Raw genomic sequence first — 86,113 nt, 5'->3', positions numbered from 1 at the left:
CCACAAAAGTAGTAGCCTCGATCCGAAAATCGAGACTACGCAAGATAGTTCAGTGGCTGAACTTCTTTAGAATACAAAAATACTTTTTTGTCTAAATATTTGGAATTTATAACAGTACCTTTTTTTTATCAGAATTTTCCTGTAATTGAATATTTTTTCTCATTGAGCAATCTAATTTTTTGCTCTTTTTTTATATCATATAAACTGTCGGGATAGTAATTCAAAGTATCATTTGATTGAAAAAGAATGTTTTTATTGGCGATAATAATTTCTATTCTTTTTGCTTTTTCACCATTCCAAGTGATAGAAACTTTCTTTACAGGTATTTTCTTGTTATCAGAAGTATAAATATCTACACCATTTTTTTCTTTAAAAGCAAAACTACCTCTCCACGATTTCCTGTTGATATCGGCATTTGAGAAAATAGCAAGTTCCTTTTTCCAATCATTTATTTTTATCTCTTTTTTTTCAAGCTCGCCATTAACTGTTACCGTTTTATTTATTATTGGGTTTAGTTTTTGCAACCGCACAATTTCCTTGTCGAAATACCCTTTTAGATCAAAATATAGTAAATCAGTGCTTGCTGCCGATTTTTTTTCTTCATTACATGCGATAAAGAAAATGGCTAGAAATAAAATGTAAATTTTTTTAGTCATTATACTAAAACATTTCCTGTCATTTCTGCTGGAATTGGGACACCAAGAATTCTCAATACAGTAGGGGCAATGTCGCCAAGTTTACCATCAGCAATTGTTTTATAATCTCTATCGATTAAAATACATGGAACCAAATTAGTGGTGTGTGCGGTATTAACCGAACCATCTCCATTAACCATATATTCCGAATTGCCATGATCTGCTAAAAGGATGAAAGAATACCCGTTTTCCAATCCTTTATTCACCACTATTTCAGCACATTTATCGGCAGTTTCCACTGCTTTTACTACGGCATCAAAAACACCTGTGTGGCCAACCATATCTGGATTAGCAAAGTTTAAACAAATAAAATCAGGCCAACCTAATTCCATTTCTGCAGTAATGGCTTCAGTAATTCCTGCTGCACTCATTTCTGGTTGCAAATCGTAAGTAGCTACTTTTGGCGAAGGGATTAAAATGCGTTTCTCATTCGGAAACTCTGTTTCTCTTCCTCCAGAGAAAAAGAAAGTTACATGAGGATATTTCTCTGTTTCTGCAATTCGAATTTGATTTTTATTATTTTCTGATAAAACTTCTCCAATGGTTTTAGTCAAATCGTCTTTAGTGAAAATTACATTTACTTTCTCAAAGCTTTCATCGTAAGTAGTCATGGTAACATAATACAGAGGTAATTTATGCATTTGCTGCTCGGGAAAATCTTTTTGCGTTAATGCGGTAGTAATTTCTCTTCCTCTATCGGTACGGAAATTAAAACAAATAACAACATCATCATTTTGAATGCTTGCAATTGGTGTTCCGTCAGCTTGAGTAAGTACAACGGGGTTTAAAAATTCATCGGTTATACCATCTTGATAAGATTTTCTAATCGCTGCCAATGCATCATCAGTTCTTTCGCCAATTCCATTAACCATAACATCATAAGCTTGTTTTACACGCTCCCAACGGTTATCGCGGTCCATTGCATAATAGCGCCCAACCATTGTAGCTAATTTTGCAGTTGTATTTTCGATATGATTTTGAAGATCGGTTATAAAACCTAATCCCGAATTTGGGTCTGTATCACGACCATCCAAAAATGCATGAACAAAAGTTTTTTGAACCTGTGCTTCACTGGCAGCATCACATAAGGCCTTTAAATGTTCAATATGCGCATGTACGCCACCATTTGAAACTAAACCAATGAAATGAACTGCTTTATTATTCTGTTTGGCATAATCAAAAGCACGTAGTAAGATCGGATTTACATGCAATTCATGATCTGTAATAGATTTATTAATCCTGCCAAGTTCTTGATAAACTACTCTACCTGCACCTAAATTCATGTGTCCAACTTCTGAGTTTCCCATTTGTCCGGCAGGCAAACCCACTGCTTCACCAGATGCTTCGAGTTTTGAATTAGGATAATTTCTAAGCAATGAATCGAAAAATGGTGTATTGGCAGCAAAAGCAGCGTCAGAGTTGTCTTGTCTTCCGTAACCCCAACCATCTAAAATTATAAGAGCGAGTTTTTTATTATTTATCATCTTAATTTGAAAATTTAATTGATCACTGGTAAAACATTTTCGTGTAGAACATGTTTTGTTGTTTTGATATAGGGCAAATATAACTTTATTGATGCTTATACAAATGATGAAATCCTTTTTTTGATAAGCTAATGGCATAATTTTAGCTATACCGAGATTATAAAATACAGAAATGATCCGGAGCTTGTTTTTACTAATTATTAGTTTATCATCATTAAATAGTCCCAAAGCCCTTCAGGCCGATATTATTGATGATTTATCAACGTATTTTAAAGGCAGTAACGCCAAGGAAATAGCTAAGAATTTTGCTTCTACAATTGAACTTATTATTATTGATGAGGAAGATGTATACTCAAAAGCACAGGGTGAACAGATTTTACGAGATTTTTTCATCAAGCACCCACCTGTAAAAACAAGTATTTTTCATAAAATAAATACCAATCCCAACTATCGTTTTGGCGTGATCATTCTGAGTACGCCAAAAGAAACTTTCAGGGTTTCTGTCACGATGAAAAAGTTTAACAATAACTTTTTAATTACTGAATTAAGAATTGAACCAGCCAAGGATTAAATTAAGAGTTAGCCAGCTAAGATTAAATACATTACTGAAAGGTTAAAGCTCAATTGAAACTTATATTTTCTTTTGCTTTGGGTTTAATTTTAAAAACACCAATTATTTCTTTGGACTTATAAAGAACATTTACAGTCGTCATTAAATTGTCTGCTAATAAATATTTCTTATTTTTGCGCCATAAAATCTACATTTTGGATATTCAACTGATACATCAATTCATAAAAAATGCACTTGCCGAAGATGTTGGCGATGGCGATCATACTTCATTATCTACTATTCCCGAAGGAACATTAGGAAAGGCAAAATTGATCATCAAAGAAGATGGCATTTTAGCTGGAATGGAGTTGGCCATAGAAATTTTTAAAGAAGTAGATGCCGATTTAAAAGTTGATGTATTGATTCATGATGGCGCCAGCGTTAAAGTAGGTGATGTGGGTTTAACCGTATCAGGAAGTACACATTCTATTTTAGTAGCAGAACGTTTAGTGTTAAACTGCATGCAGCGGATGAGTGGAATAGCTACCAAAACCAATCGCATTGTTTCGCTACTAAAGGATACCAAAACCAAAATCTTAGATACCCGTAAAACAACGCCAGGATTACGTTATTTAGAAAAATGGGCAGTTAGAATTGGTGGAGGTGTAAATCATCGTATTGGTTTGTATGATATGATCTTGATTAAAGACAATCATGTGGATTATGCTGGTGGGATTTCGAATGCCATTAAGGCTGCTCAGAAATATCTTGCAGATAATAAAAAATCGCTGCAAATTGAAATTGAAGTGAGGAATATTGAGGAATTATCGCAAGTGTTAGCAATAGGTGGTGTTGATCGGATTATGTTGGATAATTTTACCTTTGATAATTTAAGAGCCGCTGTAAAAATGATTGACGGTAAATTCGTCACAGAAGCTTCTGGAGGAATTACGGAGGAAAATGTTGCCGAATATGCAGCCTGCGGTGTAGATTTTATATCAATGGGTGCTCTAACACATTCAGTAAAAAGCTTAGACATTAGTTTAAAAGCTTACTAGATGATTTGCTATAAAATAGAAAGCTTATTTTTTGTATCATTGTAGGCTATGGTTACGGTTTATTCTCTCAGCGCATTATTAATTGCCTATCTTTTTGGATCTATACCTACTGCTGTATGGCTTGGTCAGGCCTTTTATGGCGTTGATGTAAGAGAATATGGAAGTGGAAATGCTGGCGCTACCAATACTTTTAGGGTATTGGGTAAGAAAGCCGGTATAGCTGTAATGATTATAGATATTGCTAAAGGTTATACAGCAACCAATCTGGCTTATCTAATTGGAATGTCTGTTACCGGACCACAAAATTCAGTTGTTTTTGTTAATTATCAATTGGCACTCGGTGTAACCGCAGTAATGGGGCACTTGTTTCCTGTATTTGCAGGCTTTAGAGGAGGTAAGGGAGTTGCCACTCTTTTTGGAATGATTTTAGCAGTTAACTTCGAAGCATCTATGCTTTGTGTTCTGGTTTTCGTGGTTGTTCTATTATTAACCAAATATGTATCATTGAGTTCAATTTGTGCAGGCTTTACATTTCCGTTAAGTGTTGTCTTTTTGTTTCAAGTTTCCATAAAATCTGAAGTGCTCTATGGCATGGTGGTTTGCATTTTAATTCTAGTTACACACCAAAAAAACCTGGAAAGATTGCTGAAAGGCAAAGAATCCAAAGTGTATTTGTTTAAGAAGAAAACTAATTAATTAACAAAACACATTCATTCTAAAACATATTTGTTGACTTGCTGTTTAATATTTCGGCTTGCAAAAACAAGTATTACTGATCATTTAAAATCGCGTTATGAAAAAATTATTTTTAACAGCAAGTGTTGCTGGGGTTTTATTATTTAACTCATGTTCTACTGTTCCACTAACCGGGCGTAGTCGATTTGATTTAGTAAGTAATGAACAGGTTCTGCCGATGGCATTTCAAGCCTATAGTACTTTTTTAACGGAAAATAAATCGACTGTTTTACCTGCATCAAATGCACAGGCATTGAAAGTTAAAACCATTGGAAGTAGATTAATTACCGCGGTAAAATCATATATGAACAGTAATAACTATGGTAATTTAATTGCTGATTATCAATGGGAAGTTAACGTGGTTCAAAATAATGAAAAAAATGCCTGGTGTATGCCGGGTGGAAAAATTGTAGTTTATACAGGTATTCTGCCTGTTACCCAAGATGATGCTGGTTTAGCTACAGTGATGGGACATGAGATAGCGCATGCTATTGCTGGTCACTCTGCAGAGCGTATGTCTAACGAAATGGTTGCCCAAGGTTTAGGTGCAGCGGCAGGTGTAGCCTTATCGAAAAATCCAAAAACACAAGGTATTTTTAATACCCTTTATGGTGTTGGAACACCAGTTGCAATGTTAAAATTTAGTCGCAACCAGGAACTAGAGGCCGATAGGTTAGGGTTGATTTTTATGGCAATGGCTGGTTATAATCCTCAAAATGCTACTGCCTTTTGGAATAGAATGTCTTCAGCTTCGGCAGGTGCACAAAAACCAGCAGAGTTTTTAAGTACACACCCTAGCGACGCGACTCGTATTGCTCAAATCCAAAAATATTTACCTGAAGCACAACAGTATTATAAAAAGTAGTTTTAGGTTAAAAGTTAAAAGTTAAAAGTTAAAAGTGGGAGGTTGCATAAACTTTCCACTTTTTTTATAATGAAACCATCCATTTTTATGGCTGTTTTGACTAATGACTAATGACTAATGACTAATGACTAATGAACTCCTAAAACTTTCAAAATCGCACTTGCTTTGAGCAAGCACTCCTCATATTCTTTTTCCGCATCACTTTGATAAGTTATAGCTCCACCAACCTGGAACGATAAATATTGATTTGCAGAATTATAGAGAATACTTCTAATCACTACATTGAAATCAAAATCTCCGTTGGGATTTATGCAGCCAAACGAACCTGAATAGACACCTCTTTTAGTTTCTTCGTATTGTTCGATCAACTCCATTGCCTTTATTTTAGGCGCTCCAGTCATGGATCCCATTGGAAATGCATTTTTAATGGCATCAATAAAATGAATGGCAGGATTAAGTTCACAACTGATCGTCGAAATCATTTGATGCACTTGAGGGAAACTGTAAATGCCAAACAACTCATCAACTTTAACTGAACCTTTTACAGCTGATTTTGTCAAATCATGACGAACTAAATCAACTATCATTACATTTTCTGATTGTTCTTTGAGATCGTTTTTTAACTGAATCTTAATTTCTTCATCCTCTGCCGAATTACTACTTCTTTTTGCTGTGCCTTTTATGGGCTGCGAGATCAATTTTGAATTACGTTTTGCTAAAAAACGCTCAGGCGTAGCCGATAAAATATAATGATTGTAAACTTTGAAGTAACCTGCAAATGGAGTTGGGGAAAGCTGATTTAACAATTCGAATGTTTGAACAGGATTAATCAATGCATTTTTAGCAAAAAACTCGTGGCAGAAATTAACTTCATAAATATCTCCACGAATGATGTGGTTTTTTAAAGTTTCAACTGTTTCTATATACTGATTTTTGTTAATTTTTGATTCAATTTCTAATGGAATTGAGTTGGATATTTCTTCAATGCAATAATTATCTATCTCACTTAAAATAGAATCTGTACCTATTAAAACTTCCGGTCTGCCATTTTTGCAAGCGATTAAATATTTAGGAACAAAAAAATATAACTCAGGGAAATTTAAATTATCAGTATTGTTTGATTGAAGATTTTCAATTTCATTCTTTATGTCATAACTGAAAAAACCAAACAACCATTGATGATGCTTTTCGTAAAATGCTTTAAGTTTTTCAAAGGCATTACCGCTATTGCATTTCAGTTCTTCTTTTACATCAGCAGCGATAACAAAATCGTAAGCTGAATAATGATCTTTATATTGATTGGAATCCAGAAAGCAACAAACATCAAACTGATTTGCCCAGTGTAATGCCTTTTGTTTAAATTCTGTTGTGTTTTGCGTGGTTTTCAAGCTGCGGCAAAGGTAGCTAAACCCGACATAAGTGGAAAGCTTACGGGTGCAGAAAATTAATTTTCGTATGAAACGTAAACTGGAACTTGAAACATTGGCGGGAGTAACGTTAATAGTATTACAGACTATGCTTTCCAAATAAAAAAAGCAACCCAAATTGGATTGCTTTAATATTTTAAAGTCTCAGTAATTAAGATGCTGAAATGAATTCAACATTACGTTTTTTAGCGTAACTCTAAAGTTTGCGCTCTATCCGGGCCAACAGATAAAAATTTTATTGGCACTTCTAATTCTTTTTCCAAAAAGGCGATGTAATCGTTTAATTTAGCTGGAATTTCATCTACTGAAGTAATTTTAGTTACATCGGTAGCCCATCCGTCAATAGCTTTTAATACCGGTTTTGGTTCGATAGAAATAATGTCGTAAGGCATGTAATCGATCGTTTCGCCATTGTATTCATAGTGTGTACAAGCATAAATGGTTTCGAAAGTATCCAAAACATCAGCTTTCATCATAATCAATTCGGTAACACCGTTCAACATGATGGCATATTTTAATGCAGGCAAATCAATCCATCCGCAACGACGGGCACGACCAGTAGTAGCACCAAATTCGTGCCCTAAAGCACGAAGATTTTCACCAACTTCATTATCTAATTCTGTTGGAAATGGGCCACCACCAACACGAGTGCAATACGCTTTGAAAATACCATAAACCGCACCAACTTTATTTGGTGCAATACCTAAACCTGTACAAGCACCAGCAGTTGTGGTGTTACTAGAAGTTACGAAAGGGTATGAACCGAAGTCAACATCCAATAAAGTTCCTTGCGCACCTTCGGCTAAAACTGCTTTGCCTTCTTTTAAATAGCCATTAACAAAATGCTCGCTATCTACATGAGGAATGCTCTTTAAGAATTCAATTGCTTCGAAGAAAGATGCTTCCTTCTCAGCCAATTCATATTCAAAACCTTCGTAATGAGAAAGGATTTCCGTATGTTTTTCTACTAGTTTGGCGTAACGCTCTTTAAAATCTGGTAAAGTGGTATCGCCAACGCGTAAACCGTTACGACCAGTTTTGTCCATATAAGTTGGGCCTATTCCTTTTAAAGTAGAACCAATTTTATTTTTACCCATGCGAGCTTCGTTAGCCGCGTCCAATAATTGGTGGGTTGGTAAAATTAAGTGCGCTTTACGGGCAATTACCAATTTGCCTTCTGCTACAGGATCATGACCAGCTTTTTTTAAATTATCAAGCTCTCTTTTTAAAATGATTGGATCGATCACTACTCCATTACCAATAAGGTTCATGGTTTTTTCGTTAAAAATTCCTGATGGGATTGTATTTAAAACGAATTTTTTGCCATCGAACTCTAAAGTATGTCCGGCGTTTGGGCCACCCTGAAAACGGGCAATAAGATCATATTTTGGACTTAGAACATCAACGATTTTTCCCTTTCCTTCATCGCCCCATTGTAGGCCGAGAAGTACATCTACTTGCGTCATTATTAAAAATTTAAGCTGGTTTTATTTTGTGGATTGATTTAATTTGCTTCAAGTTTTGCCGCTCCGGCTGTTTCATTTACTTTTCTGGCCATACTGCAATCTGAACAGAATCCATAAAGGTTTAATGAATGGTGTTTTACATCGAATTTTAAAAGGTCGCCCACCATTGTTTGGATTTGGTGAATACGAGGATCGCAAAATTCTACTACCTTACCACACTCAATACAGATCACGTGATCGTGTTGGCGGTAACCATAAGATTTTTCGAATTGTGCCATGTTTTTACCAAACTGGTGCTTGGTAACCAAATCACAAGAAACCAATAATTCTAAAGTATTGTAAACCGTTGCACGACTTACGCGATACTTTTGGTTTTTCATGTGGATATAAAGGGTTTCAACATCAAAGTGATCGTTTCGAGAATATATTTCTTCCAAGATGGCGAAACGCTCTGGTGTTTTGCGTAGATTTTTGTTCTCTAAATAAGCCTCAAAAATCTTGCGAACGAGCTCATTTGTATTTTGTTCTGACATAGTTTTTAAACTCCGTTCAAAGGTATGTAAATTGTTTGACTGTTTAATTGTTAGATTGTTGAAATGTTGTAATAACTCGGTTGCAGGTTAAGGGTTACAAGTTGCGGGTTAAGAGTTGCAGATGATGAGTTACAAGTTGCTGGTCGTGTGATACTGATCAGATCTAAAAAAAATAAATTAGTTTTAAACCTTTACTCAAACGACTTCCAAACCTATAACCTATAACCTATAACCTATAACCTATAACCCATTTAAGCATCAAATCTGGTTACCCCAGTAACACCTCTAACTTTTAATAAATTTCTAATTAAGTTTTCGAGATGTTCGGTATCATTAACAAAAATCATAATCGAACCATCAAAAATTCCTTCATTGGTATCAACTGTAATCGAACGCATATTAACTTTAAAATCGGTAGAAATTACCCTTGTGATATTATTAATCAATCCTACATCATCAATTCCAACAATACGAAGCCCGGTTAAGAAAGTTAATTCCTGTTGTTTATTCCACTTCGCTTTCACCACGCGATAACCATAATTGGCCATCAACTGTGCCGCATTTGGGCAGTTCGTTCTATGGATTTTTATACCTTCGCTTACGGTAACAAAACCAAAAACATCATCACCAGGAATTGGGTTACAGCATGCAGCAAGAGTATAATCTATTCGCTGCATATCTTCTCCAATCAGCAAAATGTCGCCATCAGCATTTTTCATTTTACTTTTAACCATATCAACCGTTAGGTTTTCTGGTCGTTCTGGTCCGCGGGTTTCAACATCTTTTTCAGTATTTAAATATTCCTTAATGTCTTTAAGTTCAATTTTTCCCAATGCCACATTTACAAATAGCTCTTGTGTAGATTGAAGTTTGAAAAAGTAACTTAACTTTTGAATGTTATCGGTGTTGTAGGTAATTTTTAACGATTTCATTTTTCGCTCTAGAATTTCCTTACCGTTATCAGCTATTTTGCGTTTTTCTTCTTTTAATGATGATTTTATTTTTGATTTAGCTTTTGCCGTAACCACAACATTTAACCAATCTTCTTTTGGTGTCTGTTTGCTTGAGGTGATAATCTCAACCTGATCTCCATTTTGAAGTTTGTAAGAAATAGGTACCAATTTATGGTTAACCTTTGCGCCAATACAAGTTGCACCAACTCCGGTATGAATTTCAAAGGCAAAATCTAAAGCTGTTGCACCTAAAGGCAATTGAATTAATGCTCCTTTTGGCGTGAAAATGAAAATCTCATCAGAAAAGAGATTCATTTTAAAATCATCCAAGAAATCCAAAGCATTTGCCTCTGGATTATTGAGCATTTCTCTCACTTTTTGTATCCATTGATCTAAGCCATTATCATTGCTCGATTCCTTATATTTCCAATGTGCAGCAAAACCTTTTTCGGCAATTTCGTTCATGCGTTGTGTACGGATTTGTACTTCAACCCACTGCCCGCGTGGCCCCATTACGGTTGTATGTAAACTTTCATAACCATTTCCTTTTGGTGAAGAAACCCAGTCACGCAAACGATCAGGATTTGGACGGTATAAATCGGTAACAATAGAATATGCTTTCCAGCAATCGGCTTTTTCGTTTTCGTAAGCGCTATCCAAAATTATACGAATCGCAAAAAGATCATAAACCTCTTCAAAAGGAATATTCTTTTTTTTCATTTTATTCCAAATGGAATGAATCGATTTTGGTCGGCCATAAACATCGGCAACTAAGCCTTGCTCATGAACAATTTCATCAATAGGCTCCACGAATTTTTTGATGAACATGGCTCTCTCAGCCTTTTTCTCATTTAGTTTTTTAGCAATAAATTTATAAGTATCAGGATCAAGATATTTCATTGAAAGATCTTCCAATTCTGATTTTATAGCATATAAACCTAATCGGTGGGCTAGGGGTGCATATAGATAAATCGTTTCTGATGCGATTTTAAGCTGCTTATGGCGAGGCATGAAATCCATCGTACGCATATTGTGCAAGCGGTCGGCAAGTTTGATTAAAATTACCCGAACATCATCGGCCAAAGTAAGTAGCATTTTACGGAAATTCTCCGCTTGCAAAGAACTGTTCGTATCGAAAACACCAGATATTTTGGTTAATCCATCGATGATTTTCGCTGTTTTCTTTCCAAATTCACGCTCAATATCTTCAAGTGTAATGTCGGTATCCTCAACTACATCATGCAGCAAAGCGCAAACAATAGAAGTTGTTCCTAAACCAATTTCCTCTGCTGCAATTTGGGCAACCGCAATTGGATGATAAATGTAAGGTTCGCCAGATTTACGGCGCATATCTTTATGGCTTTCCAAGGCCATATCGAATGCTTTTCTGATTTCTTTTTTATCGCCTTTTTGTAAAGTTGATTTGCTTGCTCTTAATAATGCTCTATATCTTTTTAGAATTTCTTGCTTTTCCGCCTCTAAATCAATCACTAACTCTGTTTTCATTTGTTTTTTTTGCGTAAAAATTTTCGTCTTATATATGAATAAAACTTATATTAGTTCTGTTGAACAACTAATATATGAAATAACACCTAACTTTGTGAAAGTATAAATTTATGAAATTTAAAGGGCTAATCATTCTATTTATTGTCATGATTTTTAGTGTTAAGCTAAAAGCGCAAGACCCATCCCAACCAGTTTTTCCGAAATTGGGTAAGCAGGATACTATTCGCGTAGCCTCTACAAATGATAATGGTGTGATGATACCTTGGATGCAGCTGATGGATGTGAGCATTTTTGCAAACAGAATTTGGAAATCTCCAGCTGAGCAAGCTGCTTATAACCGCTTGCGGTATAACGTGTTAAAGGTAATGCCTTATGCAAAGTTTGCCAAAAGGCGGTACGAACAGCTTGAGGAAGAGATTGCCAGAACACCAGAGAAAAAAGAACAGAAAAAACTGGTTAAACAATGTGATAAAGAAATTAAAGACATGTTTAATCGCGAAATTAAAGAATTGACTATTACCCAAGGACAAATTTTGACTAAGCTTATTGATAGGGAAGTTGGAAGAACAACTTACGATATCGTGAAGCAAACCAAAGGTGGTTTTGCTGCTTTTTCTTATCAAATTGTTGCTCGTGTTGTTGGTCATAATTTAAAAAGTACGTACAATCCTAATGAGGATAGAGATATTGAATCTATTATTCGTACTTCTGGATTTTATCAATAAGAATAATGCAGAAAAGCATTCCGAATATTTATTCTTTCAAAGTAAAAAAGATAAATGGAGAAGATCAACCATTATCAGCTTATCGAAATAAAGTAGTTTTAGTTGTCAATACAGCATCCGAATGTGGCTTCACGCCTCAACTTAAAGAACTACAGCAGTTAAAAGATGAAATCAACCATCCTGATTTTGAAATTTTAGGTTTTCCAACCAATGATTTTGGAAAGCAGGAACCTTTAACTGGATCTGATATTTCATCATTTTGCGAGATAAATCATGGTGTAAAATTTCCGGTTTTTGATAAGATAATGGTTCGCGGTAACCATGCCCATCCATTATATCAGTTCTTAAGTGATAAGAAACAAAACTCAAAGCTTAGTTCAAAACCACGATGGAATTTTCATAAATATCTCATCAATAAAAAAGGAGAATTAGTTGATTTCTATTTTCCGTTTACTAAACCTTTAAGCTCGAAAATTAGAAAGAAAATTCAGCAATTGCTGAATGAAAATTCCAATAATAAATAATGAAATTAGATATTTTAGTTATAGCCGTTCACCCGGATGATGCAGAACTTTGCTGCTCTGGAACTATTTTAAAGCATATTGCTTTAGGGAAAAAAGTTGGCATTGTAGAATTAACACGTGGCGAATTGGGAACTCGTGGCACAGCAGAAACTCGTGATGAAGAGGCAGCAGACTCTGCAAGAATATTAGGCTTGCATGCCCGTGAAAACTTACGCATGCGTGATGGGTTTTTTCAGAATGATGAAGCTCATCGTATTGAAGTAATTAAAGCAATAAGAAAATATCAACCTGAAATAATTTTAAGTAATGCTTTAGAAGATCGTCATCCAGATCATGGAAGAGCTGGAGATTTGGTTTATGATTCGGTATTTTTATCTGGGTTACCCAAAATCGAAACTGAATTAGATGGAGAAAAACAAATAGCCCACCGACCAAGATTGTTGTTGCAATATATTCAGGATCGATATATGAAGCCTGATATCATCGTCGATATTTCTGATCACATGGATAAAAAAATTGAATCGATCAAAGCATTCAGAACGCAATTTTATAATCCCGAAGTTGATGGTTTGCAAACTTATATTTCCTCACCCGAATTTTTTGAAACAATCACTGGCCGTTCTAGAGAGTTTGGCAAAAGTATTGGTGCTACATTTGGCGAAGGTTTTACATCTAGGAAATTATTAGGTGTAGATAATTTGTTCGATTTGAAGTAATTTCAATTTATTTAACCGCAAAGAAAAAGAAGTATTTGCAAAGGGCTCCAAGCTAAATGATTAACAAAGCTAATTCTTGTTTTTCTTTGCGTAAAAATTTTGCATACTTAGCGGTTGAAATCACCGCATCCAACAAAACCGCAGCTCATTTGTTATTCTGAAAACGAATAATTATGGCGAATATATTCTCATCAATTAAAAACGCATATAACCTTTTTAAGCACGTAGATTTTGCTAAGCTAGATGCTTTGTCGAAAAAAGTTGATTTACCAAAAATGGTTGAAACCATCTCAAGTTTAGATGATAAACAAATATCAGGCATGATGAAGATGATGGGTGGATCTGGTAAAAAGAAAGAACTTCCTCCAATTGAGGGCGATTTTTATCGTTTGGGTGATGAAGCACTTAATGATGAAGATCGAGAATTGCAATTAAAAGTAAGAGCGTTTTTGGAAAAGGAAGTTAAACCAATCGTTAATCATTATTGGAACAGGGCCGAATTTCCATTCGAAATAATTCCAAAATTGGCAGAGCTTAACATTTGTGGGTTAACCTACAAAGGATATGGATGTCCAGGCAAATCAAATTTGATGGAAGGCATTTTGGCAATGGAAATGGCCCGAATTGATACTTCTATATCTACGTTTTTTGGTGTTCAAAGTGGTTTGGCAATGGGTTCTATTTATTTATGCGGATCAGAAGAGCAAAAACTGCAGTGGCTACCACTGATGCAACAATTTAAAATTATTGGTGCTTTTGGTTTAACAGAACCCGAAGTAGGTTCTGCTGCAGCCGGTGGTTTAACTACTACATGCAAAAATGTAAACGGAAAATGGATTTTAAATGGCCAAAAGAAATGGATTGGCAATGCAACTTTTGCCGATATATTGATTATTTGGGCAAGAGATGAAGCAGATAATGAAGTAAAAGGTTTCATTGTAAAAAAAGATAATCCAGGTTTTACAGTGGAGAAAATGCAAGATAAAATGGCATTGCGTATTGTTCAGAACGGAATTATCACTTTAACGAATTGTGAGGTTGAGGAAGTAGATCGTTTACAAAACGCAAATTCTTTTAAAGATACTGCAAAGGTTTTACAGATGACAAGGGCAGGAGTAGCTTGGCAGGCCGTAGGTTGCGCCCGAGGAGCCTATGAAAATGCTTTGGATTATACCAGAACACGTAAACAGTTTGGAAAACCAATTGCCTCGTTTCAGTTGATTCAAAATCATTTGGTAGAAATGCTCTCAAATTTAACGGCTATGCAAACACTTTGTTTTCGATTGTCGCAATTACAGGACCAAGGATTATTGAAAGACGAACATGCTTCTTTAGCGAAGGTTTTTTGCTCCTTACGCACCCGAGATGTGGTAAGCAAAGCTCGTGAAGTAATGGGAGGAAATGGAATCTTATTAGAATATAATGTTGCCCGTTTTGTTGCGGATGCAGAAGCCATTTACTCTTACGAAGGCACTAAAGAAATCAATACTTTAATTGTTGGAAGAGCAATTACAGGATTTTCTGCATTTGTATAATGGTGATTTTTTGGTCTATTTATAATAGCCAACCTCAAAAAGTTACTAACTCCATCGGCAAATCGCACATTAGAGTTAGTAGCTTTGTAATTCTTTAAGCAGTGTAGCCAACTTCAAAAGTTACTAACTCTATCTGCAAATCGCACATTAGAGTTAGTAACTTGTACTTATTTAGGTGGTGTATTTATTGCTCTGATATGCCACATCTATCTGCTTATGATTTTATGATGAAACAAGAAAGCTAAAACGGATACTTATTAAACGCTACCTGACTCATCGCACTTTTTTCATACAGAGCAATGCATGATTTATTGTATCGAGAATCAAAATTTACATCTCCCGGCAGCAGTGTTTGTGGTACATCTGCATTTTGATGGAAAAAGTAAACTTTGGTATTTCCGTATTTGGTATGTGGCATTAAATTTCCATAATCTTCCATTTCTTTCCAGATGGAATCATTCACTGTAACGATATAAATTCTTTGAACCGGGCCGGTATTGTTTGCGTTTCTATATTTAACAACTTCTTTAAAACCCGCCTTCATGTCTTGTATTCCGGGTTGGTTAAAAATGTCTTTAACCATAAAAAACACAAAAATTATTACAACAACTGATATGGATATGATTAAGGATTTTCTGCTCATGCTTACAATAAAGGCAATATTTTTTCCATAACGGTCAAGCCTTCGTCAATATGCTTTTGTTCAATGCAAAGCGCTGGTCGAAAGCGAATTGTTTTTTCGCCACAACCTAAAAACATTACATTATGTTCTAGCCCTTTACTGATAAAATCATTTCTCATTTCTTTATTTGGGAAATCGAAAGAACAAAGCAAGCCACGCCCCCGCACATTGCTCATTTTATCAAATCGTTGCGAAAAAGAGTCGAGATTAGTTTTTAAATAGTTGCCAATGGTTTCTGCGTTCTTGCATAAATTATCTTCTTCAACAATTTGTAGTATTTGAGTAGATCGGACCATGTCAACCAGATTTCCGCCCCATGTTGAGTTGATGCGGCTCGGTACCTTAAAAACGTTTTTCTCTATCTCATCTACCTTATTGCCTACCAAAATACCACATACCTGCATTTTCTTACCAAACGCCACAATATCTGGTCTGGCTTTTTCGCTAAAATGCTGATGACACCAGAATTTACCTGTTAAACCCACCCCAGTCTGTACTTCATCATAAATTAAGAAAGCGTCATTTTCATCAGCTATAGATTTCAATTGAATCAAAAATTCTTCTCTTAAATGATTGTCGCCACCTTCTGATTGAATGGGCTCTACAATAATGGCGCAAATCTCATCCTTATTCCCGGCAAATGCTTTTTTAATTTGAGCTAGTGAATCCTCTTCAGTTTGGATGGCAAGATCTAAATGATCTCCAGTAAGTGGAAACTTTACTTCAGGAACGGATACCCTTGGCCAATCGAACTTGGCAAACCATTTGGTTTTATCAGGTAATGTATTGGTTAAGCTTAAAGTATAGCCAGATCTTCCGTGAAAGGCTCTTTCAAAATGCAATACTTTAAATCCTTTTTCTTCAGCATATCCCTTTGCAAAGTTTTTTTGCACTTTCCAATCCATCGCAACTTTGATGGCATTTTCTACGGCTAATGAACCTCCTGCAATAAAAAAGGCATGGGGCAAATAATCGGGAATACCTACTTTAGAAAACGTTTCTATAAATTGTGCATACTGTTGAGTGTAAACATCAGAATTTGATGGGTTTGCCATTGCCGCTAACAATAGGTTCTTTTTAAATCCTTCGTCGTTAACCATTTTAGGGTGGTTGTATCCTAAAGGAACTGACGCAAAACAGGTAAAAAAATCAAGTAGCGTTCTATTGTATTTCGAATCGTAAATATAAGCCCCATGACTTTTTTCCATGTCATAGGTTAGGTCGAATCCATCGGCTAAAATGTGCTTGCTAAGAGATTCATTAACTCGATCGGCAGGTACTGTTAATTGGTACATAAACTTGGATTTGGTATAATTCAAATTTAGTTAAATGTGCCAAATATCAAAATTTAAGCACTTTTTGTACTCTTTATGCAAAAAATAGGTTTAAACAGTTTAAAGTATGATTATAGACAAAAACTGATTTTGGACTATCAAAATGTGGAAAACTTTTTTGCTTGATTCGGCTTAAAAACTAATGGAAATATTAAATCATTGAGTGAATTGAAGTTAAAATTTATCTCTCATTCCCAAAATCCCTAATAATCCACCAGTGTGAATAGCCAAGATTTTATCTGTTGAATTGATGCTCTTTTTCTGTTGTAGATCATTAATCGCATAAAACATTTTTGCGGTATAAACGGGATCTGTTAACAAACCTGTTTTCGCTGTAAATGACTTTATAAAGTGGATCAGTTCAGAATTTGTTTTGGCATAACCACCGAAGTGATAATCGGTATGTAATATTAGATGATCAGAGAGCTTCACATATTTAGCCATTTCATCTTTAATAAAATCACCACCTTTTAAAACAGGAATTACATGGAGTTTGCTAGGCAGATTTCTAGTTTGTATTGCTGATAACAACCCTGCTGCAGTGGTTCCTGTACCCGCGGCTACAAAAATGTGATCGTATGTTTCGTTCAATTCGCTAATAATTTCGGCGCAACCTGTCACCGCTTCTTTGGAAGCCCCACCTTCATCAATAAAGTAGGTATTTGTGTCATCGCCAAAATGTTCTTTAAATAATAGCGGCTTATTCTTGTAGCTTTCGCGATCGACAAAGATAAGCTTCATTCCAAAGAGAGAACAGAGCAAAAGCATTTCATTTCTAACTTCCTCTCCGCGAACAAAAGCTGTTGAATTTAATCCAAATCTTGCAGATGCCGCAGCAGTTGCCACAAGATGATTCGAATATGCACCGCCAAAGGTGACAAGATGATTTTTATTCTCTAAGGATGCTTTTTTTAAAATGTATTTTAACTTTCGCCACTTATTTCCTGAAACATAAGGATCAATCAAATCATCACGCTTAACAAAAAGATTGTTAAAAGGATCAATTTCTAATTTTTGAACAGGACTGTATATTTCTTGAAACACGTGTAAAAATAAAAAACACCTGCAAATTGCAGGTGTTTTTTAACCTTTTATTTAGAATGCACTACTTAAAATAAATCTTTCTCATTAAATAAGGAAAGAAATTAAGCACAATCTTAACGTTTTGAGTAAAGTTTTTCATGTTGGTAAACGATTAGAACAATATAACAACAAAAAACAAGCCAATATTATTTTAACACTTTTTTATAATAATTAAGTAACAATAATTTAATATGTAATAAGCGGTACTAAGCTATGATATTGGTGTTAAATGGATTAAATAATCTAAAAACAGTGGGTAATATTTTCGTTAGACGGATATGAAGATTTGAAGAGGAGTACATTTTTATAAAACTTAGATCATTCAAAAAATCCTAAGGTTAAAAGTTTATTTTTGCACTATGGAAAATGTGGTTGAGTTACAAGAATCGGAAGAGCAAGAGTTATATGAACATTTAAAAATTTTGGTAGATAAGGGACAATCCTTATTACGCATTGATAAGTTTTTAATGGTTCGTGTAGAGAATGCTTCTCGTAACCGTATCCAAAATGCTATTGATGCTGGGAATGTTTTGGTGAATCAAAAGCAGATAAAAGCCAGTTATAAGGTTAAGCCTTTTGATGAAATTTCCATTGTTTTACCTCATCCGCCACGCGATACAGAAGTTTATCCGGAAGATATTCCATTGGATATTATTTACGAGGATAGCGATTTGTTGGTTGTTAACAAAGTAGCGGGTATGGTGGTACATCCCGGTTTTAACAATTACACAGGCACATTAGTTAATGCTTTGGCTTTTCACTTTGAACAACTGCCCCAATTACCGGGAAATGATGGTAGACCAGGTTTAGTTCATCGTATTGATAAAGATACTTCGGGTCTTTTATTAATTAGCAAAAATGAAAAATCAATTACCCACTTAGCCCGTCAGTTTTTTGATCATAGCATTACCAGAAAATATATTGCTTTGGTTTGGGGTGATATTGAGAATGATGGTACCGTTACAGGTTACATCGGACGAAGTGTTAAAGACCGCCGAGTGATGGATATTTATGATGATGAGGAGAAAGGAAAATGGTCGGTTACACATTACAAAGTTTTAAAACGTTTAGGTTACGTTACTTTAATTAGCTGTGAATTAGAAACTGGTCGCACCCACCAAATCCGGGCACATATGCAACATATCGGTCATCCACTCTTTAGTGATGCCATGTATGGCGGCGATAAGATTTTGAAAGGAACTACGTTTAATAAGTACAAGCAGTTTGTAGAAAATTGCTTTGAATTGTTGCCTAGGCAAGCATTACATGCACAAAGCTTAGGTTTTATTCATCCAACAACGAAAGAATATATGCATTTTGAGGCGCCACTTCCGGCTGATTTTAAAGCTGCATTGAACAAGTGGGAAAATTATATTGCTGTATCTTAAAATATGCCTCAACAATACCTTTTATTTAATGATGAATTTCACACAGTTGATGCACCGATATTAACCGCTTCGAACAGAAGTTTTAAGTTTGGCGATGGCTTGTTTGAGAGCATGCGAATGATTGAAAACAAATTGCAGTTTGCCGATTTTCATGCTGACCGATTGGTGGGGGGAATGAAAGCGCTGAAAATGGATGGTCATGCTTTAATGGATGATTATTTTCTTCGCCAAAAAACTGCTGATCTTGTAAAAAAGAACAGATGGACTGGAAATGTTCGTTTCCGATTATCTGTTTATCGAGAGGGATCAGGAGTTTATACACCAGAAATTAACAAAGCTGGTTATGTTTTAGAGGGGATTCCGCTCATAAGTAATCAATACGAACTGAATAGTAAAGGTTTAATTATTGATGTATATGATGAAATTACAAAGCCGATAAATAAGTTATCCAATTATAAAACTTCAAATGCTTTGCCTTACGTAATGGCTGGTATTTTTAAAAGTCAAAACCGTTTGGATGAAGCAATGATCTTGAATCAGAATGGCTTTTTGTGTGAAAGCATCAGTGCCAACGTTTTTGTGGTTTATAATAATCAAATCTACACGCCAGCTTTAACTGAAGGTTGTATAGGTGGTGTTATGCGCAGTGCCATCATGCAGCTTTGCAAAATGAATGACCTTACTTTGATTGAAGCTCAAATCAATCCTGAAATTTTAAAAGAAGCTGAAGAAGTTTTCATTACCAATGCCACGCAAGGTATTCAATGGGTAATGGGTTACGGCAGGAAACGGTATTTTAATGAGGTTTCGAAGTTCTTGATTGATAAACTGAATGCTTTATAAAAATTCAAACATTGCAGGTTAAGTTTTATAAAACCAAAAATGAATTGCTTAAACCTTTTTTAGAAGGTTATTACTTCCTGGCAAAAAATAGATGTGAAAATATCGAATATTTAACATTTCCGAATAATTTTATCAACGTATCAGCCTACAAAAATATAAAGGTTACCCTTAATAATGGTTGTGCAGAAATATCAGAAGATGACTCTATTCACTTCAATTCGATATTAATCACCAATTACAAAATGCCAATCCGGGTTAATTACTATGGTAAAGTAGATGAAATAAGTTTTTGCTTTAATCCTATTGGGATAAACTCTTTCATCAATAACTTTTCATCGTATTCTAAAAATCAACTTAATGCATTTGCTCCATTTGATGATTTTCAGAATGAAATGATAATAATTTTGGATGAAATCGATGCGGACAAAAGGATTATTGCAATTGAAAATTACTGGCTTTCTAAGTTAAATAATTTCAATAATCCGTTACTCGCTAATTTAATTAATGATGTCTCGATAATTGAAAATGAAATTTCAATTGGTGATTTGGCTTTGAAATATCATACCAGCCGACAAAATATTAATAAGCTTTTTAATCGATATTTGGGTAAAAGTCCAAATGATTTTAGAAAGATTCACCGGTTTAGATTGGCATTACGTAAGAGAATTACGTTATTAAAAAAGAATGAAAACTTAACGTCATTAAGTTATGAATCACTTTTTTATGATCAATCGCACATGATTAAAGATTTTAAAACTTTAACAGGCTTAACACCAAAACAGTTTTTTAATCAGATTGAATTAAAAGCAGGTGCTGGTAACTGGCTTTTCATCACATAGGTTACATTTTTACAATTTTTCATTCATTGCTAGTAATATTTTTGCCCAATTAAAGATCGGATTTTCTCGGTCTGGCAAAGCTATTATTATGAAAAGTATATTATCCATTTTACTTATTGTCATTTGCACTTATTCAAAAGCACAGCTAAAAAATAGTACCAATGATATTGCTTTGGTAAAAGAAATAGATTTAAAAAAATACAGAGGCCAAGCATTTAAACTAAGTGCGGATGTGCAAACCAAAGCTATTGATGGTTTAGGGCTTGCTGCTTTCATGGTACTTCAAGTAGGGGATGGAATGAGTTTTTTAGAACAAAGCCGAAAAAAATCTGATCAGATAGCAAATAACCAGAGTTGGAAAACATGCACATTCGAAGGAATAATAGAGGATGGTGCTATTAAACTGTGGCTCTATTTTCTTACTTATGGCAATGGAGATTTTTACCTTGATAATATTCGTTTTCAAATAAAAACTGCTGATGGCACATGGAGTGCGTTACCATTATTTAACGGAAATTTCGAAAATTCTACGATAAAATCGCCATTGAAAGGATTAGCAAATACAAAATCTTTGTTGAAAAAGGAAAATGTTGTGGCTACGATTATTCAAGAGCCAAACCCTGATCGTAGTCGTGTATTAAAAATACAATCGATTAATGCCCTGCCAGATAACCGAATTGTTTACGGCTTGAATAGAAAGGCTGGAAATTATATTCGTGTTAATGGTATTAAGATGTATTATGAGATTTATGGAGATGGAGAACCACTTGTGCTTTTACATGGTAATGGAGGATCGATTAATAGTTTTTCTGCGCAAATACCAGCATTTTCAAAACATTATAAAGTTATTGCTATCGATACTCGTGGACAGGGCAAGAGCAAGGACGTAAATAGTACAAGCTTTTCATATAACCAATTTGCAGATGATTTGAAAGTATTGCTGGATAGTTTAAATCTTAAAAATGTGAATCTGTTAGGCTGGAGTGATGGTGGAAATACGGGATTGATTCTGGCTAGCCAGTATCCTTCTTATATTAAAAAACTGATAACGATGGGCGCAAATCTTAATCCATCAGAAGATGCATTAAGTAAAAAAATATTGACAATAACAAAGAGGGATCTCAATAAGATTAAGCTTGAAAACAAAAAAGAAGATTTAGTTACTATTCGTTTAATGGAAATGCTCCTAAAGGAGCCAAATATCAATCCTGAAAGTTTAAAAAGCATTACAGCCAAAACAATGATTATAGCTGGAGAAAAAGATGTAATTTTAGAAAAGCATACACGCCTTATTGCTGAAAGTATACCTCATGCAAAACTGAATATTCTTAAAGCTCAAACACACTTTGTAGTTGAGGAAAATCCTGAACTTTTTAATCAGGCCGTGCTAGAATTTCTACTGAATTCCAATTAATCTGTTAGCGCAATTATTCAATAAAATTGCATTACAACCTCGTTCCACGAAGAAAGTCTTCAATAAGCATACGTTTTTTCCCTTCATACTGAATATCTAACAATTTGATAAAACCATCTTTGGTAGCAAATTTTAAATAGGTTTTGCCGTCGGTAAGGAAACCACCAGCAACTATTCCTGGTTCTTTGTCTTCTAATTCAGCTTTAAAAATTTTAAGGGTTTTATCATTCAAAAATGTAAATGCTGTTGGGTACGGACTCAATCCACGGATCAAATTATATACCTGAAGTGATGAGTTGTTCCAATTGATTTTGCAATCGTCTTTAAAAATTTTAGGTGCATGTTTTAAAACATCACTTTGTGGTTGTGGCTGCTCTGTGTAATCTCCCTTTTCGATTGCAGCGACAGTTTTTACTAATAAATTCGCTCCGATATGCATCAGTTTATCATGTAGTTCTCCTGCGGTTTCATGGTCTGAAATAGCGGTAGAGGCACTTTGAATAATATCGCCAGTATCAATTTCATGAGTGAGAAAAAATGTAGTTACGCCACTTTCTTTTTCACCATTGATAATGGCATGATTAATTGGAGCTGCTCCACGATATTGTGGCAATAAAGACCCATGAAGATTAATCGTGCCCTTTGCTGGCATATTCCAAACCACTTCTGGCAACATTCTAAAAGCTACAACAACTTGTAAATCGGCTTGGTAAGATTTAAGCACTTCCAAAAATTCTGGATTTTTTAATCTTTCAGGCTGTAAAACAGGAATTCCTTTCTCTACTGCATACTTTTTAACTGCGCTTTCGTTAATTTTTTGTCCGCGACCAGCAGGTTTATCCGGAGCAGTAACTACAGCTACAATATCGAAATTGGCTTGCACCAAAGCGTCTAAAGAAGCAACTGCAAAATCGGGCGTGCCCATAAAAACTATTTTCATAAGAAAGTGTTGTGTTTCTATCTTAACGTGAATGTGCACATTAAGTTTTTGCAAAATAACTAAAAATAAATCATCCTTATAGGTTAAAATGGTACAAGGCGAAGATGTAGTTAAAGCAAGCGGGTTGGTTTATGTAACCGATTCCATGTCTGGAATTTACAGAAAGGGTAAACCTGGTAAATTTTATTACGAAGATAAAAAAGGTCTAAAAATTACTGAAGAAAAGCATCTCGATCGAATAAAAGCATTGGTGATTCCGCCTGCCTGGCAGAATGTGTGGATAGCAAATAAACCAAATGCTTATTTGCAGGTAACTGGTACCGATGCCGCAGGTAGAAAACAATATAGGTATCACGCTAAATGGACAAGTCGCCGATCAGACGATAAGTATTACCGTTTATTTGAATTTGGCAAAGCACTGCCCGATGCCAGAAAAAAACTATCAAAAGATTTAAAAAGGAAAGAATTTGATGAGCGCAAAGTGCTAGCAATTTCTGTAGATGTGCTTCAGAAAACTTTAATCCGTGTGGGTAATGAAAGTTACGCACAGCTTTATGGATCATTTGGATTAACAACCTTGAAAGATAAACATGTTAAAATCAACGGAAGTAAAATTAGCATGAAATTTATTGGCAAAAAGGGAGTAAAACAAAATGTTGAACTCAATGATCGATCGCTTGCCAAGCTCGTTAAAAAGTGTCGTGATATTCCTGGGCAGGATTTATTTCAATATTATACCAACGGCAAGGAGCACAAAGGCATCGATTCTGGAAAAATCAATAACTACATTAAAGAAATTACAGGGAATGATTTTACCGCTAAAGATTTTAGAACCTGGGGTGGAACTTTAGAAGCTTTACGTCAGTTTTCGAAATGTGCAGCTGATAAAAATTGGGAGTTGAATACAAAGAAAACGGTTGTAAGTGTTTTGGATTGTGTAGCAACCAAATTAGGAAATACACGTGCTGTTTGCAAGAGTTCTTATGTTTATCCAATTTTGATAACAGCTTACGAAAATAATGAGCTGGAAAAATATTTAAAGAAAATGAATAACCATAAAGCCATTGGAAAAACTGGCTTGGAACATGATGAGAAAGTATTATTATCGTTTTTAAAAGCAACTGGAAGTAAATAAATTAGTTTCATCACACTGTTTAAATTGTGATGAAACTTAATAATTTTTATTCTTTAGGCGCTTTTTTTATAGAATGAACGGGCTGTTCTTCATTCTCGCGTTGTTTAGCAGGATTCTCCGTTTTAGATGGTTTATTTGGTAAGCTGTCGTTTGGCTTTCTAACCGTTTTATGATCTTTTGGTTCTCTTCCTTTAGGTACTTCTTCCTGATAATTACTTCCAGGATTATCGTTTTTTTCTTTAGGTCCGCTCATAATAATGATTATTGAATTTTGAATGAGTGAATGATTAAATGCCATTCTGCATTGAAAACAAAGTTTAAAGATCAATTGTTTGCATTGCCATACAATAATTCAATCATTCATTCTCTCATTCTCTCATTCACTAATTCTCTCATTCCCTCCCTCAATCAATCATTATTTATACAGCAAATACTTCAAACGCATTTTTTTGTAATTACTCAATCCGGGTTCCCAACTTGCTCTAATTTCTTTTTCACTTTTTCCATCGATAATTTGCTGTCTAAAATCACCAACGCCGATTAACCTTTCGATGGGCATAGTTTGGTTACTTAGGCTCGAATTGAAGAAATCCTCTTTTTTTGGTGATGCTTTGTACAAATCAATTACCCAGCTTAAGTTGATCTTTTTTTCTTTTCTTAAAATATTAGTATCATAATTTCTTAAATCAATACCATAACAAACCTGATCCTTAAAAATTGGCGTTTCTGCCATTCCTTTAATCCCGGTAGGTGTATAAGAAAATTTGTAAATTCCTTTTAAATACGGTGCGCCAATGATAGTGAACGGAAATTGAGTACCGCGACCGTGATTTAGATAAATACCTTCGAACAGGCAAGTACTTGGATATAATAAAATTGATTGCGCTGTATTTAAATTCGGTGATGGTTTAACCGGCAAAACATACTCCATATCATGGCTGTAGTTTGCGTTTTTTATCACTGTGATCTTACATTTAACTTTATCTTTTAACCAGCCTTCGCCATTAAGCATCTGTGCATATTCGCCTAAGGTTAAGCCATGTACAATAGGGATGGGCTGTATACCAATACCAGATTTGTATTTAGGATCGAGAATCGGACCATCGATAAAATAACCATTTGGGTTTGGGCGATCCAAAATCATGACTTCCTTATCATAAACAGCACAAGCCTCCATTACCCGCTGCAGGGTATTCATATAGGTATAAAATCGAACACCCACATCCTGGATATCGAAAATCACAATATCAATATCCGATAGATCATCTTTAGTGGGCGTACTATGTTTACCATATAGAGAAATCGCCTTTATGCCAGTTTTGGTATCAACTGCGTCATCAACATGAATTCCTGCACTGGCATCGCCTCTAAAACCATGTTCAGGCCCAAATATTTTCTGAATTTTAACACCTAATTTTAACAAACTATCTACAACAGTTTCTTTACCGATGATTGATGTTGGATTGACCACCATACCTACACGTTTCCCTTTTAAAAGCGGTAAATACTTTTCAGTTTGTTCGGCGCCAGTTTTAATGCTGGTTTGAATATTTACACTTTCCTTTCGTATTGATTTTTTAGAATTTGGAACGCCTTTTCCAACCTCTTGCTCTAAAGTTTTCGGTCCTTGCCCACATGCTGAAAATGCAATTAAAGAAGTAAGTGCGAAGCTGATGTATTTTTTCATTTTGGGATAAATTTTAATATTTGGTTCTATAAATGAGTCGATAAAACAATTTAGCATTTTATTTGATTATTGTAATTTGGATATTATTCTGTTAAGCCGACCATTATATTCCAAATATATACCATTTTTAAAAAGGATTTAAGCATTTTTGCTGTTACAAATTAATCAAGTTGAATTTCTCCTATTTCATAGCTGGGCGTATCGCCATTAAATCTGATCGACCTTTTTCAAAGCTCATCGTTCGTATTGCCATAGCAGGCGTAATGCTAAGTTTAGCGGTGATGATCCTTTCCATTGCTATTATCAAAGGCTTTAAAACCGAAATTCAGGATAAAGTACGAGGCTATTTAGGCGATGTACAAATTACCCGGTATGATTTAAATAATTCTTTCGAACACTCGCCTTTTATATTGGATAGTGAAACCCAAAAAAAGCTGAAGGAAAATCCAGATATAGAATATTTTTATCCATTTGCTACCAAACCAGCAATTTTATCAGCTAATGATGAAATTGAAGGAATAAATTTCAAGGGGGTTGATAAAAATTATAATTGGGATTATATCAAGCAGCACATTATTAGTGGAACCATTATCGATTTTGCCGACAGCACAGCAGCAATGCAAGAACTATTGATTTCAAATTATACCGCCAATAGATTAAAACTCAAAACTGGTGATGATTTTATCATGTACTTTGTTCAAAACCAATTGCGGCCCAGGAAATTTAAAATTGTTGGGATTTATGATATTGGGGTAGAGGATATTGACAAGAGTTTCGTGCTTGGAAATTTGAACATTATCAAACGTTTAAATAACTGGAAACCCAATCAAATTGGCGGAGTTGAAATCCGAATAAAAAACTTCAAAAATATTGGCAAAGTTTCGGCAAATATTTTCGAAAGCCTACCTCAAAATCTACGCTCATTCTCCATCATCGAAAACTTTCCAAATATATTTACCTGGTTAGGATTACTTGATGTAAATACTCGGGTTTTGCTAATTTTAATGCTTATTGTAGGTGTAATTAATATGGTTACAGCATTATTAATAATGATTTTGGAGCGTACCAATATGATTGGAATGCTCAAATCATTCGGGGCAAGTAATTGGAGTATTATGAAAATATTCCTTTATAATGCAGCTTATCTTATCGGCATTGGGTTGCTCCTTGGAAATATCCTGGGCTTAGGATTGGGTTTCTTCCAGCAAGCAACACATATTTTCAAGCTAAATCAATCTTCTTATTTCCTGGCTTATGCACCAATCGAATTTCACTTTCTCGATGTATTGGGTTTGAATGTGCTTACTGTAGTTGTTTGCTTAATTGTGCTCATTATTCCATCTTTATTAATCAGCAAAGTATCGCCTTTAAAAGCCATTAGGTTTAAATAGATTTAGCACTACAGATCGTAAAGAAATTTTTGGGTATAAATCTTAATGGATTGGCTTTAAAATAAATAAGCTTCTCCCCATCCAGGGAGAAGACCTATCGTTTTTAACTAACCCATTCCGAACTTGGAACAGAACTAAGAATTAAGATTTTTATAAGATGTAGTATGAACCTACTTGGGCCAATTCTGTTTGTGGCTTATCTTCTAGTATTTTATTGTCATCAATCATTTGGTACAGATCACGCTCAATTGTTCTGCAAATGGTAGTTGTCGGCGTATCGGTTGGTTTATTCTCAAATGGATCTTGAAGATGAACAGCCATTTTCTCTACCAAAAGAAGGAAAGCCGCAATTGCAACAACCAATGGAACCTCCATATAACCGAAGTATTCGATTAATCCAAAAGGTAACAATACGATAAATAAGTGTATCGACATGTTGATGTATTTGCTGTAAGTTACCGGAAAAACCGTGTTTTTAATACGTTCACAGCCACCCATGTGGTTACACAATGCAGTTAGTGTCTTGTCTATTTCAATTTGCTGATACTTATTTATCCAACCTTCATTTAAAGCTTTCTTTAAATCCATAGCATGTAATTCCAATATTGTGGTGGTTACATTTTTACGTTTTTTAATAAAAGCCATTTCATCGGCAGATAAATATTGTTCCAATCCTTTTCGTGGATTAAATCCGCGTAACGCCTGACTTAAAGCATAAGCCCAGGCAATTTGTCTTTTAATGAATTTTTCTTTAAAGGCTTCAATTTCATCAGAACCGTAAGGATTATCTACAAAAGATAGTATTTGGCGAGAGATTGATCTGGAATCGTTAACGATTGCTCCCCACAAAATTCTGGCTTCCCACCATCTATCGTATGCCTGATTTGATCGGAAGGCCAACAATAAAGAAATAATTGTACCTAAAAGAGCCGGCACAGTAATCGGAATTGAAATTCGGGTAACGTGAAAGTTTTGGTAAAGAATTACAATTCCGATGGAATATGCAATTACAAAAAGTACTTCTTTTTTTATCTTCCCGAATATATAGGTGAGCGGAATATTATTTCGTAACAGCATGATATTAAATTTATTTCGTTAGTTATTAAGCGTTTGCCGCTTTTAATTCGTTCTCTTGCATTTTAGTTTCAATCAAGTTTTCTTGGTTGTGAAGTGTCATGATGTTTAGTTCCAAAACTTCGCAACCGCAGCGAGCTGTTAAAATCTTCGGATCGATACTGAATTTATTGATTTGCTTAAAGCTATAATCTTTCGGGTAAGCAATAAAATCTACATCGAAAGCTTCTATAAAATTTTTAAATGCGGCTACAGTGCTGCCGTAAAAATATTCTATACCGATGGTGCTTACTTGCTTCGCGTACTTTGCTTTGTAATTATTCAATGTTTCATAAAACTCATCGCTTATATTTTCATAATCTTTACTTCTGCGACTTAGCATTAACATATCAGTGATAGAATCTGATAACTTGAATGCGTGTACAAAAATGATATTAAAAGTTTCGTTAGGTTGAGTCTGCGTTAAACCATCAATGATTTTTGTACTTTCTATATTGAAATCTGTAGGTACTAATACTGTTTTCATGGCTTTTTCTTGTTAAATGAATAAATATTTATACAAGTTTAGCCCGAAAAGATTACAGCGACATAAGAATGAGATTAGAACGGGATTAGAATTTCAGAAACTTAGAGATTGACGTTGTAGAATGGGAGAATTTAGACTTTAGATTGCCAAAATTAATAATATTTAATAGAATCAGAAGAAAATCAGATTCATATATTAGTAAATACTTGTTAATGGCAACAGAACTTTTATCTCAGTTCCTTTTCCTTCCTGCGATTTGATGGCAATGCTTCCCCGGTGTAATCTGATGATGTTAAGCGATAAGGGTAAACCAATGCCATAACCTTTAAAAGCATTTGTGTTTGAAGCTCTGTAAAACGGTTCAAAAATATGTTGAATGTCCGTTTGTGGAATTCCAATGCCTTGATCTGTTACTGCAATTGATAAAGAATTTGCACTTGTTTCTATTGCGATATTAACCAGCTTATCATTCGAATATTTGCATGCGTTGCTTACAATATTCGTAAGAGCAAGTTTAATTAGGTTTTTATTTATTTTTAAATTCAATAATTCATCATCATCAGGAAGTTTGGAAAAATCTATCTCTATTTTGCTTTCCGGATGAACCTGATGTACCGAAGCTTTAATTTCCCAAAGCAGTTCATCCATTCTTACAAGTTCCCACGGTTGATTTTTTCCATTGAAACCGGATTGTGCCAAGCCCAGCAAACTGGTGATAATATTTTCCAATCTTTCCGCCTCATCTTTAATTTTTCCAAGGGCAAAATGTTGTTTTTGCGGATCGGTATTCGCCCGCATGGCCAATTCTACTTCTCCGCTAATTACTGTAAGTGGGGTTCTGAGCTCGTGAGATGCATTGCTAATGAAATTATTCTGTGTCTCAAAAGCAGTTTCCAGCCGATTGAGCATGTTATTAAAGGTTTGTGCCAATTGCGCTATTTCATCAGTGCCTTTTTTAACTTCCAAACGCATGTGTAAGTTTTCGGCTTTTATCCTTTTTACGCTAGAGATAATGTTTCGCAAGGGCATCAGCATATAATTGGAGAATTTCCAGCCTACAATAAATGATAATATGATAGACAGAAAAAATCCAATAATCAGCGTTCGCTGAAGATCTTTTAATTCTCTAAAGCCAAAAGGATCATTGGCAGAGATAATAACGATATACTTTTTATTGCCACTCTTAAATAACTTACCGGCGTAAAAATGATTTTCGACACGGTATCTTGCCATGAAACCAGAATTTATCCTGTTGTAAAAGCTTGAGGGCAATTCTCGGTCTAATTTATTTTCTGTTTTGCCAGCTTCGATAATAAATTCTCGTTCTGATGCTAAACGCTCTAAATATTGGTTTCGCATTTTTGCATAAACCTTATTGTTATCATCTTCATACAATTTTATTTGAGCAGCTATGTTAACCCGAGCTTCCAATCGTTTATAAAAATCTTCGAATGCAAATTCGTTTGAAAAATACCACACAAAACCGCTTAATAATAGGATGATCACTGCCGAAAGTATGGCAAATAATAAAGTGATTTTTTTGGCGATATTCATTGTTTAGCCTTTTAAAACATAGCCCAAACCTACGGCAGTATGAATGAGTTTTTGATCGGCATTTTTATCTATTTTTTTGCGAAGGTAGTTTACATATACATCTACCACATTAGTGCCTAAATTAAAATCGATATCCCATACACTTTCTAATATATCAATACGAGATAGAATTTTTGATTTGTTTTTTGCCATAAACTCCAGCAAGCGGTACTCTGTGGCTGTTAATATAATTTCCTTATTGTTTCGCTTTACTGTTTTGGCACTTAGGTTTATCTGTAAATCAGCAATGTTAATTACCTGGTCTAAATTGGCAGCGCCATTATACCTGCGAAGTAACATTCTAATTCTGGCGAAAAGTTCGGCAAATTTGAAGGGTTTAATCAGGTAATCATCAGCACCATTATCCAATCCATTAACCACATTTTCGGTAGTGCCCAAAGCAGTAAGCATAATGATGGGCACATTTGGCGTTTCAGCCTTTATGATTTTGCAAAGCTCCAATCCATTTATACCGGGAAGCATAATATCGAGAATTATTAAGTCGAACTGATTTTCTGCTGCCAATTGCTTGCCGATTAAACCATCGGGTGCAACACTTACTGTAAAACCTTCATCACTTAAACCTCTTGAAATTACTGAAACCACATTTGGCTCATCTTCTACTAACAATATATTCATGCTTGGCAAATAGTCTAATAAATAGGAAACTCCAAAATTTACTGGATGTAAATTTTATGGATTATTGATTTTTAACGCAATAACGGTATAAATGTTTGTTTGTCAAAAATTAACCAAAAAACAAAGCCTCTTAAAATGTAACAATTAAGAGGCTTTGAGGAGAAAAAACAACATTAATTTTCCTTCTCCTTTAGGCTAGCTAATCCGCTTTCAAAATCTTTACCAATCATCTTATCCATTCCATCCAATACCAAACACATCCACTTGCTAATGATATTCTTTTCTCGGCTATAGTACATGTTGCTTTGTATGCTGTTCAATCAGGAGCGATATCCATCTATAATTTTTTGGTTACCTAAATTTCATAAGACACCATTAAAAGAAAAAAATGTTAAACGATATTGATTTTTGAGTTATGCGTATTTATTTTGAAGTGCATTAAATCGGCTATAGATTGTGCTTTCTGCTTGATTATTTCTGCGTTTTCTCCTGCAAATAATTCATCAACGGTATCAAAAAATAATCTTTTCCAGGCATCAAATTCTTCAGTTTTTAAAGCAGCTTTTTTATTGATATCGAAATGAGTAAGCATTGGATTTCCTTTATAGGTGGCTTTGCCAAATAAAATGCTTTCCCAAAAATCGTACATTTTTGGAAGATGATGTAGCCAGTCTACTTGGACAACTTGATTAAATATATGGCCAATGATATTATTTTGCTGAACTTTTTGGTAAAATGAGTCTACCAATAATATAATATCGTTCCGATCAATAATATCTTTTTTTGCCATAATTATTTGTAAAGCCTTAACGCAGATTTCTCATAATTAATAACGGCTTTATACTGCATTAAAATATCGCCACCAATAATACCAATAATTGGTGGATGGCCGAATTGCTGATAAGTGTCAGTAACTGATTGTAAATCAAAGGCAACCGTTTCGTAGTTTTTAATTTTCAGCGATCCAATTTTAACTTCAGGAATGGTAGCTTGAATAGTTGTAGTAGTGGTAAATAGGGTAGCAGCGTTAATATCTTCTGATACTTGGAGTGTTTCAGCAAGATGTAGTTCAATTAACGATTTATCGAATACACTTCGCGAAGCACCAGTATCTAATACGGCAAAATGTTTTTCCTTAAAAACAACAACTTCCACCAATAGGTGGAAGCCGTCATCTTGTAAGTTTATCAGTTTTAATGGGATAGTAATGGATTTCATTTAATATTTTTTACTATCTATTTGATCATGTTAGAAGTATTACATGACCTAAGTTTTAGTAGTAGTTGTTTGTATTACACCAATTTCATTTCTGCTAAAACACTGTTCATGCTTCTTACTGCATCAGCACTTTTATTAAAAGCAGCCTGCTCTTCTTCGGTTAATTTAAAATCGATAATTTTTTCCCAACCATTGCGGCCAATAATTACCGGAACGCCTAAGCAAATATCATCCTGACCATATTCACCCTCTAAAGATACACAGCAAGTAAACAGTTTTTTCTCATCACGAAGAATTGCTTCAACCAAAGCAGCACCGGCAGCTCCTGGTGCGTACCAGGCAGAAGTTCCAATTAAACCTGTTAGTGTTGCTCCACCAACCATGGTATCTGCGGCAACTTTATCAAGCGTAGCTTTATCTAATAAATTGCTTACTGGTAAACTTTGGTAGGTTGCTAAACGCGTCAACGGAATCATGGTTGTATCGCCATGGCCGCCAATTACAAAACCCTGCAAATCGCTTGGGTTGCAATCTAAAGCTTGCGATAAGTAGAATTTAAAACGGCTACTATCCAATGTTCCACCCATACCAATAATGCGGTTTTTAGGTAAACCTAATGATTTTAAAGCCAAATAAGTCATGGTATCCATTGGGTTACTGATCACGATAATGATTGCCTCTGGAGAGAATTTTAGAATATTTTCGGCAACACCTTTTACAATGCCAGCGTTAATGCCAATTAATTCCTCGCGGGTCATTCCTGGTTTACGCGGTAAACCCGAAGTAATTACAACTACATCCGATCCAGCCGTTTTGCTGTAATCGTTGGTTACACCAGTAATTTTTGTATCGAATCCTAAAAGTGTAGCCGTTTGCATCATATCAATGGCTTTACCTTCGGCAAAACCTTCTTTAATATCCAGCAAAATAAGTTCGTTCGCTAATTCTTTTCTGGCGATATTATCTGCACAGGTTGCGCCTACTGCGCCTGCACCTACAACCGTTACTTTCATATATTTAATTTTAAAGGTTTGCTGTTAATTATCTATCGAAGATAAAAACAAATACGAGCTTATGAAACGCTTTTATGAACTTTATGTTTGACGCGATGAATCTATCTGCATATCAAAAAACTAATTATTTAAAACAATATTTCTTTCTATAGCGTTAAATTATAAATACTCATCATGGAAAACAGACCAATTGAAAACATCGATTATAAAGCATTTGAAGGTAAATGGTATTCCTTATATTCTATTCCAACATTGATGGATAAAAATTGGAAACAAACCACCGAAACCTACACACTTAAAGATGATGACCATTTTGATGTATTGACAACTTACCATAAGGATGGGAAACCTGAAGAAAAGACTATCACTTCAAAATTATTTTTTGATGAAGAAAAGCCTGATGGAGATATGAAAGCCCAGTTTCTGTGGCCATTTAAAGTTGGTTACTGGATTATCGAGATCGATGCTGATTATAGTTATGTTGTAGTTGGGCATCCAGATGAGAAATACTTATTTATCATGGCTAGAGAACCAAAAATGGAAGCCGATTTATTGGTGGATATTATTGAAAGATGTAGAGAAAAAGGATATGATGTGAGTGAGTTGGTGAGCCAGGAGCATTTTTAAGGAGTTTTTTCTATCATTCTAAAGTTTAATTTATTGGGCGATCGTCATTGCGAGTTCCGGTTTTTCATCGCAAGAAGCAATGAAGAAAAAGAAGCAACGAATAATCCTTAACCGATTTACACCAGTTTCCATTATTTTTGTATTCTATCGCTTATAGATTCTTTACTGTGTTCAGAATGACAAAAAGATGGTTTTTATCGCAACTCCTTAATTCAAAATTTATTCATTCAATCCTTATCTTTTGTTGATAAAATCCTGACAACATCAACATCCAAATTCCTTATTTTTGAAGAACCGTTATTCTTCTGCAACGGCTAATTCTTTAAAATACAATATGTACTTAATTTTTGATACTGAAACCACGGGTTTGCCTCGTAATTATAATGCTCCAATTACCGATACGGATAACTGGCCGCGTTGTATTCAAATTGCATGGCAATTGCATGATGAGATGGGGAGGATGGTTGAACATCAGGATTATTTAGTTAAACCAGAGGGATTCAACATTCCTTATGATGCAGAAAGAATCCATGGAATCTCTACAGAATTGGCTACTGAACAAGGTATCTCATTTGATGAAATGCTGGCTAAATTCAATGAGGTTTTAAATAAAGCAAAGTTTATTGTGGGTCAGAATGTTGGCTTTGATGTAAACATTATGGGTTGTGAGTTTCACCGGTTTGGTGTATCCAATCGCATGGCCGAAATGCCAGTGCTTGATACCTGTACTGAAATTACAGCTCAACTTTTGCAACTGCCAGGAGGTAGGGGTGGGAAGTTTAAACTCCCAACTTTAACCGAATTGCACTCTTATTTATTTGGCGTTCCTTTTAACGAAGCACACAATGCTACCGCCGATGTGGAAGCCACAACCCGATGCTTCTTAGAACTGGTTAAACGCGAAGTATTTAAAAAAGAAGAACTGCTTGTTGATGCGGAATATTTTCCTCGTTTTAGGGAAATTAACCCGGCATTGATTGATGGTGTAGGTTTAAAACACATCAATTTAAAGGCAGCTTCCGATGAAATTCGCAAACGCCTGCAGAAAGCAGAAAGTGGCGGCGTTTCCAAACAAGAACTCGCTGAAAATAAACAAGAACTTGCTGCGGCAACGTTTGTGCATTTACATAATCACACTCAATTTTCAGTCTTACAAAGTACAATCAGCATTCCTGCTTTGATAAAAGCAGCAGCAGCACAAAAAATGCCAGCCGTTGCTATGACCGATCATGCCAATATGATGGGCGCTTTCCACTTTGTAAATGCAGTTTTAAATCATAACAAAGCAGCCGAAGTAAAAAATGCAGAAGCCATTGAAGCTGGGCAAAGGCCAACCGAAGTGGTAATGACACCAATTATTGGAGTAGAGTTTTTTGTTTGTGATGACCATTTGAACAGAACCGTAAAAGATAATGGTTACCAAATGGTGCTTTTGGCGAAGAATAAAAACGGCTACCATAATTTGGCTAAAATGTCGTCTATCGCTTATACAAAAGGTTTCTATTATGTTCCTCGTATAGATCGAAATGTAATTGAGCAGTACAAAGATGATATTATTGTATTATCTGGAAACCTTTCAGGAGAAATCTCAAATAAACTCCTCAACATGGGCGAAAACCAGGCTGAAGAAGCTTTGGTTTGGTGGAAAGAAAAGTTCGGATCAGATTTTTATGTAGAAGTGATGCGTCATAGTCAAGAAGATGAAGATCGTGTAAATACTTCTTTAATTTCTCTTGCAAAAAAACATGATGTAAAACTGGTTGCGACAAACAATACTTACTACATCAATAAAAAAGATGCAAATGCGCATGATATTTTACTGTGTGTAAAAGACGGTGAGAAACAGGCTACGCCAATTGGCCGTGGAAGAGGTTATCGCTATGGCTTGCCTAATCAAGAGTATTACTTCAAATCGGGTGACGAAATGAAAGCACTTTTTGCTGATTTGCCCGATGCGATTTTAAACATACAAGAGATTGTAGATAAAATTGAAACCTACAAACTTGCCCGCGAAGTACTTTTACCAAAGTTCGATATTCCAGAACAATTTCTGGTTGATGAAGATGAAACAGACGGCGGAAAACGTGGTGAAAATAAATTTTTAAGGCATTTAACTTACGAAGGTGCAAAAAAACGTTACGGGGAATTAACACCACCTGTAATCGAACGTTTGGATTTTGAGTTAGCAACGATTGAGAAAACCGGATACCCGGGTTACTTTTTGATTGTGCAGGATTTTATAGCAGAGGCTCGTCGAAGGGATGTTTCCGTTGGTCCTGGTCGTGGTTCGGCGGCGGGTTCGGTGGTGGCCTACTGTTTGTGGATTACCAACATCGATCCTATTAAGTACGATCTCCTTTTTGAGCGTTTCTTAAATCCCGATCGTGTTTCCATGCCCGATATTGATATCGATTTTGATGATGAGGGCCGTGGTCGCGTAATGGAATACGTAATTAATAAATATGGTTCCAGTCAGGTGGCTCAAATTATCACATACGGAACCATGGCGGCGAAATCTTCCATCCGTGATACGGCGAGGGTTTTAGATTTACCATTGTTCGAGGCTGATAAAATTGCAAAGCTGATTCCAAACATGAAGCTGGCCAAAATATTCAATTTGGATGAAAAAGCATTGAAAGATGCTTTACGTCCGGATGAATATGAGCGTGTGCAAGAGCTGAAAGCAATGGGGCTTTTGAAAGATCTAAGTGCCGAAACCATTCAACAGGCTCAGGTTTTAGAGGGCTCGTTAAGAAATACAGGTATTCACGCCTGTGGTGTAATTATCACGCCAAGTGATATTACGAATTTCGTTCCGGTTGCTACAGCCAAAGATTCTGACTTATATGTAACCCAATTTGATAACTCGGTTGTAGAAAGCGCCGGTTTATTAAAAATGGACTTTTTGGGTTTGAAAACCCTTACTCTGATTAAAGATACCGTTAAATTGGTGAAGAAAAGGCATGGCATTAATCTTGATCCGGATACTTTTCCAATTGATGATGTGATGACGTATGAACTCTTCCAGCGTGGCGAAACCATCGGTATTTTTCAATATGAAAGTCCGGGTATGCAGAAATACATGAAAGAGTTGAAACCAACAGTTTTCGACGATTTAATTGCCATGAATGCCTTATACCGCCCAGGACCAATGGAATATATTCCAAGTTTTGTTAAGCGTAAAAATGGCGAGGAAGATATTAAATATGATTTAGATGCCTGCGAGGAATATTTAAAAGAAACTTACGGAATTACCGTCTACCAGGAGCAGGTAATGCTTTTATCGCAAAAATTGGCTGGTTTTACCAAAGGTGAGGCCGACGTTTTGCGTAAGGCAATGGGTAAAAAGCAGAAAGACGTTCTGGATAAAATGAAACCTAAATTTGTAAAGCAAGCAGCTGAAAAAGGTCATGATGCTGCAACTTTAGAAAAAATCTGGAAAGATTGGGAAGCATTTGCATCTTACGCTTTTAACAAATCACACTCCACCTGTTACGCCTGGATCGCCTATCAAACTGCTTATTTAAAGGCACATTATCCTGCTGAATATATGGCTGCGGTACTTTCCAACAACATGAGCGATATCAAACAAGTGGCTTTCTTTATGGAAGAATGTCGCCAAATGGGTGTTACCGTTTTGGGTCCGGATGTAAATGAATCTGATTTGAAATTCTCGGTTAATGTTCGTGGTGAAGTTCGTTTTGGTATGTCGGCAGTTAAAGGGGTAGGTGAAAAAGCGGTAGAAAGTATTATCGAGGAACGACTTGGAAATGGACCTTATGCTTCTGTTTATGATTTTGCCAAGCGATCAAACACCCGAATTGTAAATAAAAAAGCTTACGAAAGTTTTGTTTACAGCGGCGCATTTGATGCCTTTGGTGGTCACCGGGCGCAATTTTTCTACATTGGTCCAAATGATAAAATGAATGGTATCGAGAAAATTATCAAATTTGCTAACGACTTTCAGAATAATGAAAGCACCTCACAGGCTTCATTATTTGGAGGTTCAAAAGCTGATTTAATTCTTGAGCCTACTTTGCCAGTTTCTCCAGAATGGGCTTTGATGGATCGATTAAAATATGAAAAAGACGCCATTGGAATTTTCCTTTCCGGCCACCCGTTGGATAACTATAAATTAGAGCTTGATAAGTTTTGTACGCATGGCGTAAGGCAGTTAAGCATCATCAATAAAGTGAGGATGGGTGATACGAATGAAGAAGTTCTGGCTGAATTTGCCAAGCTTCAGAACCGTGAATTATGCGTGGGCGGTTTAGTGGTTGCAGCGTCGCAAAGAATCACCAAAACCGGTAAACCTTTCGGCACATTTGTTTTCGAAGATTATGATGATGCCTGCGAAATGGCATTATTTGGAGAAGATTTTTTAAAGTTCAAATCCTTTTTAACGGAAGGTTATTTCTTGCAAATTAGGGGTAGGGTTGGAGAACGTTTTGGTAAAGCCGGCGATTGGGAATTTAAAATCACGGCAATCAACTTAATGTCTGAATTGAGAGATAAACTGGCGAAAAGTTTAACCATCCAAGTTCCAATTGAGAGAGTGAACGAAGAGTTAATGCGGGAAATTGAATTGATATTAGCAGACAATAAGGCAAACTCAGAGCAGCAAAACTGCCAACTTAACTTCGCTGTTTTTGATAGCGAGAAGCAGATTATGTTGGATTTGCCGTCGAAGAATTTGAAAATTAATCCCAATAACAAGTTCTTAGAACAATTGGTTGGGTTGAATGTTGTAAACTACAAATTAAATTAACATTATCGTCATTGCGAGGTACGAAGCAATCTCTCATAATGGATTGCTTCGTACCTCGCAATGACGACAGAATAAAACAAACCACAATAGTGTCAAATTGACATTACACTGTAGTTGGCATTACAATTGAATACATATATTTGAACATAAAAAAAATAATTATGGCATTAGAAATCACAGATGCAAACTTTGAGGAGCTTGTATTAAAATCAGATAAACCCGTATTAGTAGATTTTTGGGCAGAATGGTGTGGCCCTTGTCGCATGGTTGGTCCTGTAGTAGAAGAAATCGCTAAAGAATATGATGGTAAAGCAGTAGTAGGAAAAGTTAATGTTGATAACAACCCTCAAATTTCTATGCAGTTTGGTATCCGTAACATTCCAGCTTTATTGTATTTTAAAGATGGACAAGTTGTTGATAAACAAGTTGGTGCAGTACCTAAATCAGTATTAGCAGATAAGTTAAATAAGCAATTGGCTTAAGTATAGGTTGATGGTTAAAGGCAAAGGGTTTATGTTATATCTGATGCTCAAACCTCAATAATAATATTACAAAAACCCGGATCTATTTATTGGATTCGGGTTTTTTTATGAGAAAATATTTTTGTTCCTTTATTAGAAAAATCTCACTATTCCTATGAAACTCATCACAAATAAAACATTGGGTATATTAATTGCTGGATTTACGCTTAACTGTGCTAATGTAGCTTGTGTATCCGGACAAAATCCTGTTGAAACAGAAAAGCCTACCGCCGATTACAAGCCTGCTTTTGCAGGGCAAACGCGTATTGCAGGGGTTAAAACTTCTACTCCTCTAGATATTTCAATCATCAATGGAAAATTGGAAAACCCTTGGGCAATATCCGTTCTTCCAAATGGAGGTTTTTTAATTACCCAAAAGCAAGGCACCATGGTTATATTGGATGCAAGTGGAAAACTTACCAAAAAAATTGAGGGTTTGCCAAAAGTTGATGCATCTGGCCAGGGTGGATTGCTGGATGTTACCTTAGATCCTGACTTTGCAAAAAACAGAATGGTTTATTGGGCATATTCAGAACCACAAGCCAAAGGGGTGCTTTTAGCAATTGCCAAGGGAAAATTATCAGCCAGTGAAACCAAAATCGAAAACCAGACCATTATTTATCGTGCCACCCCGGCGCATACAGGTAAGTTGCAATATGGTTCACGTATTGTTTTTGATAAAAATGGAAACCTTTTTGTGAGTACTGGCGAACGTTCTGATCGTGAAATCAGAATTCAGGCTCAACAATTAAATTCTTCTTTAGGAAAAATTCTTCACTTGACTAAAGATGGAAAAGCAGTGTCAAATGGGCGTTTTGCTGGCAAAGCAGATGCTAAACCAGAAATTTATGCCTACGGACTACGTAATCCTGATGGTTTGGCCATTAACCCACAAACCGGCGACCTATGGGAAGCTGAATTTGGACCGAGAGGTGGCGATGAAGTTAACTTAATTAAACCTGGCAAAAATTATGGCTGGCCAGTAATTACTTATGGTATTGAATACAGTGGTAAAGCAGTAGGCGATGGCATTCAGCAAAAAGAAGGTATGGAACAACCAGTTTATTATTGGAATCCTGTAATTTCACCAGGTTCGATAGCTTTTTATAATAGCAACGTAATTCCTGAATGGAAAGGTAATTTATTTGTTGGCGGATTAAGTGGTTCGCATATCATTCGTTTGGTTATTAAAGATAATAAGGTTGTTGGTGAAGAAAGATTACTTACCGGAAAGGGAGAACGTTTCCGTGATTTAGTAGAAAAAGATGGTGCCTTTTATGCCGTTACCGATAATGGAAATTTATATAAGATAGCTAAGAAATAAAGCTGAACATAGTATATTAAATCCCAAATTCATTTGTTGAATTTGGGATTTTTTTTTGGTTTTGGGTATTAGTGTCCCCACAAAACTGTGTCTGGTGTTTACAATTAATTTTGGCAGGTGGCAACACCAGCCATTAGAACACTTTTGTATCTAAAATATGCTCCTGGCGTTTTTCATTTCAATCGGGTTTTAAACCAAAAATAGATGCACTGTAGCTGCCACCTAAACCCGACCGTAGCGAGATGCCGCTTTTCGTCGGCAGAAGCGGGGGCGGGACTGCTTTTACTTTAAGGTCACTGTCTGTGCTTTCCAAATCATCAATTGGTTTAGTTTAAGAGAATGTACTAACCAGCTTTTATTTCATTAATCTTTTATTAGCTTTACGTTATGCAGACTGTGAATTACGAAAATGAAACCAGCTTCGGCAATCTCGAATTGTTGGCACAACAGGTGGTTGAAGGTTTTATTACAGGTTTACATAAAAGTCCATTCCATGGTTTTTCGGTAGAGTTTGCCGAACACAGGCAGTACAATAGTGGCGATAATGTTAAAAATATCGATTGGAAACTTTACGCCAAAACAGATAAACTTTATAGCAAACGTTTTGAGGAAGAAACTAATTTGCGTTGCCAGTTTGTAATCGATGTTTCTTCGTCTATGTACTTTCCCGAGCCAAAAAACAACAAACTTACTTTTGCCATTCAGGCAACTGCATCGCTTATGTATTTGCTCAAAAAACAACGGGATGCATTTGGATTAAGTTTATTTACCGATGAAATTTTGCTCAACTCGCCTGCCAAATCAACCAATGTACATCAAAAGTATTTGTTTACGCAGCTTGAAGCGCTTTTACAGAATCCAAAAGTCAATGCGCAAACCAATATTAGTGAAGCGCTGCATCAGGTTGCAGAATTGATTCATAAACGCTCACTGGTGATTATTTTTAGCGATTTGTTTAACACGCAAACCAGTGATGAAAAAACAGATCAGTTTTTCGATGCACTTCAACACTTAAAATTTAATAAACATGAGGTGGTTGTTTTCAATGTGGTTGATCAATCGAAAGAAGTAAATTTTGAATTTGAAAATCGTCCGTACCAGTTTATTGATATGGAAACTGGCGATACCATTAAGGTTCATACCAACCAGGTTAGAGAAAATTATATCAATGCAGTTTCCGAATATCGCCAACAGATTGCTTTAAAATGTGCGCAATATAAAATCGATTTGATCGATGCTGATATCAATCAAGGCTTTTATCCCATTCTTCAATCTTACCTGATAAAAAGGCAAAAATTAGGATAGGCGATAAATTTGTGCATCAAACAACTGGCATCTCAAGCTGTTACACTAGAAAATATTAATATTTAAACTTCATAAATATGTTAGAAAAAGGTACGAAAGCACCAGATTTTGAACTGAATGCTACTCCCGATCAAAAGATTAAACTCAAAGATTTTCTCGGTAAAAATGTAATCCTGGCATTTTATCCGGCAGATTGGAGTCCAGTTTGCAGTGATCAAATGGCGCTTTATAACGAAATGCTTAAATATTTTGGCAAACATGATGCGCAGATTTTTGGTATTTCGGTTGATAGTGTTTGGTGTCATTTGGCTTTTGAAAAGGATAGGAAATTACATTTTCCATTGCTGGCAGATTTTGAACCTAAAGGAGCCGTATCAAAAGCTTACGGTGTTTATGATGATGAAGTAGGAGAAAGTAAACGAGCACTTTTTGTAATTGATAAAGAAGGGAACATTGCCTGGAGTTATTTATCGCCAACTGCGGTTAATCCAGGCGCCGATGGAATTTTGGATGCATTAGAAGAACTGGATAAAAAATAATATGAGCAACTTAAAACCCGATGTAAACAGCAAAGATCATTCGCAAGGCGCTGATAATGCTGCAATCACTATCGTAGAATTTGGCGATTACCAATGCCCGTATTGTGGCGACGCCTATCCTATTGTTAAAGAAATTGAAGATACTTTTGGAGATCAGATTAAATTTATTTTTCGGAATTTTCCATTACAAGAAGCTCATCAATTTGCTTTTTCTGCTGCCGCCGCTGCAGAAGCAGCAGCATTACAAAATAAATTTTGGGAAATGCATGATGCATTATATGAAAATCAATACCGTTTAGATGAAAGCTTATTTGCAGAGCTGGCAGAAACTATTGGTTTGGATATTGAAAAATTTCAGCAAGATTTTACTTCCAGTGAAGTAAAAGAAAAAGTTGATAATGATTTTGAAAGTGGCGTAAGAAGCGGTGTAAATGGTACGCCATCATTTTATGTTAACGGAACAAAGTTCGATGGTGGCGCAACAGACCTTTATCAAATGCTTAAAGAAAGTGCTGAATAAATAAAAAAACCTCATGTATTTTGCAATACATGAGGTATCAGATAAGGGTAACCGGAAAACTAAAAAACTAATTATGAGTTTTTAGAATTTAACAAAAAAGAAATCGCTTCGTATTTTGTTATATCAAAGGTGCATTTCATTTATGAAGTTTTAGTGAAGAAAACCTGTAAGACGATAAATGTTTTAGCTAGCGTCTTAGCTAAGTCAGAATCTGTACTTTCCTCAATAGTTTAAAACAAAATTTCTGCTTCAAGTATTTATATGATATCAATATCATCGTGGTGTTGACTAATCAAAAATACTTTCATGGCAAAAAATGTGGCAGAACAATTGGTAGAAATGCTGGTTGAAGTTGGTGTTAAAAGAGTTTATGCAGTTACCGGCGATAGTTTGAATTATTTCAATGATGCGGTTCGCAGAAATGGCAAAATAAAATGGATACATGTTCGGAATGAGGAAGTTGGCGCATTTGCTGCTGCTGCTGAGGCCGAATTGGATGGTATTGCTTGTTGTGCAGGTAGTTGTGGGCCGGGACATGTTCATTTAATAAATGGCCTTTATGATGCTCATCGCTCTCATGTTCCGGTAATAGCCATTGCTTCTACCATTCCAACAGGAGAATTTGGAACTGAGTTCTTTCAGGAAACCAATACCATCAAACTCTTCGACGATTGTAGTTATTACAATCAGGTTGCTACCACAGCAGAACAGGCGCCAAGAATGTTTCAAACGGCTATTCAGCATGCTATACATAAAAAAGGTGTTTCGGTGTTTGGTTTGCCTGGTGATGTAGCTGAGATGGATGCTATAGAAAGCGTTACTGCTATGCAATTATTCAGAAATAAACCAGTTATCCGCCCTGCGGATGAAGAACTTCAAGCTTTAGCCGATTTGCTGAATGAAGAGAAAAAAGTGATGATTTACTGCGGAATTGGTGCTGCAGATGCACATGATGAAGTAGTAGAGCTGGCTTCAAGATTGAAAGCACCTGTCGGGTTCTCTTTCCGTGGGAAAATGGGTATTCAGCACAATAATCCATTTGTTGTAGGTATGACTGGACTATTAGGACAGCCTTCCGGATACCATGCGATGCATGAAGCCGATGTTGTGCTGCTTTTGGGAACGGATTTTCCTTATGTGAACTTTATGCCCGTAAAAAATAAAATTATTCAGATCGATGAAAGTCCGGAGCGTTTGGGCAGAAGGGCGAAATTAACAATGGGCTTATGTGGTGATGTTGCAGATTCTATTCGTGCATTATTGCCTTTATTGGAAGAGAAAAAAGACGATAAATTTTTAAAATCGCAACTTGAATTTTATGAAAAGGTAAAGGAAAATCAACAGGTTTATGTTAAAGATCAAGGTGAGGAAAATAAAATTCAGCCCGAATTTGTTGCCGAAACGATCAATCGTTTAGCTGCTCATGATGCGATTTTTACTGTAGATACAGGAATGTGCTGTGTTTGGGGTGCTCGTTTTATTGATGGAACTGGAGAAAGAAAAATGCTGGGCTCTTTTAATCACGGTTCAATGGCAAATGCAATGCCAATGGCAATTGGTGCAGCATTAGCACATCCTGATAAACAAGTGATTGCGCTTTGCGGTGATGGTGGTTTATCTATGCTTCTTGGCGATTTAGCAACTATTAAACAGTATCATTTACCCATTAAACTCATTGTTTTTAATAATAGAGCATTGGGAATGGTTAAATTAGAAATGGAAGTTGATGGTTTACCGGATAATGAAACAGATATGGTAAATCCAGATTTTGCCTTAGTTGCACAGGCAATGGGTTTTAAGGGTATAACCGTTTCTAAACCTGAAGAAGTAGAAACTGCAATTAGTAACGCATTAAGTGAAAGCGGTCCTGTATTGCTGAATATTATGACCAACCCCAATGCTTTGGCTATGCCTCCGAAAATTGAATGGGCACAAATAAAAGGGATGACCGAATCGATGACGAAGTTAATGCTTGGTGGAAAAATGACTGAGGTTTTTGATACGATAAAATCAAATTATAAGCATTTGGGCGAGGTGCTTTAGCAAATTAAGAAATCGTTTTTGCGAGGCAAAAAGCAATCTCACGCTAATGTATATTGCTTCGTGTCTCGCAAAAACGATATTATTGTAGTTATTTACAAATTTCCCCTCAATTCCTGCTCACGTTCCAATGATTCGAACAAAGCTTTAAAATTTCCTGCACCAAAACTTTGTGCGCCTTTACGCTGAATAATTTCAAAGAAAAGTGTCGGGCGATCTTCTACAGGTTTAGTAAATATTTGCAATAAATATCCTTCTTCATCACAATCTACCAAAATACCCAAGCTTTCCAACAAAGAGATTTCCTCATCAATTTTACCCACCCGTTGAGGCATCATATCGTAATACGCTTCTGGCGGAGCACTTAAAAACTCCACACCACGAGACTTTAATTCTTTAACCGTTGCAACAATATCTTTAGTAGCTACAGCAATATGCTGAACACCTTCGCCTTCATAATATTCTAAATACTCTTCAATTTGCGATTTCTTTTTGCCTTCTGCGGGTTCGTTAATTGGGAATTTCGAAAAACCATTTCCATTGCTCATCACTTTACTCATCAAAGCAGAATATTCTGTATTGATTTGCTTATCATCAAAAGAAAGAATATTTACAAAACCCATTACGTCTTCGTACCACTGCACTGCCTCATTCATACGGTTCCAACCTACATTACCTACACAGTGATCGATGTACAATAGGCCGGCATCTGCAGGTTGATAATCGCTTTCCCAAACACGATAACCAGGCATAAAAGTACCATTGTAATTTTTCCGTTCGATGAACATGTGTACCGTTTCGCCATAAGTGTATATTCCACTCATTCTCACTTCGCCGTTTTCATCGGTTAAGGTTTTCGGTTCCATATATACTTTTGCACCTCGTTTTGTTGTTTCTTCAAAGGCACTGTAAGCATCATCAACCCAAAGCGCCAAAACTTTAACGCCATCGCCATGTTTTTTTACGTGCTCCGAAATCGGATGATCGGATTTCAAGGCAGTGGTTAAAATCAACCTGATTTTTCCTTGTTGCAAAACATACGAGGCCCGATCACGAACACCTGTTTCTGGACCTGCATAAGCTAAGCTTTGAAAGCCAAATGCAGTTTTGTAATAATGAGCGGCTTGTTTAGCATTGCCCACATAAAATTCTATATAATCTGTTCCATTAATTGGCAGAAAATCCTGTGCTTTAGATATTTTTTCTGCGAATGTTAGTGTTTCCATATTTTTAGTATCAAGTATTTAGTATCAAGATGTTTAAGATTGTCGTATTTTGATTTGATCTCCTCCGACAAATTTATTCCACATTTATCTGCCAGCTTTTGTGATAATTCTCATCCTCAATGTCTAAAGCATCTTGTGTAAGCATTAGTGGTTTAAAAGGGTCGATCATTACAGCAAGTTCATCTGTTTTTTCTTTTCCTATTGATTTTTCAACCGTTCCGGGATGTGGACCATGAGGAATTCCCCCTGGATGCAAAGTAATCTGTCCTTTTACCACACTTTTTCTACTCATAAAATCGCCATCAACGTAGTATAAAACTTCGTCGCTATCTACGTTGCTGTGGTTATAAGGCGCTGGAATCGAATCTGGATGGTAATCATATTTGCGTGGAACAAATGAACAAACCACAAAATTATGTCCCTCGAAAGTTTGATGAACCGGAGGAGGTTGGTGTAAGCGGCCAGTTATAGGTTCAAAATCATGAATAGAGAAAGCGTATGGGTAATGATATCCATCCCACCCAACATAATCAAAAGGATGTGTACCGTAAGTGTAAGGATAAATTAATCCTTGTTTTTTAATCAATACTTTAAAATTTCCGTATTCATCATGCGTTTGCAAATTTTCGGGCAATCTTAAATCGCGTTCGCAATACGGCGAATGTTCCATTAATTGGCCATATTGATTCAGGTATCTTTTTGGCGGCCTCAGCGGACTAAAGCTTTCAACGATAAACAATCTGTTTTGCTCAGTGTCAAATTCCATTTGGTAAATTGTTCCTCTTGGAATAATAAGGTAATCGCCATAACCAAATTTAATTTCTCCAAAACCAGTTTTCAGTTTACCCGATCCTTCGTGTACAAAAATCATCTCATCAGCCTGACTATTTTTATAAAAATAATCTGTCATTGATTTACGGGGAGCAGCCAATACAATGTGTAAGTCGCTATTTACTAAAACAGCTTTCCTACTTTTCAAAAAGTCATCCTCTGGCTTAATATTGAAACCGATTAAACTGGTATGTTTTAAATGTTTTTCTCTTGCAATTATAGGCTCTACGCTATAAGGATCGCCTAGATGCTTAACAATGGTAGGTGGGTGGCAATGATAAACAAGCGAGTACAAACTCGAAAAACCTTCGGTTGAAACCAATTCTTCCGCATAAAGGTTTCCGTCAGGTTTACGAAAAACCGTGTGGCGCTTTGCAGGTATTTGCCCCAATTTATGATAAACAGGCATAATGTATATTTTAGGTTAGAAATAAAATCTAAAAGAATAAACAATCAAAACGCGAAGGCGTTTCAATTAATAGAATAATGCTCAGAATTATAGAGAATATTGAGCCATGATTAATTTAGATAGCATTTTATAGCGACGTGCAGCAATGGCGTCGTTCACTAAATTGATATGTAATGCTTTTAAAATCATGGTTTTGATGGTGCTAAAGTAATGATTTTATTTTTAAGATTAAATTTCTTTATATTTAATTCTAACCAATATTGAAATGAAATTTCTCCTAACACTCTCACTTTGCCTTATCATTTGTTTTACTGTTTCAGCACAGAAAAAATGGAAGTATAAGATTAAAATTTTTGAGCATAGCGGTAAAAGGCATCGCGGTTTTTTTTATGCAGCAGAAGATACCCAACTTATTTTGGTGAAAAGTAATGGCGATACCAGCAAGTTAAGCGCCGAAAAAATTAGCAGGCTGTATATTCACAGAAGGGGAATTGTGGCGCCAATTGCGATAGCAAGTGCACTGGTTCTTTTTGCTTTTGCGATAGAAAGTCCTGATACTTTAGAGTCATTCGTGTTAATTTTTGTTGGTATTCCAATCGGTGTTTCGTTGGGTTTGTTAACTGGTGAATTGTTTGCCAATAAAAGATTTTACAAAAAGCTTGAAGCAAAGGATTTTCCTTTGATCAAAACCGATTTACAGAAATACACCGAACTGAAATAAGTTTGTTCATGTTTTATTTCCTGCCCTAAATCACTAGCTTTACCACGTATTTTAACCAAATTTATATGAAATTAGTAAGTTATAAAACTGAAGACAGAGAGCATTTAGGCTTATTTATAGATGGCCACATTTATAATTTAAACAGTTGCGATAAACTTCTTCCTGACACAATGAATGAATTTTTGCAGGGCGGAGAGGTGCTGATGGAACGTGCAAAAAAGGTTGATTTACAAATTAAAGATGGTAGCCTATCAGCTAAGGAAGAAATTTTTTACGAAATTTTAGCTCCGGTTCCTCACCCAACCAGTTGCAGAGATGGATATGCATTCAGACAACATGTAGCGGCAGCCCGCCGAAACCGCAAAGTTGATATGATTCCACAATTTGATGAATATCCAATCTTTTATTTTACCAATCATAATGCAATACAGGGAACAGGCGAAATAGAATGTATGCCAGATCATTTTGAAAAGCTTGATTTTGAATTGGAATTGGCAATTGTAATTGGTAAAAAAGGAAGGAATATAAAGGCAGCAGAAGCCGACGAATACATTGCTGGTTATATGGTGATGAACGATATGAGCGCCCGCACCTTACAAATGGAAGAGATGCTGTTGAATCTTGGCCCAGCAAAGGGAAAAGATTTTTCTACTGTTATCGGTCCTTGGTTGGTTACTCCCGATGAACTGGAGCAATATAAAGTTTCTGCTAAAGATGGCCACACGGGGAATGCTTACGATTTAAAAATGACTTGTAGAGTAAATGGAATCGAAGTATCGAAAGGCAATGCTGCGGATATGGATTGGACATTTGCCGAAATTATCGAACGCTGTGCTTATGGTGTAGATATTTTGCCAGGCGATGTAATTGGATCTGGAACAGTTGGTACTGGTTGTTTTCTCGAACTGAATGGAACGGGTTTACTAAATGACCCAAACTATAAAACGCAATGGCTCCAAGCTGGAGATGTGGTAGAAATGGAAATTACTGGCTTAGGTGCGCTAACTAATACCATTACAAAAGCAGAAACTGAATTTTCGATATTGGGGTTGAAGAAATAGCCGAGATTTGGTGGTGTTATCAAATTATCACAAACCAAATGCAGGATATTTAAGCGAGCAATAATTTACATTTATTGTCCGTCATTGCGAAATCGATTCTTCATCGATTGAAGCAATCTCATTTGATTAATAAACTTAATGAGATTGCTTCGTGCCTCGCAAGGACGACCTATCTAATTTAAGATTTATAACGACCAATAATTAATTTCTAACCACATTAATTCAAACTTTTAATCATAAAGCTTTGCTAACCCTAAAAACCTCCGACCTGTCTGCCGTTCAATTACAGGATTACCTGCAATATGCTATCGCCCCACGACCAATTTGCTTTGCATCAACCATTGATCCTGAAGGAAATATCAATCTAAGTCCGTTTAGCTTTTTCAATATGTTTAGCACAAAGCCACCGATTTGTGTTTTTTCGCCAGCAAGACGAGTGCGTGATAACACAACAAAACATACCTTGGAAAACGTTTTGGAAGTAAAGGAGTGTGTCATCAATATTGTGAATTACGATATGGTACAGCAAATGAGTTTGGCCAGTACAGAATATGGAAAAGGTGTTAACGAATTTGATAAAGCTGGTTTTACCATGCTGAAATCCGATGTAGTGGCTCCGCCAAGAGTTGCAGAAGCACCTGTTCAGTTTGAATGTGTGGTAAATCAGGTTATCCCTTTGGGCGAAACTCACGGTGCAGGAAATTTGATTTTAGCAGAGGTAAAGCTTATTCACATCAATGAAAACATTTTAGATGAAAACGGTAAAATCGACCAGAAAAAAATAGATTTAGTTGCTCGCTTAGGCGGCGATTGGTATTGCCGGGTAACCGAAAGTAATTTATTCAAAGTAGCGAAACCATTGGCTAAATTAGGCGTTGGGGTAGATCAGTTACCAAAATCAGTACGCTTATCAAAAGTATTAACTGGTAATGATTTAGGAATGTTGGGGAATATCGAAACCCTACCAAATGAAGAAGATATTGATTTGATTTCGAATCATCCTGAAGTGAAAGAAATATTAGATGCTACCATTGGAGATGCAACCAATAGAGAACGAGAGCTTCATCAACTTGCTCAAAGCTATTTGTTACGGGGAGAGGTTGAGTTTGCTTTAAAAGTAGTTTTGCTTTAAATTTAGTAGACCAAAACAAAAATTATGCACACCATTGTTCAAGTTGACCAGTACATTATAAATTCGGCAGAATTTGCCATTCCAATTTTAGATCACCTAAGAAATTTGGTACATAAGGCAGATGCCCGAATTGAAGAAAAAATGAAATGGAGCATGCCATTTTTCGAATTGAAAGGATCGGTTTGTCACATGGCTTCATTCAAGAATCATTGCGCATTCGGATTCTGGAAAGGTTCGTTGATGAAAGATGAATATAATCTTTTTGAAAAACACGAGAATGCAATGGGCTCATTAGGGAAGATTAAATCTTTTAAGGATTTACCTCCTGATGAAGTACTGATCGCTTATATTCAACAAGCGATTCAGTTAAATGAAGATGGAATTAAACTTCCGCCAAAACCGAAAGCTAACGATAAACCAACTCTTATTGTACCTGCTTATTTTCTAGATGCATTACAGGAAGATCCAATTGCCATGGGTGTATTTCAAAACTTTAGCGAATCAAACAAACGCGAATACGTTAACTGGCTGGAGGAAGCCAAAACGGAAACTACTAAATTGAAACGCTTGGATAATGCAATGGAATGGATTGCAGAAGGTAAACCTAGAATGTGGAAATACTTGAAAAAGTAAGCTACAAAATACTTACAATCTTCATAAACCGGTTTCTATAATGACCATCAAGTTCAGTGATGGTTACACTATGCGCTTTTCCTGATGAAGCATGAATAAACTTAATTCCATCTGAATCAATAGAATAAACAATGCCAACATGGCCAATTCTTCTCACTTTACTATTACTGCCAGTAAAAATGAGTACATCGCCAACCTTTGCATTCTCTAAAGATGTTTCTTTTCCAGCACCACTAAATTCGCGAGATGAACGTGGAACTTTGAAGCCGAAGTTGCTGAAAACATAACTTACAAAACCCGAACAATCAAAACCTAATTTTGGATTGCTCGTGGCATATCTGTAACGAATGCCCAACATACTTTTGGCAAAATCTATTAAAGTTTCTGATTTGGTTTCCTGATCGTGATTGATGGTTGATTTAGCCTCTTTTGGAAGATTGGCTACCAGTTTTTTTACCATTTCCTGGTATTGTGCTGGTATTAGTGTTTGGGCTTTTCCTGCAGTTGCAGACAAAATGAAAAACAGAATTGGAATGATTATTTTCTTCATATGTTGGTGCCAAAGATAGAAAAATTATTTAAGGCACCTCAAAATGTGGAAAACCTGTTAAAACAAAAAAGCTCAAGTTGGTGTACTTGAGCTTTTTAATGAATTATGAATCTTAATTAAATTCCAGGGAACATGGTTTGTGCTTTCTCGCCAATTAGAGGAATCGGTTTCTTCTGACCATTAATTGCACCAATTAAACCGATAATCCAAAGCACAAAAAGACCAATTTGAACAATAGTTCCGATGATACCTAGTGATGCAATGTTGGTAGATACAATTAAAACTGTTAACAAAATGGCTAATCCCCATCCTAATACAGTAGATACAATTGCAAAAAGTAATGTCTGTCTTAATTGATAACTACCCAGTTCAGTCTTGTTATCTTTGTGGAGTGCAAAGTAGGCAATTAACCAACCAATGATTGTAAAATAACTTACGATACCAGCAGTTTTGCCATTATCGGTTGTAGTGAAGTTTTTGTTTGTTTCCATATATTAATTTAGTTTTTAGTTTGTTAGATTTAGTAATAGGGAAACTCCTACTAAGTAATAAAAATTTTATTGATAAATGAAATGAAATTTATTTTACAAAATATTAATTAATCGAGAATCACTTCAAGCTTTACTAAGGAGTTGTAACGGCAACCGGTAAAATTTTTCCATTAAAAAATTTATGTCCTGTTTTAGCGAAATCCGCAATATATTTACCCATTTCAAAGGCCATAATCGGGCTTTGGTAACCTGGGAAAGCAGCTTCAAGCATTTCGGTTTGAGCAGATCCTAAAGCTAAACAATTTATTTTGATTCCGGTTTCAGCCAATTCGAAAGCCAAACATTCTGTTAAGGTATGTAATGCAGCCTTACTGGCAGAATATGCCGATAATCCGGGAAATTTTACGCTGCCCTGAAAGCCGCCCATACTTCCAATATTAACAATATGGCTTCCGCTTTGCATCATTGGCAAAATATTCTGGATCATCCTGAAGTGTGATACTACGTTGCTTTGAAGCATTTCGCCAAGGTCGTTTTCTGTCGTTTCTAAAAAAGGCTTATTAATTAAGGCGCCGGCATTGTTAATCAGAATATCTACATGGCCCAATCTTTCCTTTAAAAATGGAACCAATGCGGCATAATCGTCATTAACGATATCAAATTCGACAGGTAAAAGTGTACAATCAGGGTTTATGCCTCTTGCTATTTCTAAAAGCTTTCGTAGTTTTTCTGCAGTGCGGGCGATAGCGACAATCTTATTCTCTTTTTGCAAACTAAATTCCAATGCAGTTTCAAAACCAATTCCACTGCTTGCTCCGGTAATTATAATATTCATTCTTTATTTTGTAAATCTGCTTCAAATCTAATCATTAGCAATTAACTGACTAACAGGATTCTTAATTACATGCAGTCCGTCGCTAATTAATTTATGGTGATCGGGCTCTCTGCCTGCTTTTAACTCCAGATATATTTGAACTTCCTTTTCCAGCTGGTGATAGATTTTTTTATGGTAAACCAGTTCCAAAATTTCTAAAGCACAAAGCCAATCCTGTCTATAATTTGATTTTAGCTGATTAAAAATTTCAGTCAGTTGATCTAAGTTTTCACCACCTTCCCTTATTTCCCGAACGGTTTTATATAATTGATGAAGATTCAATGTTTTATCATCATAAGCAATGTGCTGCGTTTGTTCCAGGCTAATTAAAGTAATTTCCTCAAAAGCATCTTTATCGGCAGCACCATTAAAAACTGAAACTATTTTATCGCCAACTGCCATATCGTATACTCCCCATTCTGGCTTAAACAAAATGTTTCCATTACTTTCTGTAACGGTACAGTTTTTAAAGGTGATTAAAATTGCCTTTTCATCTTTTCTTAAAATATTGATAACCTCACCATTTACCACAATTCCACTTTCAAAAGTGAGTTTAGTGCTATTGCCTGAATCAGAACCAGAAGCTCTAATTTCTTCGTCGCTATAGTTTTCTAACGATTTTGTAGAATTTTTTAGCTTACCAACAGGTGATGAAAAACCATCTTTATGGTAATTTTTTCCGTGGTTATCCAACTGTTTCTCTGCAAAAGCCAAAGCTGATGGTCCGGTAGTTTTAATAAATGTTACGTCATCAGCTACATTTAAACCTAAATCGGTGAATAAACCGCTTACCTGTAAACCGGAACTGTATACTGCCGTAGCTATATTCTTGCAGGCAATGGCCTTCATAATACTTTCTGCACCACCAACTCTAAAAGCCATGGTATCAGCGAAGGATTCCAGCACATCAATCAAATTTTGAAATGTTTCGGTAACAAAGAGCTGCGGTTGAGGTTTGGTAATGTCATAAGCATAATTAATCGTATCAATATTGTACCAGATTTTTTCTACGTCGTTTTGCATGCAGCTTGCACTTTCGCCAATTGATGAAAGTAATCCGGCTCCATAAATTTTCGGATTTTCAAGTGTTCCAATCAAGCCGTATTCAACTGTCCACCAATGTAAACGGCCAAGTAAAGCCATTTCTGAAGGTTCACCCATGTTCTCGTTGATATACCGAAGTTCTTTCTCTGCTTTGGCAATCAGGCTTTCATCAACATCTACTGCTTCTTTCAAAATAGAGAGTTTCCGAATTGCTTCATAGAGTTCAAAATCTTTGGCCGAAAACATGGCTTTTGCGCCAATAGAACCAAAGTAACTTAAATAATTATTGTAATCTGTATCGGCTATAATGGGTGCGTGACCAGCACTTTCATGAATAATATCGGGAGCAGGCGTATATTCAATATGGTTAATTTGCCTAATATCGGCAGCAATAACCAAAACCCGGTAAGCCTGATATTCCATAAACGCTGCAGGCGGTATAAAGCCATCAACAGTTACTGCGCCCCAGCCAATTTTACCTAAATTATCATTCATGGTTTGCAAATCGGGAATATATTCAATGCTTAAACCTGCTCTTTGCAAGCCCTTTATATAAGGATAGTAGGCTACATTTTTTAAGTAACTGTAGTTCTGACGCATTACATATCGCCAAACTGCCTGATCGATAGGGGTGTACTTTTCGTAGTTTTGGGCAACAATAAACTGTTTTAAATGCTTAGGTAGTTTCGCTACTTGCGCATTATTGAAGTCATTAAAATGGCTCATGGTTTATGAAAATAAGTTGGTCGGTAGCTAAGTTAGCTTGTTGCATTTATGTTCGCAAATATGCTGCTGCCTAAATTAACAGCTAAGCGTAATAAAGGTTTGCAGCAAAAATTGATGATTTTTTGGATAGTAAATTTTTATTGGAAAGCAATACCTGTGTTCAATTGTGATTATTAGTCGGCTGTTTGCTAAATTTCCGATGAAGAATCGGGAGATATCGCGTCCATCCCGTTTAATCACACCAGGCAGTGCTTTTTACCATGGTTTTTGGCAATTCGCTATCAACCGGAAATAGTAGTAATACCCAAACAATTTAAACCCGACTTAATGGAAAACCCACAGGTTGAGGAACGAAACCGAGGATTTGAAATGAGGGCGGGGCTGCAGAAACCGAAAAACTACTGAAAGTGCTTTTCAAATAAATTACTTGTTTTTGCCCCCAATCTTTTTTACGCTAAAAGTAAAATAATGCTGGTATAGATAGCTAAATCCTGCTATGGCTACAGAAACAACCAGGCGGGAAATGGTTGGGTAAATGCCTAACATTTCGACAAAGAACTTCAGTAACACATAGTTTAAAAGCATGTTTATAAACTGCAGGTTCAAAAATCGAAATAATTGAACACGAGATTTTACTTCGCTGTGTGTAAAAATAACATACTTGTTTAGCAAGAAACTGTATGGAATTACAATGGCGAACTCCACCAGCAGGGCCATGGTATTGCGCTTAAGCGTCATGCCCATAACCTTAACTTCTTCAGTTAAAAATACGTAGTTGTAGGCCAGATAAAAAATAACTAAACCGAGTACAAAAGTGCTTCCACCGGTGGCTAAATACCTGAAATTATGTAAGGAAATAAATTTTTTAAATGGTGGATAAAAAAAATCTATGAAAGCTAAGATTGCTTTACGCATTATTGAAATAATTTGGCCAAAAATATAAAGTTTTGTTGCAATTGTTAAATAAATTCATAAATCGTAGAAATAAGCTAATCGATAGTGAGTTTGTTTTCTATCATTCTGTTATTATATTGTTGGATAAAAGCTTTCAAATGTTTTTCTAGATCATCCTGAACTGCAGGCAATTTGTTCTTCAAATTGTTTTCGTTTAATCGATCAGTTTTCAAATTATAGAGCGAATTGGTGCATTTGCCATCACTGCTCAATAAATAATCTCCCTTGTATAGGTTATAGGTTCCGTCATTATGGTTCAGCACAAAATCATTCGGATTATCTTTAAATGCATCCCTACCAAAGGCTACATAAGGTTTATCATAATGCAAATAGTTTAAAACAGTTGGCATAATATCTATCTGCTGTACATTTTTTTCGGTTTTGCCTTTTAATTCGCTACCAGGATAATAAAATAAAATTGGTATTGAAAAATAACCTGCAGTGGTTTGGTATTCAGGTAAATATGAAACTGTTGCATGGTCGGCGCATAACACGAATAATGTATTTTTATACCATGGCATTTTCGAAGCTGTAGCAAAGAATTTTTTTAATGCCATATCGGTATAACCCATTGGCTCTTGCACTTCCAATGGTCCTTGTGGAAATTTGCCTTTATATTTTTCTGGTACTTTAAACGGATGATGTGACGATAGAGAGAAAAATGCACTGAAAAATGGTTGCTTAAATGTATTTATTTTTTGAGCCATAAACTGCATAAAAGGTTCATCCCAAATCCCCCAAATGCCATCGAAATCATCATCATTATTATATTCTGTTTTACCATAGTAGTGCTCAATTCCTGCTAAGTGGGTGTAGGAATTAAATCCCATTGAGCCATTTGGAGCCCCATGAAAAAACGCTGTTTCGTATCCTTTTGTGCTTAAAAGCTTAGCGATGCTAGTTGTTTTATTGCCTGAATAATTGCCCAATACAAAAGGACCACAAACCGATGGAATGCCTGAAATGACCGATGGAAGCGCATCGATTGATTTTCTGCCATTTGCATAAGTATGTGTAAAGGTGTAACTATTGTTTACCAAACTATCAATAAATGGAGTGTAACCTTTATATTTTCCATTTAATAAATCAGTATTGAGGCTGCCGACATGTTCTTTCCCTAAGCTTTCAATAATTAAAAAAACTACATTTAATTTTCTAAATGGCTTGCTGGTATCTGGCTGATGAACCACATTGTAAATGGAATTCAATGTTTTTTCATCATAATAATCCATTTTTTTTAATGCTTTTCTACTTAATGATCTAATGAGGCAAAAGGGTGTGTTTAAAACCAGGCTAATTTCGCTTGGACTATCAACAAATTCGCCAGCATTACCCATTGTAATTGGTCGGGTGCTGTGCCGCCATCCACCCCGCATACCTACAACCATCAAAGCTAAGCCAACAATAAAAATGATTGAGTTTAATGCATAATTTGGCCAAACGTAATATTTAGGTTTTTTGATTTTGAAATAATCGTAAAGTTTGATAAAAATCCAAACGGTAAGGATGAGAAGAATTAACAGGTACCAATAATCTACAAGAAAGTTGATAATAAGTTTGAAAATATTGTGCTCATGCCCAAATTGGCTTGCAAAATCGGCAGTTGTTCTTTTTAGCGTAAAAGGATAGTACACAAAATCTATAAAGTTGGTTACAATACCAATGGTGTTTGTAACTATAAATAGCCATTTACAGATAGATTGATAGGTTTCATTATATCTAAACTTAAACGGTAGAAGTTGCAATATTAAAAAAAGGGAATTGATGTATAGCAAAGCTGAAACATCAAACTTAATTCCGCCAAAAAGAATGTAAGAAAATTTGCCAATAGAGTCAATATTGAAAAGATGGTAATTAAAGGCATAAAAGCCTAATCTACATAGGGTGTAAATAAATAATATTAAAAATAAACGATAGCATAATGCCGCGTAAAAATTAATATTACGTGTTGTTTGGTTAGGCATGATTAGTTATAATCCGCAAATGTAATAAAATTTGAAAAGTGACTTAGCACTTTTATAAAATTTTCGTTACATAATTTGAGCGATCGTACTACTCATTTTTAGTATAGTAAATAGGTTGAGAAATAAAATCAATCACGGCGCACCAAGTAAATGATGGGTGTCTTTGAATATTTACGCCAACTGTATTCAGTTTGTTTTTCTGATCAATAATATTAAACCGATGGCCGAGAGACGGTACACCGCAATCGAGCAGTAAATGGCAAACAATATCCAAACTATTTGAATAACCAAAATCAATGTTTTCACTTTTTATTTGATTGGGAAAGTATTTTGATAAACGTTTAGAAAAAGAATTGCCATTGCTGCTCTCGTGCGAATCGAGGTTATTTCTGTTTAAATCTTGAGCATGGCTTTTACTTAAAGCACTTAATTTTTCATCGGGATAAAACATAGGTAAATTTTTTATTCCCCGCAGGTTTTTAAGTAATGATACATAATAAATATTGGTTTTGGTGATCCGTAATTCATTATAATTTCGATACTTTCTAACTTTCGAATTGTAATTGTTAATATAATCCTCAAGAAATGTATAGTAAAATTTTTCGCCATTAATGCGTATAAGGTTCATATACATTACGATGTTTTTTTCCTCGTTGGTTAGATAGGATGCGTTTGCAGCGGTATTTGCCATTCGGAATTCAGCATCTGTCCAGTTTTGAGCTTTAGCTTTGTAACCAATAAGAATTGTAAATAAAAAGGCTAAAAATAGTTTGCTCATTGGTTCGGTTTTCAACAATAACGCTCGTAAAAAACATTTATTTTTTGTTTATTTTATTTAAACAAAAATGGATATAGTAAGGCAGAATGAATTAGTGTAACTTTAAATAAGGCTAAATTTATTTAGCCTTTGTAATAGAATCAGTATAGAAAATATTCCAAAAAAAAGCTGCAGGTTTTAAAACCTGCAGCTAAATATGATAATGCAAAACTAAGTCTACTTAAGCTAAAAGTGTTTTCCAGCTTACCGCTTTTCCAACAATATTAGCTAAATCTGCAATGGCAACACGTTCTTGCTCCATGCTATCGCGATGACGAATCGTAACCGTATTGTCTTCTAAACTTTGATGGTCAATAGTGATACAGAATGGTGTACCTATTGCATCCTGACGGCGATAGCGTTTACCAATTGCATCTTTTTCTTCATAAATACAATTTAAATCGAATTTCAAGGTATCCATAATTTCGCGGGCTTTTTCTGGTAAACCATCTTTTTTAGTTAATGGGAAAACGGCCACTTTATATGGTGCTAAAGCAGGGTGCAGGCGTAATAAAGTTCTGCTATCCTGTTTGTCTTCTGTGCTCAAATCCTGCTCTTCAAAAGCATTGATCATCGTTAACAAAAACATACGGTCTAAACCGATTGAAGTTTCGATAACATAAGGAACATAGTTTCCATAAGGTTTACCTTCTTCATTTAAATCGTTATCAAAATATTGCATTTTCTTACCCGAAAACTCCTGGTGCTGTGTTAAATCGAAATCGGTGCGGCTGTGGATACCTTCTACTTCTTTAAATCCAAAAGGGAATTCAAATTCAATATCAGTTGCAGCATTTGCATAGTGGGCCAGTTTCACATGATCGTGGTAACGGTATTTTTCCGAAGAAGTTCCTAAAGCTTTATGCCATTTTAAACGGGCTTCTTTCCAGTACTCAAACCATTTTTTATCCTCACCCGGGCGAACAAAAAATTGCATTTCCATTTGCTCAAACTCACGCATGCGCATAATAAACTGACGGGCAATTACCTCATTTCTAAAAGCCTTACCAATCTGTGCAATCCCGAAAGGAATTTTCATTCGTCCCGATTTTTGAACGTTCAAAAAGTTTACAAAAATACCCTGGGCCGTTTCCGGACGAAGATAAACTTCATCACTTCCTTCTGCCATAGCGCCGAATTGCGTGCTAAACATCAGGTTAAACTGGCGAACATCTGTCCAGTTTGATGTTTTAGAAATCGGGCAAATAACTTTATAATCAACAATTAAATCTTTCAGCTGTGCTAAATTTTCCGATTTAAGTGCAAGGTTCATTTCAACTTCAAGCGCCAGGCCTTTTTTTACAAATCTCCAGCTTGCCTCATCAACGAAAGGGTATTTTGCGTTATCTAAAATTCCTTCCTCATCTTTAAAACTTGGAATCCAACTGGCCTGCCCCTCATCGCTTAAACCTAATATCTCCTGCTGAAATTCCTCGAATTTAACTTTGTTATCAGCTGAGAAATTTGCTAGTTCAGAGTAAAGCTCATCAATTTTATTCTCTAATAACTGGTCGGCACGGTAACGTTTTTTCGAATCCTTGTTATCAATCATAGGGTCGTTAAAACCATCAACGTGTCCGCTGGCCTTCCAAACTTTAGGGTGCATAAAAATTGCAGAATCAATGCCCACAATGTTCTCATGCATTTGCACCATGGCTTTCCACCAGTATGTTTTAATGTTGTTTTTTAATTCGGCACCCAATTGGCCATAATCGTAAACGGCACTTAAGCCATCATATATTTCGCTGCTTTGGAACACGAAACCGTATTCTTTGGCGTGTGATATTACATTTTTAAATTGTTCGTCGTTATTCTTTTGAGCCATAATGGAGGCAAAGATAATAAATAAGGTAAAAGGATTTGACTAGGATTTTAATGATTATTTGATTTTAAGATTTTGAATGCAAAACATTGAGCTCAAACGTTCTGAAGTATCTTAGATGGGTCAAAAATTTTTAGAAAAGCAAATACAGTGACGGTCGGTTTGTTCAGCCCCGCTATTTATTACAATATTTTTGAGGATACTTAAAGTTATCCGATGAATATCGGCATATTGCATATATTCATCGGATAACTATTATCGCAAAAAAAAAATATTTTCATTTCTATCGGGTTTAGGTTGGCCAAAATTCTAAATCTATTTACGTTTTAAATGCACAAAACCAAGAATTCCGTTTTACATCTTACATCTTCCATTTTTTCCTATTTTTGAAACATGAAATTTCATTATTTACTTTTCTTCGCAGTAACAATTGTTTTTGCCTCGTGTAAACAAGAAGAAAAAGTTCATCATTACATTAAGTTCAACAAAACTGAAGAACTATATCAATTCTTAAAATGGTCTCCAGAAAATCGTTTTCCATTAATTAGTGCACACCGCGGCGGACCAATGCCAGGTTACCCGGAAAACTGTATCGAAACCTTTGACAACGCCACCACCTATAATCCAATGGTTATTGAGTTTGACATCGCTTACAGCAAAGATTCGGTATTGGTTGTTATGCATGATGATAAATTGGATAGAACTTCAACAGGAAAGGGTAATATTGGCGATTACACTTTTGAAGAATTGAAAGCGTTCAATTTAAAAGATGATGATGGCAAAGAAACCAGCTTTAAAATCCCGACTTTGGATAGTGTTTTGAGTTGGAGTAAAGGGAAAGTATTGCTCACCATCGATTTAAAAAGAGGTGTTTCTTATGCTAAAGTAATTGAGAAAGTGAAGCAATACAAGGTAGAAAGCAATTCGATTGTGATTACTTATACAGCAAAACAAGCACAGGAAGTTCACCAATTGGCACCTGATTTAATGATATCTGCATCGGTTCAAAAGAAATCAGAATTGAAAAGGTTAAACAGTTTGGGCATTCCCAATAATAGAATTGTAGCTTTTGTTGGTGTTTCTGCACCTGATAAGGAACTATATAAATTTCTTCATGATAAAGGTATAACCACAATTTTAGGAACTATGGGTAATATTGATAAAAGCTCAATCGCTAATCCTGCCAAAAATGTTTACTATCACCTGGTAAATAATGGTGCCGATATTCTTTCGTCGGATAATATTGGGCAAGCTGCCGAGCAATTAGATAAGTTTAGGTATAATAAAAAGTTAACATCATTATTCGTTAATTAACCACAGCTCAAACGGATGAACACAGTTAGGAAAATAATCTGTGTCTATCTGTGCAAATCTGTTGTTCAAATATTTAATATGAGTATTTCAGTAAGAAATCTTTCTAAACATTACGATAAACAGAAAGCAGTCGATTCCATAAGTTTCGAAGCTAAGCCAGGTCGTATTTTAGGTTTTTTAGGTCCAAACGGCGCTGGGAAATCTACAACTATGCGTATGTTAACAGGTTATTTGGAACCAACATCAGGCAATGCTGAAATTTCAAAACAAAATATTTTAACACAAGCAATAGAGGCGAAAATGCATATTGGCTATTTGCCAGAGAATACGCCGCTTTACACTGATATGTATGTGAGAGAGTTTCTCCACTTTGTTGGGCGAACTTACAAATTGAAAAATTTAACAGCCAGAGTTGATGAAGTAATCAAATTAGTTGGTTTAACTCCCGAGCAGCATAAAAAAATTGGAATGTTATCAAAAGGGTATCGCCAAAGGGTAGGGCTGGCTCAGGCAATTATTCATAATCCTGAAGTTTTAATTTTAGATGAACCAACATCGGGTTTAGACCCAAATCAACTGGTTGATATTCGTGCTTTGATAAAGGAATTGGGAAAAAATAAAACCGTTGTAATTTCTACACACATTATGCAAGAGGTAGAAGCCATTTGCGATGACATCATTATTATTAACAAAGGTAAAATTGTTGCTAATGATTCTCTTGAAGGAATAAAAAAATCTAACAATAACAGTTCATTAGAAGATATTTTTAGAAAACTTACTGCATAAATGTTCAAATTACCATTCCTTATTATTGCTTTTGGCATATTCTCTATAACAACTTTAAAGGCGCAAACATCACCTAACATTAGCATTGGTGCAGAATTTGGTCTGCCTTCAGGTAATTTCGTAAGCCTATCTGGGATTGGTTTAGGCGCATCAGTAAAAGCAGAATTTCCAGTTTCTCCACAACTTGCATTAACTGCTAACGCTGGAATTATGAATTTTTTTGGCAAGAGAAATCAGTTAATCAATGTTCGCGATTTAACTTATGTTCCACTAAAGGGTGGGATTAAATACCAAAGTCAGGGGTTTTATGCTGAAGCTCAACTAGGAGCAGGCTTTTCAACAAATGGGCAGCGAGAGGTATTTATATGGTCGCCCGGGATTGGAAATCAATTCAAATTATCAGGAGCCAACAAACTCGATGTTGGCATCAGGTATGAAGCTTGGGCAGGTAAAAATGAAAGCAGCGTAAGTGGTATCAGGAATTCGAATTCGAAGGGTTTTGCAGGCATTCGCTTTGCTTATGTTTTTGGGTTGTAGTTGAAAATTTAAGCATCTTCATTTATATTTTACATTCTAATTTTCATCAATTTTTTGAACTAATTAAACACTTTAATAGTTCAGTTTTCAGGTTATTTCTTTGAGTGTTTAGCACGAAAGAAGGAACTGACTTAGAATTTGCTCCAGCTTTTAGCGTTTCCTTTTTAGTAGATCGAACAATCTAGCTTAGATTTTGGCTTACATGACGAAACATAGTCTAACTTCTCTTATAAAATGCTATGATAAATTTACTGGTGTTTTTTTAATTGATTAATAATCAGTTACATAAATACTATAATAAAATTGTTGCGTAACTTATTAGGGAAAATTAACGTCTATTGCATCAACTAAATATTACGTTTAATCAAAATCAAATGAAAAAAACATTATTATCTTTATTAATGCTGGCTGGTGTAAGCTATGCAGCAACGGCTCAAACGAGTAAACCAGTAACCTTTGGAGTAAAAGCAGGTGTTGCTTTTCCAAGTATGAGTATTTCAGCAGGAGGTACTTCTATCGGTTTCGACTCAAAAACATCATTTTATGTGGGTGGTACTGCAGAATTTGCATTATCAGACATTATTTCCATTCAACCAGGTTTAAGTTTTATAGGTAAAGGAACAAAATTAGGTGGCGACACTTTTGGTCTTGAGGATTCTGAATTTTCGAATAGTTCAGCTACTTTAAACTTAAACTATCTAGAATTGCCTGTAAACCTTTTAGCCAATTTTAAAGTAAATAATGCTGGAAAAGTATTTATTGGTGCAGGTCCGTATTTTGCTTATGCTTTGAGTGGAAATGTTAAATTGGGTTCTGAAAAAGAAAAAATCGAATTTGATTCAAACGATGGGATCAAACGTGGTGAGTTTGGCTTAAACTTTTTGGCTGGATTTCAATTTAATAACAAATTAAATGTTCATGCTGGTTATGGTTTAGGTTTAAGCAGCGTAATCAGCGAACCTAGCGAAGGTGATGTTAAATTCAAAAACAAAGTATTTTCTGTAGGTTTAGGTTATTCTTTCTAAACCAAACTACTACATTGAAAAAAGCTTCTTGATTAATCTTCAAGGGGCTTTTTGTGTTAAATAATGATTAATTCTTGAAATATCTCCAATTATCTTTAGAAGATTTTGTATTTTTCTTCCATCTAAAAAAACTATGAAAAAAATATTTATTTCAACTCTCTTTTGTTCGTTGGGTTTATGTTCATTTGCCCAAAATAAAATTGGTATTAAAGCTGGTTTAACATTCCCAACGATGTCGTCTTACAGTGAACCGGAAGCCTTTGATGGTCCACCAGAATATGATTTTAAGTCAAACGTATCTTTCTATGTTGGCGGTACAATCGATTTTCGTGTTAGCGATGGATTTACCATTCAACCTGGCTTAACATTAATTGGCAAGGGCGGCAAAACAGAAATTTACGAATCTAATTTTGAACCAACGCATTTGTATGCCTTTTCTGGTACCTATAAATTGGAAACCATGAATCTTGAGCTTCCAGTAAATGCCGTATTCAATTTCAATTTAGGTAATGGGAAGTTATTTCTTGGCGGCGGTCCGTATTATGCTGTAGCAATAAGTGGCAAGGAAAAAAGAAATGGAATGTTAACTGTTGGAGATACCAGAAGTGTCGAATCATCGGAGCGAAAAGTTGAATTTGGAAATGATAAAGATTACAAAAGGGGAGATTTTGGCTTAAACTTTTTAGCGGGGTATGAATTGAAAAATGGCATTAATATCCATGCTGGTTATGGTTTAGGTATAAGCAGTATTGATACAGATGGCTTTAATGATTCATCTTTAAAAAACAGGGTATTATCTGTTGGAGTTGGATTCTCTTTCTAAATGAATTAATTATGGTTAATGTGCCAAAGTGTAACTTTTTTCATGAGATTAATTTGAGTAAATTCGCTTAAAACGAACTCATGTTTCAATATATTTTCTTTCTATTTATTTATCCTGGTTTGCTTTTACTGAGCGTTTTTGTTGGCGCCAAGTATGCAGCACATCGCATGCACCTAAATAAATCCTGGAAAAATATTGGCCTTGAATCTAGTTTAATGAGCATTTATGCCTTGTTACTCTCCTTTGGATTAGTGGGCTCCAGCGATCATGCCAATCAAAGGAATGATCAAATTTATGCTGTCGCCGATAAACTTTCATTGGTAATCAAGAAATCGAAATATTATGAGGATGAATTGAAACAAGGTGTACACAAATACCTCACTACATTTTTTTCCATTCACAATAACAACCTTAATCCAGACGCAAAAAAAAGCGAGCATATTATAAAACAAATCCTAAGTAACGACCAGCAATTGGATTACTTTTTATTGGATTATCAGAAAAAACACGCAGAAAGTAAATCAGAAATTTCTGAAATAACCACCAATACCAGTGCATTGCGTTCTGCTTATATTCGCCTTACCCAAAATTACGGAAAAAATACGCCTACGTTAATCATCAGCATATTAATCGTGTACTCTTTTTTAATGGGTTTTCTTATTGGATATATCAAAAAGATCCACAATAATCAAACCTTTATTGTTACCACTATATTTATCATTATCAGTTCGGTAATGATTGGGGCAATTTGGGATCAGGACCATCCGGGTATTGGATTTATTAAACCCAACTACGAAAGCATTACCGAAGTGAGCGATTTATTTAAGGCATATTTACTTCGCGATCATATTTAATTTGCTCAAATAAATAGTTAACTTCGACGTTTTATTAGCACATGTACGCAGTTTTTAAACGCGAGTTATTCAGTTTTTTAAGTTCGATGGTTGCTTACATTACCATTGGCGTTTTCCTGTTGATTTCAGGTCTTTTACTCTGGTTTTTTCCTGATACTTCTATACTTGATTATGGGTACGCAGATTTGAGCGGGTTTTTTAGCCTGGTGCCCTATCTATTCATGTTCCTTATCCCTGCCATTACCATGCGTTCTTTTGCCGAAGAAAGACGGGAGGGGACTTACGAACTGCTAATTACCAGGCCTATAACCGTTTGGCAGATTATTTTTGCAAAATATTTAGCCTGTTTGGTATTGATATTATTTTCTTTACTTCCAACATTAATTTATGCCTACTCCATTTCAAAACTTGGTTTTCCAGAGGGTAATATAGATTCTGGAGCGGTAATAGGATCATACATTGGCTTGTTTCTATTGGGTGCAACGTTCACTGCAATCGGCTTGTTTTCTTCGGCGCTAACAAAAAATCAAGTCGTGGCCTTTGTTATTTGTGCGGCAATTTGTGCTTTCGCTTTCTTAGGTTTTGATTACACCAGTCAACTTATTTCTCTTCAAAACATAGAAGGTTTAATTACCAATTTAAGTATAAATCAACATTATAATTCCATCAGCAGAGGTGTTTTAGATACCAGAGATTTGATTTATTTTATTACATTCTCTTGCCTCTTTTTATTGTTTACCAAATTAGTAATAGGAGGAAAGCGATAATGGCCAAGAATAAAAATTGGATAAACCTAATTACAATAGTCGCTGCCCTAATACTTTTAAATGTAATAGGTCATTATTATTTTCATCGCTTTGATTTTACTGCTGATAAACGCTTTACCTTAAGCGAAAAAACAAAGGCACTGTTAATTAAAAATCAAAAGCCAATTACCATTACTGTATTTTTAGATGGGCAATTGCCACCAGCTTTTAAACGTTTACAAGCTGGCGTAAAAGATTTGCTTTCTGATTATAAGGCTTATTCAAATGCAGAAGTAAAGCTTGTTTATGTAGATCCTTTAGCAGGATTAACAACCGAAGAGCAGGACACAGTGATTTACAACATGGCCCAAGATGGGATTGAGGCCACACGTACGACACTCAAAACGGAGAGTGGTACAACTGAAAAAATTGTTGTTCCGGCAGCTGTGATAGAAGCAGATGGGAAACAAATGCCTGTAAAATTGCTTCAAAATTATAATGTTGCAGGAGGTTACGAGGAAAATATTAATCGGTCGATCGAAAATTTAGAGTATACTTTTACTTCGAGTTTAAAAAAGGTGATTAATGGTTACAATCCTCGTATTGGTTTCACAGAATCGAATGAAGAATTGACGGATTTACAATTAGAGGATGCGAGGGTTACACTAGCCAACAATTACATTGTGGGTCGGGTTGATTTAAATTCGATCACAAAAGAAGGTTTAGATAAGCTGAATATGATGATTATCGCGAAGCCTAAAAAACCTTTTACCGAAACCGAAAAATATAAGATAAACTATTTCGTAATGAATGGTGGTCGTGTACTTTGGAGTATTGATCAAAATAATGCTGATTTAGAAAACTTAAGAACACAGAATGGACAGCTTGCAACGGCAAGAGATCTAAATTTAGATGATGTGCTGTTCATGTATGGCGCCCGGGTAAACTACAATATCATTGCCGATCCGGCAAACAATGCAGAAATTCCGGTTTCTACAGGAGCTGTTGGCGGGCAGAATCAAATGCAGCTTGTGCCATGGAGTTATTATCCGATTTTATTGCCCGATACCGTTCATAGTGTTGTTAAAAAATTAGATGGTGTAAAATCAGAATTTCCAAGTACTGTAGATACCATTGGTGTTAAAGGCGTTAGCAAATCTTACATTCTGTCAACGTCGCCATATAATAAGGTTTTTAATTTGCCAAAACCCTTTAGTTTGCAAATGGTTGCCGAACAGCTAAATCCACAAGAATTTCAGAGTACTCCACAACATGTTGGTTTAATGTTGGAAGGTAACTTTCCATCGGTATTTGCCGGCCGGCCGTTACCTGCAGGCATTGTACAGCCTTTTACAAATGCGATGAGCAGTAAACCCACGAAAATGATTGTAATTGGCGATGGTGATATATTTAAGAATCAAATTTCGGAAAAAGATGGTTCGGCTTTTCCATTGGGTTTCGACCGCTATTCGCAACGAACATTTGGCAATAAGGCACTTTTGCTCAATATAGTAGATTATTTTACAGATGATGATAATTTGATTAGCTTACGAAATAAAGAAGTGAAGATAAGATTGTTGGATAAAGCAAAAATTAAGCTTGATAAAACGAAATGGCAGTTTATTAATGTGGTGGCGCCATTGTTATTGTTAATATTCTTTGCAATTTTTCAACATTATTACCGCAAATACAAGTACGCTAAATAATTTTTATATTTTTGAAGAAGACTAAAAGATATCATGAGATTTATTGTATCCACATCAACTTTATTAAAACATTTGCAAACTGTAAATGGTGCATCGAGCAGCAGTACAGTTTTACCTATACTAGAAAATTTTCTTTTCGAAATTAAAGACGGAAACTTAACGATCTCTGCAACCGATTTACAAACCAGCATGACCACTGCTTTGGCTGTAGAATCAAAAGAAGAAGGAAAAGTTGCGGTTCCATCAAAAATTTTATTAGATACACTTAAAACTTTACCAGATCAGCCCATTTCTTTTAATATTGATGATGCTACCTTCGCAATCGAAATTAGTGCTGGAGATGGAAAATATAAATTAAGCGGAGAAAATGGTGATGATTTCCCGAAAATTCCTGTAGTTGAAAATGCATCTTCGGTGAATTTACCGGCATCTGTTTTAACTGAAGCCATTACCAAAACTATTTTTGCAGTAAGTAATGATGAACTTCGCCCGGCAATGACTGGCGTTTTCTGTCAGTTATCTCCTCAACACATCACCTTTGTAGCAACGGATGCTCATAAATTGGTGCGTTATCGTAGAATGGATAGCAAAGCTGATAAAGCAACATCATTCATTTTACCTAAAAAAGCTTTAACACTTTTAAAGGCAGCATTGCCATCAACTGATATCAATGTGTCAGTAGATTATAATGCTACAAGTGCTTTCTTTAAATTCGAGAATATTAATTTAGTGTGTCGTTTAATAGACGAGCGTTATCCTGATTACGAAGCAGTTATTCCTCAAAACAATCCAAATAAATTGGTTATTGATAGAGGTTTGTTTTTGAATACTCTTCGTCGTGTGGTTATTTTCGCAAACAAAACTACTCACCAGGTGAGGTTAAAAATTAACGGTAGCGAACTTAATATTTCTTCTGAAGATTTAGATTTTGCTAACGAAGCACACGAGCGTTTAAGCTGCCAATACGATGGCGAAGATCTGGAAATCGGATTTAATGCCCGTTTTTTAATTGAAATGTTGAGTAATTTGAGTGGCGATGAAGTTACTTTAGAATTATCAACCCCGAATAGAGCGGGTCTTTTAATACCTCAAACCAATGATGAAAATGAAGATGTTTTAATGTTGGTAATGCCAGTAATGCTTAACAACAGTTATTAAAATATTCATTTAGATTTAGAATATTATAAATGGCTTGGTTTTTGACCAAGCCATTTTTGTTTACCGACCAAATAATCTACCTATGAAAATCTCTATCAAACGCTCCATCTTTTGCATATTTGCTTTATTGATTATTTGCGCCTCGGCCTGTAAAAAACACGACCCAGGAATTGTAGTAAAAGGAGAGACAAAAGTTAAGTTTGTTAATGCAACGTTAACCGAATCAAACCAGGATATTTCTATAGATGGTTTAAAAACCTCTTCTAAAGCAATCGCATTTACTGAATCAACAGATTATATAAAAATTTCTTCAGGTAGCAGAAATGTTAAATTTGTCGGCACATCAAACCTGGCAACAGAATCAACCTTTAACTTTACACCATCGCTTACATATTCTACCTTTTTAATTAGTAATCGGAACGGAGCAAGAGAAATTGCAAATTTTGAGGATAATTTAAGCAATACTGAAGCTGGTAAGGCGAAAATCAAACTTATTAATTTAACACCTTTTTTTACTACGGGTATAAATGTAAGTGTTCAGGCGGGAACACAATTTGTTAATGGTTTGCTTTTTAAAGAAGCCTCAACTTACTTTCAGGTTGATTCCGGCATAAATCTGCGGTATAATGTTGTTGGTTCGGGAACCATTAAAACCATTGATGGCTCAACGTTAGAAGCCGGGAAAATTTACACTATCTGGTTCAGTGGAAGCACAGCTGCAGCATTGGAAGCCCACATTATAACTGATAATTAATTCCTAAGTTTATATGCTTTCCATTATCTTTACGTTCTAATAGCACAGTATCCAATTTTATGAAAAAACGTAATTTTTTGATTTCTCCTAAGCTAATAATTTTAATGTTTGCTGTTATCTGTTTAAGTGCCTGCATTAAAAATGATAATTCAATTGTTGGAGATTCAAAAGTGAGGATTTTTAATACCATAATTTCTGATACATCGAGAAACTTCTATTTTAATCAGGCTTTATTCAATAGTGTTAGTGGGATTTCGGCTTTGGCATCGAGCACAAATTCTTCTTATTTTGTGGTAGAGGCCGAAAAAGAATATGTTATTGATGCACGAAATAGCATTACGGGTGCAACAACCAACTCGGTAAAACAAACCTTTGCTTTGGGTAAAAATTATTCCATTTATTATACCGTAAAAAATAGCTTAACTACCACTAAGCCAGAAATGATTATTTATCAAGACGAGGTTAGACAAAATAATAACTTTGCACAAATCATGTTTATTAATTTAGGCCATACATTGGGTTCGAAGGTAAGTATTAAGGATAAAAGTGGCAGTATAGTGGAAACCATTGGTTACGGTGAAAAAACTACATACAAGCAGATTTCGGATGTAGGCATGAGTAAAACCTCTATTATACTTAATTTAGTAGATTCTGCAGGTGTTCAGGATTCAATTTCATATACAAACTTTGTAAAAGGAAAAGTATATACCGTTATTATCGAAGGGGCTAGAAATGGCAAACTTAAGGAGCGTTTGGTACCTAATAATTAAATCTTAAAAGAGTTACGCATTTATCTCTCCGATATTCATACTTTTGCCAAAATAAAATTAACATCACTTGGAATTTTTCGACTTACTCATACAATTACTTACTAATACAAAAGAAACATTAGAAGTAATTATGCAGGAATATAAAACCTGGACATACCTCATTCTCTTCATTATTATTTTCGCAGAAACCGGCTTTGTGGTTACCCCATTTCTACCCGGCGATTCGATGTTATTTGCTGTAGGCGCCTTGGTTGCTGGCAACGGAACTGGTTTGAATATTTGGTTTATGCTATTAATATTGATTGCTGCTGCTATTTTAGGCAATTCAGTTAATTATCAGCTTGGCAAATACTTCGGCATTAAGGTATTCAAAGAAAATAATAAGATCTTAAAACTAAAATACTACCATCAATCGCATGAGTATTTTGAAAAACATGGAGCAAAGGCTATAATTTTCAGCCGTTTTCTACCTATTGTTAGAACCATTGCACCATTTGTAGCTGGAGCAGCAAGAATGTCTTTCGGAAAATTTACTTATTATAATATTTTAGGTGGTATTGCCTGGATTACAAGTTTATTGTTTGCAGGTTATTTATTAGGTAAAATTCCGTTTGTAGAAAAGAATTTCGAAATTTTAGTTTTGATTATTGCGGTAGGAACATTCGTTCCAGTGATTTATGGTGCACTAAAATCTATCTTCTCTAAGAAAAAGGTTGAGGAAATTATTGAAGAAGAAATAAAGGAAGATTAGTGAGATAAAATCTAAATAATTTAAGCCGCAAACACCAGATTCTTTCTGTGTATTTGCGGCTTTTTTATGCTGATTTTTTCCAGTAGAATAACTCAAAGTTCTCTTCCAATAATGATTCCTTGCTGGTATTTTTTTTCAATATTTTCTGCGGCTTTCTTCTCTTCAGGTTCAGTTTGCAGCTTTACTAAATTTTTAAGTTCGGGTTGGCCAGCATCTACCCAGGCTGAATACCAAAAAGATCCAATCTCCATGATAGCAGATCGCATTTGCCGCTCTACCATCTTATTCATTTGATCATGATAAGTTTTTGAATATTCAACAGAATATTGTTTTAGAACAATATTATTCCTTTCAGAAAAACTATATTTCTTATCAGAAGGGAAAGAAGCAGCCAGCTTTGCTTCTAAAGCCAAAACAGTATCTACCAAACCATGCGTATGCTTCAATATTTTCCAGGCTTCTTTGAGTGGATTTTCTATATATTTTGCCTTCCCAACAACGAAATTATAATTGGTAGAAAACAATTCTGGTAACCTGCTTTCCCAAAAAGCATGAATGCCAACTTGATTTGTTAATTGGCCGTTATGGTTAGCAGTAGTGTGCAATGGCACATGGGCATCGCCTATGTAATGACCCAAATCTGCAGAGTGTTTTAAAATTTTTGTCGAATCGCGATTAGCAAATGCCTTAACTAAACTAAAATAGGTGCGCTGAATTTGCCAGGGAACAATGCCATTGGCATTTAAATGCTTTTGGCCATATTTAACCAAAGCATCATTCCATTTTTCAGGTATACTTTCGATATTTTTTTCGTAGTTTTCTACATCAAGATAATGCCTGGGGGCTTCTAAAGTATCAGCATAGCAGCGTTTATCCGGATCAACAGCATGTTCGGTTATATATTTGATGTTCTTTTTATAAAAGCCAATCATGCCTGTTGGCAATGTGTAAATTGCTAAATTATTGATTCTCTGATGGGCAAAGAAACCCCACGAAGTACACACAATGATAGGGATGATTAACGCGGATATTATCGTTAATCTTTTCATAATTAAAGATAATAAATCTTTAACTGATTTATTAACCTTCTATTTTAACCCATTTCATTTATCTAAACGCCAAATTGACTTAAGTGATGATCTAAATGCTTATAAAACATGTTGTTCCACTCGGTTTTGGTCAATTTTCCAAAAGAATGCGATTCTTTACCATCGAAATAATTTTCGCCTAATTCTTTGGTTTTATTGAGGAATTCTATTAAACGACTTTTCTCTTTCTCGAATTCTTTCTCATCAGTAATTATAAATGATAATGCAGTTTGGCTGTTTCGTTTATAAGGTTTTTCTCTTACTACAATTTTCTTTATAAATGCTTTCATAATCAGTTTCATTAAGGCATTCGGTTTGGGATGCTTATCATCATAAACGAGTTCATAACTTACATTGCAATGCGCCAGCATTTGAGAAACGTTCATTTTACCCCAAAGTTGAGGAGTAGCTGGATTAAGTTTGTTAATTCTTTCGATTACCTCGCTGGTTACTGCGGATTGGAAAATGTTTTTCATTTTTTCTGTTTATAAATTATTTATTCCTCAACATTTTAAATGAAAACCAACCTAACAATGCTATAATAGCGGCCATCAAAACCCAGAGCCAGGCTTTGTTTTCAAATAATGGTTTATTGGGTATGATAGAATATGCAGGATTACGTTGTTCTGGCCCAATAGTTACAGAAGTTAAATCTGCAGGGATTTTACTCTCAAATTTCTCAATTTCGTAGATTGGTGTGACTGCCTTTTCATTTCCATAATATAACGAATAGGTGTATTTGGGATTATCAAAACGGGCTATTAGTTCATATACGCTGCCTTTTAACTCTACTCCACTTAACCGAAGCGGCTTATTATCATTATTTTGGATGGTGATTTTTAATCTGGAAGCAATCGTGTTTGGAAAATTAAATGTTAATTTTTCGAGTGAACTAAGGGTGCCTTCGTAAAGCTGTGCATAGTTAAATTGAACTCCTTTTTCTGTATTGAAACTATCTGTAGCATATTCAATTTTAAATGGACGATAAAAATCAAAATCACTTTGAACATGCAGTTTTAAATTGGAAATAGGCACTGGATCATTTAAATCGACTGTTACGATACTTTCTTTAGCGGCAGCATCATTAAATAAATGGTAGGCTTTGTATTTAATGTCTTGATAAGTTCCTTTTATGGTGTCGGTTTTCGAAATTTTTGCTTCCACTAATTCAGGTTGAACAGGACTTTTCAAGGCCATTCTAAAATATTGATATTTAGATTCAGGAAAGCTCAATTTAGTGAACTGATAATCTGTATTACTATTTTTGATAGAAAGAATACGATAATCTTTCAGAATTAAAAACCAAGATTTGTTATCATTACTGCCCTCAAGTGTTACTAGCCAATCGAAATTTTCTTGCTTGAAAGACAAATTAATTTGGTTGATGGTACTTGCTGCATCAGATTGAAAAGTGTAATAATAACCGTTTGGATTTGAACTCTGATTAATTTGCTTGAAGGCAACCTCTTGAGTGTTAATCTTATCTGCTCGTTGTTTTAAAAGGTAAGGAATTTCTACAGTATCTTTTCCATTGGCACCAAAAATTCTTAAATCTTCAAAATCGGCATTCGCATTTTTATACAATTGATCTGGCAGTTGTATGCTGTGCCAAACCGAGTTAACACCAGTTATATCTCGTTTAAATTTGTATGTGCTGGTTTGTGCTTTAGCGACAGAAATACTTAACAAAAGCACTAAAAGTAAGTTAATCTTCAACTTTAACATCATCAATAATTAAATGTTTATACTTATTATAGAGAAATGATATGATCAGCAAAAGCGCACCCAATGATACGAAAACAATGGTTTTCGAAATTGTGCTTAAAGAATAAATATCATAAAAGAAGAGCTTAATTAGCGTAATACCAAACAGAACCATGGCACCAATGCGTAGATGTTTTTTGTTTTTCGCTAATCCCATTCCAATGAGGAACAATGAATATACGCCCCAAAGAATACTTAAGCCCAATTTATAACTTTCCTGAGTGCCCGATAACTCCAAGATGTTTATTAATTCGCTGCTGATAATCCATAAAATGGAAATGTAAAGCAAATAATCGAACATGGTTTTAAAATCTTTCTTAAGCAAACCTGATTTCTGTAATTGATAACACTGAACAATCAGTAATGCAAAAAAGGCCATTGCAATATATCTTATGCCAATATTGAAAGAACTGATATTGAAATATTTGTTTTCAGATGAAAGGTAACTATCTCTAAGTTCGCTTAAAGTAAGAAGTCCATGTGTTAAGAATATCGCTACTACCAATAAATTGATAATCAAATTTGCAATTGCAAGCTTACTATTCTTCAGTTTTTTAGTGTTATAATAGTTTAATGCTGAAGCAAAAAACAATGTGTAAATGTAAATCCAGGCAGTTTTAAGCGTTTCATAATTGTAATTGAATTCGTAGCTTGGATCATCAGTACCAATTCTTTGATGTAGCGTAATCCTTGTCGATTGTATCAGCTTATCGAAGTGTTTAGAAATCTCTAATCTAAAGGTTATATAAACTGTTAAAAGTAAGATTGATGGAATTGCGTAACTCAAAATCTGTCTCATCCAGGGCCATTCGGCAGGCTTTTCCGTTTCCTGTTTACTTACTTTAAACATCCAGATAAAACATCCGATGAAGATGCAAGCGGTTAAGAAGTTAACATTTAATATTGGTGTGATAGCCAAATTGTTTCCATAGTAATCAAAAGAGCTAGACCAATCTTGTAATAAGCTTAAAAACGCCAGAAATATTAATGGAAAGGATAGCTTCTCATAAATTGCGCTATTTTTAACCCTGGCCAAGTAAAATAATACGGAAGCCTCAACCGTCCAGAAAATAGTTACCCAACCGCCATTAAGTTGAACAGGAACAGCTATAGTAATAAAGGTGATTACCATTGCCAAAATCAGGTAGAAAAGATTTCTATCGGCAAGTTCTTTTTTGTAGATAATTAAACTTACTACGAAATGAATAACAGCATTGGTTAGGGTAAATAAGCCTAATAACTCGACACTATTCTTGTTTTCAGCTAAGATGAAATAACCAATTCCGTAGTAAATGAAGGAGTTTAAAAGCAAGATAACTACATCGCTAAAATTAAAAATTTCTTTTCGGCTTACTTTGTAAGCGAGGTTAGTAATGTAAAATGTAAGAAAAAATATGGTTGAAAACAGCAATGATAATGCGAAGAATTTATTGTCTGACCCCATATCCATTCTCCAAGAAACAAAAATTAACCAGGTTAAACCAAAAGATGCATAAAACAGAGGTTTCCAGTATTTCTTAAAGCTTAAAATGAGTATTCCTATATTAATAATAGCCATGTAGGTAAACAAAACGCCGACTTTTCCCGATCCATCGCTCAATAAAAATGGAACGGCGTAAGCGCCAACCAAACCGATGTGAGCGATAACCTGTTTGTTGTATTTTATGGCAGCAACAACTGTAAATGATGTAAATACAACCATTAGAATAAACGCTAAAGCCTGTGGAATAAGCGCATAAAAATCGTATGCAGCATAAGTAATAAAGTACATAATGGCAATTGCGCCACTCACCAAAACCGCTGAAAAATTTTCATATTTCTCTTTTAGTTTAATAGCAAAAGCCATTAATCCTGCGCCAACTGCGTAACCTAAAATTATCCTGGTGAGTGGACTAATCATGTCATGGTCGATGGCATATTTTGCACCAATGCACACACCCAGGATTAAAATAAGAATCCCAATTTTGCTGATTAGATTTTCTCCGATAAATTTTTCAAAATCGGATTTTACCATGTTCTCCCGCTTAAATCGATCCGCAAAATTGCCTTGTGGTTGGTTTACCTGTGGCTGAAACGGACTTGGAACTGGTTGTGGTGGAATGGCATTTTGATTTACTGCACTTGGCGGAGTATTTCTAGGCGGTGGTGCAATAACTTGTTCAGAGATCTGTGCTGGTGGTGGTTGAACAAATGTGGTTCCGGGTATTTGTAAAGCCCTCACTTCTTGCTTTAAAGCCTCTATTTCTGCTTCGAAACCTTGTTGCCTTATAAGTAAATTTTCCAGCTTAACTAAAAGCAGGTTTAATCTATCAGATTTATCCATTCTATATTTTGATGCGTAACTTAATAAATAAATATAGGAATGAATTTGATAAGGATAGGGAAAATTATCATTAACACCAAGTGATAACTTTAATTATCGCTTTGGGGAGCATAGGTAACAATATCAATTCCCACACCGTTTGGATCTTCAATTGCAAAATGCCGATCTCCCCATGGTTCATTTCTAATATCAATTTTGATGGGCACATTTTTGCTTTTTAACACGCTGTAAATTTTATCTACATCATCAACCTCAATGGTTAAATATATTCCACTACCTTGAAAAGGTTTGTGGAAAAATGCCTGCTGACTAGGATGATTGGGCAATAGAAAGCTAATCTCCGAACTTTTGTCTGGTGCGTGCAGCAGCAGATAAAATTCATTTTCAAAGGTTACGCCAAAATTTAACAGCTTGGTATAAAAAGCTTTACTATCGGCAATTTTTGTCGTGATAATTCCTGCGTTTAATTTCATAGTTCGATTTGTTTTTGAGTTTAACATTGGTTTTTCTTGGGAAAATGCATGGCATCCCATTATTAATATTGTGAAGATTAAAAATTGCTTTTTCATAGCCCTGATTATTTATTCAAAAATATGGAGGATGAAAAAGCTAAAATTGTAATAATCGGACAAATTATTTTTTGAATGCCTGATTAGGCGTAAGTCCATAGAAATTCTTAAAGTTTTTAATAAAATGAGATTGGTCAAAATACCCATTATCAAAAAATAGTTTATTAAATTTTAAACTCTGGGTTGATGGTTTTGCGCTTAATATATTTTGGAAACGGACCACTTGACTAAATGTTTTCTGCGTATCGCCAATATAGAAATTAAATAATCTGCGGAGCTGCCTATCACTTAAGCCAACATCTAAGTCTTTTTCAACATTCAACACACCACGATTTTTAAAAATGATATCAATTGCCTGATATAAGCGATTGTCTAACTCGGTGTTTTCTACTTTAAGATGGTTTGTGAAATATTGATTTAAATGTGAAGTAATTTGCGAGAAAGTTAACCCGTTTGAAAAATTACTTTCGATAAAATTTGCCACAGAGGGTATAACATTATTCAGATTTTCAACCCTATTGCTTAGTTCGCTGGCATCAATGTTAAATAAATTAGGAAACATTGTAGGAAGAAATCTAATCCCGATATAATGAAAGTTATCTGCCAATTGGAAGGTTGTGTATTTTTTACAGAAACCCATCACTAGACTTTCTTTAGGATTATTGAGATCGAAAAATATATCGATACAGCCATCGGCAACAACTTTGTAATTAAATTGCTCTTCCAGCCGTTTGTTGGTTTTGAGTTCCCAATAACAATAAATACAATTGAGAAGTTTATCATCAGGAAAAATTTCAGTATAACTAACCAGGCCCGCAATTTGCTGTACAGTTGGTTGAATAGGCCTAAATAGATTTCTGATATTTATTAAACGTTCCAATGGATTAAGGGATAGATAACAAACTCTAAATTCGTAAATTTGATTTGAAAATCATACCCATGGAGTTAAGTTGTCCAATATCAGCAGAAAGAGTGAATGAAAATGTGGTAAGAATTGTAGCCCTTTTGGTTGCTTTTATCGCAATCTCCTGTATTTTGTTTTCAAATTACTGGGCAATATTAGTTTCAACTATCGATTTTGCTCTTAGGGCTTTTACATCGGGAAAATTCAGTTTGCTAAAAATCGTTGCCATCAAAATTTCAAATGCTTTAAATTTACAGACTATGTTAACAGATTTAGCACCAAAAAAATTCGCGGCAACCATGGGCTTTGTTTTTTGCCTGTTGATTACCGCGACATTTCTATTCAATTTTTGTACTGCTGCCTTAATCCTTACTGCGATAATGCTAATTTTTGCGTTACTCGAAAGCTTATTAGGCGTCTGCGTGGGCTGTTATGTATATTCTTTTTTGCAAGTGCTGAAAAGAGGCAAGGCTTAATTATTCCTTCAAAGCTTTTCTAACTTCTGGCGCAATTTTATTTCCAAATATTTCTATCGATTTCATCATGGCTGCGTGTGATGGTCCGCCAACATCCATGTGAGCAGAGAAACGAGTTAAACCAAAAGTTTCTTCCATCGCCAGAATTTTATCAACCGATTCATTTGCATCGCCAATAACTAAAGCGCCATTACTGCTTCTTCCTGCTTCAAATTGATTTCTTTGGAATGGTGCCCAACCACGGTTTTTGCCAATTCTATTCATTTGTGCAGAATATAACGGGAAATAATAATCTGAAACCTCCTGACTGTTGTTGCCAAATAACGAGTGCATGTGAACTCCAACTTGGAATTTATTCATATCGTGGCCATAGGCCTGATAAACCTTTTTATAGTAATCGAAAAGTGGTTTAAACTGTACTGGTTGTCCGCCGATGATGGCAAACATTACTGGTAAACCTAATCTTCCGGCTCTTTCAACCGATTCTGGTGTTCCGCCAACCGCTACCCAGATTTTTAAATTATCATTTACTGCACGGGGCAAAACCTCTTGATTAACCAATTCGGAGCGGAATTTTCCCTTCCAGGTTATTTTTGGTTCTTTATTGATTTTTAAGAGCAGCTCTAATTTTTCTTCATAAAGTTCATCATAATCCTGAAGATTGTAACCGAACAATGGGAAAGATTCAATGAAACTCCCACGACCAGCCATTAATTCTGCTCGGCCATTGGAAATTAAATCTATGGTCGCAAAATTTTGATAAAGTTTTACTGGGTCTGATGAGCTTAAAACAGAAACGGCACTGCTTAATTTGATGTTTTTCGTAACCGTTGCTGCTGCAGCCAAAATAATTTCAGGACTTGATACTGCATAATCAGGACGATGGTGTTCGCCGATTCCATAGAAATCTAATCCTACTTCGTCCATCAATTTAATTTCTTCTATAATTTCCTGAAGTCTGTGTTGGGCAGATTGAATTTCTCCTTTTGCATTGATTTGCAAATCGCCGAACATGCCGATACCTAATTCCATAATTGCTAAAATTTATAAAGCAAAGTTAATAGGTGAGGAGCAGAAAATTTTTGATGTATGGTAAGAAATATTAACTATAGGAACATAAAGCTTCTATACAGAAACTTAACTGAAGTATTTTTGTGCCATTCGTTTAATGGTCGTCATTGCGAGGCACGAAGCAATCTATTTCCCGAAGGAGATTGCTTCGTGCCTCGCAATGACGATAAAATTTATAATCGGATTTTTTACTCTATCTTTTTCCCCTTCATTGCAGTAGAAATTGCTGCATCCATCACACGTTCTGCAAACGGCCGGGTAAACTCATTCAACTCATCAGCTTTTTTCAAAATGGTGTCTTTTTCTTGAGTAGCCAAAGCAATTTTCAAAGCCTCGATATGAACTTTTGTTTCTGCAATTTCTTCAGCAGTTAAATGTTCAGCATGTTTTTCGATAAATCGTTCTGCGGTGTAAAGCAATTGTTCGCCTTCACTACGTGCCTCAATTAACATTCTCTGTTCAACATCGCTTTTTGCGTGTTCGATACTATCTAGAAGCATTTTCTCAACCGTATCATCGCTTAAACCATAGCTTGGTGTAATCTCGATTTCCTGTTTTACACCCGAACGTAATTCGATAGCCTGAACCGTTAAAATTCCATCGGCATTTAACAGGAAATTAATATCCACTTTTGGCAAGCCTGCAGGCATCGCCGGGATTCCTTTCAAATCAAACTCGGCTAGCTTGCGGTTCTCTTTAACCAAATCACGTTCCCCTTGATAAACCGAAATTTTCATATTTACTTGCCCATCAATAGAAGTAGTGTACTGGCGACCAGCTTTCGTTGGAACCTTGCTATTACGAGCGATAATTACATCCATTAAACCGCCCATGGTCTCAATACCAAGCGATAGTGGGGTAACATCAAGCAATAAAATATCAGAGCGGTTTCCAGCCAAAACATCAGCCTGAATAGCTGCGCCAAGTGCTACAACTTCATCAGGATTAATATTATCTTGTGGTTTTTTACCAAAGAAATTTTCTACTTGTTGTTTAACGAAAGGTGTACGGGTAGAACCGCCAACCAAAATCACTTCGTCAATATCAGCTGAAGTTAAATCGGCATCCTTCAAAGCGTTTTTACAAGCCGTGATGGTTTCTTCGACCTTTGCAGCAATCAATTGTTCGAAAGTTTGTTTATCCAAAGTGCACCAGATTTCGCCAACCTGCTCATTATATAAATTTTGGGTTGATAGGGCTTTTTTAGCGGCCTCAGCCTGTAAGCGTAAGGTTTGCATCAGGATATTATCCTCCGCAACATCGGCTAAATCCAAGTTGTTTTTTTCTAACCAATAGTTCAAAATGGCACGGTCGAAATCATCGCCGCCTAAATACGTATTGCCATTCGTAGCTAAAACCTCGAAAATCCCGTTCTGGATCTGAAGAATAGAAACATCGAAAGTACCGCCCCCTAGATCATAAACGGCAATGGTTTTTTGTTGTGATGGATCTAAGCCAATTCCGTAAGCCAAACTTGCTGCGGTTGGCTCATTCACAATACGCATCACATCCAGTCCTGCAAGTTTCCCCGCATCACGGGTTGCCTGGCGCTGACTATCGTTGAAATATGCAGGAACCGTAATTACAGCACGGTTTACAGGCGTTTTTAAAGCATGTTCTGCTCTGGCTTTAAGCTCTTTTAAAATCTCTGCCGATAATTCAATTGGCGTATAAAAACGGTCGCCAGCATGGATTTTAACCAAAGCGTCGCTGTCGTCGTCAATAATTTTGTAAGAAAAAATATCCCTGTGTTCAGCAACATCTTTATACGAGCGACCAAGCAATCGTTTTACTGAAAAAATGGTGTTTGCAGGGTCTGTAGTTAAGAATTCTTTCGCTTCATTCCCTACAACTGCTTCATTTTGATTGTTGAAATATACAACCGATGGAACCAAAATTCCCTTGCCAGAATCGTTAATTACTTGTGGATTTTTATCGGGATTGATAAAAGCCACCAAGCTATTTGTGGTGCCTAAATCGATTCCAACTATAATTTCTTCCTTTTGAAACGAACCCGTAGCAAGGTTAATTGATATTTTTGCCATGGGGCGAATTTACGGAGATTGTTGCAATGTTTTCAGGTCGAAATGTTTTAATGTTGTAAAGAAGTCGGAAAGTCCGAGGTCCGAAAGTTTGAAGACGATACGTTAAAATCCTGGTTCATCTTATAATCCCAAAATCCTGCTTCATCCCGAAAATCCTTAAATCCTGATTGGAAATGAGTGGTCCGGTAAATTTTCGGTAACTGTAGTCCTGCTTTTTGGTACAAGCCAAACAGAAAAAGTTTGGGCTTTCCCCATCAATCAGGTTTATAAACAGCGGTAAAATGCTTTTTGGGAAACAACCCACCTTAACTTGTAAATTACGTTTTCTCAATTTAAGCTATCATCATGCTAAATTTATTTCAGCATCTTTCAAGTAATATAGTTCCGAATTTTCGGGAGAAGGTGACGAACCTATTAATTAAAATAAAATTGCTAATACAAATCATATCTTCTAAACTTCAGTCTAAAAACTTCAAACTATTTCCTATTTTTCTCCTCAATCCACAGCGACATATATTTTGTGCTTTGAACAGTATGGTGATTTAGAATCTGTCCGATGAAATTCTGCTGGCGATGCGCTGTTAAATCTAATTTTTCGATTGTAGTAATAAACTGATTAGCAAAATGCGAAGCGGAATAGCGCTCATTAATTATCCTAACACCATTTTGTTGAGCTAAAGACCATTCAGCTTTATCCTGATACAACAAAACTGCTTTCTCAATAAAATTATCTAAATCATTTTCAATAAATCCATTCCAATCTAATGAACCTTTCATTGCCTCTGCACCAATTGATGTGGTTACAGATGGCGTTCCAACTTGCATGGCATCTATAAATTTTCCTTTTACCCCTGCTCCAAATTGAATCGGAGCGAGCAAAATTTTATGTTTAGAAATCACTTGCTGGGCATCGGCCGCTCTTCCCTTAATAAAAAATCTTTCGGTTTTATTCTCTAATTGTATAACTTTCTGTGAAGCATAAGAACCGTAAATATTCAAATTCACTCCTGGCAATTTTTTCCTTAATACTGGCCATATTTTAGTTTTTAAAACCTGAACAGTATTCCAGTTTGGCTTATGCAGGAAATTACCAATAAAAACAAAATCGGCTCTATCTTCAAATGGAACCCAGTTTGTTATACTTTCATTGGTGATTTCATTTTCCAGAAATGGTAAATAATAAAGGAGTGAAGAATCAATTTTAAAAGTTACTGCCAATATTTTCATTTCCACCTCCGAAATAATTAACGATAAATCGCAACGTAAAATTGAAGCAATTTCCCGCTTCGCGGTATCAGAAAATAAATCAATTTGGGTTTGCTTTTTATCGCTGTGCTGACGTGCACTTCTCAGGCAATGTAAATCTTCAGTATCTAAAATTCTAAATGCATCAGGGCATTCCTGCTGAACCCGCCAACCATATTGTTCTTCAACCATAAAACGATCGAACATAACAATTGCTGGATTCAACTCTTTTAAAAACGAATTGAAACTTTCATCATTGAGTTTAATTTCCTGTTCTATAACGCCAGTTGCAGAGAAATCATAACTGAAATCGCTTTTTGATGCTGCCGAGGCAAAAGTGATTTTGTAACCTTTATGCAGAAATAAATCGACCAGTTGAATCATTCGTGTTCCCGCTGCCGATGAAGTAGGCTCAGGCCAGACTAATCCAATGATCAATATTTTTTTTTCCGTTCCAGTCATTTTCTACAAAATAAACTCTTTTTTTTTGCTCTCGCAGATAAATATGGTTTTCGTCGATTAAAATCTATATCTACGTACATTTTCTAAATCTGCGGCAGATATTAAACGTATGTTAAATATTCTTAATTTTGCAGCTCAATCACACTACCACATGTTAGGATTAAAATTGTTGACAGACCCACGTTGGGCGAATATTGCAGAATCGAATTTAGAGGAAATTTTATCTGACCATGCCTGGTGCGAACAGAAAGCAGCATCAAATGCCATTACATTAATTACTCAAAATTCTGAACATCAGGACTTAGTTGATGAATTAACCGCCATCGCAATTGAAGAAATGCAGCATTTCCAAATGGTAATTGATATCATTAAACAACGCGGATATACGCTTAGTCGCGAACGTAAGGATGATTATGTTGGTCGTTTGGTGAAATTTAGCAAGAAAGATGGGAGCAGAAACCAGGCATTTATTGATAGGTTATTATTTGCCGCAATGATTGAGGCCAGAAGTTGCGAACGTTTCCGCGTACTTTCTTTAAACATTAAAGATGAAGAATTAGCTAAATTCTATCACGAATTAATGGTTTCAGAAGCTGGTCATTATACAACATTTTTAAATTTTGCCCGTAAATACAGTACGGATGTTGATGTAGATAAACGCTGGAAAGAATGGTTGGAATTTGAGGGCGAATTAATTCAGAGTTTCGGAACGAAAGAGGCGATACATGGTTAGTCCGAAGTTGGTTGTCCGAAGTCAGAAGTTTTGTGCTTATAAATACTACTTTATCTCTTCGGACCTCTGTCTTCCGACCTCAGACTTGTGAATATTCCAAAGCCAGATTACAATATCCTGATAGCTGTCTATTCCTTTTTTCTGGTTATTGAGTTTTAAAAAACTGTCGAAAGCAGCATCCATGTAACCGAACATATCGCCGTTATATTTACGCCAAAACTCCTTTTCGGTTTTAAAATCAGCTAAAACACCACCTGATAATTTATCGTGAAGTATTTTATAATCGTCAGGAGATTTCATTCTGATTTCGAACAAAATATACCTGAGCATTTCGTAATTGGCCGAATATTGGTAATTCACATCTGGGCTGTTGCTGGCTGTTAAATAACCTAAAAGATTGGCCTCATCTTCATAAGATATACCCAATTGATGTGCAATTTCGTGGCAAGAAACATAAGGTTTTACAAAATCAGGCAGATTCATATTCATGTTCGCTTCGCCTGTTAATGGCGCATAATAACCTTCGATGCCAACTTTACTTATTATCCACGAATTTAAAACCGCTTTTAAACAAGGATTTGGGTAATGGAATAAAGAATTTTTATTTGCCATTAAATCATAGGCTCTCGATGAATTTGTTTCTAAATCATGGATTGAATAAGCAAGGATTTTAGTTTGTTTAAGTTTTAAATCGTTTGTTTTGTTTACAAAGTAATCACCCAGTAAAACCAATTCCTTTACATTATATTTTTCATTTCCTATTCCTAATTCTTCACTAATACTTGGCCTACTGTAATTTAAACCCCAAACCATTTTGAAGATGATGTACAAAATCAAAATGAAGTTCATAATTTGCATTGGAACTATTATTCTGTGTTCCTTTTTCAGAGTTTTCCTTTTTTTTAAAAACCTGATGATTTTATAAAGAACATAACCGATTAATATCGCATAAACAATATCACCAATAGCAAAAGGAAAAACCGATGAGATAAATCTTAAAGTAGAAGAAATATGAGGATAAATGCCAGTTGAATAATATTTTTGAACGGAGGTAGGGAATAAGCCAAAAAGGAAAATCAGAATGGATGCGCTGATTAAAGCAATAAATATTTTAAATACCGAACGTGTAAACACTTTTAGTAATGTCCCTTTAATGATTGAATTTCTAAAATAACAATAATGCCATCATCATGAACTTCGTAAACAATACGATGTTCTTCGTTTATTCTTCGAGACCATGAACCGGATAATTCATATTTAAGTGGTTCTGGCTTACCAATTCCATCGAAAGGATTTTCTTGAATAGCTTTAATTAGTTGCTCAATTTTTTTCTGAATAGTTATATTACCAGATTTTTTCCAATATTTTAGATGTTCTATGGCTTTCGGAGCATATATTACTTCCATAAATCTTCAACAGCAATCTTTACACCTTTGCCATCTTTGATGTCTTCTCTCGCTTGCAAAATATCTTTTACAAACTCTGGATTATATGGGCTTTCTTCAGTTTCAAAATCAATTTTCAAAACTTTCATCACCGCTTTTAAAGCTGTGGCTTGTTCTTCGTTTTTAGGATGTGCGATTAAAGTTTCCATTTTAATGTTGCTTGATAAACAAACTTACATAAAAAGTGAGGAATTATAATCGCGTTCAATAAAAATTAAGACCACTTCATCGATCTTTATTAACTTTATAATGAACTAAAAAACAAAGTTGTTATGGAAAGATGTTGTGGTCTTG

At 35.4% G+C, this 86,113-nt stretch carries 82 protein-coding genes; 40 read left to right on the top strand and 42 right to left on the bottom strand.

All coding sequences use genetic code 11. From position 1 onward, the window contains the following. Nucleotides 1-128 precede the first annotated feature (128 nt). Nucleotides 129-524, bottom strand: coding sequence for a hypothetical protein (locus tag LUA91_RS17335; protein WP_231427366.1), 396 nt, complete (start codon nt 522-524; stop codon nt 129-131). Between the two features lie 131 nt (nt 525-655). After that, the gene (gpmI, locus tag LUA91_RS17330) at nt 656-2,179 is read right to left on the bottom strand and encodes a 2,3-bisphosphoglycerate-independent phosphoglycerate mutase (RefSeq protein ID WP_231427365.1); all 1,524 of its coding nucleotides are present in this window, start codon (nt 2,177-2,179) and stop codon (nt 656-658) included. 172 nt (nt 2,180-2,351) lie between these two features. On the opposite strand from gpmI, the gene LUA91_RS17325 reads away from it, so the two are divergent. The 4 genes from LUA91_RS17325 (at nt 2,352) to LUA91_RS17310 (ending at nt 5,387) form a co-directional block, all read left to right on the top strand. After that, entirely contained in the window at nt 2,352-2,750 is a 399-nt protein-coding gene (locus tag LUA91_RS17325) for a DUF4783 domain-containing protein (protein WP_231427364.1), read from the top strand. 194 nt (nt 2,751-2,944) lie between these two features. After that, entirely contained in the window at nt 2,945-3,787 is an 843-nt protein-coding gene (gene nadC / locus LUA91_RS17320) for a carboxylating nicotinate-nucleotide diphosphorylase (protein WP_231427363.1), read from the top strand. A gap of 48 nt (nt 3,788-3,835) precedes the next feature. Next, on the top strand, nt 3,836-4,483 hold the full coding sequence (gene plsY, locus LUA91_RS17315) for a glycerol-3-phosphate 1-O-acyltransferase PlsY (RefSeq protein ID WP_131031998.1): 648 nt from the start codon (nt 3,836-3,838) through the stop codon (nt 4,481-4,483). Nucleotides 4,484-4,580: 97 nt separating this feature from the next. Continuing rightward, nucleotides 4,581-5,387 carry a M48 family metallopeptidase gene (locus tag LUA91_RS17310; protein WP_231427362.1) on the top strand — a complete coding sequence of 269 codons (807 nt, stop codon included), beginning with the start codon at nt 4,581-4,583 and terminating at the stop codon, nt 5,385-5,387. 128 nt (nt 5,388-5,515) lie between these two features. Here the strand turns inward: LUA91_RS17310 and LUA91_RS17305 are convergent, their stop codons facing one another. The 4 genes from LUA91_RS17305 to LUA91_RS17290 form a co-directional block, all read right to left on the bottom strand. After that, nucleotides 5,516-6,775, bottom strand: coding sequence for an anthranilate synthase component I family protein (locus LUA91_RS17305; RefSeq protein WP_231427361.1), 1,260 nt, complete (start codon nt 6,773-6,775; stop codon nt 5,516-5,518). A 224-nt stretch (nt 6,776-6,999) separates the two neighbouring features. Then, nucleotides 7,000-8,280 carry an adenylosuccinate synthase gene (locus LUA91_RS17300; protein ID WP_231427360.1) on the bottom strand — a complete coding sequence of 427 codons (1,281 nt, stop codon included), beginning with the start codon at nt 8,278-8,280 and terminating at the stop codon, nt 7,000-7,002. Between the two features lie 38 nt (nt 8,281-8,318). Next, the gene (locus LUA91_RS17295; RefSeq protein ID WP_056851415.1) at nt 8,319-8,813 is read right to left on the bottom strand and encodes a Fur family transcriptional regulator; all 495 of its coding nucleotides are present in this window, start codon (nt 8,811-8,813) and stop codon (nt 8,319-8,321) included. Between the two features lie 251 nt (nt 8,814-9,064). Continuing rightward, nucleotides 9,065-11,272 (bottom strand): bifunctional (p)ppGpp synthetase/guanosine-3',5'-bis(diphosphate) 3'-pyrophosphohydrolase, encoded by a 2,208-nt coding sequence (locus LUA91_RS17290; RefSeq protein ID WP_231427359.1) that lies wholly within the window; start codon nt 11,270-11,272, stop codon nt 9,065-9,067. 110 nt (nt 11,273-11,382) lie between these two features. On the opposite strand from LUA91_RS17290, the gene LUA91_RS17285 reads away from it, so the two are divergent. The 4 genes from LUA91_RS17285 (at nt 11,383) to LUA91_RS17270 (ending at nt 14,772) form a co-directional block, all read left to right on the top strand. Further along, nucleotides 11,383-11,997, top strand: a complete 615-nt coding sequence (locus tag LUA91_RS17285; protein WP_231427358.1) for a DUF4294 domain-containing protein — start codon at nt 11,383-11,385, stop codon at nt 11,995-11,997. 5 nt (nt 11,998-12,002) lie between these two features. Continuing rightward, complete coding sequence (locus tag LUA91_RS17280) at nt 12,003-12,521, top strand: glutathione peroxidase (RefSeq protein ID WP_231427357.1); 519 nt, start codon at nt 12,003-12,005, stop codon at nt 12,519-12,521. Beyond that, nucleotides 12,521-13,237, top strand: coding sequence for a bacillithiol biosynthesis deacetylase BshB1 (bshB1, locus tag LUA91_RS17275; protein WP_231427356.1), 717 nt, complete (start codon nt 12,521-12,523; stop codon nt 13,235-13,237). The genes LUA91_RS17280 and bshB1 overlap by 1 nt, the downstream gene beginning before the upstream one ends. A gap of 173 nt (nt 13,238-13,410) precedes the next feature. Beyond that, nucleotides 13,411-14,772, top strand: coding sequence for an acyl-CoA dehydrogenase family protein (locus LUA91_RS17270; RefSeq protein WP_231427355.1), 1,362 nt, complete (start codon nt 13,411-13,413; stop codon nt 14,770-14,772). Nucleotides 14,773-15,013: 241 nt separating this feature from the next. Here the strand turns inward: LUA91_RS17270 and LUA91_RS17265 are convergent, their stop codons facing one another. The 3 genes from LUA91_RS17265 to LUA91_RS17255 all read right to left on the bottom strand — a co-directional run bounded on the left by LUA91_RS17265 (nt 15,014) and on the right by LUA91_RS17255 (nt 17,832). After that, a complete protein-coding gene (locus LUA91_RS17265) occupies nt 15,014-15,415 on the bottom strand; it encodes a hypothetical protein (RefSeq protein ID WP_231427354.1) in 402 nt (133 codons plus the stop codon). A 2-nt stretch (nt 15,416-15,417) separates the two neighbouring features. Further along, complete coding sequence (lat, locus tag LUA91_RS17260; RefSeq protein ID WP_231427353.1) at nt 15,418-16,749, bottom strand: L-lysine 6-transaminase; 1,332 nt, start codon at nt 16,747-16,749, stop codon at nt 15,418-15,420. Nucleotides 16,750-16,962: 213 nt separating this feature from the next. Continuing rightward, the gene (locus LUA91_RS17255) at nt 16,963-17,832 is read right to left on the bottom strand and encodes a 1-aminocyclopropane-1-carboxylate deaminase/D-cysteine desulfhydrase (protein WP_231427352.1); all 870 of its coding nucleotides are present in this window, start codon (nt 17,830-17,832) and stop codon (nt 16,963-16,965) included. Between the two features lie 398 nt (nt 17,833-18,230). Here LUA91_RS17255 and LUA91_RS17250 point away from each other — a divergent pair, with 398 nt between their 5' ends. From LUA91_RS17250 to LUA91_RS17235, 4 genes are all read left to right on the top strand, one after another. Next, entirely contained in the window at nt 18,231-19,259 is a 1,029-nt protein-coding gene (locus tag LUA91_RS17250) for an RluA family pseudouridine synthase (protein WP_231427351.1), read from the top strand. Nucleotides 19,260-19,262: 3 nt separating this feature from the next. Further along, a complete protein-coding gene (locus LUA91_RS17245) occupies nt 19,263-20,102 on the top strand; it encodes an aminotransferase class IV (protein ID WP_231427350.1) in 840 nt (279 codons plus the stop codon). An 11-nt stretch (nt 20,103-20,113) separates the two neighbouring features. Beyond that, entirely contained in the window at nt 20,114-20,941 is an 828-nt protein-coding gene (locus LUA91_RS17240; RefSeq protein WP_231427349.1) for an AraC family transcriptional regulator, read from the top strand. Nucleotides 20,942-21,029: 88 nt separating this feature from the next. Further along, on the top strand, nt 21,030-22,355 hold the full coding sequence (locus tag LUA91_RS17235) for an alpha/beta fold hydrolase (RefSeq protein WP_231427348.1): 1,326 nt from the start codon (nt 21,030-21,032) through the stop codon (nt 22,353-22,355). A gap of 31 nt (nt 22,356-22,386) precedes the next feature. On the opposite strand, the gene fmt is transcribed toward LUA91_RS17235, so the two are convergent. After that, nucleotides 22,387-23,295 carry a methionyl-tRNA formyltransferase gene (gene fmt, locus LUA91_RS17230; protein WP_231427347.1) on the bottom strand — a complete coding sequence of 303 codons (909 nt, stop codon included), beginning with the start codon at nt 23,293-23,295 and terminating at the stop codon, nt 22,387-22,389. Nucleotides 23,296-23,383: 88 nt separating this feature from the next. On the opposite strand from fmt, the gene LUA91_RS17225 reads away from it, so the two are divergent. Then, a complete protein-coding gene (locus tag LUA91_RS17225) occupies nt 23,384-24,430 on the top strand; it encodes a DNA topoisomerase IB (RefSeq protein ID WP_231427346.1) in 1,047 nt (348 codons plus the stop codon). Between the two features lie 46 nt (nt 24,431-24,476). Here the strand turns inward: LUA91_RS17225 and LUA91_RS17220 are convergent, their stop codons facing one another. Next, nucleotides 24,477-24,683, bottom strand: a complete 207-nt coding sequence (locus LUA91_RS17220; RefSeq protein ID WP_231427345.1) for a hypothetical protein — start codon at nt 24,681-24,683, stop codon at nt 24,477-24,479. Nucleotides 24,684-24,845: 162 nt separating this feature from the next. Continuing rightward, the gene (locus tag LUA91_RS17215) at nt 24,846-26,117 is read right to left on the bottom strand and encodes an exo-beta-N-acetylmuramidase NamZ domain-containing protein (RefSeq protein WP_231427344.1); all 1,272 of its coding nucleotides are present in this window, start codon (nt 26,115-26,117) and stop codon (nt 24,846-24,848) included. 170 nt (nt 26,118-26,287) lie between these two features. Here LUA91_RS17215 and LUA91_RS17210 point away from each other — a divergent pair, with 170 nt between their 5' ends. Further along, complete coding sequence (locus LUA91_RS17210; protein ID WP_231427343.1) at nt 26,288-27,508, top strand: FtsX-like permease family protein; 1,221 nt, start codon at nt 26,288-26,290, stop codon at nt 27,506-27,508. Nucleotides 27,509-27,658: 150 nt separating this feature from the next. Here LUA91_RS17210 and LUA91_RS17205 read toward each other — a convergent pair whose 3' ends face one another. The 8 genes from LUA91_RS17205 to mdh all read right to left on the bottom strand — a co-directional run bounded on the left by LUA91_RS17205 (nt 27,659) and on the right by mdh (nt 33,571). Next, nucleotides 27,659-28,585 carry a bestrophin family protein gene (locus tag LUA91_RS17205; RefSeq protein WP_231427342.1) on the bottom strand — a complete coding sequence of 309 codons (927 nt, stop codon included), beginning with the start codon at nt 28,583-28,585 and terminating at the stop codon, nt 27,659-27,661. Between the two features lie 25 nt (nt 28,586-28,610). Next, nucleotides 28,611-29,108 (bottom strand): hypothetical protein, encoded by a 498-nt coding sequence (locus LUA91_RS17200; RefSeq protein ID WP_231427341.1) that lies wholly within the window; start codon nt 29,106-29,108, stop codon nt 28,611-28,613. A gap of 195 nt (nt 29,109-29,303) precedes the next feature. Further along, on the bottom strand, nt 29,304-30,662 hold the full coding sequence (locus LUA91_RS17195) for a cell wall metabolism sensor histidine kinase WalK (RefSeq protein WP_231427340.1): 1,359 nt from the start codon (nt 30,660-30,662) through the stop codon (nt 29,304-29,306). Nucleotides 30,663-30,665: 3 nt separating this feature from the next. Continuing rightward, nucleotides 30,666-31,340, bottom strand: coding sequence for a response regulator transcription factor (locus tag LUA91_RS17190; RefSeq protein ID WP_231427339.1), 675 nt, complete (start codon nt 31,338-31,340; stop codon nt 30,666-30,668). A gap of 173 nt (nt 31,341-31,513) precedes the next feature. Further along, entirely contained in the window at nt 31,514-31,639 is a 126-nt protein-coding gene (locus tag LUA91_RS20680; protein WP_255717827.1) for a hypothetical protein, read from the bottom strand. A gap of 92 nt (nt 31,640-31,731) precedes the next feature. Next, nucleotides 31,732-32,130, bottom strand: coding sequence for a group III truncated hemoglobin (locus LUA91_RS17185; protein WP_231427338.1), 399 nt, complete (start codon nt 32,128-32,130; stop codon nt 31,732-31,734). A 2-nt stretch (nt 32,131-32,132) separates the two neighbouring features. Beyond that, nucleotides 32,133-32,558: an aspartyl protease family protein gene (locus tag LUA91_RS17180; RefSeq protein ID WP_231427337.1), complete on the bottom strand. Its 426-nt coding sequence runs from the start codon at nt 32,556-32,558 to the stop codon at nt 32,133-32,135. 74 nt (nt 32,559-32,632) lie between these two features. Next, nucleotides 32,633-33,571, bottom strand: a complete 939-nt coding sequence (mdh, locus tag LUA91_RS17175) for a malate dehydrogenase (RefSeq protein ID WP_231427336.1) — start codon at nt 33,569-33,571, stop codon at nt 32,633-32,635. A gap of 174 nt (nt 33,572-33,745) precedes the next feature. Here mdh and LUA91_RS17170 point away from each other — a divergent pair, with 174 nt between their 5' ends. The 8 genes from LUA91_RS17170 to LUA91_RS17135 all read left to right on the top strand — a co-directional run bounded on the left by LUA91_RS17170 (nt 33,746) and on the right by LUA91_RS17135 (nt 45,218). Continuing rightward, nucleotides 33,746-34,198 carry a lipocalin family protein gene (locus LUA91_RS17170; protein WP_231427335.1) on the top strand — a complete coding sequence of 151 codons (453 nt, stop codon included), beginning with the start codon at nt 33,746-33,748 and terminating at the stop codon, nt 34,196-34,198. A gap of 334 nt (nt 34,199-34,532) precedes the next feature. Next, nucleotides 34,533-38,966, top strand: coding sequence for a DNA polymerase III subunit alpha (gene dnaE / locus LUA91_RS17165; protein ID WP_231427368.1), 4,434 nt, complete (start codon nt 34,533-34,535; stop codon nt 38,964-38,966). 161 nt (nt 38,967-39,127) lie between these two features. Continuing rightward, entirely contained in the window at nt 39,128-39,448 is a 321-nt protein-coding gene (gene trxA, locus LUA91_RS17160; protein ID WP_010602362.1) for a thioredoxin, read from the top strand. A 154-nt stretch (nt 39,449-39,602) separates the two neighbouring features. Next, complete coding sequence (locus LUA91_RS17155) at nt 39,603-40,811, top strand: PQQ-dependent sugar dehydrogenase (protein ID WP_231427334.1); 1,209 nt, start codon at nt 39,603-39,605, stop codon at nt 40,809-40,811. Between the two features lie 387 nt (nt 40,812-41,198). Beyond that, nucleotides 41,199-42,116 (top strand): DUF58 domain-containing protein, encoded by a 918-nt coding sequence (locus LUA91_RS17150; RefSeq protein ID WP_231427333.1) that lies wholly within the window; start codon nt 41,199-41,201, stop codon nt 42,114-42,116. A gap of 77 nt (nt 42,117-42,193) precedes the next feature. After that, nucleotides 42,194-42,655, top strand: coding sequence for a redoxin domain-containing protein (locus LUA91_RS17145; RefSeq protein ID WP_231427332.1), 462 nt, complete (start codon nt 42,194-42,196; stop codon nt 42,653-42,655). A gap of 1 nt (nt 42,656) precedes the next feature. Further along, the gene (locus LUA91_RS17140; RefSeq protein ID WP_231427331.1) at nt 42,657-43,175 is read left to right on the top strand and encodes a thioredoxin domain-containing protein; all 519 of its coding nucleotides are present in this window, start codon (nt 42,657-42,659) and stop codon (nt 43,173-43,175) included. A 306-nt stretch (nt 43,176-43,481) separates the two neighbouring features. Further along, nucleotides 43,482-45,218, top strand: a complete 1,737-nt coding sequence (locus LUA91_RS17135) for a thiamine pyrophosphate-dependent enzyme (protein ID WP_231427330.1) — start codon at nt 43,482-43,484, stop codon at nt 45,216-45,218. A 92-nt stretch (nt 45,219-45,310) separates the two neighbouring features. On the opposite strand, the gene hppD is transcribed toward LUA91_RS17135, so the two are convergent. Further along, nucleotides 45,311-46,441 (bottom strand): 4-hydroxyphenylpyruvate dioxygenase, encoded by a 1,131-nt coding sequence (gene hppD / locus LUA91_RS17130; protein WP_231427329.1) that lies wholly within the window; start codon nt 46,439-46,441, stop codon nt 45,311-45,313. Nucleotides 46,442-46,514: 73 nt separating this feature from the next. Beyond that, a complete protein-coding gene (locus LUA91_RS17125; protein WP_231427328.1) occupies nt 46,515-47,681 on the bottom strand; it encodes a homogentisate 1,2-dioxygenase in 1,167 nt (388 codons plus the stop codon). A 265-nt stretch (nt 47,682-47,946) separates the two neighbouring features. Between LUA91_RS17125 and LUA91_RS17120 the strand changes: the two genes are divergently transcribed. From LUA91_RS17120 to LUA91_RS17105, 4 genes are all read left to right on the top strand, one after another. Next, nucleotides 47,947-48,402 (top strand): hypothetical protein, encoded by a 456-nt coding sequence (locus LUA91_RS17120; RefSeq protein ID WP_231427327.1) that lies wholly within the window; start codon nt 47,947-47,949, stop codon nt 48,400-48,402. A gap of 65 nt (nt 48,403-48,467) precedes the next feature. Next, the gene (locus LUA91_RS17115) at nt 48,468-49,463 is read left to right on the top strand and encodes a fumarylacetoacetate hydrolase family protein (protein ID WP_231427326.1); all 996 of its coding nucleotides are present in this window, start codon (nt 48,468-48,470) and stop codon (nt 49,461-49,463) included. 244 nt (nt 49,464-49,707) lie between these two features. Beyond that, nucleotides 49,708-50,595 carry a flavin reductase family protein gene (locus tag LUA91_RS17110; protein ID WP_231427325.1) on the top strand — a complete coding sequence of 296 codons (888 nt, stop codon included), beginning with the start codon at nt 49,708-49,710 and terminating at the stop codon, nt 50,593-50,595. A gap of 24 nt (nt 50,596-50,619) precedes the next feature. Then, on the top strand, nt 50,620-51,228 hold the full coding sequence (locus tag LUA91_RS17105) for a YdeI family protein (protein WP_231427324.1): 609 nt from the start codon (nt 50,620-50,622) through the stop codon (nt 51,226-51,228). A 1-nt stretch (nt 51,229) separates the two neighbouring features. On the opposite strand, the gene LUA91_RS17100 is transcribed toward LUA91_RS17105, so the two are convergent. The 8 genes from LUA91_RS17100 to LUA91_RS17065 form a co-directional block, all read right to left on the bottom strand. Further along, complete coding sequence (locus LUA91_RS17100; RefSeq protein ID WP_231427323.1) at nt 51,230-51,778, bottom strand: C40 family peptidase; 549 nt, start codon at nt 51,776-51,778, stop codon at nt 51,230-51,232. 116 nt (nt 51,779-51,894) lie between these two features. After that, the gene (locus LUA91_RS17095; protein WP_231427322.1) at nt 51,895-52,269 is read right to left on the bottom strand and encodes a DUF4870 domain-containing protein; all 375 of its coding nucleotides are present in this window, start codon (nt 52,267-52,269) and stop codon (nt 51,895-51,897) included. 133 nt (nt 52,270-52,402) lie between these two features. Then, nucleotides 52,403-53,104, bottom strand: a complete 702-nt coding sequence (locus LUA91_RS17090) for an SDR family oxidoreductase (protein WP_231427321.1) — start codon at nt 53,102-53,104, stop codon at nt 52,403-52,405. 27 nt (nt 53,105-53,131) lie between these two features. After that, nucleotides 53,132-54,913 (bottom strand): aromatic amino acid hydroxylase, encoded by a 1,782-nt coding sequence (locus LUA91_RS17085; protein ID WP_231427320.1) that lies wholly within the window; start codon nt 54,911-54,913, stop codon nt 53,132-53,134. Nucleotides 54,914-55,336: 423 nt separating this feature from the next. Beyond that, a complete protein-coding gene (locus LUA91_RS17080) occupies nt 55,337-55,828 on the bottom strand; it encodes a GtrA family protein (protein WP_231427319.1) in 492 nt (163 codons plus the stop codon). A gap of 74 nt (nt 55,829-55,902) precedes the next feature. Further along, entirely contained in the window at nt 55,903-57,831 is a 1,929-nt protein-coding gene (locus LUA91_RS17075; RefSeq protein WP_231427318.1) for an LTA synthase family protein, read from the bottom strand. Between the two features lie 88 nt (nt 57,832-57,919). Then, on the bottom strand, nt 57,920-58,609 hold the full coding sequence (locus LUA91_RS17070; protein WP_231427317.1) for a CAP domain-containing protein: 690 nt from the start codon (nt 58,607-58,609) through the stop codon (nt 57,920-57,922). A 220-nt stretch (nt 58,610-58,829) separates the two neighbouring features. Further along, nucleotides 58,830-60,473 (bottom strand): glycine--tRNA ligase, encoded by a 1,644-nt coding sequence (locus LUA91_RS17065; RefSeq protein ID WP_231427316.1) that lies wholly within the window; start codon nt 60,471-60,473, stop codon nt 58,830-58,832. A 390-nt stretch (nt 60,474-60,863) separates the two neighbouring features. Between LUA91_RS17065 and LUA91_RS17060 the strand changes: the two genes are divergently transcribed. From LUA91_RS17060 to LUA91_RS17005, 12 genes are all read left to right on the top strand, one after another. Then, entirely contained in the window at nt 60,864-61,784 is a 921-nt protein-coding gene (locus LUA91_RS17060) for a glycerophosphodiester phosphodiesterase family protein (RefSeq protein ID WP_231427315.1), read from the top strand. Between the two features lie 78 nt (nt 61,785-61,862). After that, the gene (locus LUA91_RS17055; RefSeq protein ID WP_231427314.1) at nt 61,863-62,570 is read left to right on the top strand and encodes an ATP-binding cassette domain-containing protein; all 708 of its coding nucleotides are present in this window, start codon (nt 61,863-61,865) and stop codon (nt 62,568-62,570) included. Continuing rightward, on the top strand, nt 62,571-63,107 hold the full coding sequence (locus LUA91_RS17050) for a hypothetical protein (RefSeq protein ID WP_231427313.1): 537 nt from the start codon (nt 62,571-62,573) through the stop codon (nt 63,105-63,107). A 374-nt stretch (nt 63,108-63,481) separates the two neighbouring features. Then, complete coding sequence (locus LUA91_RS17045; protein WP_231427312.1) at nt 63,482-64,132, top strand: porin family protein; 651 nt, start codon at nt 63,482-63,484, stop codon at nt 64,130-64,132. A gap of 133 nt (nt 64,133-64,265) precedes the next feature. Beyond that, entirely contained in the window at nt 64,266-64,955 is a 690-nt protein-coding gene (locus LUA91_RS17040; RefSeq protein WP_231427311.1) for a porin family protein, read from the top strand. 80 nt (nt 64,956-65,035) lie between these two features. After that, complete coding sequence (locus LUA91_RS17035; RefSeq protein WP_231427310.1) at nt 65,036-65,809, top strand: hypothetical protein; 774 nt, start codon at nt 65,036-65,038, stop codon at nt 65,807-65,809. A 41-nt stretch (nt 65,810-65,850) separates the two neighbouring features. Beyond that, on the top strand, nt 65,851-66,576 hold the full coding sequence (gene gldF, locus LUA91_RS17030; RefSeq protein ID WP_231427309.1) for a gliding motility-associated ABC transporter permease subunit GldF: 726 nt from the start codon (nt 65,851-65,853) through the stop codon (nt 66,574-66,576). Next, nucleotides 66,576-68,261 (top strand): gliding motility-associated ABC transporter substrate-binding protein GldG, encoded by a 1,686-nt coding sequence (gldG, locus tag LUA91_RS17025; RefSeq protein WP_231427308.1) that lies wholly within the window; start codon nt 66,576-66,578, stop codon nt 68,259-68,261. The genes gldF and gldG overlap by 1 nt, the downstream gene beginning before the upstream one ends. Nucleotides 68,262-68,294: 33 nt before the next feature. Beyond that, a complete protein-coding gene (gene dnaN, locus LUA91_RS17020; RefSeq protein ID WP_231427307.1) occupies nt 68,295-69,419 on the top strand; it encodes a DNA polymerase III subunit beta in 1,125 nt (374 codons plus the stop codon). A gap of 82 nt (nt 69,420-69,501) precedes the next feature. Next, on the top strand, nt 69,502-70,173 hold the full coding sequence (locus LUA91_RS17015) for a DUF4397 domain-containing protein (protein ID WP_231427306.1): 672 nt from the start codon (nt 69,502-69,504) through the stop codon (nt 70,171-70,173). Nucleotides 70,174-70,232: 59 nt separating this feature from the next. Continuing rightward, nucleotides 70,233-70,943 (top strand): hypothetical protein, encoded by a 711-nt coding sequence (locus LUA91_RS17010; protein WP_231427305.1) that lies wholly within the window; start codon nt 70,233-70,235, stop codon nt 70,941-70,943. Nucleotides 70,944-71,010: 67 nt separating this feature from the next. Next, nucleotides 71,011-71,694 (top strand): VTT domain-containing protein, encoded by a 684-nt coding sequence (locus LUA91_RS17005; RefSeq protein ID WP_370633666.1) that lies wholly within the window; start codon nt 71,011-71,013, stop codon nt 71,692-71,694. A 92-nt stretch (nt 71,695-71,786) separates the two neighbouring features. Here LUA91_RS17005 and LUA91_RS17000 read toward each other — a convergent pair whose 3' ends face one another. The 6 genes from LUA91_RS17000 to LUA91_RS16975 form a co-directional block, all read right to left on the bottom strand. Beyond that, the gene (locus LUA91_RS17000; protein ID WP_231427304.1) at nt 71,787-72,743 is read right to left on the bottom strand and encodes a zinc dependent phospholipase C family protein; all 957 of its coding nucleotides are present in this window, start codon (nt 72,741-72,743) and stop codon (nt 71,787-71,789) included. Nucleotides 72,744-72,805: 62 nt separating this feature from the next. Continuing rightward, nucleotides 72,806-73,258 carry a DUF1569 domain-containing protein gene (locus LUA91_RS16995; protein ID WP_231427303.1) on the bottom strand — a complete coding sequence of 151 codons (453 nt, stop codon included), beginning with the start codon at nt 73,256-73,258 and terminating at the stop codon, nt 72,806-72,808. A 16-nt stretch (nt 73,259-73,274) separates the two neighbouring features. Beyond that, nucleotides 73,275-74,498: a hypothetical protein gene (locus LUA91_RS16990; protein ID WP_231427302.1), complete on the bottom strand. Its 1,224-nt coding sequence runs from the start codon at nt 74,496-74,498 to the stop codon at nt 73,275-73,277. Then, entirely contained in the window at nt 74,488-76,869 is a 2,382-nt protein-coding gene (locus tag LUA91_RS16985; RefSeq protein WP_231427301.1) for a DUF2339 domain-containing protein, read from the bottom strand. Before LUA91_RS16985 ends, LUA91_RS16990 begins: the two co-directional genes overlap by 11 nt. Before the next feature lie 89 nt (nt 76,870-76,958). Further along, nucleotides 76,959-77,342, bottom strand: a complete 384-nt coding sequence (locus LUA91_RS16980; protein ID WP_231427300.1) for a VOC family protein — start codon at nt 77,340-77,342, stop codon at nt 76,959-76,961. Between the two features lie 160 nt (nt 77,343-77,502). Then, nucleotides 77,503-78,318 carry a helix-turn-helix domain-containing protein gene (locus LUA91_RS16975; RefSeq protein ID WP_231427299.1) on the bottom strand — a complete coding sequence of 272 codons (816 nt, stop codon included), beginning with the start codon at nt 78,316-78,318 and terminating at the stop codon, nt 77,503-77,505. 59 nt (nt 78,319-78,377) lie between these two features. On the opposite strand from LUA91_RS16975, the gene LUA91_RS16970 reads away from it, so the two are divergent. Then, nucleotides 78,378-78,818: a DUF4395 domain-containing protein gene (locus tag LUA91_RS16970; protein ID WP_231427298.1), complete on the top strand. Its 441-nt coding sequence runs from the start codon at nt 78,378-78,380 to the stop codon at nt 78,816-78,818. On the opposite strand, the gene LUA91_RS16965 is transcribed toward LUA91_RS16970, so the two are convergent. The 3 genes from LUA91_RS16965 to LUA91_RS16955 all read right to left on the bottom strand — a co-directional run bounded on the left by LUA91_RS16965 (nt 78,819) and on the right by LUA91_RS16955 (nt 83,641). Next, nucleotides 78,819-79,850: an Atu2307/SP_0267 family LLM class monooxygenase gene (locus LUA91_RS16965; protein ID WP_231427297.1), complete on the bottom strand. Its 1,032-nt coding sequence runs from the start codon at nt 79,848-79,850 to the stop codon at nt 78,819-78,821. A gap of 227 nt (nt 79,851-80,077) precedes the next feature. Then, nucleotides 80,078-81,934 carry a Fe-S protein assembly chaperone HscA gene (hscA, locus tag LUA91_RS16960; RefSeq protein ID WP_231427296.1) on the bottom strand — a complete coding sequence of 619 codons (1,857 nt, stop codon included), beginning with the start codon at nt 81,932-81,934 and terminating at the stop codon, nt 80,078-80,080. Between the two features lie 477 nt (nt 81,935-82,411). Continuing rightward, nucleotides 82,412-83,641, bottom strand: coding sequence for a glycosyltransferase (locus LUA91_RS16955; protein WP_231427295.1), 1,230 nt, complete (start codon nt 83,639-83,641; stop codon nt 82,412-82,414). Nucleotides 83,642-83,792: 151 nt separating this feature from the next. On the opposite strand from LUA91_RS16955, the gene LUA91_RS16950 reads away from it, so the two are divergent. Further along, nucleotides 83,793-84,374, top strand: a complete 582-nt coding sequence (locus LUA91_RS16950; RefSeq protein WP_231427294.1) for a tRNA-(ms[2]io[6]A)-hydroxylase — start codon at nt 83,793-83,795, stop codon at nt 84,372-84,374. A 45-nt stretch (nt 84,375-84,419) separates the two neighbouring features. On the opposite strand, the gene LUA91_RS16945 is transcribed toward LUA91_RS16950, so the two are convergent. From LUA91_RS16945 to LUA91_RS16935, 3 genes are read right to left on the bottom strand one after another with little or no spacing between them, the layout of a single operon-like run. Beyond that, the gene (locus LUA91_RS16945; RefSeq protein ID WP_231427293.1) at nt 84,420-85,508 is read right to left on the bottom strand and encodes a DUF3810 domain-containing protein; all 1,089 of its coding nucleotides are present in this window, start codon (nt 85,506-85,508) and stop codon (nt 84,420-84,422) included. A 2-nt stretch (nt 85,509-85,510) separates the two neighbouring features. Beyond that, the gene (locus LUA91_RS16940) at nt 85,511-85,780 is read right to left on the bottom strand and encodes a Txe/YoeB family addiction module toxin (protein WP_231427292.1); all 270 of its coding nucleotides are present in this window, start codon (nt 85,778-85,780) and stop codon (nt 85,511-85,513) included. Continuing rightward, nucleotides 85,771-85,968 (bottom strand): DUF2683 family protein, encoded by a 198-nt coding sequence (locus tag LUA91_RS16935; RefSeq protein ID WP_231427291.1) that lies wholly within the window; start codon nt 85,966-85,968, stop codon nt 85,771-85,773. Before LUA91_RS16935 ends, LUA91_RS16940 begins: the two co-directional genes overlap by 10 nt. Between the last annotated feature and the right edge of the window lie 145 nt (nt 85,969-86,113).

Origin of the sequence: Pedobacter sp. Leaf250 (assembly GCF_920984735.1) — a bacterium.
Classification (GTDB): Bacteria; Bacteroidota; Bacteroidia; order Sphingobacteriales; family Sphingobacteriaceae; genus Pedobacter.
Note: the sequence above shows the minus strand (reverse complement) of the source record. Positions and strands in the feature narration are given on the sequence as shown.

What these genes read in the sequence shown, in the direction of transcription:
- gpmI (WP_231427365.1), bottom strand. Translation starts at nt 2,179, where the DNA reads ATGATAAATAATAAAAAACTCGCTCTTATAATTTTAGATGGTTGGGGT.
- LUA91_RS17325 (WP_231427364.1), top strand. Translation starts at nt 2,352, where the DNA reads ATGATCCGGAGCTTGTTTTTACTAATTATTAGTTTATCATCATTAAAT.
- plsY (WP_131031998.1), top strand. Translation starts at nt 3,836, where the DNA reads ATGGTTACGGTTTATTCTCTCAGCGCATTATTAATTGCCTATCTTTTT.
- LUA91_RS17310 (WP_231427362.1), top strand. Translation starts at nt 4,581, where the DNA reads ATGAAAAAATTATTTTTAACAGCAAGTGTTGCTGGGGTTTTATTATTT.
- LUA91_RS17300 (WP_231427360.1), bottom strand. Translation starts at nt 8,280, where the DNA reads ATGACGCAAGTAGATGTACTTCTCGGCCTACAATGGGGCGATGAAGGA.
- LUA91_RS17295 (WP_056851415.1), bottom strand. Translation starts at nt 8,813, where the DNA reads ATGTCAGAACAAAATACAAATGAGCTCGTTCGCAAGATTTTTGAGGCT.
- LUA91_RS17290 (WP_231427359.1), bottom strand. Translation starts at nt 11,272, where the DNA reads ATGAAAACAGAGTTAGTGATTGATTTAGAGGCGGAAAAGCAAGAAATT.
- LUA91_RS17285 (WP_231427358.1), top strand. Translation starts at nt 11,383, where the DNA reads ATGAAATTTAAAGGGCTAATCATTCTATTTATTGTCATGATTTTTAGT.
- LUA91_RS17280 (WP_231427357.1), top strand. Translation starts at nt 12,003, where the DNA reads ATGCAGAAAAGCATTCCGAATATTTATTCTTTCAAAGTAAAAAAGATA.
- bshB1 (WP_231427356.1), top strand. Translation starts at nt 12,521, where the DNA reads ATGAAATTAGATATTTTAGTTATAGCCGTTCACCCGGATGATGCAGAA.
- LUA91_RS17270 (WP_231427355.1), top strand. Translation starts at nt 13,411, where the DNA reads ATGGCGAATATATTCTCATCAATTAAAAACGCATATAACCTTTTTAAG.
- LUA91_RS17265 (WP_231427354.1), bottom strand. Translation starts at nt 15,415, where the DNA reads ATGAGCAGAAAATCCTTAATCATATCCATATCAGTTGTTGTAATAATT.
- lat (WP_231427353.1), bottom strand. Translation starts at nt 16,749, where the DNA reads ATGTACCAATTAACAGTACCTGCCGATCGAGTTAATGAATCTCTTAGC.
- LUA91_RS17250 (WP_231427351.1), top strand. Translation starts at nt 18,231, where the DNA reads ATGGAAAATGTGGTTGAGTTACAAGAATCGGAAGAGCAAGAGTTATAT.
- LUA91_RS17245 (WP_231427350.1), top strand. Translation starts at nt 19,263, where the DNA reads ATGCCTCAACAATACCTTTTATTTAATGATGAATTTCACACAGTTGAT.
- LUA91_RS17235 (WP_231427348.1), top strand. Translation starts at nt 21,030, where the DNA reads ATGAAAAGTATATTATCCATTTTACTTATTGTCATTTGCACTTATTCA.
- fmt (WP_231427347.1), bottom strand. Translation starts at nt 23,295, where the DNA reads ATGAAAATAGTTTTTATGGGCACGCCCGATTTTGCAGTTGCTTCTTTA.
- LUA91_RS17225 (WP_231427346.1), top strand. Translation starts at nt 23,384, where the DNA reads ATGGTACAAGGCGAAGATGTAGTTAAAGCAAGCGGGTTGGTTTATGTA.
- LUA91_RS17220 (WP_231427345.1), bottom strand. Translation starts at nt 24,683, where the DNA reads ATGAGCGGACCTAAAGAAAAAAACGATAATCCTGGAAGTAATTATCAG.
- LUA91_RS17215 (WP_231427344.1), bottom strand. Translation starts at nt 26,117, where the DNA reads ATGAAAAAATACATCAGCTTCGCACTTACTTCTTTAATTGCATTTTCA.
- LUA91_RS17205 (WP_231427342.1), bottom strand. Translation starts at nt 28,585, where the DNA reads ATGCTGTTACGAAATAATATTCCGCTCACCTATATATTCGGGAAGATA.
- LUA91_RS17200 (WP_231427341.1), bottom strand. Translation starts at nt 29,108, where the DNA reads ATGAAAACAGTATTAGTACCTACAGATTTCAATATAGAAAGTACAAAA.
- LUA91_RS17195 (WP_231427340.1), bottom strand. Translation starts at nt 30,662, where the DNA reads ATGAATATCGCCAAAAAAATCACTTTATTATTTGCCATACTTTCGGCA.
- LUA91_RS17190 (WP_231427339.1), bottom strand. Translation starts at nt 31,340, where the DNA reads ATGAATATATTGTTAGTAGAAGATGAGCCAAATGTGGTTTCAGTAATT.
- LUA91_RS20680 (WP_255717827.1), bottom strand. Translation starts at nt 31,639, where the DNA reads ATGTACTATAGCCGAGAAAAGAATATCATTAGCAAGTGGATGTGTTTG.
- LUA91_RS17185 (WP_231427338.1), bottom strand. Translation starts at nt 32,130, where the DNA reads ATGGCAAAAAAAGATATTATTGATCGGAACGATATTATATTATTGGTA.
- LUA91_RS17180 (WP_231427337.1), bottom strand. Translation starts at nt 32,558, where the DNA reads ATGAAATCCATTACTATCCCATTAAAACTGATAAACTTACAAGATGAC.
- mdh (WP_231427336.1), bottom strand. Translation starts at nt 33,571, where the DNA reads ATGAAAGTAACGGTTGTAGGTGCAGGCGCAGTAGGCGCAACCTGTGCA.
- LUA91_RS17170 (WP_231427335.1), top strand. Translation starts at nt 33,746, where the DNA reads ATGGAAAACAGACCAATTGAAAACATCGATTATAAAGCATTTGAAGGT.
- dnaE (WP_231427368.1), top strand. Translation starts at nt 34,533, where the DNA reads ATGTACTTAATTTTTGATACTGAAACCACGGGTTTGCCTCGTAATTAT.
- trxA (WP_010602362.1), top strand. Translation starts at nt 39,128, where the DNA reads ATGGCATTAGAAATCACAGATGCAAACTTTGAGGAGCTTGTATTAAAA.
- LUA91_RS17155 (WP_231427334.1), top strand. Translation starts at nt 39,603, where the DNA reads ATGAAACTCATCACAAATAAAACATTGGGTATATTAATTGCTGGATTT.
- LUA91_RS17150 (WP_231427333.1), top strand. Translation starts at nt 41,199, where the DNA reads ATGCAGACTGTGAATTACGAAAATGAAACCAGCTTCGGCAATCTCGAA.
- LUA91_RS17145 (WP_231427332.1), top strand. Translation starts at nt 42,194, where the DNA reads ATGTTAGAAAAAGGTACGAAAGCACCAGATTTTGAACTGAATGCTACT.
- LUA91_RS17140 (WP_231427331.1), top strand. Translation starts at nt 42,657, where the DNA reads ATGAGCAACTTAAAACCCGATGTAAACAGCAAAGATCATTCGCAAGGC.
- LUA91_RS17135 (WP_231427330.1), top strand. Translation starts at nt 43,482, where the DNA reads ATGGCAAAAAATGTGGCAGAACAATTGGTAGAAATGCTGGTTGAAGTT.
- hppD (WP_231427329.1), bottom strand. Translation starts at nt 46,441, where the DNA reads ATGGAAACACTAACATTCGCAGAAAAAATATCTAAAGCACAGGATTTT.
- LUA91_RS17125 (WP_231427328.1), bottom strand. Translation starts at nt 47,681, where the DNA reads ATGCCTGTTTATCATAAATTGGGGCAAATACCTGCAAAGCGCCACACG.
- LUA91_RS17120 (WP_231427327.1), top strand. Translation starts at nt 47,947, where the DNA reads ATGAAATTTCTCCTAACACTCTCACTTTGCCTTATCATTTGTTTTACT.
- LUA91_RS17115 (WP_231427326.1), top strand. Translation starts at nt 48,468, where the DNA reads ATGAAATTAGTAAGTTATAAAACTGAAGACAGAGAGCATTTAGGCTTA.
- LUA91_RS17105 (WP_231427324.1), top strand. Translation starts at nt 50,620, where the DNA reads ATGCACACCATTGTTCAAGTTGACCAGTACATTATAAATTCGGCAGAA.
- LUA91_RS17100 (WP_231427323.1), bottom strand. Translation starts at nt 51,778, where the DNA reads ATGAAGAAAATAATCATTCCAATTCTGTTTTTCATTTTGTCTGCAACT.
- LUA91_RS17095 (WP_231427322.1), bottom strand. Translation starts at nt 52,269, where the DNA reads ATGGAAACAAACAAAAACTTCACTACAACCGATAATGGCAAAACTGCT.
- LUA91_RS17090 (WP_231427321.1), bottom strand. Translation starts at nt 53,104, where the DNA reads ATGAATATTATAATTACCGGAGCAAGCAGTGGAATTGGTTTTGAAACT.
- LUA91_RS17085 (WP_231427320.1), bottom strand. Translation starts at nt 54,913, where the DNA reads ATGAGCCATTTTAATGACTTCAATAATGCGCAAGTAGCGAAACTACCT.
- LUA91_RS17080 (WP_231427319.1), bottom strand. Translation starts at nt 55,828, where the DNA reads ATGCGTAAAGCAATCTTAGCTTTCATAGATTTTTTTTATCCACCATTT.
- LUA91_RS17075 (WP_231427318.1), bottom strand. Translation starts at nt 57,831, where the DNA reads ATGCCTAACCAAACAACACGTAATATTAATTTTTACGCGGCATTATGC.
- LUA91_RS17070 (WP_231427317.1), bottom strand. Translation starts at nt 58,609, where the DNA reads ATGAGCAAACTATTTTTAGCCTTTTTATTTACAATTCTTATTGGTTAC.
- LUA91_RS17065 (WP_231427316.1), bottom strand. Translation starts at nt 60,473, where the DNA reads ATGGCTCAAAAGAATAACGACGAACAATTTAAAAATGTAATATCACAC.
- LUA91_RS17060 (WP_231427315.1), top strand. Translation starts at nt 60,864, where the DNA reads ATGAAATTTCATTATTTACTTTTCTTCGCAGTAACAATTGTTTTTGCC.
- LUA91_RS17055 (WP_231427314.1), top strand. Translation starts at nt 61,863, where the DNA reads ATGAGTATTTCAGTAAGAAATCTTTCTAAACATTACGATAAACAGAAA.
- LUA91_RS17050 (WP_231427313.1), top strand. Translation starts at nt 62,571, where the DNA reads ATGTTCAAATTACCATTCCTTATTATTGCTTTTGGCATATTCTCTATA.
- LUA91_RS17045 (WP_231427312.1), top strand. Translation starts at nt 63,482, where the DNA reads ATGAAAAAAACATTATTATCTTTATTAATGCTGGCTGGTGTAAGCTAT.
- LUA91_RS17040 (WP_231427311.1), top strand. Translation starts at nt 64,266, where the DNA reads ATGAAAAAAATATTTATTTCAACTCTCTTTTGTTCGTTGGGTTTATGT.
- LUA91_RS17035 (WP_231427310.1), top strand. Translation starts at nt 65,036, where the DNA reads ATGTTTCAATATATTTTCTTTCTATTTATTTATCCTGGTTTGCTTTTA.
- gldF (WP_231427309.1), top strand. Translation starts at nt 65,851, where the DNA reads ATGTACGCAGTTTTTAAACGCGAGTTATTCAGTTTTTTAAGTTCGATG.
- gldG (WP_231427308.1), top strand. Translation starts at nt 66,576, where the DNA reads ATGGCCAAGAATAAAAATTGGATAAACCTAATTACAATAGTCGCTGCC.
- dnaN (WP_231427307.1), top strand. Translation starts at nt 68,295, where the DNA reads ATGAGATTTATTGTATCCACATCAACTTTATTAAAACATTTGCAAACT.
- LUA91_RS17015 (WP_231427306.1), top strand. Translation starts at nt 69,502, where the DNA reads ATGAAAATCTCTATCAAACGCTCCATCTTTTGCATATTTGCTTTATTG.
- LUA91_RS17010 (WP_231427305.1), top strand. Translation starts at nt 70,233, where the DNA reads ATGAAAAAACGTAATTTTTTGATTTCTCCTAAGCTAATAATTTTAATG.
- LUA91_RS17000 (WP_231427304.1), bottom strand. Translation starts at nt 72,743, where the DNA reads ATGAAAAGATTAACGATAATATCCGCGTTAATCATCCCTATCATTGTG.
- LUA91_RS16995 (WP_231427303.1), bottom strand. Translation starts at nt 73,258, where the DNA reads ATGAAAAACATTTTCCAATCCGCAGTAACCAGCGAGGTAATCGAAAGA.
- LUA91_RS16985 (WP_231427301.1), bottom strand. Translation starts at nt 76,869, where the DNA reads ATGGATAAATCTGATAGATTAAACCTGCTTTTAGTTAAGCTGGAAAAT.
- LUA91_RS16980 (WP_231427300.1), bottom strand. Translation starts at nt 77,342, where the DNA reads ATGAAATTAAACGCAGGAATTATCACGACAAAAATTGCCGATAGTAAA.
- LUA91_RS16970 (WP_231427298.1), top strand. Translation starts at nt 78,378, where the DNA reads ATGGAGTTAAGTTGTCCAATATCAGCAGAAAGAGTGAATGAAAATGTG.
- LUA91_RS16965 (WP_231427297.1), bottom strand. Translation starts at nt 79,850, where the DNA reads ATGGAATTAGGTATCGGCATGTTCGGCGATTTGCAAATCAATGCAAAA.
- hscA (WP_231427296.1), bottom strand. Translation starts at nt 81,934, where the DNA reads ATGGCAAAAATATCAATTAACCTTGCTACGGGTTCGTTTCAAAAGGAA.
- LUA91_RS16955 (WP_231427295.1), bottom strand. Translation starts at nt 83,641, where the DNA reads ATGACTGGAACGGAAAAAAAAATATTGATCATTGGATTAGTCTGGCCT.
- LUA91_RS16950 (WP_231427294.1), top strand. Translation starts at nt 83,793, where the DNA reads ATGTTAGGATTAAAATTGTTGACAGACCCACGTTGGGCGAATATTGCA.
- LUA91_RS16940 (WP_231427292.1), bottom strand. Translation starts at nt 85,780, where the DNA reads ATGGAAGTAATATATGCTCCGAAAGCCATAGAACATCTAAAATATTGG.
- LUA91_RS16935 (WP_231427291.1), bottom strand. Translation starts at nt 85,968, where the DNA reads ATGGAAACTTTAATCGCACATCCTAAAAACGAAGAACAAGCCACAGCT.